Source organism: Chitinophaga filiformis, from assembly GCF_021646545.1.
Lineage (GTDB): Bacteria > Bacteroidota > Bacteroidia > Chitinophagales > Chitinophagaceae > Chitinophaga > Chitinophaga filiformis_A.
This window is the reverse complement of the sequence record NZ_JAKIRP010000001.1, coordinates 1,153,429-1,268,771: the sequence shown is the minus strand read 5'-3', so window position 1 is coordinate 1,268,771 and position 115,343 is coordinate 1,153,429. Positions and strand designations below refer to the sequence as shown.

General features: G+C 45.0%; 99 protein-coding genes and 2 tRNA genes (2 of these 101 only partly in view). 21 read left to right on the top strand and 80 right to left on the bottom strand.

Annotation, left to right across the window (positions count from 1 at the left end):
- Both L3C95_RS05280 and L3C95_RS05275 read left to right on the top strand, forming a co-directional pair.
- A protein-coding gene (locus tag L3C95_RS05280; RefSeq protein WP_236385728.1) for a carboxypeptidase-like regulatory domain-containing protein crosses the window boundary here: on the top strand, nt 1-604 show its 3' portion. 131 nt of this gene lie to the left of the window's left edge; only the last 604 of its 735 coding nucleotides appear in the window; the start codon falls outside the window, past its left edge; the stop codon is at nt 602-604.
- A gap of 54 nt (nt 605-658) precedes the next feature.
- Entirely contained in the window at nt 659-1,276 is a 618-nt protein-coding gene (locus tag L3C95_RS05275) for a hypothetical protein (RefSeq protein ID WP_236385726.1), read from the top strand.
- A gap of 14 nt (nt 1,277-1,290) precedes the next feature.
- Here the strand turns inward: L3C95_RS05275 and L3C95_RS05270 are convergent, their stop codons facing one another.
- Nucleotides 1,291-1,653: a hypothetical protein gene (locus L3C95_RS05270; protein WP_236385724.1), complete on the bottom strand. Its 363-nt coding sequence runs from the start codon at nt 1,651-1,653 to the stop codon at nt 1,291-1,293.
- A 400-nt stretch (nt 1,654-2,053) separates the two neighbouring features.
- Between L3C95_RS05270 and L3C95_RS05265 the strand changes: the two genes are divergently transcribed.
- Complete coding sequence (locus tag L3C95_RS05265; RefSeq protein WP_236385723.1) at nt 2,054-3,214, top strand: iron-containing alcohol dehydrogenase; 1,161 nt, start codon at nt 2,054-2,056, stop codon at nt 3,212-3,214.
- A gap of 74 nt (nt 3,215-3,288) precedes the next feature.
- On the opposite strand, the gene L3C95_RS05260 is transcribed toward L3C95_RS05265, so the two are convergent.
- Genes L3C95_RS05260 through L3C95_RS05250 form a run of 3 tightly spaced genes read right to left on the bottom strand, consistent with a single transcriptional unit; the run spans nt 3,289 to nt 8,797 of the window.
- Nucleotides 3,289-6,690: an ATP-binding protein gene (locus L3C95_RS05260; protein WP_236385722.1), complete on the bottom strand. Its 3,402-nt coding sequence runs from the start codon at nt 6,688-6,690 to the stop codon at nt 3,289-3,291.
- A 29-nt stretch (nt 6,691-6,719) separates the two neighbouring features.
- On the bottom strand, nt 6,720-7,313 hold the full coding sequence (locus tag L3C95_RS05255; protein ID WP_236385721.1) for a DUF4194 domain-containing protein: 594 nt from the start codon (nt 7,311-7,313) through the stop codon (nt 6,720-6,722).
- A gap of 14 nt (nt 7,314-7,327) precedes the next feature.
- A complete protein-coding gene (locus L3C95_RS05250; RefSeq protein WP_236385720.1) occupies nt 7,328-8,797 on the bottom strand; it encodes a DUF3375 domain-containing protein in 1,470 nt (489 codons plus the stop codon).
- Between the two features lie 600 nt (nt 8,798-9,397).
- On the opposite strand from L3C95_RS05250, the gene L3C95_RS05245 reads away from it, so the two are divergent.
- Together L3C95_RS05245 and L3C95_RS05240 are read left to right on the top strand one after the other, a co-directional pair.
- Nucleotides 9,398-9,937, top strand: coding sequence for an SRPBCC family protein (locus L3C95_RS05245; RefSeq protein WP_236385719.1), 540 nt, complete (start codon nt 9,398-9,400; stop codon nt 9,935-9,937).
- A 177-nt stretch (nt 9,938-10,114) separates the two neighbouring features.
- Nucleotides 10,115-11,029 (top strand): glycosyltransferase family 2 protein, encoded by a 915-nt coding sequence (locus L3C95_RS05240; RefSeq protein ID WP_236385718.1) that lies wholly within the window; start codon nt 10,115-10,117, stop codon nt 11,027-11,029.
- A gap of 95 nt (nt 11,030-11,124) precedes the next feature.
- On the opposite strand, the gene L3C95_RS05235 is transcribed toward L3C95_RS05240, so the two are convergent.
- The 4 genes from L3C95_RS05235 to L3C95_RS05220 all read right to left on the bottom strand — a co-directional run bounded on the left by L3C95_RS05235 (nt 11,125) and on the right by L3C95_RS05220 (nt 12,999).
- Nucleotides 11,125-11,352 (bottom strand): DUF433 domain-containing protein, encoded by a 228-nt coding sequence (locus L3C95_RS05235; RefSeq protein ID WP_236385717.1) that lies wholly within the window; start codon nt 11,350-11,352, stop codon nt 11,125-11,127.
- A gap of 125 nt (nt 11,353-11,477) precedes the next feature.
- Nucleotides 11,478-11,549: transfer RNA gene (locus L3C95_RS05230), tRNA-Arg, on the bottom strand.
- An 84-nt stretch (nt 11,550-11,633) separates the two neighbouring features.
- Nucleotides 11,634-12,209, bottom strand: coding sequence for a MarC family protein (locus tag L3C95_RS05225; RefSeq protein ID WP_236385716.1), 576 nt, complete (start codon nt 12,207-12,209; stop codon nt 11,634-11,636).
- A gap of 139 nt (nt 12,210-12,348) precedes the next feature.
- Nucleotides 12,349-12,999, bottom strand: a complete 651-nt coding sequence (locus L3C95_RS05220; protein WP_236385715.1) for a tetratricopeptide repeat protein — start codon at nt 12,997-12,999, stop codon at nt 12,349-12,351.
- A gap of 156 nt (nt 13,000-13,155) precedes the next feature.
- Here L3C95_RS05220 and L3C95_RS05215 point away from each other — a divergent pair, with 156 nt between their 5' ends.
- The 5 genes from L3C95_RS05215 (at nt 13,156) to L3C95_RS05195 (ending at nt 17,742) form a co-directional block, all read left to right on the top strand.
- The gene (locus L3C95_RS05215) at nt 13,156-13,830 is read left to right on the top strand and encodes a FadR/GntR family transcriptional regulator (protein ID WP_236385714.1); all 675 of its coding nucleotides are present in this window, start codon (nt 13,156-13,158) and stop codon (nt 13,828-13,830) included.
- A 6-nt stretch (nt 13,831-13,836) separates the two neighbouring features.
- Entirely contained in the window at nt 13,837-15,069 is a 1,233-nt protein-coding gene (locus tag L3C95_RS05210) for an MFS transporter (protein ID WP_236385713.1), read from the top strand.
- 375 nt (nt 15,070-15,444) lie between these two features.
- Nucleotides 15,445-15,735 carry a 2TM domain-containing protein gene (locus L3C95_RS05205; RefSeq protein WP_236385712.1) on the top strand — a complete coding sequence of 97 codons (291 nt, stop codon included), beginning with the start codon at nt 15,445-15,447 and terminating at the stop codon, nt 15,733-15,735.
- 66 nt (nt 15,736-15,801) lie between these two features.
- A complete protein-coding gene (locus tag L3C95_RS05200; RefSeq protein WP_236385711.1) occupies nt 15,802-17,610 on the top strand; it encodes an AMP-dependent synthetase/ligase in 1,809 nt (602 codons plus the stop codon).
- Nucleotides 17,611-17,670: 60 nt separating this feature from the next.
- Nucleotides 17,671-17,742: transfer RNA gene (locus tag L3C95_RS05195), tRNA-Arg, on the top strand.
- Nucleotides 17,743-17,797: 55 nt separating this feature from the next.
- On the opposite strand, the gene L3C95_RS05190 is transcribed toward L3C95_RS05195, so the two are convergent.
- The gene (locus L3C95_RS05190) at nt 17,798-19,225 is read right to left on the bottom strand and encodes an AAA family ATPase (RefSeq protein WP_236385710.1); all 1,428 of its coding nucleotides are present in this window, start codon (nt 19,223-19,225) and stop codon (nt 17,798-17,800) included.
- A gap of 224 nt (nt 19,226-19,449) precedes the next feature.
- On the opposite strand from L3C95_RS05190, the gene L3C95_RS05185 reads away from it, so the two are divergent.
- Nucleotides 19,450-20,103 (top strand): alpha/beta family hydrolase, encoded by a 654-nt coding sequence (locus tag L3C95_RS05185; RefSeq protein ID WP_236385708.1) that lies wholly within the window; start codon nt 19,450-19,452, stop codon nt 20,101-20,103.
- A gap of 72 nt (nt 20,104-20,175) precedes the next feature.
- On the opposite strand, the gene L3C95_RS05180 is transcribed toward L3C95_RS05185, so the two are convergent.
- The 6 genes from L3C95_RS05180 to L3C95_RS05155 all read right to left on the bottom strand — a co-directional run bounded on the left by L3C95_RS05180 (nt 20,176) and on the right by L3C95_RS05155 (nt 24,974).
- Nucleotides 20,176-20,964, bottom strand: coding sequence for a carbon-nitrogen hydrolase family protein (locus L3C95_RS05180; RefSeq protein WP_236385707.1), 789 nt, complete (start codon nt 20,962-20,964; stop codon nt 20,176-20,178).
- Nucleotides 20,965-20,994: 30 nt separating this feature from the next.
- The gene (locus L3C95_RS05175) at nt 20,995-21,786 is read right to left on the bottom strand and encodes an ester cyclase (RefSeq protein ID WP_236385705.1); all 792 of its coding nucleotides are present in this window, start codon (nt 21,784-21,786) and stop codon (nt 20,995-20,997) included.
- A 450-nt stretch (nt 21,787-22,236) separates the two neighbouring features.
- Nucleotides 22,237-23,025 carry a PhzF family phenazine biosynthesis protein gene (locus L3C95_RS05170; protein WP_236385703.1) on the bottom strand — a complete coding sequence of 263 codons (789 nt, stop codon included), beginning with the start codon at nt 23,023-23,025 and terminating at the stop codon, nt 22,237-22,239.
- Nucleotides 23,026-23,096: 71 nt separating this feature from the next.
- The gene (locus tag L3C95_RS05165) at nt 23,097-23,378 is read right to left on the bottom strand and encodes a hypothetical protein (protein ID WP_106600436.1); all 282 of its coding nucleotides are present in this window, start codon (nt 23,376-23,378) and stop codon (nt 23,097-23,099) included.
- 167 nt (nt 23,379-23,545) lie between these two features.
- Nucleotides 23,546-23,959, bottom strand: a complete 414-nt coding sequence (locus L3C95_RS05160) for a hypothetical protein (RefSeq protein WP_236385702.1) — start codon at nt 23,957-23,959, stop codon at nt 23,546-23,548.
- Nucleotides 23,960-23,981: 22 nt separating this feature from the next.
- Nucleotides 23,982-24,974 carry an AraC family transcriptional regulator gene (locus tag L3C95_RS05155; RefSeq protein WP_236385701.1) on the bottom strand — a complete coding sequence of 331 codons (993 nt, stop codon included), beginning with the start codon at nt 24,972-24,974 and terminating at the stop codon, nt 23,982-23,984.
- Between the two features lie 104 nt (nt 24,975-25,078).
- Between L3C95_RS05155 and L3C95_RS05150 the strand changes: the two genes are divergently transcribed.
- Both L3C95_RS05150 and L3C95_RS05145 read left to right on the top strand, forming a co-directional pair.
- On the top strand, nt 25,079-25,477 hold the full coding sequence (locus L3C95_RS05150) for a nuclear transport factor 2 family protein (protein WP_236385700.1): 399 nt from the start codon (nt 25,079-25,081) through the stop codon (nt 25,475-25,477).
- 42 nt (nt 25,478-25,519) lie between these two features.
- Nucleotides 25,520-25,993 (top strand): hypothetical protein, encoded by a 474-nt coding sequence (locus tag L3C95_RS05145; protein WP_236385699.1) that lies wholly within the window; start codon nt 25,520-25,522, stop codon nt 25,991-25,993.
- Between the two features lie 102 nt (nt 25,994-26,095).
- On the opposite strand, the gene L3C95_RS05140 is transcribed toward L3C95_RS05145, so the two are convergent.
- The 6 genes from L3C95_RS05140 to L3C95_RS05115 form a co-directional block, all read right to left on the bottom strand.
- Entirely contained in the window at nt 26,096-27,511 is a 1,416-nt protein-coding gene (locus L3C95_RS05140; RefSeq protein ID WP_236385698.1) for a PKD-like family lipoprotein, read from the bottom strand.
- A 15-nt stretch (nt 27,512-27,526) separates the two neighbouring features.
- Entirely contained in the window at nt 27,527-28,357 is an 831-nt protein-coding gene (locus L3C95_RS05135; RefSeq protein WP_236385697.1) for a DUF4843 domain-containing protein, read from the bottom strand.
- A gap of 16 nt (nt 28,358-28,373) precedes the next feature.
- Nucleotides 28,374-29,837, bottom strand: a complete 1,464-nt coding sequence (locus L3C95_RS05130; protein ID WP_236385695.1) for a RagB/SusD family nutrient uptake outer membrane protein — start codon at nt 29,835-29,837, stop codon at nt 28,374-28,376.
- Nucleotides 29,838-29,848: 11 nt separating this feature from the next.
- A complete protein-coding gene (locus tag L3C95_RS05125; RefSeq protein WP_236385694.1) occupies nt 29,849-33,271 on the bottom strand; it encodes a SusC/RagA family TonB-linked outer membrane protein in 3,423 nt (1,140 codons plus the stop codon).
- A gap of 68 nt (nt 33,272-33,339) precedes the next feature.
- A complete protein-coding gene (locus L3C95_RS05120) occupies nt 33,340-34,341 on the bottom strand; it encodes a FecR family protein (RefSeq protein ID WP_236385693.1) in 1,002 nt (333 codons plus the stop codon).
- 98 nt (nt 34,342-34,439) lie between these two features.
- The gene (locus L3C95_RS05115) at nt 34,440-35,048 is read right to left on the bottom strand and encodes an RNA polymerase sigma factor (protein WP_236385692.1); all 609 of its coding nucleotides are present in this window, start codon (nt 35,046-35,048) and stop codon (nt 34,440-34,442) included.
- 121 nt (nt 35,049-35,169) lie between these two features.
- Here L3C95_RS05115 and L3C95_RS05110 point away from each other — a divergent pair, with 121 nt between their 5' ends.
- Entirely contained in the window at nt 35,170-35,505 is a 336-nt protein-coding gene (locus tag L3C95_RS05110; RefSeq protein WP_236385691.1) for a hypothetical protein, read from the top strand.
- A 59-nt stretch (nt 35,506-35,564) separates the two neighbouring features.
- Here L3C95_RS05110 and L3C95_RS05105 read toward each other — a convergent pair whose 3' ends face one another.
- The 8 genes from L3C95_RS05105 to L3C95_RS05070 form a co-directional block, all read right to left on the bottom strand.
- Nucleotides 35,565-37,466 (bottom strand): ABC-F family ATP-binding cassette domain-containing protein, encoded by a 1,902-nt coding sequence (locus L3C95_RS05105; RefSeq protein ID WP_236385690.1) that lies wholly within the window; start codon nt 37,464-37,466, stop codon nt 35,565-35,567.
- A 94-nt stretch (nt 37,467-37,560) separates the two neighbouring features.
- The gene (locus L3C95_RS05100; protein ID WP_236385689.1) at nt 37,561-39,135 is read right to left on the bottom strand and encodes a hypothetical protein; all 1,575 of its coding nucleotides are present in this window, start codon (nt 39,133-39,135) and stop codon (nt 37,561-37,563) included.
- A gap of 157 nt (nt 39,136-39,292) precedes the next feature.
- A complete protein-coding gene (locus L3C95_RS05095; RefSeq protein WP_236385688.1) occupies nt 39,293-40,225 on the bottom strand; it encodes a GDP-L-fucose synthase family protein in 933 nt (310 codons plus the stop codon).
- Nucleotides 40,226-40,228: 3 nt separating this feature from the next.
- The gene (gene gmd / locus L3C95_RS05090; protein ID WP_236385686.1) at nt 40,229-41,341 is read right to left on the bottom strand and encodes a GDP-mannose 4,6-dehydratase; all 1,113 of its coding nucleotides are present in this window, start codon (nt 41,339-41,341) and stop codon (nt 40,229-40,231) included.
- Between the two features lie 75 nt (nt 41,342-41,416).
- Nucleotides 41,417-42,556 (bottom strand): glycosyltransferase family 4 protein, encoded by a 1,140-nt coding sequence (locus tag L3C95_RS05085; RefSeq protein WP_236385684.1) that lies wholly within the window; start codon nt 42,554-42,556, stop codon nt 41,417-41,419.
- 23 nt (nt 42,557-42,579) lie between these two features.
- On the bottom strand, nt 42,580-43,464 hold the full coding sequence (locus tag L3C95_RS05080; protein WP_236385682.1) for a glycosyltransferase family 2 protein: 885 nt from the start codon (nt 43,462-43,464) through the stop codon (nt 42,580-42,582).
- A 7-nt stretch (nt 43,465-43,471) separates the two neighbouring features.
- On the bottom strand, nt 43,472-44,578 hold the full coding sequence (locus L3C95_RS05075) for a glycosyltransferase (RefSeq protein ID WP_262915818.1): 1,107 nt from the start codon (nt 44,576-44,578) through the stop codon (nt 43,472-43,474).
- Nucleotides 44,575-45,687 carry an EpsG family protein gene (locus L3C95_RS05070; protein WP_236385680.1) on the bottom strand — a complete coding sequence of 371 codons (1,113 nt, stop codon included), beginning with the start codon at nt 45,685-45,687 and terminating at the stop codon, nt 44,575-44,577. The genes L3C95_RS05075 and L3C95_RS05070 overlap by 4 nt, the downstream gene beginning before the upstream one ends.
- A gap of 118 nt (nt 45,688-45,805) precedes the next feature.
- Between L3C95_RS05070 and L3C95_RS05065 the strand changes: the two genes are divergently transcribed.
- Complete coding sequence (locus L3C95_RS05065) at nt 45,806-46,978, top strand: glycosyl hydrolase family 28-related protein (RefSeq protein WP_236385679.1); 1,173 nt, start codon at nt 45,806-45,808, stop codon at nt 46,976-46,978.
- Here L3C95_RS05065 and L3C95_RS05060 read toward each other — a convergent pair.
- The 14 genes from L3C95_RS05060 to glf all read right to left on the bottom strand — a co-directional run bounded on the left by L3C95_RS05060 (nt 46,960) and on the right by glf (nt 63,407).
- On the bottom strand, nt 46,960-48,033 hold the full coding sequence (locus tag L3C95_RS05060) for a glycosyltransferase family 4 protein (RefSeq protein WP_236385678.1): 1,074 nt from the start codon (nt 48,031-48,033) through the stop codon (nt 46,960-46,962). The two genes, L3C95_RS05065 and L3C95_RS05060, sit on opposite strands and share 19 nt — an antisense overlap.
- Entirely contained in the window at nt 48,033-49,109 is a 1,077-nt protein-coding gene (locus L3C95_RS05055) for a glycoside hydrolase family 99-like domain-containing protein (protein WP_236385677.1), read from the bottom strand. The genes L3C95_RS05060 and L3C95_RS05055 overlap by 1 nt, the downstream gene beginning before the upstream one ends.
- 16 nt (nt 49,110-49,125) lie before the next feature.
- Nucleotides 49,126-50,688 carry a lipopolysaccharide biosynthesis protein gene (locus L3C95_RS05050; RefSeq protein ID WP_236385676.1) on the bottom strand — a complete coding sequence of 521 codons (1,563 nt, stop codon included), beginning with the start codon at nt 50,686-50,688 and terminating at the stop codon, nt 49,126-49,128.
- 6 nt (nt 50,689-50,694) lie between these two features.
- Complete coding sequence (locus tag L3C95_RS05045) at nt 50,695-51,972, bottom strand: hypothetical protein (protein WP_236385675.1); 1,278 nt, start codon at nt 51,970-51,972, stop codon at nt 50,695-50,697.
- Nucleotides 51,973-51,975: 3 nt separating this feature from the next.
- Nucleotides 51,976-52,944 carry a hypothetical protein gene (locus L3C95_RS05040; protein ID WP_236385673.1) on the bottom strand — a complete coding sequence of 323 codons (969 nt, stop codon included), beginning with the start codon at nt 52,942-52,944 and terminating at the stop codon, nt 51,976-51,978.
- A 98-nt stretch (nt 52,945-53,042) separates the two neighbouring features.
- Nucleotides 53,043-53,747 (bottom strand): pseudaminic acid cytidylyltransferase, encoded by a 705-nt coding sequence (pseF, locus tag L3C95_RS05035; RefSeq protein ID WP_236385671.1) that lies wholly within the window; start codon nt 53,745-53,747, stop codon nt 53,043-53,045.
- Entirely contained in the window at nt 53,731-54,270 is a 540-nt protein-coding gene (locus L3C95_RS05030) for a GNAT family N-acetyltransferase (RefSeq protein WP_236385670.1), read from the bottom strand. Before L3C95_RS05030 ends, pseF begins: the two co-directional genes overlap by 17 nt.
- Nucleotides 54,271-54,273: 3 nt before the next feature.
- On the bottom strand, nt 54,274-55,344 hold the full coding sequence (locus L3C95_RS05025; RefSeq protein ID WP_236385667.1) for an N-acetylneuraminate synthase family protein: 1,071 nt from the start codon (nt 55,342-55,344) through the stop codon (nt 54,274-54,276).
- Nucleotides 55,328-56,236, bottom strand: coding sequence for an SDR family oxidoreductase (locus L3C95_RS05020; RefSeq protein WP_262915817.1), 909 nt, complete (start codon nt 56,234-56,236; stop codon nt 55,328-55,330). Before L3C95_RS05020 ends, L3C95_RS05025 begins: the two co-directional genes overlap by 17 nt.
- Nucleotides 56,237-56,239: 3 nt before the next feature.
- Entirely contained in the window at nt 56,240-57,256 is a 1,017-nt protein-coding gene (pseB, locus tag L3C95_RS05015) for a UDP-N-acetylglucosamine 4,6-dehydratase (inverting) (RefSeq protein WP_236385666.1), read from the bottom strand.
- Nucleotides 57,257-57,278: 22 nt separating this feature from the next.
- On the bottom strand, nt 57,279-58,364 hold the full coding sequence (locus tag L3C95_RS05010; protein ID WP_236385665.1) for a lipopolysaccharide biosynthesis protein: 1,086 nt from the start codon (nt 58,362-58,364) through the stop codon (nt 57,279-57,281).
- A 49-nt stretch (nt 58,365-58,413) separates the two neighbouring features.
- Nucleotides 58,414-60,912, bottom strand: a complete 2,499-nt coding sequence (locus tag L3C95_RS05005; RefSeq protein ID WP_236385664.1) for an SLBB domain-containing protein — start codon at nt 60,910-60,912, stop codon at nt 58,414-58,416.
- Nucleotides 60,913-61,282: 370 nt separating this feature from the next.
- The gene (locus L3C95_RS05000) at nt 61,283-62,281 is read right to left on the bottom strand and encodes a hypothetical protein (protein ID WP_236385663.1); all 999 of its coding nucleotides are present in this window, start codon (nt 62,279-62,281) and stop codon (nt 61,283-61,285) included.
- Between the two features lie 13 nt (nt 62,282-62,294).
- Nucleotides 62,295-63,407 (bottom strand): UDP-galactopyranose mutase, encoded by a 1,113-nt coding sequence (glf, locus tag L3C95_RS04995; RefSeq protein ID WP_236385662.1) that lies wholly within the window; start codon nt 63,405-63,407, stop codon nt 62,295-62,297.
- Between the two features lie 404 nt (nt 63,408-63,811).
- Here glf and L3C95_RS04990 point away from each other — a divergent pair, with 404 nt between their 5' ends.
- Complete coding sequence (locus L3C95_RS04990) at nt 63,812-64,300, top strand: RNA polymerase sigma factor (protein ID WP_236385660.1); 489 nt, start codon at nt 63,812-63,814, stop codon at nt 64,298-64,300.
- On the opposite strand, the gene L3C95_RS04985 is transcribed toward L3C95_RS04990, so the two are convergent.
- The 6 genes from L3C95_RS04985 to L3C95_RS04960 all read right to left on the bottom strand — a co-directional run bounded on the left by L3C95_RS04985 (nt 64,297) and on the right by L3C95_RS04960 (nt 73,196).
- Nucleotides 64,297-65,496 (bottom strand): sterol desaturase family protein, encoded by a 1,200-nt coding sequence (locus L3C95_RS04985; protein ID WP_236385659.1) that lies wholly within the window; start codon nt 65,494-65,496, stop codon nt 64,297-64,299. The genes L3C95_RS04990 and L3C95_RS04985 overlap by 4 nt on opposite strands.
- 184 nt (nt 65,497-65,680) lie before the next feature.
- Complete coding sequence (locus tag L3C95_RS04980) at nt 65,681-66,742, bottom strand: AAA family ATPase (RefSeq protein WP_236385658.1); 1,062 nt, start codon at nt 66,740-66,742, stop codon at nt 65,681-65,683.
- Between the two features lie 723 nt (nt 66,743-67,465).
- Entirely contained in the window at nt 67,466-68,095 is a 630-nt protein-coding gene (locus L3C95_RS04975; protein WP_236385657.1) for a DinB family protein, read from the bottom strand.
- A 661-nt stretch (nt 68,096-68,756) separates the two neighbouring features.
- Nucleotides 68,757-69,839: a PA0069 family radical SAM protein gene (locus L3C95_RS04970; protein WP_236385656.1), complete on the bottom strand. Its 1,083-nt coding sequence runs from the start codon at nt 69,837-69,839 to the stop codon at nt 68,757-68,759.
- Nucleotides 69,840-69,889: 50 nt separating this feature from the next.
- Complete coding sequence (locus tag L3C95_RS04965) at nt 69,890-71,671, bottom strand: MutS-related protein (protein WP_236385655.1); 1,782 nt, start codon at nt 71,669-71,671, stop codon at nt 69,890-69,892.
- 91 nt (nt 71,672-71,762) lie between these two features.
- Nucleotides 71,763-73,196 carry a glycoside hydrolase family 125 protein gene (locus L3C95_RS04960; protein WP_236385654.1) on the bottom strand — a complete coding sequence of 478 codons (1,434 nt, stop codon included), beginning with the start codon at nt 73,194-73,196 and terminating at the stop codon, nt 71,763-71,765.
- A 175-nt stretch (nt 73,197-73,371) separates the two neighbouring features.
- Here L3C95_RS04960 and L3C95_RS04955 point away from each other — a divergent pair, with 175 nt between their 5' ends.
- From L3C95_RS04955 to L3C95_RS04945, 3 genes are all read left to right on the top strand, one after another.
- Nucleotides 73,372-76,698 (top strand): methylmalonyl-CoA mutase family protein, encoded by a 3,327-nt coding sequence (locus tag L3C95_RS04955; RefSeq protein WP_236385653.1) that lies wholly within the window; start codon nt 73,372-73,374, stop codon nt 76,696-76,698.
- Between the two features lie 1,123 nt (nt 76,699-77,821).
- Complete coding sequence (ligA, locus tag L3C95_RS04950; protein ID WP_236385651.1) at nt 77,822-79,945, top strand: NAD-dependent DNA ligase LigA; 2,124 nt, start codon at nt 77,822-77,824, stop codon at nt 79,943-79,945.
- A gap of 8 nt (nt 79,946-79,953) precedes the next feature.
- The gene (locus L3C95_RS04945) at nt 79,954-80,394 is read left to right on the top strand and encodes a nucleoside deaminase (RefSeq protein ID WP_236385649.1); all 441 of its coding nucleotides are present in this window, start codon (nt 79,954-79,956) and stop codon (nt 80,392-80,394) included.
- A gap of 123 nt (nt 80,395-80,517) precedes the next feature.
- Here the strand turns inward: L3C95_RS04945 and L3C95_RS04940 are convergent, their stop codons facing one another.
- The 3 genes from L3C95_RS04940 to L3C95_RS04930 all read right to left on the bottom strand — a co-directional run bounded on the left by L3C95_RS04940 (nt 80,518) and on the right by L3C95_RS04930 (nt 82,664).
- Nucleotides 80,518-81,450 carry an SPFH domain-containing protein gene (locus L3C95_RS04940; protein ID WP_236385648.1) on the bottom strand — a complete coding sequence of 311 codons (933 nt, stop codon included), beginning with the start codon at nt 81,448-81,450 and terminating at the stop codon, nt 80,518-80,520.
- A gap of 146 nt (nt 81,451-81,596) precedes the next feature.
- The gene (locus tag L3C95_RS04935; RefSeq protein WP_236385647.1) at nt 81,597-81,806 is read right to left on the bottom strand and encodes a hypothetical protein; all 210 of its coding nucleotides are present in this window, start codon (nt 81,804-81,806) and stop codon (nt 81,597-81,599) included.
- A 153-nt stretch (nt 81,807-81,959) separates the two neighbouring features.
- On the bottom strand, nt 81,960-82,664 hold the full coding sequence (locus L3C95_RS04930) for a LuxR C-terminal-related transcriptional regulator (RefSeq protein ID WP_236385645.1): 705 nt from the start codon (nt 82,662-82,664) through the stop codon (nt 81,960-81,962).
- A 338-nt stretch (nt 82,665-83,002) separates the two neighbouring features.
- On the opposite strand from L3C95_RS04930, the gene L3C95_RS04925 reads away from it, so the two are divergent.
- The gene (locus L3C95_RS04925) at nt 83,003-83,608 is read left to right on the top strand and encodes a superoxide dismutase (RefSeq protein ID WP_236385643.1); all 606 of its coding nucleotides are present in this window, start codon (nt 83,003-83,005) and stop codon (nt 83,606-83,608) included.
- A 97-nt stretch (nt 83,609-83,705) separates the two neighbouring features.
- On the opposite strand, the gene L3C95_RS04920 is transcribed toward L3C95_RS04925, so the two are convergent.
- The 28 genes from L3C95_RS04920 to L3C95_RS04785 all read right to left on the bottom strand — a co-directional run bounded on the left by L3C95_RS04920 (nt 83,706) and on the right by L3C95_RS04785 (nt 114,035).
- The gene (locus L3C95_RS04920; protein ID WP_236385641.1) at nt 83,706-84,497 is read right to left on the bottom strand and encodes a DUF1080 domain-containing protein; all 792 of its coding nucleotides are present in this window, start codon (nt 84,495-84,497) and stop codon (nt 83,706-83,708) included.
- Nucleotides 84,498-84,507: 10 nt separating this feature from the next.
- Nucleotides 84,508-85,896: a Gfo/Idh/MocA family protein gene (locus L3C95_RS04915; protein WP_236385639.1), complete on the bottom strand. Its 1,389-nt coding sequence runs from the start codon at nt 85,894-85,896 to the stop codon at nt 84,508-84,510.
- A gap of 97 nt (nt 85,897-85,993) precedes the next feature.
- Nucleotides 85,994-86,800, bottom strand: coding sequence for an endonuclease/exonuclease/phosphatase family protein (locus L3C95_RS04910; protein WP_236385637.1), 807 nt, complete (start codon nt 86,798-86,800; stop codon nt 85,994-85,996).
- 20 nt (nt 86,801-86,820) lie between these two features.
- Nucleotides 86,821-88,497, bottom strand: coding sequence for a RagB/SusD family nutrient uptake outer membrane protein (locus tag L3C95_RS04905; RefSeq protein ID WP_236385635.1), 1,677 nt, complete (start codon nt 88,495-88,497; stop codon nt 86,821-86,823).
- 7 nt (nt 88,498-88,504) lie between these two features.
- A complete protein-coding gene (locus L3C95_RS04900; RefSeq protein WP_236385633.1) occupies nt 88,505-91,984 on the bottom strand; it encodes a SusC/RagA family TonB-linked outer membrane protein in 3,480 nt (1,159 codons plus the stop codon).
- Between the two features lie 11 nt (nt 91,985-91,995).
- Nucleotides 91,996-93,042, bottom strand: coding sequence for a FecR family protein (locus L3C95_RS04895; RefSeq protein ID WP_236385632.1), 1,047 nt, complete (start codon nt 93,040-93,042; stop codon nt 91,996-91,998).
- A 74-nt stretch (nt 93,043-93,116) separates the two neighbouring features.
- On the bottom strand, nt 93,117-93,773 hold the full coding sequence (locus tag L3C95_RS04890; protein ID WP_236385631.1) for an RNA polymerase sigma factor: 657 nt from the start codon (nt 93,771-93,773) through the stop codon (nt 93,117-93,119).
- Nucleotides 93,774-93,953: 180 nt separating this feature from the next.
- Nucleotides 93,954-95,621, bottom strand: coding sequence for a S41 family peptidase (locus L3C95_RS04885; protein WP_236385630.1), 1,668 nt, complete (start codon nt 95,619-95,621; stop codon nt 93,954-93,956).
- 238 nt (nt 95,622-95,859) lie between these two features.
- Nucleotides 95,860-96,087, bottom strand: coding sequence for a membrane protein insertion efficiency factor YidD (gene yidD / locus L3C95_RS04880; RefSeq protein ID WP_236385629.1), 228 nt, complete (start codon nt 96,085-96,087; stop codon nt 95,860-95,862).
- On the bottom strand, nt 96,087-96,476 hold the full coding sequence (locus L3C95_RS04875; protein ID WP_317207681.1) for a ribonuclease P protein component: 390 nt from the start codon (nt 96,474-96,476) through the stop codon (nt 96,087-96,089). The genes yidD and L3C95_RS04875 overlap by 1 nt, the downstream gene beginning before the upstream one ends.
- Nucleotides 96,477-96,582: 106 nt before the next feature.
- Complete coding sequence (gene rpmH, locus L3C95_RS04870) at nt 96,583-96,738, bottom strand: 50S ribosomal protein L34 (protein ID WP_012788729.1); 156 nt, start codon at nt 96,736-96,738, stop codon at nt 96,583-96,585.
- A 176-nt stretch (nt 96,739-96,914) separates the two neighbouring features.
- Nucleotides 96,915-97,424: an OmpH family outer membrane protein gene (locus L3C95_RS04865; RefSeq protein ID WP_236385628.1), complete on the bottom strand. Its 510-nt coding sequence runs from the start codon at nt 97,422-97,424 to the stop codon at nt 96,915-96,917.
- A 64-nt stretch (nt 97,425-97,488) separates the two neighbouring features.
- Nucleotides 97,489-98,019: an OmpH family outer membrane protein gene (locus L3C95_RS04860; RefSeq protein WP_236385626.1), complete on the bottom strand. Its 531-nt coding sequence runs from the start codon at nt 98,017-98,019 to the stop codon at nt 97,489-97,491.
- A 195-nt stretch (nt 98,020-98,214) separates the two neighbouring features.
- The gene (locus L3C95_RS04855) at nt 98,215-100,956 is read right to left on the bottom strand and encodes an outer membrane protein assembly factor (protein WP_236385624.1); all 2,742 of its coding nucleotides are present in this window, start codon (nt 100,954-100,956) and stop codon (nt 98,215-98,217) included.
- Nucleotides 100,937-101,698, bottom strand: a complete 762-nt coding sequence (locus tag L3C95_RS04850) for an isoprenyl transferase (protein ID WP_236385623.1) — start codon at nt 101,696-101,698, stop codon at nt 100,937-100,939. Before L3C95_RS04850 ends, L3C95_RS04855 begins: the two co-directional genes overlap by 20 nt.
- A gap of 230 nt (nt 101,699-101,928) precedes the next feature.
- On the bottom strand, nt 101,929-102,795 hold the full coding sequence (locus L3C95_RS04845) for a DUF6089 family protein (RefSeq protein ID WP_236385622.1): 867 nt from the start codon (nt 102,793-102,795) through the stop codon (nt 101,929-101,931).
- Between the two features lie 128 nt (nt 102,796-102,923).
- Complete coding sequence (locus L3C95_RS04840; RefSeq protein ID WP_236385620.1) at nt 102,924-103,811, bottom strand: NAD kinase; 888 nt, start codon at nt 103,809-103,811, stop codon at nt 102,924-102,926.
- A 36-nt stretch (nt 103,812-103,847) separates the two neighbouring features.
- Nucleotides 103,848-105,203, bottom strand: coding sequence for a BamA/TamA family outer membrane protein (locus L3C95_RS04835; protein ID WP_236385618.1), 1,356 nt, complete (start codon nt 105,201-105,203; stop codon nt 103,848-103,850).
- Between the two features lie 601 nt (nt 105,204-105,804).
- Nucleotides 105,805-106,467 carry a CBS domain-containing protein gene (locus tag L3C95_RS04830; protein WP_236385617.1) on the bottom strand — a complete coding sequence of 221 codons (663 nt, stop codon included), beginning with the start codon at nt 106,465-106,467 and terminating at the stop codon, nt 105,805-105,807.
- Between the two features lie 247 nt (nt 106,468-106,714).
- Nucleotides 106,715-107,476, bottom strand: coding sequence for an alpha/beta fold hydrolase (locus tag L3C95_RS04825; protein WP_236385616.1), 762 nt, complete (start codon nt 107,474-107,476; stop codon nt 106,715-106,717).
- Between the two features lie 71 nt (nt 107,477-107,547).
- On the bottom strand, nt 107,548-108,090 hold the full coding sequence (locus L3C95_RS04820; RefSeq protein ID WP_236385615.1) for a CvpA family protein: 543 nt from the start codon (nt 108,088-108,090) through the stop codon (nt 107,548-107,550).
- Between the two features lie 75 nt (nt 108,091-108,165).
- Nucleotides 108,166-108,618, bottom strand: a complete 453-nt coding sequence (locus tag L3C95_RS04815) for a GatB/YqeY domain-containing protein (protein ID WP_236385614.1) — start codon at nt 108,616-108,618, stop codon at nt 108,166-108,168.
- 24 nt (nt 108,619-108,642) lie between these two features.
- Nucleotides 108,643-108,990 carry a gliding motility protein GldC gene (gene gldC, locus L3C95_RS04810; RefSeq protein ID WP_236385613.1) on the bottom strand — a complete coding sequence of 116 codons (348 nt, stop codon included), beginning with the start codon at nt 108,988-108,990 and terminating at the stop codon, nt 108,643-108,645.
- A gap of 50 nt (nt 108,991-109,040) precedes the next feature.
- Entirely contained in the window at nt 109,041-110,135 is a 1,095-nt protein-coding gene (locus tag L3C95_RS04805; RefSeq protein WP_236385612.1) for a glycosyltransferase, read from the bottom strand.
- Nucleotides 110,136-110,400: 265 nt separating this feature from the next.
- A complete protein-coding gene (locus tag L3C95_RS04800) occupies nt 110,401-110,823 on the bottom strand; it encodes a hypothetical protein (RefSeq protein WP_236385611.1) in 423 nt (140 codons plus the stop codon).
- A 57-nt stretch (nt 110,824-110,880) separates the two neighbouring features.
- Nucleotides 110,881-112,026, bottom strand: a complete 1,146-nt coding sequence (locus L3C95_RS04795) for an ABC transporter permease (protein ID WP_236385610.1) — start codon at nt 112,024-112,026, stop codon at nt 110,881-110,883.
- Between the two features lie 5 nt (nt 112,027-112,031).
- Nucleotides 112,032-113,120: a glycosyltransferase gene (locus tag L3C95_RS04790; protein ID WP_236385609.1), complete on the bottom strand. Its 1,089-nt coding sequence runs from the start codon at nt 113,118-113,120 to the stop codon at nt 112,032-112,034.
- Between the two features lie 111 nt (nt 113,121-113,231).
- Nucleotides 113,232-114,035, bottom strand: a complete 804-nt coding sequence (locus tag L3C95_RS04785) for an alpha/beta fold hydrolase (protein WP_236385608.1) — start codon at nt 114,033-114,035, stop codon at nt 113,232-113,234.
- 71 nt (nt 114,036-114,106) lie between these two features.
- On the opposite strand from L3C95_RS04785, the gene L3C95_RS04780 reads away from it, so the two are divergent.
- Nucleotides 114,107-115,343, top strand: partial view of an acyl-CoA dehydrogenase family protein gene (locus tag L3C95_RS04780; protein WP_236385607.1) — the 5' portion only. The gene runs 557 nt beyond the window's last position; the window shows 1,237 of its 1,794 coding nt (coding positions 1-1,237); it begins with the start codon at nt 114,107-114,109; its stop codon lies off the right edge, out of view.

The window sequence follows — 115,343 nt, the reverse complement described above, 5'->3', positions numbered from 1 at the left end:
CGATAGACAAATCATTTCGCATCTTAATAATAAAAAGGAGCCGGTTTGTGGCCGCTTTTCAGAGGAACAACTGAACCGGCAGATCAATATACAGGATAGTCGCCGTCGGCCCCCCATGGTGCCATCAGCAGCCCTGATAGCGGCGCTGGCCTTCTCCATTCCTCCCACTCGGGCTCAAAGCATACAGGAGAAAATAGCGTTGATGGCAAACAAATCAGACATAACATTAGCTCCACAACAGCCAGATACCATACAGAATAACATAATTGGTATAGTAATAGACAGCACAGACAACTCCGTTCTTCCTGCAGCAACTGTCATAATAAAGGGATACAAAATTGGAACGAAAACAGATAGTTCAGGCAAATTTGAGTTGAAGGTTCCTGATTCACTTACCGAAAAACACATTACATTGCAGGTGTCGCATGTCAATTTTATAACCAAAGAACTTACTGTTCCATTAACCAACAATGTGCATCACATTCAAATGACAAGACTACATGACATACCTCAGGGCTTTATAAGGCCCTTGGGAATAATTGTGTCAAGAAAAGTGACTTTATGGGAACGGTTAAAAAATAAAGTAGGGATGCTATTTGACTGACCGACTTACTAATTATAGATGGACATTTAAATGCGCTAATCATTAATTTTATTTATGAAAAAAAAACCATTCGTCATATCCATCCCAAAGCCGTGTCATAAATCATGGAATGAAATGACGCCTACTGAGCAAGGTAGATTCTGTGAAAATTGTCAAAAAACAGTGATTGATTTCGCCGGTATAAGTGATCAGGAGATCATTTCATTCTTCAATAATAGAAAGGATAATGTTTGTGGTCGCTTTGTATCTACGCAATTAGACAGGCCGCTACTACCTCCTGTCGCAAACAAACGCTTTCATAAGCCTTTTGCGGCAATCATCACATTTGTAACGGCACTGACGATTATGATACCTTCAGCCCGCGCGCAAAAAAAGACGAGCAAAGCCCCGGCTGCTCCGGAGAAAAACGCTGACAAAGGCACCAGCATTGCCAGTTCAAATGCTTCATCGTTCAAAAGACTCGAAATCTCGCCAATAAATGCAAGCGGAAATTGTCAACCTAAGGTCTCAGATACTTTGTCGGCTATCCCTTTATCGACTGTCTCTAAACCAACGCCTGATTCCAACTGCGTGCGCATAATACTGGGAGGTGCAATGATACCGGGAATCAAAATACTAAGAGAAGAAAGCCTTTTTCAATCGGTTAAAACGAGCATAATTGACTTCTTTTGATAGCCCGACACCAATCACTTCCCGTCCGGCACAAAATTAATTTCCACTCCTTCCTTAAAAGTCACATACACTCTCCTCCACGGATCATCATCGATCAGTTCCCACTTATGGCCAGTGCCATATGTATCCATAGCAATCAGCACATCGCCGGGTCTCAGGGTAAACTGCTCGCCCAGATAAGTCTCAAATAATAAAGTGCCGGATAAAGTAATGACATATTGAGTGGTTGGCGCAGGGTGCCAGTCATAGGTAGAACGAGGGGCTGTTTCGTTGAACATGATAGAATCTGCATCTTTTACATCCCGGTGTGTTACTGTCCCTGCTGTAAAATGAGAATGTCCGTCTTCGCCTGTGTATAGCTTATATGCTCTGATCATAGTTCTTATATCCTGTTTTCAGGCACAAGATAGAACTGTTAAATCTAAAGTTTTGCTAAAATCGGGAGCATGCTTCATACGGCGGAACCTGTCAAAACTGCGCTCTTGCAGGAAGATGAGTAGCGGAGGCACACACTGACACATAATTGATTAAGTCAATATTTTATCTGATTAATAATCAACTAATAGCAAAGTAGCATTTCTTCAAGCGACACCCTCATGATTGACGATGTCAAACATGTATTTCTCGTCATTCTGTCATATTTTGGACAGGCCAATCCCCTATTTCCATCCCGCTTCAACTATTTATTATGGTAGCATGTTAATCATAATGCGCATGGTTTTACATTTACTTTGTATCAGGAAGAGCTATATATACACCTTAACAAACAGCATCATCATGTTAAATTTTGAATTCAGGAACCCAACGAAGATCTTATTTGGCAAAGGACAGATTGCCAATCTCCGCAAGGAAATCCCTGCCGGAGCAAAACTATTGATGCTTTATGGCGGAGGTAGTATTAAACAGAATGGTATTTATGATCAGGTGAAAGATGCCCTACAGGGATTTACCGTATTGGAATTCAGTGGCATTCCCGCCAATCCGGAATATGAGGTATTACTGAAGGCCCTCAAAGTGATCAAAGAAGAAAAGATCGACTTTATGCTGGCAGTCGGCGGTGGCTCTGTTATTGATGGTGTGAAATTCCTTTCGTCTGCTGCCCTTTATGAAGGCGACAATCCATGGGACATACTTACCCAAAAGATCGTCACTAAAAAAGGATTGCCATTCGGCACCGTGCTGACATTGCCGGCTACAGGCTCAGAAATGAATTCCGGCGCGGTGATCAGCAGGAAGGAGACACAGGAGAAATTCTCCATGGGTGGCCTGGGACTATTTCCGCAGTTCTCTGTCCTGGATCCACAGGTGGTGGCTTCCATTCCTAAACGTCAGCTGGCCAATGGCATCACAGATGCCTTCACCCATGTACTGGAGCAATATATGACCTACCCTGCCGGGGCCATGTTGCAGGACAGGATCGCGGAAAGTATCATGCAAACACTCATAGAGGTAGCCCCAAGGGTCATAAGAGATCCTGCTGATTACGAGGCAGCGGCCAATTTTATGTGGAGTTGCACCATGGCCCTCAACGGTCTGATACAGAAAGGAGTGCCTACGGATTGGGCTATTCATGCTATGGGACATGAATTGACCGCCATGTTCGGAATAGATCATGCCCGGACACTGGCTATTATTGCACCCTCCCATTATCGCTACAACTTCGAAGGTAAAAAAGAAAAACTGGCCCAATACGCCGAACGTGTCTGGAATGTAACGGCCATGAGCCTGGAAGAACAGGCCACCGCCGGCATAAGGATGACAGAAGAGTTCTTTCACTCCCTCGACATAAATACAAGACTGTCTGAGTACACCGGATTGTATGAAGGAACGGCTCAGATCATCTCCCGGAGATTCACAGAAAGAGGCTGGAACGGCCTGGGAGAAAGAAAGTCATTAACACCTGCTGACGTTGAGAAGATCGTTGAAATGAGTTATTAAGTGAAAATAAAAACTCCGTCAGCATTCCTTCCAAGAAAGATGGCTGACGGAGTTAAAGTTTATAGCTTGGTGTATCAAACCGCTACTCCAGTGTCCTCCATTTTATCCTGCAGTTCTTTCACCGTCATATTATACAAGACACTGTGACGGCCGTTCACACGCTGCACCAGGTGCACATGTGCGATGAAGTTCTGTACTATCTGGATCTTGTCGCTCGGCGTTACTACCAGCAACTGCAGGTGCAGCTGTTTACAAAGCTCCATCAGGTAAGTTGCTTTCTCCTCATCCTGGTTGCTGAAGCTCTCATCCACGGCAATGAACCGCAAACTACGTGCATTCTTTCCTTCCCTGGTAATACCAAACTGGTACGCGATAGCACTACAGAGAATGGTGTAGGTCAGCTGGGCTTTCTCACCACCCGACAACTGTCCCATCTGCCTGTATATCTTCTTAGACTCATTCGTTTCCCGGAAACGCTCATCTGCCCAGAACTCAAACCAGTTACGCGCATCCAGTACACGGGCGCGGTATGCCTCACTCTCATCCAAAGCAGCAATCAATGGCTGCACTTTTTCACGGAAATGCTGCGCCTTCTCTTCAAAGGTACTCTGCTGCCAGTTGGCCGCCTGCGGTAAGGCATCCAGCAAACGTCCCTTAAATTCCCTTGCTTCAGAACCGGAAGCTACCGGTCTTTTCACCAGCTGAATATATGTATCAGGAAGACGGTTGAAGTTGATACCGCTCAGAGAATGGTTCAGTTTCTGGATCGTATTGGAGATATCACGCTCCCACTTCTCCATTTCCTCATTCAGGCCACCAATCTTGTAAGTGATGGTAACGTTGATATAACTTTCAAAGTCCTTCTTGAATCCCGGCAAGTTATCGGTGGTCAGCTTATTCAGCCATTCGATATATTCTGTAGCATGCACGGCATCATCAGAGAAGGCCTGTACATCAGCTATCCAGTCGGGGAATTTCTGTATTACTTCCGCAGAAGGGCTCTTCAGACGGTTGATGCTTCTGTTCAGCATCACCTCTTCTTTGTGACGGGCGTCTTCTGCCAGTTTAAGATCCTGTTCCTTATTCTCACGGAGTGATTTATAGATGCCGGCAATATTGTCTAATGTCACGTTACCTAACAGGTGACTATGCTGCTGCTGGAAGTTGAGCAGTTCATCCTTATCAGCTTCCGTGATATGCTGTAACAAATGCTGCATAGCCTGTTGTTCTTCCTCCATATCAGCAATGTTACGCTGTTCGAGCGCTTCATTCCTGATGAGCATTGCCTGTGCTTCCTGGTTATCTTCCTTCTGTCGTTCGATGTCCAGCAATTGCTGTTTCAGTGCATCCAGTTCCTGGTTTTCATCTGTCAATGAACCTATCTGCTCCTGTGCCTTACGGATATTCTTCTGGATCTTAGCAACGTTAATTTCATCAAATCCTTTATGTTCTTTCAGACGTCCAATTGCATAGAATTGTTTCTGCAAACGTCCGGACCTTGACTTGCAGGTTTGTAATATTTCGTTGGATGAGATGATCGCTTCATTCAGCTTGTTCCTTTTGGATATCAGCGCATCTTTCTTACGCTCGTTGTTCCAACCCATCACATAACGCGAAGCATCATTACTATTGCTTCTATCGTCCTTTTCATGCCTGTCGCGGTTCTTGATCAAACCTTCCACAGTGATCGCCATATCGTGACGTTGGAGCGCTTTCTCATCGTTCACGCACACATAACTGAACTGCTGGATGATCTGTTGTTGTACCCAGGGACTTAATTTATGATCGGGATGGAAATCAAGTTTATGATATACGGTATCATCTTCCGGATAGAGCGTCAATGCAGATTCCTTGATCTGATAATATATCAGGCGCGTACGCAGGTTATTATTGTTCACGTAAGAAGTAACCTTCTTGTAGTGCTTCTCAGGCACCAGCAGACGCAGTGAGAAAGAGTGCAGCAGCTTTTCAAGAGCAGGCTGCCATTCAATCTCTTCTGCTTTCACCTGAATCAGTTCTCCGGCGAACAGTATTTCACTCACATCGATCTTCAGATTATTACAGATCTCTTTACGCAGTGCTACCAGGTGGGAAGGGATGTTGTTGCGTGATTGATGCAACATTTCTATCTCTTTCTCCAGCGTTTCCTTTTCACTCTCCGCACGCTCTTTTACCCGCTTGGCACTGTATTCATCTTCCTCGTTAAGGCGCTGTTCTGTTTCCAGTTTCAGCGAACTACGATGCACCTCTTTCAGTATCCGCTGATAGGTAGCTTCATCGTTCATATCGTTTTCCTTCAGGTGTAAAGTTTCACACCAGGCGGAAAACTCTTTCAGGTTCTCTTCTGTTTCCACGCGCTTCTTCTCCAGCTCCTGGATCTCTTTTTCCAGTTGCTGTAAACGCTGTCCGGCTTTATTCTGCTCCAGCAGGTTCAGGGTAGTACGTTCCTGTTCCAGCAGGTCAGCCATATTGATCTTTGCTTCCTCTATCTTCTTCAGCAGCCCCTGCACCTCCTGTCTGCGTTCAAACAGGGCTTGCGTCAACAGTTGATTGCGTGTAAAGCTGTTCCAGATAGTAGCAGTGTTCAACTCCTGTTTCAGTTGGGTGATGGTGGTTTGATAGGAAGAGAAGTTCTCATAATGCTCTTTTACAGGCTCCAGCAAGCGGATCTGTTCTTCTGCTTTTTCAATGTTGCGCTGCGCATCGAGCAAGGTAGTGAGGTGTTTCTTCAACTCCTGGAACTGCTCTTCCATATTGCGCGGTTCCAGCATGTTGGTACGGATGAAGTCATCCAGGTTACCCAATACTTTGATACCCACGGTTTGGTTGAACAGCTGTAATGCCTGTATGCTCTGCATGCCCAGAGCATCTACCATACGCTGTGCATACTTGCTGGCGGCATCAAACCATTCCACCTGCCTGCGACCGCCTCTATTGTACAACTGGTCGATGCGGCGCCGCCAGTTGCCACCCAGGTCGAAGGGGCTGAAATCATCAGCAATATGCATAGCGCGGTGGGCCACACCGAAGATCTTACGCATATCGCCGTTCACAAAATACCTTACCTGAAAGAGCGTCACCGCCTGATCAGCCTCATTCGCAAAGTTGGCCAGCAGGATGCTGTAGGCGTCTTCCTTGTTCTCTCTCAGGTAAAGGGTTTTGGTTACACCAGTCGCTTCGTTATTGACCATTCCATATCCGCCCAGCACATAGGAATCTTCTGTTCTGTCGCCCTTCTTCTCACTACCACTACTCTGGTTATAGAAACGATATTTCTTTTCCGGTACCATCAATGTGAGCAGGGCGTCGATGAAAGTGGTCTTGCCACTACCATTGGCGCCTGTCAGCAGGCTGGTGTCACCGTTAGGTTTGATGCTATGTATATGTTCGTCGAATGTACCCCAGTTGAATACTTCCAGGTATTGCAGGCGGAATCCACTCTTGTGATTATCAGTACTAAAAACGTTTAACTGCATTGTGCTAATAAAAGGTTTTTACAGGTATGTTATTCAGCCGCTTCGACGCCTCCGGCATGTGCCATCAGCTGCTGCTGAAAATTGTCCAGCGCTTCACTGTCCACTTTTGCTTTGATAATTTTTCTTATCCTGAACTTCTGCTCGTCTATTACTTCATGGTTTTCCATTTTATGCAGGAAACCACTTTCTTCTACTTTGTCTATTAACCTGTCTATTTCTTTCAGGAATTTGATACGGCTGGCGCCTTCCTTGAAGAAAAGCTCCGCGTATTCTTTTATTTCCCGGCGTTTTTTGATGAGTTCACGGGAAGCAGATTCACTGATCTCAAATTCGGCCATCATTTCGCGCAGCAGCACCAGCATAATACTTTCTTCGTAACTGAAAGAACGTCTTTGTGTCCAGCTTACATATGCTTCATCATCTTCTGAAAGTGCATGTTTCACAAAAGCGTATCCATCCTGTTCGTCCAGTACCAGGAGCAATCCCAGTTGTTGCAGGAAACCGGTCAGTTCGACCTTGTATTGCAGCAATTTCTCCCAGGCGCCTTTCTCCACGTATTCCACCGGGCCTTTCAGCAGTTTTACGACCACTGATGCATAAGGTAATATTTTCGATGTGCTCATAATAATCCGCTCTGTTATTTACCAAATAATAAATAGGGAACCTCCACAAATTTTGTTTGTTCTGCATTCAGTGGGATCAGCTCCGTCGTGTTTTTCACGATATATGCACGACTGGCTTTCTCTCGCAGGAAATCGTAATAGCTGATGATCTCTGCCAGGCCGTTCTCCAGTGGAGAATGTTCCAGCACCTCTTTCAGCGTAGCCGTCTGCTTATCTTTCAGCGCATGTTCCACTTTTTCCCATAGCTGTTTCCGGCTGATGAAGGATGTATTCAGCAACCTGCTGAACCTTGTAATGTCTTCAATCTGCTCGGTAGCATTTGCCGGTTGTTTTACCTCGACAGTTGCTTTCTTCTGTTCCAGCGCCAGTTTCTTCTCCATTACCATCCTGATGCCTACGCTATCATCCAATGTAATGCCACAATCAATATTGTCATCTTCTTCGATCAGGTCGAAGACAAATTCCTTGATGTTGTTGATCTGCTTACGCAGGCGTCTATGTCTGGCTATTTCTTTCTCGGAGATGATCCGGCTAAGCTTTTCCGCCATTTTATCATTGGCATCATATACAGTTTTACCCTGCTGGAGCAGCATGGATTTGATATTCTGCAGGAATTGCTCGTCGCCGCTGATCTTTCTTTCTGTCATGGTGTGCAACAGCTGGTCTGTGAGCTGCCGCCATTCTTCCTGGCCTGCACGGGAAATCAGGAAGTCCCAGAAAGCATAGAAGCTCTTACCCTGGTTACTATTGCGGAGGGAGTCATAGGCTTCAAAGGCAAAGCCGATAATAGCACCTTTGCTCTGTTCAGCCTTGGTATGCTGTTCTACGATAGTGCGGTGGATAGCTTTGAAATTATCTTCCACCTCCCGGAAATCGCTGATCAACTCATAACACAAGCGGGTAAACAGCTCCAGACGCTCTTCCACCTGGGCATTGTTATACCTGTCCGGCACGATACCTAATTCCAGGGCTTTGATCTCTTTATCGATATCGGCCCGTTTATTTTTCAGTATTTCAAGTTTCTTGGCCCTGTCGTCTTCCGTATTCTCTACGATATCCCGTAAGGAGTTGAATAACAGTTTAAAACGGCTTTCCGTACCTACGTGCTGGCGTAGTTGTAAGGTCTGCATCCACTGGAACACCTTCTCGGTGTAGGCGCTGAGCTGGTACTGGGTATTTCCTTCTGCATCCGGGAGATCCTGCAGGAGCCTTTTCTGTACCCAGTTCAGAATATATTTACGGCTGCGGGTTTCCTCATCTTCTCCAAAGTTGATCTTTGCTTCTTCCAGGTCTTCGGTTCCATCATCCTGTTGGCTCAGGGTTTCGGCCAGCAGGCGTACCAGCTGTACCTCAGAAATAGAAAACCTGTTCTCCTCTTTAAAAACACCATATAAGAAGGGTAAGATCCAGTGCGTATTACGCAACCGCAACATCTGTATAGCTGGCGAGGTGGATATTAACCAATATAGATCGTCTTTATTCATAAAAATCCCCAAAGGCCTGTAAGTTGGAGAAAAAAAATGGATTTGAGAACGGATGTGGATAATGGAAAGTTGTAATTTGGCGTATCCGCTGACTATGAAATCGTTACTTGCTACTTGCTTACTACTATCAGGAGTTCAAATGGGGGCCTTCTGCCAGTCCCGATGTGCAACTTATTACAGTTTTACCGAAGTCGCTCCCGCATATCCGGGTGGAGACGAGGGCATTATGAAACATGCAGGAGAGAAGATCATACCGTTAATATCTGCTTATTACAAAAAGATTCATGAATATCCGATACCGAGTTTCCGGGGAGCAACGCTTTATATCAACAAGCAGGGCGTGGTGACGGACGTTATTATCACAGATGACCGAATCCCCGGCAGTTTGCGGGACACGCTCCGCAACGAGTTCATGAAAATGAAGAGGTGGAAACCTGCCAGACAAGATGGACAAGCAGTCTGTGCCACATATCCGTACACTATTATGTGCATACGATGGCAGGACGAGGATTAACTTCGCCAAAAACAATTCCTACTTTACATTGTTGAATACAAATCAAAAGGCTTAAAAGGCCGTTTCCGTCACTTAAACCTACTTACATGAAAGCATTAAAGAAAATCCTGCTGGTCATCGTCGTACTGGTCGCTATTGCACTCATCGCTGCTGCCGTCACTAAAAAACGCTATGCCGTTGAACGGGAAATAGTGATCAATAAACCGAAACAGGAGGTTTTTGACTACATCAAGTTCCTGAAAAACCAGGACAATTACAGTAAATGGGTCATGATGGACCCTGCAATGAAAAAGACATATACAGGTACCGATGGCACTGTCGGTTTTGTTTCCGCCTGGGACAGCGATAAAAAGGACGTAGGTAAAGGCGAACAGGAGATCAAAAAGATCGCCGACGGCGAAAGGGTTGATTTTGAATTACGGTTCATTAAACCCTTTGAATCTACCGAACAGGCGTATATGCAGACTGAATCCGTTTCCCCAACAGAAACTAAGGTAAAATGGGGATTTGACGGGCATATGAATTATCCGATGAACCTGATGCTGTTATTCATGGACTTTGAAAAAATGATCGGAGATGACCTGCAGACCGGGCTCAAAAACCTGAAATCGAACCTGGAGAAATAATTAGCGAACTGAATATGAGCGCTGAGGATAGCAAGATCTATCCTCAGCGCTTTTTTTGTATACGGAAGAGGCTGTTTTAGCAGCGGTTTGTACCCTATTCTATGCAAATCTGAATAATATCAATACTTTTACGCCGCTGAACCGGGGTACCGGCTTTTTTAACAGTACTTTTTTTCTATGTCTGGCGAAATAAAACCGCTTCCTCTTGTATCGATAGTGATGGCTACCTATAATGGGGCAAAGTTCCTGGAAGCACAATTGGATTCGCTGCTTGCGCAAACCTATCCCAATATTGAGATTGTGGCCGTAGATGATTGCAGTAAGGACAATACTGTTGAAATTCTCGAAAGATATGCTGCCAGGCATAGCCATATTCGTGTATTCCGGAATGCGTCGAATCTTGGTTATACTAAAAACTTTGAGAAGGCGGTAAGCGTGGCTGTAGGGGAATTCATTTCCTTCTCTGACCAGGACGACATATGGGCGCCTGAAAAGACAACGCAGTTGATGAACGCCATAGGCGATCATCCTATGATCTACAGCGACTCCCAGCTGGTAACAGAAGATCTTCAGCCACTGAAGAAACATTCTGAACTTAAAAACCAGACGACCTTTGACAATTGCCTTTATTTCACTTCAGACGACTGCATAGCGGGACATTCACTCATCATGAAAAGGTCAATTGCAGTTGCGGCCATGCCTTATCCCAATGTCATACCGTATGACCTCTGGCTGCCTTTTTTCGCCACTTTCTATGGTGAGATCCAATATATCAACACGGCTTTTGTTCAATGGAGACAACACCGCTCAAATGTTACCGGCAAAGCGGTTGACCAGAAAGCAAAAATACGGGAGATGCGGACTGTCTACCAGATGTACCGTGATGCCTGTCCGCCGGCATTTGACAAGGAAAGAAAGGTCTTCCAGCAGTTGCATGACAGCTATAAAAGTTATTCGCTCGCGAATAATTTTAAACGTATGCAACTGTATCTTAAATACAGACGCTATTTCCTGGCAATGAAGAAAAGGAATGAATTCCGCAAGGTCTTGTTTTGTATGAAGATGTTCTTCAAAATGAAGACACTGGGGTAATGTAAGGAGTAAGATGATTGCCTAACAAACAACCTCAAAACCCTCATCTCGCAAGGTTTTAATAATAAAGCTATGGATGTTTTCATCTGCCAATATCATGCAACAGCAATTACTGTTTCATTAGAGATAACATCCGATGCATAAGCTAGAGCAGCATTAATAGACACTATAGAAAGATGGGGATAAGCTTCAATAAGATCTTGTATAGAAGCGCCTTCTGATAATCTCTGCAATATCAGCCCTACAGTAATCCTGGTACCTTTTACAACAGGCTTACCTAGCATAATATCAGCGTTAGACTCTATATACTCTTTGTAATCCATAAAATAACATTAATAAATCTACATCAAGGTTAACATGTTCAAATTTACAAATTTTGAGTAGACCAACAGAAAATGTGATGAGAATAAAAAAAGTCTTGTAACCAATTAATTACAAGACTTTTAAGTAGCCTCGACAGGAATCGAACCTGTATCTGGAGCTTCGGAAACTCTTATACTATCCATTGTACTACGAGGCCGGAAGCCATCCTGTTCACCAGGAAAGGAAGGCAAAACTAATGTATTTAGCGATCAATTACAAAAGCCCCTCTACTTATTTTCAATCACATATTCAGGTTGCTCTTGAAGATCTTCACGGCAATAGCCAGCAGGATCACGCCAAAGAACTTACGTACCACCATCAGGCCCGCTTTACCCAGGATGCGTTCTATCCAGCTCAGAGAGCGCAGTACGATATAGATGATCACCAGGTTCAGAAGGATGCCCGCCAGGATATTCGTTTCTTCGTAGTTGGCTTTGAGCGACATAATGGTAGTCAGGGTACCTGAACCAGCTATCAGCGGAAAGGCAATCGGGATCAGGCTACCTGTTTTGGTATCTTTCTCACTTTTGAAAAACTCCACTCCCAGGATCATTTCCAGACCAATTACAAAGATCACAATGGAACCTGCTACCGCAAAGGAGTGAACATCCACGCTCAAGAGGTTCAGGAATGGCTCTCCAACCAGCAGGAACAGTATCATCAAAAACCCTGAGGCAATAGTAGCCTTTCCTGAGTCGATATGGCCCAGCTTTTCCTTCAGGGAAATCAGTACGGGAATAGATCCAACAATATCAATAACTGCGAAAAGAGTGAAGGTAATAGCCAGAATCTGGTCAAAACTGAACAAACCGAACATAGGATGAGTGTGTTTTGGACAAAAATAAGGTTTAATTGGTTACTACATATTTGAATATAGTATAATAGATACAAATAATTGCGGCAATAAAAAAGGCGCCCTGCAGGAACAGGACGCCTTTCTGGTATAAGCAGGTCCATCAACCGGGCATACGGGAGATGTATTTGTCCATTTCTTTTATCTGGCTTACTATCTGCGCAGTGGTCGGCTTTTGTGCCTTAGCTCTGCGGAAGTAATCTTTTGCTGTTTTAAAGTCCCTGCGGCTCATGGCAATAGAAGCAAGAGTAAGCAGTGCAGCAGCTGTATTTTCTTTGTCAGGCAGCCCCATTCTAACCGCTTTCTTCAGGTTCTGGTCAGCTTCCTTCATGTCGTTTTTCTGGTAAGCGATGGTACCCAGCTGGAAGTATTGCATGCCTTCGTATTCCTTCATCGGACTACCGGATTTGATACTCTGGCGGATAGTCGCTTCTGCCTTGTCCAGGTCCTTATTATACATTGCCATATTACTCTGCATGAAGTAGTACACAGAGCGGATCGGCTTGTACAGCAGTTTAGGGAAAGCGATCTTGTTCATCATTCCCATCGCCTTATCAATATCACCAGCTTCCACCGCTTCCTGTACCAGCCTCATAGGACCGAACATGAAGTGTGTAACCAGGCATACCACACCGATCAGCAGTACGATAGCAGCTTCCCACCAGCCTACGGTGATTCCCAGTGCAACACCACCTAACAGGAAGATAATACCCAATGGCAGACGATATAGAATAAAAAAGTTAAATGCTTTCATTTGTTAGTCTTGTTTTAAAATCTCGTGGAACCCGTTACAAAGTTGCACGTTTTATAGCTTATTTCTTCTAAGAGGCGCAAAGATAAATAAAAAAAGATGTGAGGAAACCGGGAGATTCCTTACCTTTGAATCATCAGATGATATGACGACTAACTTATGACATCTATTAAGAGAAACAGCCTCGCCGACGAAGTGGCCCAGCGGTTACAGGAGCAGATATCTCTCGGGACGTATAAACCAGGAGAGAAATTACCGACAGAGCCAGCTTTGATGCAGGCCTACGGCGTGGGCCGTTCATCCATAAGGGAAGCAGTGCGCATCCTGGCCAACAGTGGCGTACTACGTGTACAACAGGGGCTGGGCACCTTTGTAGAGGCCAGTACTGGTATTGAAGAGCCTTTTCCTCAACGGATAAAACGGGCCGCTGTGGACGACATCGATGAAGTTCGCCAGCTGCTGGAAATGAAGATAGCACAGAAGGCTGCTGTGAACAGAACGGCGGAAGATATCGATAAAATGGAGGCTTATCTGAAAAAGAGGAAGGAAGCTGCCATTGCTGATGATACAGCCAGCGCCATTGAGGCTGATATAAGTTTCCACGTCGCCATTGCGGAAGCGTCAGGCAATAGCATCCTGACCGACCTCTATAAAACGGTGGCGCATCACCTGAAAAATCACTTTATAGCACAGTTCAAAAACGCTGAAAGCTTTAGAGAGACCCAGCATCTGCATAAGAACCTTTTAAATAGCATCATTGCCCAGGATGCACAGAAAGCCTGGCAATGGGCCCAACGTATTACCCAACATAAAAACGACGAGCCAGCAAAGTAAACAGTCATGGAAAAAACATTACAGGAAACCGCTAAAGCGCAGGCACAGCAGGCCGCGCAGAATACCGTATTTTCTATTCTGATCGCGCTCAGCTTCTCCCACATGATCAATGACACTATACAGTCACTGATACCTGCCATCTATCCGATCGTTAAAGATTCCCTTCAACTCTCTTTCAGCCAGATAGGACTGATCACGCTCTCTTATCAGCTGACAGCGTCCCTGCTGCAACCGTTAGTAGGGTTTTATACTGACAAAAATCCGAAGCCCTATTCACTTGCCATTGGCATGGGCTTTACCTTAGTGGGACTGATCAGTCTTTCCCAGGCACACCATTTTTACCTGGTTTTATTGTCGGTGGCTTTGGTTGGCGTAGGCTCTTCCATTTTCCATCCAGAAGCTTCCCGCCTGGCCTATATGGCTTCCGGTGGCAGGCATGGTATGGCACAATCGCTTTTTCAACTGGGAGGAAATGCAGGTAGCTCTCTGGGGCCACTGCTCGCAGCCATGATCATTGTACCAAAAGGTCAGTCCAGCATCAGCTGGTTCTCACTGGCAGCGTTGCTGGCCATAGTTGTGATGATCAATATCGGGGCATGGTATAAAAACAATACACATCGCATCCGCAGTAAATCGAAAGGTGCGGGTACATCAGCACATGTACAGCTATCCAGGGGTAAAGTCATTTTTGCACTGAGCATATTGCTGGTGCTGATCTTCTCCAAATACTTTTACATGGCCAGTATGACCACTTATTATACATTTTACCTCATTGATAAATTCCATGTGTCGGTATCAGCTGCGCAGGTGTATCTCTTTATCTTCCTTTTTGCAATTGCTGCAGGTACTTTCATCGGCGGACCAGTGGGCGACCGTATAGGAAGAAAGTATGTGATCTGGATATCGATATTGGGAGTAGCACCGTTCTCACTGTTATTGCCACATGCTAACCTGTTCTGGACATCTGTACTTAGTGTATTTATTGGCGTGATCCTGTCATCTGCTTTCTCAGCCATTCTTGTTTATGCACAGGAATTAGTGCCAGGCAAAGTAGGTATGATCGCCGGATTGTTCTTCGGGCTTGCATTTGGGATGGGCGGCATCGGGTCTGCCTTACTGGGAAAACTGGCCGACAAGACCAGCATTGCCTATGTATTTGACGTATGTGCTTATCTGCCGCTAATAGGCTTACTTACAGGCCTGCTTCCTGATGTGGAACGTTCAGGTAAATCGAAATAAAACCAGCTCACCGGTCCCTGTCGGCAAAAGGATTTTGTCACCAGGGACTGGTGAGTGCATTATTAGATAAAACGCTCTGGGTTTCATCAATTAAATAACCATTAAGACACAATCTTTAGTATGTATATGCAATGAAGTTTAACCAATATGTTTATATGTGATTCGTGGAATGCCGGGTGAAATATTTTGTATCGCGTTAAGCAGTCTGTCCATCAGGTCGTTAACCAAAATTATATAGTGCTGCTGAAATAACATTGCAGTTCCAGGCTGGACAATGTTTTTGCCTCCTTTTTTATTTGTCTGGCTTCTATCCCAACCCAGCAATACTATTCAGGAAAAATTATTATATTTAGTCGGGGCTTAAATCTCATACATATGGAAACAACTTCTCAACGTGATGAACGACTTTGGAAAATCGCCCAGTCAAGAGCGAAATTCAAAACGTCACTTATCATTTACCTCGTTACGAATGCATTCTTCTGGGCAATCTGGCTGGCTACAGGAGCCTATGGGCACGGTGGCACTCCATGGCCTGTATGGCCGGGAATTGGCTGGGGGCTTGCACTGGCGTTCCAGTATTTTAACGCCTGGCATCGCGATCCATTCGGAGATGCAGTAAAAGAGTATGAAAAGCTTCAGGCAGAAAAGCAACGCAGGGGCGTATAAAACTCCGCACTTCTATAAATTCCACTACCTTTATAAGAGGTACACCACGTAAGCCAGATCTACAATATGGAGCAGCCACGCAGATTATTTGACGTTATCGAGCACCAGCTTAAGAACTTCCCAAAGTCAGACATGCTGGTAGGAAAAGAAAACAATGTCTGGAAAAAATACAGCACACAGGAAGTAGCCGATCTTACACTCCGCTTTAGTGCAGGGCTGCTACAACTTGGTATAGGCAAAGGAGACACCACTCCTGAAGGCTCAGACAAGATTGCAATAGTATCCCCTAACCGTCCGGAATGGATGCTGACAGATCTTGCCTGCCAACAGGCCGGGGCTGTGCTGGCGCCATTATATCCGACAATCAGCGAACACGAAACGGAGTTCATTCTGAATGATTCAGGCGCTTCCATTCTTTTCATAAGCGGCCAGGATATACTTGACAAGATCGCACCTATCCGTCATAAATTATCCCACCTCAAAGAGATCTTTTCCTTTACCAAAATACCAGGCTGCCGCCACTGGAGCGAGATCCCGGATATGGCTAAACAGGAGGATATTGAAAGGATAAAGGTAATCAGGGAAAAAATCGATCCTGAACAACTGGCTACTATCATCTATACTTCGGGCACTACCGGCACACCTAAAGGTGTCATGCTGAATCACAGGAATATTATGAGCAATGTGATGGCATGTATACCTTATCTGCCTGTAAGCCAGGAGGCCAGAGCACTCAGCTTCCTACCGCTCAATCATGTTTTCGAACGTATGGTAACCTATGTATACCTTACTGCAGGAGTACCTATTTACTATGCCGAAAGTATGGAAACCATCGCCGACAACCTGCGTGAGGTGAAGCCAAGCATCTTTACTACGGTACCTCGGCTGCTCGAAAAAGTATATGAAAAGATCATGTCCAAAGGACTGGAATTAAAGGGTATCAAACGCGCTCTTTTCTTCTGGTCTGTAGAACTGGGCAAGAAATATGAGATCAATAAATCCATGGGCTGGTGGTATAACTTCCAGTTGTCTATTGCCAATAAACTTGTGTTCAAGAAATGGCGGGAAGCGCTGGGAGGCAATATCGACGCTGTTGTTGTTGGCTCTGCTGCCTGCCAGGTGAGGTTACTGAAAATATTCACTGCTGCCAATATCCCCATTCTCGAGGGCTATGGCCTTACTGAAACATCACCCGTGATCAGTGTTAACCGTGTAAATGTTAAAGACCGTATGTTTGGAACGGTAGGCCCGCTCATCAGTAATGTGGAAGTTAAAATAGCAGAAGATGGCGAGATCCTTTGTAAAGGACCTAACATTACACTCGGATATTACAAACGCCCGGACCTGACCGCCGATGCGATCACAAACGGCTGGTTCCACACCGGCGATATTGGCGTACTCGTCAACAATAAGTTCCTGAAGATCACAGACCGTAAAAAGGAGCTGTTTAAGACCTCCGGAGGAAAATTCGTGGCTCCGCAGCCTATCGAGAATAAATTCAAGGAATCGCCCTTTATTGAGCAGATCATGGTGGTAGGTGAAGGACGTAAATTTACCGCCGCCCTGATCGTTCCCTCTTTCACGCAACTGGAGAGCTGGGCTGCAAAAAAAGGCCTTCATACCTCTTCTCATGAAGAACTGCTGCAAAACGATGATATCCAGCAACTTTATCAACAGGTCGTTGAGAAGTATAATCAGTATTTCAGCCATATAGAGCAGATCAAGAAATTTGAACTGCTGCCCAGGGAATGGACAATCGCCAACGGAGAGCTCTCCCCTACCCTTAAAGTAAAGCGGAAAGTGATCACCCAGAAATACGAGCAACAGATTGAGAAAATTTACAATAGCACTGTGAGCGGGCAAATTTTGAGCTAAATGCTCGAAATATGTAAAAAACGTTTACTTTTGCACTCCACTTTAGGGTTCATGCCCTATGGCCCGGTAGTTCAATGGATAGAATAGAAGTTTCCTAAACTTTAGATACAAGTTCGATTCTTGTCCGGGCTACGAAGAAAAGTCAGCAGTGATGCTGGCTTTTTTTTTACCGAACGGCGACGATTATTTATTTAAATAAATCTTCTGCTAGTACTTCCCCGTCCACGATGTCGCGGTAGTAATCGTTTTTCTTCACACCATAAGTGGTGATCATGGTAGAAAAAATTGTACTCCTGGTTTTCGTTTCAGACCGAAACACGGCCTTCTTATTTTCCAATTCCTCCGCATATTTTTTGTCAATAACAAATTCACCATTGGTAAACTTCATTTCACAAAGATTGATCACTTTATCCTGCCTGTCGAGCAGCAGATCGATCTGTGCCCCCTTCTTTCCTTTAGCAGGCTTATATCGCCAACTGGAAGCCTTAGTAAATACGCCTTCGATACCCAACGCCTTTTTGATCTGCAGAACATGTTTTTGACAAACCGACTCAAACGCAAACCCGCTCCAACTTGTATACGAGGCGGTTGTTGATTGCCGGAGCCAGGTACCCGCACCAGTGGCCAGGGCGTGTTCGATGAATTTCAGATAAAATAGAGAATACTCATCGGAAAGTTTATAGATGCTTTCTTTTTCATTTTTCCCAAAAGGGACATAAGGTGTGATAAATCCTGATTCTTCAAGCTCATTCAGGATTTTGGTCGTTGAGCCGCCCGAACTAAATCCACATTCATCTATTATTTCGTTGCGGCTAAGCCCTTTTGCATTCTTAGCAAGCGCACGGATCACCTCTTCGTGGTGATGAGAGTCGTTAAACAAAGATTGGTAAAGGTTTTTGAACTCACCCTTTAAAAAACCATCCTTAGTAAAACACAGCCTATCTATCGCCTGAACAACACTTTCTCCTTTTTGGATTCCCTTAAGATAGTGCGGTATCCCTCCTATGGCCATATAGAGCTGTAGGATCAAATATTTGCTTAGCCGGATACCCCGGCCAAGCAAATATTGTTCGGTTTCCGCAAGCGTAAATGGGAGCAGGCGAATGGTCTGAGTCACCCGGTTATGCAAGCCTCCTTTGTTATTGATCACCTGGTCGATCATCCAGGAAGCGGCCGACCCGCAAATAATCACTTTAAGATGATCTTTCTTTGAAGCAGAACTATTCCACCAATGTTCAAATGCCTGCAGAAAGCCTGACTTTTGGGTATGAAACCAGGGAAATTCATCAAAGAATAATACTGCTGGTTTACTTTTGGGTAAGCCATTCAGATACTGATCCATGATGTGAAATGCCTGTATCCAATTCGCTGGCGTAGCAATGGGCACATTACTCTTCATAGCAGTTTGCAGCGCAAGACCAAAATTCTGTAACTGTTCCCTAAGTGAAGCGCCATGAATTCCAGTCACCTCAAAAATGATCCTCTCTTTGAAATAACTACGGATAAGAAACGTCTTCCCAACCCGACGTCGGCCGTATACTGCAATTAGCTCCGATTCTCCGGATGCAATTCTTCCAGCTAGTATCTTTTGTTCTTCTATACGTCCTACCAGCATAATTCACACTTTTATACTCAGCCAAAAGTACGTTTTTTCCACGTTTTTGGCCGGGCATAGCTATTCATACTCAGCCAAAACCCAGTTTTTTACTGAGTTTTGGCTGAGTATAATTTCATATACCCAGCCAAAACCAGTAAGAATCATGCCGGCCAGATGGAATTTGATACTATCAGCATCAAAATTATGATGTATAAACATGATATAATTTACCTTTACTTACGATGGGCACGCAATCATTCAAACTAGAGATATCTTCCGCCATAGGCACAGTCTCCGCCAAATACATCACGCCAGCCAAGCCAGCGTGTATCTTCACCCTGGCACATGGAGCCGGGGCCGGTATGGAGCATATCTTCATGGAAAGTTTAGCTGAAGCACTCTCTAAAGCAGGCATCGCCACCTTACGGTTTAATTTTCCTTTTACTGAAAATAAAAAAGGCAGACCAGATTCACCTGCCGTCGCACACGCAACAATAGAAGCCGCTATTAAGAAAGCGCATGAATTAGCGCCTAAACTCCCGCTGTTTGCTTCTGGTAAATCTTTTGGAGGAAGAATGAGTTCACAATACCTGGCAGCTAATCCAGATAGTAAAGTTGCGGGGCTCGTCTTTTATGGCTTTCCACTTCACCCTGCCGGTAAACCTTCTATCGAACGCGCCGATCATCTGAAAGAGATAAAAATACCCATGCTTTTCCTGCAGGGCTCAAAAGATACATTGGCTACCTGGGACCTGATTGAAACAGTCTGTGGTTCTCTGAAGAAAGCGACTTTGGTAAAGCTGGAAGGCGCAGATCATTCTTTTAAAGCCGGTAAAAAAGATGTGATGTCTTTGCTGGTAGATGAAACAAAGCAATGGGTAGAGAAAAGGCTGTAAACTATCAGCTACGGCAACACTGCACACTCACTGCTTGTGTCCATTCTCATGAGTACTCAATGATGTATTCCATCAGCTGTAAAGTCCATTCTTAAATCGCTTCGCCAATAATCCTGTTGCCCGTGAAGGATCGACGTCAGCTACTATCACCCCTACCCTGCCATACACTTCATGTTTAACGCAAGTACCATCAGGTGCTACCACTGACGATGCTGCATCAGGATAAAGCGACGCATAATTAGAGCTTGCCATATAAATGGTATTCTCCATTGCTCTCAGCATGATCGCTTTTTCATAGTAAGGATTCTCTTTGCTGCCCCACTCTTTAGGCAATATACCCTCAGTATTACTTCCTCCAAAATGAGGAAAAAACACAATCTTAGCATCCCGCTGTGCAGCCCATCTCACAGACTCAGGATAACGGAATCCTTCATGACAGATAGTAATACCGAACTTCACACCATTGACCTCAAAGAGCTGCCGCTCGGTACCTGCTTCCCACAGATTGTCTTCCGTAGGATCTAACTGATTCTTGGATTGGAATCCTAACACTTCTCCACTGGCAGCAACAACAAAAGCCACATTCAATAATTTCCCTTCATAATGCCAATCCATGGGAACTATAATAGCAATTGAATTTTCTGAAGCAATTGCACATACTTTGTCTAATGCTGCCTGCAACCTTTCCTGTGTGCGGTCTTCTGCTTCGTATCCCATCCCCGGATAGCCAGGAAGATATGATTCAGGAAAACAGATAATCTCAGCCTGCGCCGCAGCTGCATCTTTTACTAATTTTTCAAGCCAGAATAATCCGTCATTGATCGACTTGGGAAAAGGAGGGGAAGCCAGAGCGATTTTCATTGTGCAGTCTTTGTAAGATGCAAAGTTAATTTATTGTGGCAACATCTCTCTATATACGCCTCTGTCAATTGTAATATTCAAGCGCTTCAACATACCAGGCATATCAAATCCCTCCTTCTTATACGATGCCTGTACCGTTTCCCTGGCCTGTTCGAATGCAGCCTTATTGGCCCATACTGCTACCGTTACACATACTGTATTGCCATCACTGTCTGTATAAGTATATGCTGCATCCCTGATAAAACCAGGCACCGTTTTGATAAGATCGCGGTTGATCTTCACTCTTTCAAAGAACTCTTTTGTGGCGCCTGCGGGAACAATGAACTTGTCTATGAAAATCACATTGTCCGGGCTACCATTAATGTCACGGGGAAGCACACCCAGTTCCTGCAAAAAACCTAACCGATTGGTGAGTGTTTCACTATGAATGACTTTCCCATCCTTTAACTCGTATGCAACCACGCCATCACTTGCCACTCTTCTTCCGGTAGCCGGGATATGTTGGAACGTACCACGGTGTGTACCCTGAAATTGCTGGAATACAACCACTTTATTACCTTCTGCCACCACATCTTTCACTATCCATTGTGCGTCCGGGAAAGCATCAGTCAATCCGGTAACCACCTGTTTGAAATCAGGACCGTCATAAGCGGCTGATATCAGCTCGGGCAGTAAAGCTGTATTTCTTTTGTTCATTGCCTCGTCATAGAGTCTTCTGATTACTTCTTTGTTTTGCATATTAACCTCCTTTTTGTTTGCAACCTGCGCTATGGTCATCTGAGACAACAACATCGCTGAAACCAGGTATAGTAAGCTTTTCATTGATTTTTGTTTTTACAAAGTTACCGGGGGCAGAGGGGCCGGAATTGTAAAAAATCATTGATTTAAGCTTTACCTACATTATCATTGGGTGGTTAGAGGATAAGTATAACCGTGATTCGTGAGACAATGTTAGTGAAGATCTGAATGCGGTTTTGAACAATGTCCTTCAACTGCCAAAAGCTGTCCTTTAACTGCAAAATGCTGTCCCTTAACTGCATTTTCCTTCGCTGTGGAAAAGTGCTGCCGTGAGGCGCAAGGCCCGGGATATAACCAGGATATGACCAGGATATGACCAGGATTAACTTCCGATTATCCTCCGATTTGATCGGAAGACAATCGGAAGTTAATCCTGGTCATATCCTGGTCATATGCAAGTTTGAATCAATAAAAAAGGGGCTGAAAATATAGCCCCTTTTTAAAATACGTTTATTGTATAGCTGCTTCTGCCACTCATATCCAGCATTTTCCTGCCGAATAAGTACGCGCATTACCTGCTATCAGCACACGTTCTCCCATATCCGTGCAATAAAGCGTTCCCACCCTTTCAGACAACTGGTGGGCAGTTAATTCCTTCTTCTGTAAGCGCTCACTCCAATAGGGTATCAGTGAACAATGAGCTGACCCGGTAACAGGATCTTCCAGTATAGATGCCTGTGGCGTAAAAAAGCGGGAAACGAAGTCGGAGTCGCTACCCTGTGCAGTAACAATCACTCCTCCGGGGTCCAGATTGATCTGGTCCAGCACCTGCCGGTTAATCCTGATATCCCGTATGTCACTTTCGGCGCCATATACCAGTACATAGTCACGTGCTTTCAATACAGCCAGTGGCTGTCTGTCCAAAGCCCTGCTGATAATGTCCGGCAGCGGCGCTTCGACAGGCTTCCTGGAAGGGAAATCCAGCACATACAGGTCGTGCTTAAAACTAACTTCCAGCTGTCCGCTGGCGGAGCTGAATAATATCTTATCCTTTCCATAACCGAGGATCGTCTTTATCACATGGGCAGTTGCCAGCGTGGCATGCCCGCAGAGGTCCATTTCTATATCCGGAGTAAACCAGCGCAAAGCGTAACCATCCCCCTGAGGAATGAAAAAAGCCGTTTCGGCTACCGCATTTTCCCTGGCCAGCAACAATAACTGGTCATCAGGCAACCAGGATTCAAGGGGAACAACACATGCCGGGTTACCACCAAAAACATGGTCCGTAAAAGCATCTACCTGGTATAAGTTAAGTTCGGTCATGTCAAAACATTCTATCTAAACAGAGAAAGTCAGCATATGCTGACTTCCCAATAATTTTTTAAACTGATCAGTTACTCTTCGTCTTCATCATCATACTCATCTTCTTCCAGCCACTCAAGATAGGAATAGTACCATTCTTCCAGCTGGTCAAGGAGTTCTTCCTTCTTACCAGGAGCATTTTTGAAGTACTCATCGACATTATCAACCTCTGCCACAATATCAATATAAGCCTTCTCCTCGTCTTCTTCTACCCGTTTAGCGAAGAAACGTGGCTGCTCGGTATGAAAGATATATTCATTGTCAGGATCCGTTACTGGATCGTCTGCAATCATAAACTTGGGTAACTTTGCCATATTAATATATTTTTATTGATAATAACCACGATTTAAAGACCAGACAAAAGTATCGATAAATCATTTACACCACAAAAACAGTTTTTGTTTTTTATACCCTGTTATACCTGCAAACTACCCACGACTGCAACGGCAGTTACATTGAAACAGACCTGACCATTAGTCGCCTATTGTTGAACAATATTTTCTATGATCCTGTTCAATACACTAAGGGTTAATTTATACTCGGCATCACTGATTCCACGCATCATATGTGCAGCCCTTTCCTGCTGCAGCGCTGCAAGATTTTTATAGCCCTCCTCTCCTGCCGCAGTAAGGGAACATGTATCTTCTGCCCCCATCACTACCCAACCACGGTCTGCGAATGACTGTATGATCTCCCCATATTCCTGTACGGTAACGAAGTTCTTTACTTCCTGGAAAAACTGCCAGGTATTGATGCGTCCGCGCTCTGCAATGTTCCGTATCACCATCCAGTGAAAACGTGTGACAGAGAGGTCTTTGAAACCATCATTCATATAAGATGTGATTTGCTGATCGGCCTCTTTGAGGTACCAGCCAATAGGCTTATTAGCTTCCATAGTTATAGTTGTAAACGTTGTATTATTCTTTCTGAAAACTGACCGGCGTCCTGCCTGTCCATCTTTTAAATGCCCTTGTAAAAGCACTTAGCTCATTATACCCCAGCATATACGATATCTCTTTTACGGGATAGCCGCCTTCTTCCAGGTAATGAATAGCCAGCGATTTTCTGACCTCATCGGCTACATCCTGGTAGCTGATGCCCTCCTCCTTTAGTTTACGTTGTAATGTTCTGGGACTGACGTTAAAATTAGCAGCAATCTCATTCAATGAAGGTATTCCAAGATACGCATTTGTCAGCAGGTAATGCCGGATCTTCTCTCCTAATGCTCCCGTCGTTACTGTTGTGCTTTCATTGACTCTTCGCAATAAAGCCTGCTGCATATCATAGTTCGCTGTAAGCAGGGGCTCCTGCTGGTATTCGCGGTCAAACGCGAGTGCATATTCAGCACTTTTCTCTACTGTACACCGGAATACCCTTGCATATTCTTCCGCATTCCCGACGCGGTAGGGCAATCGTACGGCGACAGGCTTTATTTTCCGCAGCAATAACCCATCCATTTCATGCACTACAAAAACCATGAACAACTCCAGTGTCTGGCGAAAGGAAAAAGCCTCCGGTCTTTCTGTCTGTGGCAGGAAGCGAATGGTAAAGACAGTTCCGGAAGACTCCACCACTATTCTGAACAAATCCGTCAGCAGGTACGCTAAAGATGATGCCTTCTCCACTGCCATCCCTACTGTATCACTGGTTCTGATGATTTCTCCGACAATACCAAGGGCCGACAATTGCAATGACTCGCCAAAGTGCAATCCGAATAGCGGATCTTCCGACAACTGGCTGGCCTGTTGCCACAATGCATCCAGCTGCTGGTTACTAACAGCGTAACCGGTATCGGCTTTTAATGCAGCCAGTTCTATTCCAGACAAGCGGCAAAGCTGTGTGGCGGGAATGTCTCGCAGGGCCGCATAGGCTATCAGGTTCAGCACAAAATGTCTCCGGCTATTCTCCATAACATGTCGTGAAATGGTAATTGTTTGTCGTATAAAGATAATAATGCCGGGGCGTTCAGGAAATAGTTTTGCTATATCAAATCACTCAATTAAAAACAAACAATATGGAAAATCAGGCTAAACAAGTAGTTACTCAATTTCTGACCGCAGTACAAAAAGGCGATAACCAGACACTTGCTGCATTACTGGACACCGCTATCGAATGGGACCAACCTGGTAATAATCGCTTCTCCGGCATCAAGAGAAATGTCACAGAAGTTTTTCAGATGGTGGGCGGTATGTTCGAAGTGACAGGCAACACCCTTCGCCTGGCTGAGATAAAATCAATTACCACTAATGGCAACAGCGTAGCCTGTCTTATCCGCTGGACAGCTACACAACCTGGAGGTCAGCAACTGGATGTGGACAATATCGACGTGTATACTGTAACGGGAGGCCGGATCGTGAAGGCAAGGATCTATTCAGCTGATATTACACAGGAAGATAATTTCTGGGGCAAGTAACTTACTGGCACACTATTCGTTCTATAAGGCAAAACTTGTTACATGAAACCATATTTTGTAGCTGCTGCCTTGTTAGCGATGTTTAGTTGTCAGCAACCTGCCAGTAATACACCTGAAACGGAAGAGCAGGACACCAGTACTGTAACTGTTACAGCGCCGGCATCGGCACCCGCTCAACAGTGTTATACTAAGATCTCTGGAAAGGACACCTCCTATCTTCAATTTAAAACTGACAAGGAAGTAATTGATGGGCGGTTGGAATACCACCTTTTCGAAAAAGATAAGAACGAAGGCGTTATTATGGGTACCATTGCCAATAATGTTATCAGGGCTGAATACAGCTTTATGAGCGAAGGTACGATCAGCAAAAGGCCCATCGTATTTAAAGTGGAAAACGACCAGGTATTTGAAGCAATATCGTCTTCTCTTGACGCCGAGGGAAATCCTGTATTTGACAAAGATCAAAGTAAGCTGAAGTTTGAAGATGTTCCTTTTGTAAAAAGCGCCTGCAAATAACAGCATACACCTGCATAACAAAGCCCCGCGAAGTATCGCGGGGCTTTTTGTTGTAGGGCTAATGGTTGGTTAAATAGGTTTTATAGGATAGGATAACTGATGTCATTGTCTTATAAAAATATCAACTACTTTTCCCGGGAGGCCATCCACCTGGCTGAGTATATTACCATACTTACCGGTACTTATATCGAGTGTATAAATGCTGTTTTCTGTGCCTGCAACAAGCCTATTGCCATCCTCCTGCATCTTTATCATCGTCACCTGCTTTCCGCCGAAATTGGCATCCAGCTGTCTCAACTCCTGGTTAATCGGGTTGTAACGGTAAATCTTATCATTTGAAGTGAAGAAGAACGTTCCTACAGGAGATGACTGCCATTTGGTTTGAGCGGTAAGGAGACTATCGCCTTTAAATTTACGCTTGTAACCTGTTTTGAAACGCGAATTCCCCTTCAGGAAATCCAGGCTGAACTTCAGTTCATAAGCCTGGCCAACGCTGTCGCAAAATGCATAAACATCATTCTCCGTGATCTTCTCCATCTCCAACAGGTCCATCTTCAGATTCTTGGGATTAAAAAGTGAATCTTCCTGGATGTAATCTGTACCGAAATAAGTGGTCGGATCAAAACGCAGGAAACACTTCTTCACCTTATCAAATCCGAGGTAGTAAGCCCCGTCATTGGTGTAAGCATAAACAAGGTCTGAAGCCAGATTATAAACACCCGGCACCGGACTACCGAAATAACCGTAATAGGTGCCGAACGGAGCTGTTTCCGTAGTACCTATATACAGTTTTTCATTCATTACGGCAGTAGTAGTTCCATTAAGCAGGCGCTGGAAGTAATTAGGGAGCAACTCTCCCGGCGGATCATAAAAGTTTTCCTTCAGGTACTTCATCCGTTTCAGATCATCACTGTTAATTTCAACCGCAGGATTTGCCGCATCTGCACACACGATCCAATATGCGAAATTAACATTCATATAACCGGTGTTTCTCAACGGAATAATCTGTAAAGGATTTGTTCCAATGTTCTCACCATTAATTGATGGATAAAGATCCGACTGTACTGTGCCGTCCGGTTTTATGAACGACAATTTGGCCTGTCCCCCTTGGTCCGTCAATACCAGCGTACCTGTCGTGAATGCAGTTTTCCCGCTTATAACAAATTTGTAGTAATACTGCATACCGGTACCGTTGTCCCTCACTGTCAGCAAAGCATTGTACTTCTTTGCGCCCAGGCCATAAACAATTCTCAGTTCTGTTCCTGTATAATCATCGGAACGTGCTTCTTCCGGGATGTCGATCTTCCAGTAACAGGTCATATCAGTTCTCCCTTCGGGTAACACGATTTTAGGAGATATGACCAGGCTATCTCCTGTAAATACCGTATAAAGCGTATCCAGATCAGATACAAGCGGTTCACCGAGTTTTATATAGTCATAGTTCCCTTTATCTTTAAAGCATGCCGAAAGAAAGGGCACTAATGAGGCTATCAGTATATATAAAAGTCTTCTTTTCATTGTACAAGATTTAACTTAGACACGCTTACCATTTTCATCCCTGAAATAATACCGACCGTCATCAGGATTCTTTTCCAGGCGATATTTACTATCAGGATTCTTACTGCTATAGAAATAATAATACCCGTCAGCTTCCATCGTGATCACATACCCTTCTTCTGCATATTGCTGCACCCACTTGAACGGATCCAGCAGGAAAGACTTGAAGCGCCTTGTGTGATACAATGCTTTAGGGATCACGTTAAAGTCCTGAAAGTTGGTACCAAGTTCAGTGGTGCCCGACACCCTGATAAACAATTCATGTTTTACCCTTGAATACTCCCCTAATTCACCTGCCCACGCGTTCCACCAGGTGGGTTTCTCCAGTCGGTTGGAGAACTTCACAAGACCCTTGTTCTGCAAGGTGAACGCTACCCCCAGATCTTCTGTTGGCATCAGCGTAAGTCCGATAGTCAGCGTTTTTGTTTTCAGCAGCGTGTCCTTATTGAGGAGGATCAACGGCACCATACAGATGCCCGAATCTGCAGACATAATATATTTATCCTTTAAAGGAACATAGTGAACAGATGCTTTTGCAGTCGTGCTGCTATCCACTGTTTTTAATATGAATGCCCTATCCCTGCTTACACGAAAACCTGAGATCCTCACCGGGATAAATACCGTGTCTTCACCTTTATCGGGGAAATAGGCAAAAGAATAAAGAAGGCTGTCTGTTTTATCATCATCCTCATCGGGCATAAAATCAAAATAGACATTCTCAGTAGTATTGAATAAAGGCGTTTCTTCTTTCTTGCAGGCAATACATACCATACAGCAAAGAACACCGAATAAAAGATATTTTTTCATCTGGCTGTAGGTTTATTTATCTGTTACCAAATTGGATTTCATCGTCTGGCAGTGGCAGTACAAACATCTTGTTAGTAGCGGCATAACTGGCGCCAGCCAGGCCGGTAACTGGTCTGTTCAGCCGTTTGTACATGTAGAAGATCTGACCTTCACCATAAAACTCCTTACGGCATTCTTTCACCAGCTCTGTCATAAATACATCCTTAGACGGCTCATTGGTGATAGCCGTACCTATTCCTCTGTAGAACCTTACAGTGTTGAAATATCCCCATGCTTTCAGTGGGTCCGTATCAAAAGTGCACTCAGCAGCTATATAATACATCTCGCTTAAACGCAGCGCGGGCGCCATCTGGTAATGAATATTGGCATCGCCGTCCCTGTAGTATTTCTCAAGCTGCATGCGTGTTCCTAATCCTCCACTCTTTTCACTGAACCATTGTTTATAACGGAAATCCTCACCACCCACGGTACCTGTTTCATAAAGGTTCTGCCCTTCACTGGAAGTGATGAACAATGCACTCTCTCCATCGCGGAAGCGGGTATTCAATGCACCGGATGTATTTGGAATATACCATCCGAACAACAGCTCCCTGTACAGGATACGGTCCTTCTTCTCATCATCCGGGTTCAGGAAATCATTCTGACGTGTCCAGGGGAATTTATTCGAGTTGATCACTTCCAGTGCACTGGCGAGCGCTTTCGCTTTATCACCTTTGTACAGATAAATCCGGGCCAGTTCTCCACACACAGCATAATAGTTCATGCGATGGCGACGATTCTGCAGGAACAACGGACCTGTTTCCTCGGTACTGGAATCTTTCACGGGATATCCTACCTTATAACCCGCGTCCAGAATAGGATCAGATATCTTCAATAATTCCCTGGCAGCAGTGAGGTCCTGGATCGCTGTGTCCAGCACACCTGCGACAGTAGACATCGGTGTTACTTTATTGGTAAAGTCTACAACATAGGGAATAGCCAAGGCACCAGGATCATTTACATAGGAAGGACCAAATAAACGCAGCAGATCAAAATGAAGATATGCACGCAATGCCAGCGCCTCTCCCTTGATCAGTTCATATTCCCGTCCTGTAAAAACATCCTTCTTAGCATCTATATGATGCAGTATAAGATTACTGTTGGCGATAGCAGCATACAATGCCTTCCATGCATCATCCCTTCTATTCATGAAGTGCTCATCATCATAATTATACAGTGCCGTCTGCCGGTATGCCTGTGGGTCCAGGTTTGTAATAACATAATTCTGCGCCAGTACATCCAGAAAGCCACAAGTGATCTCCTTGCCATAGCTATCTTCCCGGGCACAACGGCTGTACACTCCATTTAACGCCTCTTCAAAGCCGGCCTGTGTACTAAAAAGTACGTTCTGCGCTATTTCCGATTGCGGTGTCACATCCAGCCATTTCTTACATGACACCAGGCCCGCCATCAATATTATGAGTAGATAATATTTCTTCATCTTGCTTCTTTTTAGAACTGAGTAGATAATGAGAATGTGAATGTTCTCGCAAACGGATAGTCAATACCTCTTTCCGCCTCGATCGTGGATGTACGCCATACATCATTCAGGTTCAATGCACAGCGCAGGTTGTTCATCTTATAACGTTTGGCTACTGTTGGCGGAACATTATAAGCCAGATAAACTGATCTCAGTTCTATCACATTGTCACGCTGTACAAAACGGGAGGAAGTACGGGTCGAACCATGGTCCGCTATGTCTTTGTATAAAGCATGATCGCCCGGGTTCTTCCAGCGGGAGTCGAGTACACGCTGGTCTACATTATACCGCGGATCAGCATTCTCCACACGGTCTACCAGTGTCTGATTATAAAGGTCTCCACCTCCTTTTCCATAGAAACGCACCTCAGCTATCCAGTTGCGATAGTACATGCCGGCGCCGAATGTTCCTTCTATCTTCGTCGTCATGTCGCCTACCGGTACCATGTCTTTCACACTGTAGATATGTGTATAGGTGCCATCTTTTTTTACAAAGATCTCTTTACCGTTCTCAGGATCGATTCCCATTGATCTTACCGCATAGATGGTATTGAGCGACTCTCCTTCCCTGAAACGCAGCAATGGAACAGAGTTCAGGTTAGGATCAGATTCCTGTTTATCATCTACCTTATCGTTGTAACTCTTCAGCGCGTTAGAGATCTTGGTGATCTTATTCTTATTGGTCACCAGGTTAGCAAACAAGTTGAAAGACCAGTCATTTCCTCTCAGCACCATACTGCGTACGTTCACTTCGAAGCCCCTGTTGATCATTTCACCCAGGTTGGCTTTGTACTCAGTATAACCGGCGGATGGAGGTACAATAATATCCGCCAGCAGGTCTTTGGTTAATTTATAGTAGTAACGTGGATTGATGTAAAATCTTCCGTTGAACAGATCCAGTTCTACACCGGCATCATAGTTCTTCGTACGTTGCCATTTCAGTGCAGAGTTACCATAGGCCTTGAATATAGCGCCTACGCCGGTAGAGTACCAGTCATTGCTGTAATACTGATAGGTGGTATTGGATAAATAGGACGGAAAGGACACATCGCCCGTCAAACCGGTAGTGGCCCTTAAAGTAAGCTGGGAGATGATATTACGGGGAATGAACTTTTCGTTATGTACATTATAACCTATACCGTAAGACCAGAAGGTAGCCATCCTGGAGTCGGTACCGAACTTGGATGAACCATCCAGACGAACGGTACCATCCATCAGGATCTTGTTTTTATAGGAATAGTTAGCGTAAAGGAAAGAACCGATTAACCTGTCCTGTGCATATTCTCCATCGGGAGAACCATCTATTTCATAGCGGCGGGCAAAACCTATCTGGGAGAACCTGTCATTAGAGAACCCCTGCGCTACAAATGTTTTCCTGTCATTACTTCTGTTCTGGATATTGGTACCCAGTGAAAGGTTGAGGAAACTGTGACGGATCTGTTTTGAATAACTCAATGTCAGGCTACCATCTGCCTGCCAGAAATCTTCGTCAGCAAAAGTATACTTACCACGATCCTTCAACGCATCGCCGGTTACATTATAGTAGTCGTTACTGAGAGGAGACACAAATTTATCAGCAGTAGACCTTCTTTTCGTCAGGCTGATCTGTCCTCTTAATCTCAATGCAGGATCTATCGTCCATTCACCGGAAAATGCATCCATGAATTCCACATATTCAGACTTCTCTACGCTTCCGGTAGTCGCTTCATATAGCGGGTTTAACACAGGGTCGGTTTGAGGCGTAGCAGCGGCCCCGGTCCGATAACTCCATTTATCTATTTCACGCAACAACCGTCCTGTAGAATCTGTCATCGGATAGTAGGGATTCATTCTTACATAGTTCGAAAACTCCCGGTAAGGAGACTCTCTTCCATCCACCTGCGATATGGAGATCTGGTTCCTGAACTGGATCTTGTTCTGTACATTATAAGACAGAGAAGCAGCCAGTCCATAGCGCTTTCTGTAAGAGCCTTTCATGACACCATTGTTGGTCTGGTAACGTACGTCGATACCATATTTTACTACCGGTGTTCCACCTTCAAGATAGAGAGAATGCTTATGTCCCAGATCTACCTGCAGCGGTTGTGATAACCAATAAGTGTTTACACCGCTCAGTACATTCTTCTTTTTCTGATAGTAACGCATCTCCAGATCAAGCGGATTACTTACCTCGTCAGACACATACAATTCAGCCAGCCGCTCATATTCCAGTTTGTCAGCAGCATTCAGCACATGGTAGTCAGAAAGATCAGGCGCATTCAGTGTCATTTCATAACCATAGTTCACTGTCAGCTTGCCTTCTTTCGGTGTCTTGGTGCGGATCACGACAACGCCATTCGCCGCTCTGGAACCATAGATAGCGGTTGCTGCAGCATCCTTTAACAAAGTAAGGGAAGCGATCCTGTTCGGATCAAGGTCAAAGATGCTCTGCACATTCACTTCATAACCATCCAATATAAAAGTCGGCTGATTGGTTACTCCTGTCAGCATACTATTTCTGGTCAACTTGGAAACGTCGGCGCTGGGAAGAGCCGTAGTACCTCTTACATTGATATTGGGTATCCTGTTGGGATTAGATCCCAGGATGTTATTCTCTACCAGTTTGAAAGAAGGATCATAGGACTGAAGACTGCTGAGAATATTCTGAGGATTCACCCTTTTTACATCATCAGCCGTTAGCACAGTAGCAATACCTGTAAAGCTCTCTTTTTTAATTTCGTAGTATCCTGTTACCACCACATCTTTCACCGCCTGCACATCTGTCTTCAGGCGAACGTTAAGAACAGTCTGCCCTTTCAATACTATCTCCTGTGATTTAAAACCGATGAAGCTGAAAATCAGGTGCGCATTTTCAGGAACATTCTTCAGTTCATACTTACCGTCGTTGGCGGTATGCACACCATTTGAAGTTCCCTTAACTACAACAGTTACACCAGGCAGCGCTACCCCTGCATCATCTGTAACGGTTCCGCTAATGTTGACCATTACCGGCTTTTGCTGTTCTTCTGTTTCTTTTTTTTCGGCAGAAGGTATAGGCTTGGGAGCAGGAGCTGGTGCTTCCTGTTTGTATATGATATATACATTCGCCCCTGCTTCTTCAGCTTCTAATTTAAGCGGCTTCAGAAACCTGTTCAGGTACTGTATGAATTTTTCAGATGTTGTTTTTGCAGCAGGAGGTTCCGTCTGCATGCTCCCGATGCTCTGACCGATGTAATTAATTCTTACTTTGTACCTGGTCTCCAATGAAACAAGGACCTCTTTCAGTGACTGCCGTCCACCTTCATGCTGTGTAGCATTGATTGATGAAAACAGCTGTTGCTGTTGAGTATAATGGCTCTTATTGCCTGCGTAGCCCATGGCAGGCAATAGTAATAACAGGGCAGCACGACTCCCCATACACCTAAAGTAATTTCCAGGCATAAGCAATAGATTAAGGTTGGTTGATTTTTATAAACTAAACTAGACTAGGTTTTCTTTTTCCTGATGCTATAACTGTTATTGTCCTTTTTTTCGATAACCACATGTAAGGAACGAGATAAAGTCCTGAAAAATATTTCTACATCCGACATTGGTATGCTACCTGTAAATAACTCTTTCTGTAATTCCTGATCTTCTATATTCAAATTGATTCCTAGATTTTCCTGTAACACTGCAGCAACTTCCACAATAGGTGTTTCATTAAAAACGAACATATTGTCAAGCCATGCATTATAATCAGCAGGATTTACATTCCTGCGGACCAACTGACGAGTGGCAGTGGAATAGCTCACCATTTCACCCGGCTTCATTTTAATATCCTCCTGACCTTCGCCATTCAGCTTTAATTTTACAGCTCCGTTATTCAATACCACACGCGTCATTACCCTCCTGGTGTTTACGTTAAATTCGGTACCGATCACCTGTACATCTACGTCTGATGTATGTACGAGGAAAGCCGCATTGTCATTATCATGTACAACAGAGAAAAAGCCTTCTCCGTCAAGCCATATCTCACGCGTGCTATTTCTGCTGATACTGTACCTGAGTGTAGAATTAGCGTTCAGCCTTACCACTGAGCTATCCGGTAATACTATTTTCTTAGTTTCACCATAAGTCGTGGCATAGGTAACTTCGATAGCTTTTCCCCTATGGAGGAAAAGCCAGCTAGCTGCTGCAACAGCAAGTACTCCCAGGAAAACTGCGGCATAGCGCCACATTGCAAAGACGGCCGTCTTCTGAGGAGTCTCCCGGATAGTATAGGCGATCCTGCTCCAGACTTCTGCCTGCTCTTCCGCTGTAGGTGTATATTCCTCAGTTCCTATCATCAACAATACATCACGGGCCTGCTCGGCGGTATTACGTTGATCAGGGTTTTCACGCATCCAGGTTTCCCAGAAAAGCTCAGTATCGTAGTCGGGATCAGTGATCCATTTACGGAACAGTTCATCATGCAGAAAATCCCTTACTGTGTAATCTTTGTAATCCATAATCGGGCGCTACTCAGCTAAGCTTTATATACTAAAGCAACAGAATCGAAAAATCTTAGCGTCTTTTTCGATCTTTTTTTAAAAAAACTATAAAATATTTAGAAGCTTCTGTGTTGTCCCCCCCAGGAAATTAGTAAAACCATCAGTTCTCCGCTATGATTTTTAAGATAATTCAATGCTTTTGATAATAATACGTATGTGGAGTTAATACTTAACGACATAATTTCGGCGGTTTCCTCGGTTGACAGCCCCTCATAATATCGTAGGTAGAGGATTTCTTTCTGGCGCTTGGGTAATTTATCGATCACTTTGGCGAGCTTCCTTTTTCGCTCGTCATGAGACTGCTGGTCTATCATTTTTTGTTCATGAGAAGGCATATGAGAATGATTATCAGGCCCAAAACTGCCAAATAAACTGAATATGCCGTCTTTCTGAATGTGCTTTGCGATATGTCTTTTGAGGCTGGCGAACAGGTAAAACCTGATATTGTCCGTAACGGACAAATTAGCACGGCCATGCCACAGTGCTACAAAGAGGTCATGTATGCAGTCCTTTATCCGGCTGCTGTCCGCATGTAACTTCATCCCATACTTATATAATGCTGGGAACCATGTATTATAAATGAAGGCCAAAGCGCCCTCATCCCCATTTATCAGCCTGCTCCAAAGCTCCTGGTCTGAAAGCTCGGTATACCAGATCTCCTCCAACTATTACCTTTTAAATTATACTATCATATATGGTGGCCTCTAAAAATATGGAAGATGTTGCTGGCATCAAAATTGAATAAAAATATTCGCATTGACTTTACACAACTTTAAAATCATAGTTATGAATTCAACAACACTGCGTAAAGGGCTGTTAGCCGCTACAATTACAGCGTCAGCGCTTTTCTTTGGTCAGCAAGGCATAGCCCAGGGCATAGATAGTACAGCAAAAAAAATAGGTAAGAAAACAGCCTCAGTAGCTAATAAAACCGCCAATAAAACCGCTTCTGTGGCCGTGAAAGGGGCCATGAAGATCACCGATAAGACATATAAAGGCAAGGAAGGTCCCAACGGAGAGACCGTATATATCGACAAAACAGACAGAAAATACTACGTGGACGACAAGGGTAAAAAGGTTTATCTGAAACCGTCTGAGATACGCGATAAGCAGGAAAAGTAATGAAAACAGTAAGGGGACGTCCATACCGGCGTCCCCTTATTATCTTATTGCCAGTACAATTAACTCATTTCGCTAAGCTCCAGCCAGCGCATGCCTTTTTCGTCCAGCAGCTGGAGAATTTCCCCGATGCGGCGGGATAATGGTTCCAGCTGCTCATAAGGCAGGTCGCCCGCGCTCATCTTTGCATCTATCTCCTTCTTTTCTGCCTCCAGCGCTGCAATGTCTTTTTCCAGCAGTTCCAGTTCACGTTTCTCCTTAAAGGACATTTTTCTTGTCTCTGTTACCGGGGCGGCAGCCGCTACCGGCTTCTCAGGAGCCTTATTTTCAGCCCGGGCCTCCTCCCTGTCTTTTTCAGAACGGTCTTTTTCCCATTCCCTGTATTGGGTATAGTTTCCCGGGAAGTCGCGTATCTCTCCACCACCTTCAAACACAAACAGGTGATCCACCAGTTTATCCATAAAATACCTGTCGTGGCTTACGATAATGATACAACCCTGATAAGACTGCAGGAACTCTTCCAGGATGCTTAGCGTAGGCAGGTCGAGATCGTTCGTCGGTTCATCCAATACCAGGAAGTTCGGGTTGCGGAAAAGGATGCTCAACAGATGTAATCTTCTTTTCTCTCCTCCGCTTAGCTTGGAGATGTAGGTATACTGTTTTTCAGGAGTAAAGAGGAACAGTTGCAAAAACTGCGCTGCGCTGACTTTTGTACCATCCGCCAGGGGGAAGTTCTCGGCAATGTTCTTAACGAACTCTATCACCCGCATGTCTTCCTTCACAATCAGTCCTCGCTGATCATAGTTACCAAACACTACCGTTTCGCCCGTATTGATCTTACCGGAATCCGGCTGTTCAAGTCCTAGCAGCATATTCACGAAGGTCGACTTTCCGACTCCGTTCTTTCCTACTATACCTACACGTTCTCCCTTTTTGAATGTATAGTCGAATCCCTTCAGGATCTTAAGATCACCGAAGGACTTGTATACTTTCTTCAGCTCTATGATCTTTCCACCCAGACGCGTCATTTTCACATTCAGTTCCAGCTGCTGTTTTTCCAGCCGTACGCTGGCCCTTTCCTTTACCTCTTCAAAAGCGTCTATACGGGATTTGGATTTTGTCGTCCGGGCCTTGGGTTGTTTCCTGATCCATTCCAACTCCTTACGGAACACGTTCCTGGCCTTCTCCACACTCGCCTTATCCTGCTCTTCACGGATTGCTTTCTTTTCCAGGTAGTTCTCGTAGTCTCCTTTGTAAATGAACAGCTGTTGCTGGTCAATTTCCATGATCTCATTGCAGACACTGTCCAGGAAGTAACGGTCGTGCGTTACCAGCAAGAGGGTTACATTCTCCTGGTCGAGGTAGTTTTCCAGCCATTCGATCATACCAACATCCAGGTGGTTGGTAGGTTCGTCCATGATCAGGAGTGTATGGCGGTGTTCAAACCCGATGTCTATCAACACTTTGGCAAGCGCCACACGCTTCAGCTGTCCTCCGGAAAGGTTGCCCATTTTCTGATCCAGGTGATGAATATTCAGTTTTCCGAGAATCTGCTTCACTTTGGAGTCGAAATGCCATGCGTTCAGCTCATCCATACGCTCGATGGCTTTGGTCAGCTTATCAACGTCTGGCTCCTCTTCCTGATCGTCCGTTAGTATTTCGTAGTCCCTGATAGCAGCCAATACCGGATGGGACTGGGAAAACATATGTTCAGAAATGGATTTTCCCGGTTCAAAAGCAGACTGCTGCTCAAGCATTACCACCGTCACATCTTTATGGATCCAGACGGTACCGGCATCCGGCGATTCCTGTCCACAGAGGATCCGGAGTAATGTCGATTTGCCGGCGCCATTCAGAGCTACCAGCGCGATCTTGTCTCCTTCTTCTATATGGAAAGAAATGTCCTTGAAAAGCGGCCCTGCGCCAAAAGTTTTTGTGAGTCCTTCTACCGTAACGTAATGCATGGCGCGAAGTTAGTAAAATGTCAGGATGCCTCGCAGGTGGAAATAAAAAAGCCTCCCGGCTGACCGGGAGGCGCTAAAACTACTTTTCTATTACTTATAGATCATAATACAGCTGACGGAAGGAGCTTCTCAGACCCACCTGGAAAATCAGCTCACTGTTCTTCCACTGACTATTGCTTTCCCTTCTGGCGGTAACGGATGCCTCGACTCTAAGATTGTACTTTGGATTTAGCAGATAAGCTGCGGTACCCTGTACATATAGCAGATTGGTCTTAAGCCCCTGGCCAATATGGTTTCCAAAATCCACTGTACGGGTGGTATAGGATTTATTAATGTCTTTACCATAGTTCACACCGGCTGTGTCCAGTCCGTACTTCGCCAGGGTGATCTGACCACGGAGGAACAAGCGCTTATACCTATAGTCTGCGATATTCACCCATTCCACAAAGTTGGCCCCCATTGGGTGAGCCAGTGGCTGATTATAGTGACCATAGTTATTCAGTGTGGTACGCTGCGAATATGTATATGGTCTCGCGGCATTCACTTCTGTCAGGAAGTTCAGGTTAGCCACTTTAAAGATGCTGTTAGAACGGAAACCTACCTGGCCGCCATATTTGTTAGCCCACCAGCCTTTACCGGCAGTTATTTCACTGAACTTGAATTCATCCAGGATGAACTGTCCGTAGAATGTACTGTTCCTGGACGGTGCATATTTCACATTCAGACCTAACAGCGCATTATCAGGAGAGCCTACAGAGAATTCCACAGGACGGAGGAAAACGATCGGGTTCAGATAGCTGACATCAAATCCGCGTTTGCCTGTAGAGTCGGAATCCTGCCAGATCACCGCTTCAAATAAACCTATAGAGACTTTTTTGCTTACATTCCAGTCCAGGTAATTGAATACGCCCCATTTCTTCCTGTAGCCGTTATCGTAGGAAGCCTTAGGATATTGCATATCTATAAACTGGGACCACATCGTGGTATATTGGACCCGGCCCACATTGGCAATAATTTTAAGGAAAGGATAGTTGAAAGCCGCATCAGACAGTAACATAGAGCGATAACCGTCTCCGATGAAGTTCTTGTCATATCCCAGCTGGAACACAAAATGTTTTCCGGCTTTATAATCGATCAGTGCAGAAGAATATGCATAGTCGAAGGCTGTATTATTAGAATACCCCTTCCATTCGCCCTGCCCCGGTACGATCTTATTGGCCCTGCCAAACGCGTCGAGGTAGGCTGGCATCTTAGCCTGGTTTTCGTAGAACTCTGCCCTGAACGTCAGGTTCTTTCCGATGGTACCACCGGCAATAACACCACGTGTATTTACCCAGTTTGTACCATTGTCACTGCTGTGACCTACGATCAGATCTGGCAGAATGCTGGCGTAAAATGTGTAGTCGTCATCGTGAACCTCTAACAGATGTTCACGGAACAGTTTTCTGTACAGCCAGCTTTGCTTACGTGTCGTATCTCCTTTGGGAAGATCGAAGCTGGGCTCAATAGAGTAATCTCTCAGTGACGAGTGATAACCTTTAATGTCTGATCCGGATTGGTAAAAGCCCAGTGAATACTGGCGCCCGATACTTTGTGCATGTGCAGTATAGCTAAAAGGGATACTTAAGCAAACCAGAACAAACACAGGGGTGATACATTTCTTGAACATAAAGAAAGAATTTGCTTGCCGCTGCAAATATAAGCGTTTAGCGGTTAGGCCATAGTTGTATATTCTGTTGATCAATTCCTTTCTTTCATACTTTATAGTTTAAGCTCATATATTCCAAAAGCCAAAGATGAAATCAATCAAAAAAATCAAGGAGCACTCACACCAGCACAGTGTCTCTAATATCTGCATATACCCTGGCGATACCTTCTTCCAGCCCTATGGTGGCCTTCCATCCGAAGCCATGCAGCTTGTTCACGTCCATTAGTTTTCTCGGTGTGCCGTCTGGTTTGGTGGTATCGAATACCAGCGCGCCTTCATAACCTGTTATCTTTTTCACGAGCAATGCCAGATCTTTGATGCTGATGTCCTCCCCGACACCTATGTTCACCAATCCTTCTTCATTATAGTGTTGCATAAGATAGAAACATGCATCTGCCATATCATCAGCATGGAGGAATTCCCGTAATGGCGTACCTGTACCCCATACCACCACTTCTGCTGCATTGTTCTTCTTCGCTTCATGGAATTTACGCAGTAATGCCGGAAGTACATGTGAGTTTTTCAGATCATAGTTATCATTGGGGCCATACAGATTAGTGGGCATTACCGATACAAAGTTACAGCCATATTGTGCCCTGTATGCATCACACATTTTGATACCTGCGATCTTTGCAATAGCGTATGGTTCATTTGTAGGTTCCAGTAATCCCGTCAGCAGGTATTCCTCTTTCAGAGGCTGAGGCGCCAGCTTAGGATATATACAGGAAGATCCCAGAAACATCAGTTTCTTTACATTATTCAGATAAGCATGATGGATCACATTGTTTTGTATCATGATGTTCTCATAGATGAATTCCGCCCTGAAGGTGTTATTCGCTACGATACCCCCTACTTTCGCTGCTGCCAGGAAAACGTAATCCGGGCTTTCTTCGGCGAAGAATGCCGCAGTGGCCTCCTGGTTACGTAAGTCCAGCTCTGCGGAAGTCCTTGTCACAATATTATTAAAGCCATCCTTTTGCAGGCGCCTTACAATAGCAGAGCCTACCATTCCCCTGTGCCCGGCTACATAGATCTTATCTGTTTGTTTCATAGACTATTCGTATTGACTAAATATCTTAAATCCTGCTTCTTTGAGTAGTTTCTCCCGGCGGAACAATTCCAGATCTGCATGCACCATTTCTTTCACCAGGGCAGGCAGATCATACCTGGGTTTCCATCCCAGCTTCGTTTGAGCTTTGGCAGGATCCCCAATCAAAAGGTCTACTTCTGTAGGCCTGAAATATCTTGGATCGACAGCCACAACTTCCTGCCCCGGGCTTACGGCTGTTACATCAGCTTCGACACTTCTGACAATACCCTTTTCATGAACACCGTCGCCTTTAAACTCGATCTCTATTCCCGCTTCTTCAAAGGCCATCCTGATGAAATCCCTTACAGGCGTAGTAATACCAGTGGCGATAACATAATCTTCCGGCTGGTCCTGCTGCAGGATACGCCACATAGCCTCCACATAATCTTTTGCATGGCCCCAGTCGCGTTGTGCATTCAGGTTACCCATATATAATTTATCCTGCATACCCAACGCTATCTGCGCTACACCACGAGTGATCTTCCTGGTCACGAAAGTCTCCCCGCGTAAGGGGCTTTCATGATTAAACAGGATACCGTTGCAGGCGTACATATTATAAGCTTCCCGGTAGTTGACCGTGATCCAGTATGCATACATCTTGGCTACTGCGTAAGGAGAACGCGGGTAGAAGGGCGTTCTTTCTGATTGTGGCACTTCCTGTACCAAGCCATATAACTCAGAAGTCGATGCCTGGTATATTTTGGTTTTCTGTGTTAAGCCCAGCAGGCGTATTGCTTCCAGTATCCTCAAGGTACCGATACCATCGGCATTAGCGGTGTATTCGGGCGTTTCAAAGCTCACCTGCACATGGCTCATGGCGCCGAGATTATATATTTCATCCGGTTGCACCTGCTGGATAATGCGGATCAGGTTCGTTGAGTCAGTGAGATCGCCATAATGGAGCTTAAAACGTACATCTTCATCCTGGGGATTCTGGTAGAGGTGATCAATACGGTCGGTGTTGAACAGGGAGCTACGGCGTTTTATACCGTGGACCTTGTAGCCCTGATGTAAAAGCAGTTCGCTCAGATAAGCGCCGTCTTGTCCGGTGATGCCAGTAACGAGAGCAGTCTTCATGGTTGGAGTTATTACCTGACGAATATAACAATACAATCTTAAATAGCGTAAGATATACTTGTATCAGTACCTATATTAAGACGGCTGTACTGCCTTAATCTTATTTAAGTAGATAGCCTTAATGATCCTTTCGTCAAAAGAGTTGATCATCTTTTCACGTCCTTTTTCCCCCATTACCTTCCGTTCATGCGGAGCCAGGTTAATGACCCGTTCCATTTTTTCTGCCAGATCAGCTGCGTCTTTCTTATTGCAAAGGAAACCAGTGATACCATCATCAACAACTTCTTTACAACCTACATTATTGGTTGTAATAACCACCTTCTTCATGCTTGCTCCTTCCATGAGGGTACGGGGTATACCTTCGGAATAATAAGAAGGAAGCACAACGCAGTCTGTCTGCTCTATGAACTTTGACACATTGTCTGTTACACCGAGATAGCTGATCACACCTTCTTCGGTCCACTCATTCATTTGCTGACGTGAAATAGCTTTAGGGTTGATCACATCCATAAAGCCCAATAAAGAGCTTTCAAATTTATGACCTTTATTCTTCAGTATGCGGGATGCGTCAACAAATTCCTTTACTCCTTTATCAAATATCATGCGAGCAACGAGGATAAACCTTGTTGGATGGTCGCCAGCCTGGACTGTATCTGCGGTGACATTAAACTGATCCGTATCGATACCTTCTCCTGGCAGCAGAAAGGTCTTTTCTTCCGGTGCGATCTTCGTCTCGATAAACGTCCGCTGATCATCAGCATTCAGGAACCAGATCTCGTTTGCTTTGTTTAAGATGCGCTTATAAAGTTGCTGTGCCGCCAGCGAAATAAGATTATTGTGTGTGAATACATACCCCAATCCCGTCACCACTGCAAAAGCAGGTATTTTCAGGCGGCTGGCCGCATATACTCCATAGATATTCGGCTTGATGGTATAATTGAATACGATGGAAGGTCTGTGTTCTTTTAATATGCCGTACAACTCCCTGTAGAGGAAGTAATCGTTCAGCGGATTATAGCTTTTGGATTTCAGTTGCTTCAAAGGAATAAAACGAAATCCCATTGCCACCAGTCTATCCGAATATTCATCCGGGGGAGCGGCCACTATGATATCATATCCTCTTTCCTGAAGATCTTTCATAACTCCTCTCCTGAAGTTGTACATACTCCAGGAGGTATTTCCAGTAAATAAAATCTTCAGATTGGAAGTGCTCATATTTTTATAAACTCAATTGTATGTTAGTCCCGCAGCGGAACGATCACTTTTTTGTTGTTTGTTATAATGCTCATTGCATGTTCATGCTGCGCTGCTGTTAATGGCTGGTTCCTGCGTTTGGTAAGAATATCCTGTTTAGAAAAGAAAGTGAACAACCTGTAAATAAGCACTTTCATATCCTGTTTTAGCAACATGGTCTTTATAGTAAAAGGCGAATAGTACCTGGGTCCGTAATTCCGGATGATCTTTTTGGTACTTTCAATACTCCATGCGTAGTTTTTAATAGAGACCTTTCCTTCCCTGTATATTAACAGTGGTTCTTTTATCCTTGCAAAGGTCGATGTTTCAAACGTACGGCACCATAGTTCCTGATCTTCCGACCTGTAATAGTAAGTATCGTAGCGGTTTGCTTTAAACCAAGCAGTGCGCCCCATCACACTGGGATGTGTGAGCACTCCACTGTTCAACATTACACTGGGTGTAAAATCAATATCTTTTGTGTTCCTGATACCTACGGGCATAGTCTCAAGATCCATGGTATAGATAGTAGTATCGATCAGATCTACAGAGGGATTCTCCTCCAGGAAACGCAGTTGTTTCTCGATACGTTCAGGATGCATGATATCATCGGCGTCCATTCTGGCATAATAAGGAGTATCGGCAACCTCGATGAAATAATTCAACCAATGCACATAACCCTTATTCTCAGAATCGATATAAGTGACCCGGTCGTCCTGGATCCGGCTTAGCCATTCTGCTGTTTTATCTGTTGAGCCATCATTGACTAATATCAGTTTCCAGTTTTTATGTGTCTGGGCAAAGATGGACCGAACAGTATCAGCGATCACTTTCTCTGAATTATAAACCGGAATTGCTATGGTGACACAGATATCCTCGATATTCTTCATACTTCTACTACTTGATATATAATTGCATGTATGCTTTTGCACAGGAAGACATAGTGAACTTTTGCTCGAAGGTCTCTTTCGCTTTCTGTTGCATTGCCTTTATTGCATGCTCATTCATTTGCAGATATTCCAGAACTGCCTGGTAATATACTTCCTCATCCACCTCGGAAGTAAGAATACCATTTACGCCATTTTCCACTACACTGGGAATACCACCTACTCGCGTACAGATGGATACCTTTCCCAAGGATAAGGCTTCCAGCAATGATATAGGTAATCCTTCAAAGATAGAGGTCATAGAAAAGACATCGGAATGGTAAAGGTAGTCCAGCGGATTATTTTTCTTACCCAGGATGTGCACATTTTTACCGGCAGCAGCTGTCAGCTTTTCCAGCAACGGCTTATTCTGTTCTGTACAGTCACCCAATATCAGTGCCACCACATTTTTATCTTCCAGCCTCTTAAAGACCTGGATCAGCATCTGCTGATTTTTCTGCGGATGGATCCTGCCGAGGTTAATGAACACTCTGGTGTGCTCATCCTTTTTAAACTGGCTGATTTGACTACCAGCTTCTTTCAGCTTATCAGAAAGTACTGGCACAGGCACTCCATTGAAAATGACATGGGCGTCATTTACTTTGTAGTATTCCCGGATAGTTTCCTTTATTTCCTGCGTTAATGCTACGGTCAGAATATTCACTTTCTGCAGTAACAAACGGTGTACGTAGTTCAGTGCATAATGCACATCTTCCTTCGCAACGTTGTGAACAGTATGAACAAAGCGGATATTATGGTTATTCCTGTTTTTCCAGATGTACTTAGCCCCATAAAACAGGCCGGTAAGCATCGTATGCACTACATCCGGCTTTAGATCAGATAAAATCTTATCTAATCTGGAGAAAGTACTGAGGTCAATACCTGGCTTTTTACCAGCCGTAATAAATTTTATCTTTTTATTCAGCTCTGATAAACCTCGCTGTCCTGGTGTGTGGTCAAAAAGTGAGATAAGGTATACTTCACAATCAGGGTAAGTTGCTACTTCATTGCAAAGGTCCATGCACATTTTTTCAGCTCCCCCGTACCCCAACGTTGTAATTATATAAGCTATCTTCATGTTCCAAGAATAATATTGCGATAGGGGACAAATCTGTTTTTGCCATCGCTCGTTTCATCACTCTTTATCGGTGTATACCAACGGATAAAGATAAAAATAGTAATTATAATAAAAAAGAATACTTTGTGCATTGTATCTTTCATCAGGTACAGGATACAAGGCAAAAGTACCATAAAAGATACCCTGAAATACCCCGCGATCCTCGCAAAAACCGCAATGTCTGCAAATGCGATATACAAGCACAATCCTATCCAGCTGATATTATAAAAAACATTAAAATGCGGGTGAACTTCCAGCAGTCGTTTTTTGAACACAGTAAGCACCACCAGCCACCCCAGCCATTCTACCATTAAGGTGGTCAATGTTGCGTTGCCTTCAAACAGCTTCTTTACAATATACAGTTCATAATATTTTACCAGAATAGGATTGCCCGTGAGATTTACTAGTGCAGTGAGTATAAGGTTAACAGCATGTATCTGTTGAAAAACGATCGACAAAAAGATAAACGGCACGATATAAAAATACGGGAAACGTTTTCTGAACAGAAAATAGAGCGGAATCAGTACCAGCGCGGAAAAGTGGAAACCTGTTGCCAGTAGCATAAAGATCAGGTACTTTTTGAAATTGCCCTCCTGTATATAAGGAACAGCATAAAAAAAGAGACCGATGGCAATCCCCTGCCTTAGCTGTGAGAACAGGAAGAAATAACCATGCGCCATAAATATGAGCACGCCCAACAGAGGAAAACATTCCAGGCGGCGCAAGGTCTTAAACACCAGTATAAGGGTGATCAGGCAAAGAATAATATTCAGCTCATTAATGCCACCATTGAACAGTTTCACTGCCCATTCAAGCAACAAATATAACGGCTCCACTGCAGCCTCCTTAACGGCCTGCATACTCACTATCTGCCAGAAACTAAAGTCGTATGTTAAAATCTCCTTGTATGAACCCCAGTCTGGCCCAACTTCATTCCTGAATCCACAGAACAACCACAAGCTCAGGAACATGAAGATGAGTAATGCTTTATGTAACCATAATGGCTTCTTAATTATTGCCCAAACGCCCGGGAATAACATTGCGACATAGAAAACTATATATATAGCCATGTAATGGTCAATAAACTATGACTGTTAAAGATTCATCAAAAATCGTAAAACCAGCGTACTTAACCAATTATTAGTTGGCACGATTTAGGTATATTTGAAATCATTAAATTATAAATCCATGGCAGCTAAGTACGCTTTAGCGATATTTCTGGTTCTGGCAAATGTATTTGCTGTATCAGCGCAATCCGACAGACAAGTTAATGTGAAGTCATTTGGAGCCAAAGGAGATGGTAATACAGATGACACCAAGTCGATTCAAAGCGCTTTGGATGCCATCATCCGAACCGGTGGCACAGCCTACTTCCCTGCCGGAGATTATAAGATCAGCAATAACCTTTATTTATATTATGCTTCAGATGTACCGATAAAACTCAAAGGTGACGCAAACGCCACTATCTATCCAAATGCAAAGCGATACTATATTTACTGCAATAATGGAGATAAAAGCAAAAAGCCTTTCGGCAGTCTTACCGTTGAAGGGCTCAAGATAGATGGCAGCAGATTGCCAAAACCGCAGGCAGCATATTATGATGACCCTTCCGGTGCATACGGCATTTTCACAACGAATCTGAAGAATATCAAAATTGTCAATAATACTTTCGCGAATATATATGGCTCTGCTATATGGGTAGTATTGATGAAAGATATTGATGATAGCTCTCTTCAAACATCCGTAACTATCAGCAATAACAAGATCCTTAACTGCTGGGGACTGAATCCTACGAAGGACTTTTATGATCCAAAGGATAAGAGCAAATTTTCTTATGACAACTACGGCGATGGTATTGCCGTATGGGGCTACCGGAATGCGGTGATCAACGACAACTATATCTATAACGATCTTGCGAAAACCCAGCACTTCGGCAGAGGAGGAATTGTATTGGAGAATGACTGCGCCAATGCAAAGATCACCAACAATACCATCAATGGTTACGACAGGAATATACATATCGAAACCGATAAAGGTGGTCATCTCATCGCCAATAACAAGTTGTCGGGAAGTAATGTTGGTATTTATTTCTGGCTTGCAAAAGACTGGGCAACCAATTCAACAACTATCAAAGACAATCAATTCTCTTATAACGACGAAATTGCTAAATATAAGCTTAAGACAATCGTAGGAGACCGGAAGTTCATCATGCTTGCCGGTAAATCAACTTCAACATATCAGGGTACAAATATCACTGGAAACACTTTTGTAGGAACAAATGTGACAGATGCAAACCAGATGATGGCACTGCCGGCAAACCTGAAAGTGAACAGATCTGCCAATCAGGCAAGAAGGCTTTGATAGATACCCGCTACTTCCTTAGCAAGTACTTGCCAGTCCAGGTATTGTTCTGCGTAATGTCTTGCGTTCAGACGCCGCTCCTTCAATTCTGAAGGAGCCTGCACTGCACCTAAAACATATTCAGCCAGTTTCGCTGCGTTACCTTTCTCTGCATAGTCACAGAAACCGCGGCTTGTATAGTCTCTTACACCACCAACATCAGTGGTAACGATGGGCAATCCACAGGAAGTAGCTTCCAGCATCGCATTATTAGCAGTGCTTTCAATCAAAGGCAGCAATAAAAGATCTGCGCTTCGATACAACCCCAACAAGCTTTCGTCAGAAATATTACGGTGAAACACTGCGTTTTTGAACGCACGAAGCTGACTAATCGGATGAGCCGGATCATCTACAAAATGATTCACTATTTCAAACCTGATCGTGTTATCTTTTTCAGTTACACGTTTCACAACATCGATCAGGCAGGGTATATCTCTGAACCAGTTACCAGTGAACATACACGTTTTGTTCTGCTGATATTCTTTCCCGGGTGTAAAAAAGTCTATGTCAATACCATGCCTTACAAAATGTACCTTGCCCGGCAATTGCTTGTCAAAATAAGCTTGTTCACGTGTAGACAACACAATCATGGCGTCCAGGGCACGTAACGATTTTATTCTTTCGGGATGCTTCTCCCACCAGCTAACAGGTTGGTGCGAAGTAGCCACTATCTTAATATGTTTGTATTTAGCGGCATTTTTCTTCAGGTAAGCCAATAAACCAAAGCTATCCTCGAGATAGGCGATATGAATGATTCCACCTCCCGCTTTTTTAAGTAGTTTCCATCCCTTCCATTCAGCCAGCATACTTGGCACTGTGTAAAAGGGTCCCAGTTTCATACTATTAAAAGCAGGCCTCAACACCCGGCCAGAAACACGTTGCATAAAGGTTGCATCCTTCCTCCAGATGGTGGTAAAATCATTTCCATACATCTTCTCCAAATGCATGAAAAGATTATCATATCCGCTGTGCGCTCCCATATGGGGGAAACGATGCCTTATTGTAACTATCTTCATTAAGCGTTTCTTTTATTGCCGACCACTTCTCTTATCGCGTCGAGGAATTTCCTGCCATGTACAATATCCGGCTCCAGGTAATTGCCTTCAGCCCATTCATTCCATGATTTCACAAATGCGATCCTGTGTTGCTGAGGTTTATGTTTTATTTTATCTACAGTAACTTCCAAGTGCTTTTTGAACAACTCAGGAGTAGCGTTATTAAGAATAAAAGCTCTTTTCCCACTTCTTGGCGAGTGGTCCCAGTTAGGTATGACAGTGGGAATACAGTTCAGTGCTTTCTCCTCTTCTCCTACAAAATGTGCTGCCGATTTACCATAGTCAAATACACGTAGTCCACCAAATACACGCCTGAATATACGTATGGGTAAGGTCTTTCTGCTGCGTTCATAATCATGCATCCTGATCACATTAGCTGCATCGTAGCCCAGATCCAGTATTGTCTGTATATCCTCAGAAAAGTAGGTATGTCCTACAAAGTATATTCCTGGTAATCCGTTTTCCTGCGCTAGTTTTTGCCACAGTTCGATAAAAATACCGATTTCTTTAAACTGCAAAGGACGATAGATGAAGAATATTGGCTTTCCGTCCACCGTCAGGTATCGTTTGTCAAGAAACGCAGGCAATACCTCATAGAAATGCGCTTTATAGTCCTCTATTCCCGGATACAACTGTTCTATCAGTATTGTCTTTTCTGCACCATGCCAGATACCGCTCCACGTCTCATTTGCCCAACCCAGACAAAACGGGAAATCAGGATTTCCTGATGCCAGTACTTCATTAAACGGCCGCTCTAGCAGACGTCTCTTATTTCCAAACCAGTAATGCCAATAACAGAATCCTTCTATACCTGCTTCTCTCGCCATTTCAGCCTGCGCTTCCCTGACTTCAGACAATCGCAGATCATAATAACCCAGATCCGCAGGCACCCGTGGTTGATAGTGATTGCGGAACAGCTTTCTGGCTTTGCCAACATTTGTCCATTCCGTAAATCCTTTTCCCCACCAGGCGTCGTTTTCTGGAATCGGATGAAACTGAGGCAAATAGAATGCGATTAATCTAACAATATCACTCATGTTATAAAAATAATAGTTATGCTATCTGTTGCTTATCCTTTTTCATCAATCTTCCTAAAGTGGACTTGAGGAAATTTTTGAACTCAACATCTACAAAATAATAAATGGTGAAAGCACAAAGAACAGCTACAGATAAACAGATACCGACAGTGACAAGAGAATATAATCCCTTCTGCGCATGTATCAGCTTACCCGCCAGATAACCAAACCCGATAATAAATAATACAGATGGTATTAACTGCTTCATGTACCTGTTTAAAAAACTGACTATGGATATATTCAGGTACCTTGCAGAATACAAAATAAACAGGAACACATTCACCTGAATAGCCAGGCTCTTGAACAGGGCATAGGACGAAATACCTAAAAAGTGCTGAGTACACAATACACCTGTCACGAAGATCAGGGGCTGTATAGTAGCATTAAGATATAACTTCCGTAATTGTTCCCTGGCTGTAAGCAATGCTCCGGCAGGATAGGTAATAAAGCTCAGTAAAAATGAAGTTGCCAGTACCTGGGCCACAAAAATTGAGTCCTCATAATTTGGCCCTACCCACGAAAGGATCAATGGCTTCATCAATACGATCATAGCCACCGATGGGATCACCGTAATAGGCGCCCCGATTCTTAGCAGTGTTTTATACAGATTTGATAATGCCTCATTTTCATTCCTTCCCACCATGTGATTAAACCTGATAACAAAAGGATAATAAAACGTTCCGAATGCATCCCTGAAGAAACGGAGCAATGTTAAACCTATAGCATAATAAGCCACCTCGTTCTTTCCAAGGAAATATCCTATGTACAAGAGGTCTAGTTCATAAAAAATAATCCAGGAAAGAGATAGAAAGAAAGAATTATAAGCCAGTTTGGAAGTCTTGTTATATAACTCCTTTGAAAACCGGCAACATCTCAACAGATAAAGAAAACTATAGTTATACCGTTTTTTCGCAATGATAATATTTGCAAGAATGGCGGCAATTGTCAGTAAATTATAGAACAGGAAGTACTCGAATAACAGATATCTTCCATTACCAAAAAAATAGAATACTGAGGCGATGCGGATCAGTGACACGATGATATTGATACGCTGCGGGTAGTAATCTTCAAGTCTTACCGCAAAAATGATCTGAATAATACGCTGCGCTATCAGTACGGGGGAAAAAAGGAACAACACCAACAGTAACCTCGAAGCCAACTTCAGTTCTTCAGGTGAAGAGGAGATCCCCTTGATCATTAACTCCGGATAAAAAGAAATCCAGAGTATGAATAAACTCACCGGTATGATAAACAAAGTAAAGATGAAGCAGCAAAAACCGGTCACCTTTATCTCTCCATCCTGGTCTCGTCGACCATAGTACTCTGACGCATATTTCTGGGCGGCGTTAATAAATCCCAGGTCAGCATATTGAAAGAAAATATTCAGAGACATGCAAAAAGAGAATATCCCAAACAGCGCAGCGGAACTGGTGACCCTGGGGGTGACAATTGCAAGCGAAGCAAATCCTGCTATATAAGCTGCCAGCTTCCATATGTATATCTTCACGTAGTTATTAATATAACTTACAGTTTCCGCCATTCTCTTCTATAATTTATTCTTTATAACAGACACGTCAAAAGGCCGCAGATATTTCTCCAATGCCTTCTTGTTTACAACAACCTTATTTTTGATCAGGTCATGCAAAGCCTCATCCGTTTTGGCAACGGGAATATCTTTGTCCGATCCATCGAAAGGTGGTACGATTTCATACCCGGTCAGGTCTTTACCTTCAGCTGTAACCGGTTCATACACCAGGTAATTAACACCATGCCCAATTGATTCGAGCAACAGCGTTGATGTCGGGCCTACCACAAGTGATGCCTTGTTCAATGAATCACTTAATGACAAGGTATCAAGATAATAGAAATCTGTCCCGACGAACTGTAGTAACCAGTTTCCACTCATTGATGGATGAGGTCTTAAACGCGCCCTCTTTATGCCGGCTTTTTGTAGAACCGCTTTTACTCTCAGCAGATATACAATAATATTGCCACGATCTCCCAGTATAGCTTCATAAGTATGCTGATGTGCTGACATTGCCTTGGGCAATACCAGCACATCAGACAAATCAAAACGTATTTGTTTATCTTTTACAATGCTGCTGTAGGATGGATGGCCTGCTACCAATACCTTAGCGGGATCTAAGCCTGCTCTCAGGTAATTTTGCCTGACCTGCTCTCCCCAGACTACCAGGTAGTCGCTGTTATTTTCAGCTTCATGGTGATAAAAAGCAGGAAGGCCATGTGACAAAATAAAAGATGGGCGATTCATCGAACGGAAACAGTTGATAACAACCTTCGAATAAAAAAGCTGCCCTGTGAACAATAAAGCCGCCCTCAGATCTTTTTCACGCAGGTAACTGGCAACCATTTGTTCGAAAGAGGCTACCTGTTGTTGAAACTGTTCTCCCATCAGATAACTAAAACTGCTCTCCCGTAAGTGTTTATCAATTTCGTGATACGCTTTTACGATGGAGGCATTCCCTGCTACTTTCCTCCCATGGGGCGCCCAATAGGGACTGACCAGGTTATACCCCTCGTCCTCCAGGTGCTTGTTGAACCCGCTGAAGTATATAAGTGATAAAATATTACTTTTATCTGCACTGAAATGATCCTGATAGTTAGCGGAATACCAATTTCGCAAGCGGCTCCGTAAAGGTATTTTTGCCCTTACGACACTTCCTTTAGGCCGGCTAAAATGCGCGCCATAGTGGTATATATGCCAATCGAGCTCCAGCTTAAGAAGATCAATATGCCTTTTTAATGCTTCATCTGCCGTTTCTGACAGATACGCTAACAAATACTCCTCATTCCTATCAGACATTTATCAATCTGTTTTGTACGTACATAAATAAATCGATCTTGATTCATCAACGTCCTTGGCGTAATAGGATATCCATAGTTTACCACTATTATAATAAATACCAGGGTATCCGGTATCCCAACCTGATGGTAGATTTTCCAGTTTCGTCAGTTTTTTATGCTCAACATCCAGATCAAACAACGCAGTCACCGGCCAAAAATAAGGTGGATCATACGTTCTTCCAGCCAGGTAAAAGCGATTTTTGACCTCAATGATATTAGGAGATTCTACTGTCTTTCCCAAATCATGCCATTGTATTACATTATAGGGCGTATCGGATAGACCTAACCAGCTGCTCCTATTATCACAATCCCTTCTTGCCACAATCACCATCTTTCTTGTATGCGTAAATAACATTGCACATTCTGTCGGACATCCATCGGTAGCCACTTCTTTTTTCAAAAGCCTGAATTTCGGAAAGATGTCAGGAGTACTACTATACAAAGAGAGACTACTTTGCATCGGCTGTCTGCTGGCGACGCCATATGCCATTGTATACATTTCAGCGTTATCTCTTTTGTGTACCCTCCATAGCCAATCTTTAGCCACGTCCATATTAATTGGCCCCTTCCATTGTCTTGTGGTATCATTATACGCATAAACCACGTTTATTACATTACCCGGCCTTACTGCACCTACAGTGATATATAACTTATGATCAAAGCCGATAATGAGCTTAGGGTCCCGCAGGTCTGAACCTGCCGCTCTGATTAATGTATCACTTACCCATTCCACGCCGTCATCTGAAGTTATTACTCTAATTCTTCCTTCATCTCCTACATGTCCCTTTCCTTCCCTGAAAACACAGAACCACTTGTTTTCATATCTGGTAAGGTCAGTAAATGCGCAATAAGCGCTGTTTGACCAGATCTTTTTATACGAAAGTATATTGCTGGTCTTTTTTTCTTTGCTGCAACCCAGTATTGCTAACATCATAACTGCTAGCAGGTGCATACGACTCAGAGGCATAGATATAGTTTATATAAACTCTAAAACTAGTGATAGTATTACTTTCTTCTAACTTCTTAGAATTATTTTCTATTTAATAATTGATATTTTATTTCTGCCAATTCCCAGTCCGATAACGTATCGATATCCTGTACGCTCTTTTCCGCTACCTCTAAACCGGCTACGTTATCTCCAAACAATTTTTTGTACGCGACAATGTAATCGCTTCTGAACCAATAAAACTGGCCGGCATCATGGTATACCGGCTCCAGGTCCTGGGAACGCTTATGGTAATTTTCGGGCCACAACATAGCTACCTTTCCGTTTTCCACTTTATGTATGGAACGTTGAATGGGATAACTATACTTTACCATGGGAAATACTACATCAAATTTCCCATCCACTAATTTCTGGTAACCTTCTTTTAAAATCGCGGGATTGACAAAGGGTGCTGTGGGATATATGCAGCATCCGGTTTCAAACGTCATTCCCCGTTCCTTATAACGATTTATCACTTCAGCGATTACATCTGCTGTTCCTGAAAAATCGTCTGCATTTTCCTTACTTCTAAAAAAAGGAACTACTGCTCCTTCTGCCTCTGCGATCCGGGCGATCTCTTCATCGTCAGTCGAGACCATTACCTCGGTAAACAACTTCGATTCGAGTGCAGCGTGAATAGAATAGCTGATAATCGGCCTACCCAGAAATGGCAGGATGTTCTTTCTGGGTATCCGTTTACTGCCTCCTCTGGCTGTGATAATTGCGACCAGTTTATTTCCTTCCTGCATACTCACTACTTAACAGAGATATTATTAATGAGTCATGATATTTACCATCCTCAAAACAGTTCTGTCTGAGTTTGCCATCCTGTTTGAAGGAGAATTGATTGGTGAAAAAATCAATCTTCGCTTTGTCAAACTCGTACAACTCCATCCAGATCTTGTTCAGGTTAAGGCTTTTAAACCCGTAGTCAATTAATAGGGATGCCGCATCCAGTGCGTAGCCTTCATTATCGATATAGGTTTCATTATATCCTATGTAAAAAGAAAAGTCTGCTGAGCGGATAATCCAGTTCGTGTATAACAAACCGCATGCGCCCAGTGGCATGCCATCGGATAGTCTTTCAATAAGGAACATGAAGTCATTACTGCTGCTTACCACCTTATTAAACCACATTTCCTGATTAGCCATTCCCAGCTCCCTGAACTCTCTGAAGTTCCTTCTGAAATGCGGCAGATTACGCCAGTCTCTTAACAGGCTCAGGTCCTGTTTCTCAAGCGCCCTTAAACCTACCAGGTTACCTTTTATCATCGTTTATTTTATATGGTCTAAAGTGATGTGTTCTCCCTTGATAATACCTTTAGCCAGCTTCTTACCGATCAGTTCCGGAAGTCTGTACGGAGGTAACGCGTCCGCCGGCATTGGCCTGAGGGACTCAAGATCTTCATTTGAAAGCACTGTTCCGGCAGGAATGTCTCTTACTGCGCGCAGACTTCTCTGCTGTACAATAATGGATTGCTTTTCGTTTTCCTCAATTCTTTTCACACCATCACCCATCGCATAAAAGATCTCATTCCCCACTTTCACCATTTCGGCCCACGATTGCGGGTTCATAGCAAATTTGTGATCAGGACCTTCACGACCATTGTCGTCTGTAAAATGTTTTTCTATCATTCTCGCACCCAGCGCTATAGCGCCTGCTACCGTGGCATGCCCTGTAGTATGGTCAGATAATCCCAATACAACGTCAGGATATTTGTCCCTGAAAGTGTTCAGTACGTTCAGATTAACAAATTTATACTTGTCAGGATCAACAGTATAGTTGGTATTACATTGCATCAGGCAAACCTTATCTGTAACAGACAACAGAACATCCATTGCCCGTTCCACATCTTTCATATCTGCCGCACCACTGGCCAGTAAAACCGGCTTGCCCTTTTTTGCGATGTACTCAATCATCTCCAGCCATGTAATATCACCAGATCCTATCTTATATACATTCACAAACTCATCTACGTGATCAACTGAATCTTTATCGTAAGGGCTGGTAAAATATTCGATGCCTACTTCATCACATTTTGCTTTCAGAATAGCAGTCCAATCCTGGCTGATACTTGCATCTTCATAGATCTCATACACACTTTTCTTCCAGTTGGCCTGGTGGGATAACTGGCCGCCCAGGGTTTCAAACCCGTGTCTGCTCACAATCTTAGCAGCTTTGAAGTTCTGGAATTTTGCAGCATCTGCACCTGCTTCCTTCGCCAGTTCTATGAGACGCAATGCCCTGTCAAGGTTACCATCATGGTTTGCCCCAATGTCAGCAATATAATAGGGAACATGATCCTTCCCTATCCACCTGTTGCCTATCTTAAAAGTTGTATTCATTTGCAAAATTTTTTTTGAAGTCATTCACCAATTCTGCCATCCCTTCTTCAAAAGCTGGCATTCTTATCCTGGCCGCTACGATCTTATTTGTACACAATGTAGTATTCAAAGGTCTTGGTGCTTTGAATTTTGATTGATCCAGGGGCGTTTTCTGCAACAGGGATCTGTCAAAATTAAAAGCATTAGCTATGCTCAACAGGAAGTCATACTTGGACAAGGTATCAGATGTTCCGAAATGATACACTCCCTTCTTTATCTTTTTCTCCACTAACTCGAGTATCAACCGGGCCAGCGTGCCAACATACAATGGATTGAAATAAACATTATCAAAACCTGTTATTTTCTGTCCCTCCTGGAGAGCACTCCAGGCCCACTCAAACAAGGAGGTCCCTAATGTTGCATGAAAACCATATATGTTGACCCTTATCACATAAACATCCGACGATCTCTTCATGAGTTCCTGCTCCGCCAGCATCTTGGTGGTCGCATAATAGTTCAGCGGGTTACAACTATCTTTTTCAACATAGTTGCCCCGCTGACCATCAAAAACAGCATCTGAAGAAATATATACAAATGACTTCACAAAAGGCAACTCACTGAGCACCTTTGCCGCAGTCACATGTAGTGCGTATGCGTAGTCCTTATCCTTTTCACAAAGATCAACATTCACCTGAGCCGCAGCATATATTATTATCTCCGGCTTAAGGGCTAGCATTGCTTTTCTAAGTTGAACAGTATCAGTCATATCCAGCTGAATATGCCTGTCTGCCGGTATATGAGCACCAGTTCTTGATATCGCATATACCTCATATTCCGGATTCCCGGAAAAAACTCTAAATAAGTGTTGGCCAAGCATACCGGTTGCACCGGTAATTACAACTCTAGTGGGCATAGATTAAATTGAAAATGTCGGGTCTATCTGCTCCCGGACCAATGTCCTCAACTCGTCAACAGATAACCACTCAGTATTCTGGCCGGAGTTATAATTAAATCCATCCGGCACTTTCTTTGCATTGAATTTTGCAATGAACTCGTCCAGCGACCATCTAGGCACCTGCGGAAGGATCGCATAATATTTACCAAGATCATAAGTAGAGAACGAATCTGAAGTAGTGATCATTTCCTCATGGATCTTTTCTCCAGGTCTGATACCTACAACCTGATGTTTGCAATCAGGACCAATTGCCGTAGCTACATCGGTGATCTTGTAAGAAGGGATCTTCGGTACAAAAAGTTCACCTCCCCAGGCAGTCTCCAATGCATGTAACACCATCGACACCCCGTCGTTCAAAGAGATGTTGAACCTTGTCATATTCGTATCAGTGATTGGCAGTACGCCCTCCCTTCTCTTGTTCAGGAAAAAAGGAATTACCGATCCGTTAGACCCCATTACATTGCCATAACGTACCACTGAAAAAGTAATCGGGTTATATCCCCTGATATTGTTGGCAGCAATGAACAGTTTGTCTGATGCAAGTTTGGTGGCGCCATAGAGGTTAATAGGCGCAGCAGCTTTATCTGTTGAAAGCGCGACTACCTTTTCAACGGAAGACTCAAGACAAGCGTTAATGAGATTTTCAGCACCTGTGATATTGGTCTTGATACACTCAGTAGGATTGTATTCAGCAATAGGCACATGTTTCATTGCGGCTGCATGAATCACATAATCAATACCCTTCAATGCCCTTTTTAACCTGTCATAATCCCTTACATCTCCTATAAAGAAGCGAATCATGGGATACTTCGCAGCAGGATATTCCTGTGCCATCTGGAATTGTTTCTGCTCATCCCTTGAAAAGATCACGAGCCTTTTTATATTAGGCCATTTTTCAAGAACGATCTTAGTAAATGCTTTACCAAAAGATCCAGTACCTCCTGTAATAAAAATGCTTTTGTTATTTAGGTCCAACATGAAAATGGGTATTGTTTACTTATTAGTTTTCCGCCTGCATCACTTCCCTTAAGATCCTCCGCCCAATTAGCCATGCAAGACATAAAAAGCCTGCCAGAATTCCTCCTATCAGCAGCGCTTTCAGTTTGCCCAGCTTTTCTACCTTCAGTGGCAGAATAGGCGTATCAACGATCTGTATCAATGGTGTTTCCTGTGCCATTGACATCTTACTTATCTCAAGGTTTTTAACCACTTCTGTATACATGGTTTCCAGCATCAGTTTCTCCCGCTGCTGCTTTTGCGTGCCCACATTAGATACCTGCCGCACCGGATTTATATTCATATCCTGTGTAACAGCCAGAGAATAAGACTTGTTGTTCAGCAAAACTTCCAATGAATCGGCAGTAGCCTGCAGTTTGTCAACACTGGTTTTCGAGCGCTTGGTCTTCGTATCTACGTAAAAATCGATCGCTTTGTTCACCAAAGTCTCTGTAAAGACCTTCGAAAAAAGCTCATCGCCGGACGTCACCTTTACGGATACAAAACTTAATGCTTTATCCGGCTTTGCCACTTCAAGATTATACTTCACAATATTTTCCTGGATAATATTAAGTACACTGTCCTGCTGTAAAGTAAAGCTCTTGCGGTCCTGCCCATATGGAAAATGTAAACCGGCGATCGGCTTATCTTTCCAGTTATTCTGCCACTTGTTGAAGTCTAAATACAGGTCCGCCAGACTTATTTGCTTTCCTCCCACCATTACAGGGGAAAGTAATGTCTTTTCCACCATTAATCTTGTCTTAAGAAACCCCTGCATATTCTCCCCGGAAAATACGCCTATGTCTCCGCTCCCTGCACCAAGATCAATTCCAAACTGACTGGCTAATCCCGCATATGCGCTTAATGAGCTCGATTTGCTATCTTCCATTACAAAAGTCAGCTCGGCAACATAGCTCTTCTTTTTAATCAATGCCAGCGTCAATCCCAGACCGGCTCCCACAATTCCGCATATACATATGATCAACCACTTACCAAGCAGAAACCTCCACCATTCACCCAACTTTATCAACAACTCTTTCAGAGATATTTCAGCACTATTATTAACAGCGTCCTGTTTTGATTGTTCCATACAATTAATTCGTTAAGAATATATGATCCAAATCAGATGCATTGATCCACTACTTTGTTGAATTGATAATTGTTACCACTATCAATGCGAAAGACGCCAATGCACTGGCCAATCCTACAGTGGCAGCCGCTGTCAGTCCTTTCCTGTCGGGTTTGGTAGGTACATATATTTCCGCTCCTGGTTTTACTCTCGGATAACTGTTAAAGAATAACATCTTCCTCGTGCTTTTCACTTCACCATTTGCATATACTATATAACTTCTTCTCTTCAGCGCCTGAGAGGTAAAGCCACCTGCGCCCCGTACATAACTTCTGAAGGAAAAACCATTATCAAACCGTACTTTCTTAGGGAAATACACTTCTCCAAATAGTTGTACTGTCTGTAATTTCTTTGGAATCCTGATCACATCTCCTTCCTCCAGATACAGGTCGTATTTGGAACCTGGATGTTCCAGGATCTCGTCCAGCTGAATACCCAGCAATTGCTGATTACGTTCTACCGTTGCACGGGTTCTGGCTACATCGATGCTGTCTTTTACCTTATTATTGAATACCTCCAGCTTGCTCAGCAGGAAGGTACTGTCCTGTTCATTGGTGAAAGTTCTACGCAGTAAAAGCGCCCCTTCAGCAGAAGCCTCCGGACGCAAACCGCCCGCCCTTTTGATGACGTCGGATATACGTTCTTTCTTGGTATTGATAGCGTAAAGACCCGGATAAACAACTTCTCCGTCCAGCAGTACATTGGCCTGCTGACTATAAGAAGGCGACCTGCGCACCATCACTTCATCAAATGGCTGCAACACATAAAATGCTGCCTGACTGCCAGACAGGTCTGCATTGATATCAAACTGTTCGGTGATAGCCATTCTGATATCTGTAGAATCGTAAGTACCCGCGGTGCGGACACGGCGGGATATTTCCACGTGCTTCAGACTCGCTGCATCCTTTAGTCCACCCGCCATCAGAATCAGGTCTTCCAGTTGCATACTGTCGCCATAGCTGAAATACCCCGGCTGATTAACCTCTCCTTCAATCTTTACCATGTATGGTTCCCTGATCGCCAGCTTGGAAAATATCACCACACTATCTTCCCGTTGCAACAGCAGGTTATTCCTTCCCGCTATTGCATCCAGTACATTAAAGTTGATAAAGGCCGGTGTAAAATCTTCCTGTAATCTGCGTATCACTCCACGGGAGGTAGCCGCTACTTCCTGGATCCCGTCAGCCCGTTTGATGAGGTCTCCCACTGTCATTTTATCTTCCAGCGCATATTCACCCGGATGGAACACTGCCCCGGAAATAGTCACACGGTTGGTATAGCGGTTTACAACGGAATCAACATAGAACCTGTCGCCCGATTTCAAACGGAAAAGCGCTACTGAATCTGCCGGTATGTTCACAAACTCCCTCGCCTTACTGGTTACACGTAATGCACGGATCACATCCCGGAACGAATTATCAGTATATCCACCGGCAAAGTCAATAACCTGCTGCAGTGTTTCGTTTTCCTTTGTTTCAAAAATAGCCGGACGTTTGATCTCTCCGGAAAGCTCTACCCTCATCTTATAAGGACTCACCTTCACGATGTCCTGATCCTGTAATACCACATTGTTCGTAAGATCTCCATGCAGGAGGAAATCATATAGATCAAAGGAAGCAATTGCTTTCCCGTTACGGATCACATCTATATTTCTAAAGGAACCATTTTCATTAGGTCCACCGGATACATACAAAGCATTCGCCACGGTTGCCAGTGACGGTAATGTGTAAGTGCCTGGACGGGTAATCTCTCCGATAAGTGTCACCTTGATACTGCGAATATTTCCCAGCGATACCTGAACGGATGTATTACCACTTCTGATACCGGAATATATAGTACTCAGCTGCCTGGTGATGCGTGTTCTTGCTTCTTCCATCGTAAGGCCATTCACATAAACCGGTCCCAGATAAGGAATTCTTACATATCCTTCAGGAGTTACTTTTAACGTATGCTGCACTTCTGAGTAGCCATAAACATCTATGACCAGTTCATCGTCGGTCGCAATCCTGTAATTCGGCGGGGTGGCCATACGTAAGTTAGGCTCGAATGTAAGATTTTGATTAGTAAATAGTTCCGTACCAAATATCTTCCTGCGGCGCTGTTCTTTCTCAAAGTCTTCCTTATCCTTGATCTGTTTGTACCTTTCACGCCAATAGTAAATAGTGTCCGACTGGTCAGTATATCGCCTGCCAGATGTGTCCTGACTGAAAAAATCATTATTACCACTTTTTGCACCAGAAAGCTCCTTATCAAGGTTCAACTGCGTGATTCGTGCCTTCAGTTTCGCCACCTCAGCATCAGGAACACCTCTCTGAGCAGCATAGTCGTCTATCTGGGAAAAACTGATATTATTTTGCTTCATCTGCGCCACCAGTTGTCTGATCTGATCATCTGAAAGATTATCGACCTTTATCTGGCTAATTTGCGACTGCGAGATAACTGACTGCGCACGAACACAATAACCCAAAACCATCAGTAACAGTTGCAGCAGTAATACTTTTTTCAACATGAATTTATCGGATAACAAATATTCGGATTATATACTATCAACCTATTCCCCTCTATTATCAAGAATTTCCTCTTCGGAAAAAATCAGGTGCAAATCTATTAAAAATAACATATAAATATTAACATAGTGGAAACCAATTAAATAATTATCATATGAAGGGTAACAAGGCGCTAAAATTGGCAATGTGCCTGTTAATACCTTATAGTCAATCATCAACAATTATCAATCGTTTACATATATATGTAACGAACTTCCGCTTTAACAGTTACAATAGGCTGATATCAATAGAAAAAGGGATCCCTCTTCAAAGGACCCCTTCAGTTATTCAGAAACCGTGCCACGGCGTTATATTTCATTCATTTACAAAATATTAAGACTTCACAAAGATCCGTGCAATGTCTTTTTCGAATGCCTCCTCTTCTTTATAGATCCACTCTCTGTAAGCGGCAAAATTATCGACATGCCTGTTGTAGTCTGTCAGGCAGGAATTAATCAGTTTCACTATTGCAGGAATATTCCTCCTTTTGTCCGCAATCTTATACTGCTCCGGCAGAGGCACATCTTCATGGTAAGCAGCAGAACCTCTCTTACCTGTTATCACACAACATTTATAAATGGCTGCCTCCCTTGGGAAACGGTCCTTGCCAGGATGATGGCCGAAGTCAATGTAGACCATAGACTCCCTCAAAAGATCGCCGACCTGGGCTGGCGTCAGTTTCTGCAGAGGTATCCATCTGGCTTCCGGCAACGCAGCCATGATCTTCCTCGTAAAACGAAACCCTTTCAGCGGATTGTAAAGTATCTGTGGCTTTTTTGCTGCCAGGTCAACCTCCCGCGATGCTTTCAGGAAATCTGCGTTCAGGTAGTCCGACAGGTAAATCGCATCTATCTTCCATTGTCTTAAAAAGTCAACGGCATATTCAGACTGCGCAAGGTGATAATTGAATTTACCCCTTACTTTACCATTGATGGTAACCGCGCGGTGTAACCATTTTATTTTCAGCTTGCGGATCATCCGGTAATGTTTAGGTGCCTCTATAGCCTTGAACAGGTTATCGACACTCAGCCACCAGGCACATTTCCGTATCTTTTTGAACTGGTCGGCAAAATAAAAATACAGCTCAGGAATGATGACAAGGTTCTCTTCCCGGTCCTCTATCTCTGTCACATACTTACAATTATATTTAACATAGTTCTCACTAACGGGCTGTTCTACATTATTCGGATAATAGTACATCGCTACATCAAAACCTCTATTCCCCAATTTATAGGCCAGCTGATGCAATAGTTCAGGACCGCCGGAGGCTATCCGCGGAGGGCACATTATATATATCCTGGTATTTTCATGGATGTGGATCTTGTCAGACATTTTCCCTTTTCTGTTATTTAGATGTTTTTAAGTATTGCTTTACCTGGTAAAGCGCCGATCCTACCACCTGGTGCATATCGTAATAACGGTATTCTGCCAGACGACCTCCAAATATGACATTAGTCTCCTGATCTGCCAGCGTCTTGTATAGCTTATAGACCCTGGCGTTGGTCTCATCGTTAATTGGATAATATGGTTCCAGTCCCCGGCTCCACTCCTGCGGATACTCTCTGGTGATAACAGTATGAGGCTGCTGGCCAAATTCAAAGTGCTTATGCTCAATGATCCTCGTATAGGGCACTTCCCTTTCGGTATAGTTCACCACCGCATTTCCCTGGTAATTATCCACAGCCAGTTGTTCATGTTCAAAACGCAGGCTCCTGTACTGCAGCATGCCGTGCCGGTAATTGTAGAACTCGTCGAGCTGACCTGTGAACACTACCGTTTCTGCCAGTGACGATAGTTCCTCTCTTGCTGAGAAGAAATCTATACCCAGTCGTACTTCTATCCCCTCCAGCAGCCCTTCCGTCAGCTTATTATAGCCGCCTATAGGAATGCCCTGGTACTTGTCATTAAAGTAGTTATTGTTGTAAGTGAACCGTAACGGCAGACGTTTTATGATGAACGCCGGCAATTCACTGGCCTTCCGGCCCCACTGTTTCTCTGTATATCCTTTGATCAGTTTCTCGTAGATGTCCCCACCCACAAGAGAAAGCGCCTGCTCTTCCAGGTTCTGCGGCTCCCTGATATTCAGGTCGGCCACCTGCCTGTCAATGATAGCCTTTGCCTCCTGCGGGGTTTTCACTTTCCACAGCTGGTGGAAGGTGTTCATGTTGAAGGGCAGGTTGTACAACTCGTCCTTATATACCGCCAGCGGCGAATTCACATAGTTATTGAACTCAACGAAGGAATTGACATAGTCCCAGATAGGCTTATCGTTGGTATGGAAGATATGAGCGCCATACTTATGTACATTGATGCCATTGACATCCTCACAATAAACGTTGCCGCCACTATGCAGACGCCGGTCTATCACAAGCACCTTTTTCCCGGCCTTCCTGCACTCGTGCGCAAATACCGACCCGAACAATCCACTCCCCACAATTAAAACATCAAATTCAGTCATTCATTCAGTTTTGTGTCCAGCTACTGCAACGTACAGCGGGACTATCTATTTCGATGGACATTTAGTGTGTAATGGCTGTCATACAGCGTAACATCTCACTTTGAATATTATTAAACTGCGTTAAGTCTCGTTGGTATAGGCCTGGTTGAAAAAAATTATCATCTGACGGTGCTAATGAACTACAGTCTTAAATATCCGGCTGCAAAGCTATTAAAAATAACATATAAATATTAACATCATGAAAACCAGCCCGATTGACCTGTGAAGCGCTGAATATGCTATTTTTTTCCTCCGGCTCAATCCAGTGCCGGAGGTTTCTACGTTTGTATGTTTAACATAGGCAGGCCCGTACGCCTGAGCGAAATACATCAATCCCAAAATCTACAACTAACATCCCCAAGGCCATGAGCTTCCACACATTCCATGCACAATTATTAGAAAACGCTGAATTCCTCAAGCCAGTAGCAATGGCTTTAACCAAAGACCCTGAGGCAGCCAAAGATCTCTACCAGGAAACATTGTATAAAGCACTGAAAAACAAAGACAAATATCTGGAAGGGAGTAACATCAGAGCCTGGTTATATACCATCATGCGTAATCTCTTCATCAACGACTACCGGAGATCTGCCAAATATTCCAGCTCCGTAGAGCTGACTCCAAACATCACCAATAACACCCTGGCTGATGTAAACGCAGAAAATATGATCCGTACTAAAGAAATAAAGGGAAGCCTGTACAAGCTCCCTTTATCTTTCAAGAAACCGCTGCTGTTGTATTGCGACGGTTTCAAATATCATGAGATCGCGGAAATGCTGCATGAACCCATGGGCACTGTTAAAAGCAGGATACACCTTGCCCGCAAGCTGCTGGGTACTACCATGTCCCGTCACTAACGGTTCCCTCCATACACCAGCTGCAGATACCGTTTTTCGATAGTAGAGCGGTACAGGTAGAATGGGAGTTGTACTATGGCGAAAACCAATAGCAATAAGGGATGTGGCCATATATAGAACAGCGCCGTAAAAGTGATCAGCAGCCTGGCATATTCCAGATAGAACACCCAGCGCCGCTGTTCCATGATAGCGCCACTGTTCACCAATGTCAGTAAAATGACCAGGGTAATGCATACCTGCGCAAACACAGGTACATAATCTTCAAATAACAGGAAGAGGAATAACAACAGCAGGATGCCACCCACCTGCCAGATCACGTATTGCTGTAGCTTCCTTGAAGCCCCCACAGCGGTATTTCGGAACAGGAACCGCTCTTCCAGCTTCGGACGGATAGCCGGGTCTATATGGTCCGGCTTTCCGAACACTATTTTCCATCGGGCCCTGAAGCCTTTGGCCTGTTTTAAAGTATAGAATATCTCGAGAATGAAATGAAAATGCTGCCATAGAAAGCTATGGCTGTCCAACGGCTTTGTAAGGCCATACTCCGGTTCTTCTTCTTCCACGGCAAATGTGCCGAACAGCTTGTCCCATATAATAAAGACATCTCCGTAATTCTTGTCCAGGTACTTCTCATTAGACGCGTGATGCACCCTGTGATGTGAAGGCGTTACAAAAATGTATTCAAGTATGCCCAGCTTACCGATAGTCCTGGTATGGATAAAGAACGGATATATGCCATGCACCAGCTGCACGCTGATGATCATCGCTGCCGGGAAACCGATCACAGGCAATACAGACCAGAAGCACATTCTGAAAAAGGCCTGGAATACGGTAATGCGCGCCGATACGGTGTAATTGAAGTCCTCACTCTGATGATGGACCACATGAGCAGCCCAAAGCAGGTTCACTTCGTGCGCCAGACGATGATACCAGTACCAGATAAAATCTGTAAGAATAAGCAGGGCTATCCAAAGTACGACGCTGGACCTGATGTTAAATACGCCGAAATGCTGATGCAGGTAATCATAGATGAAATAGAAAACACCTACGGTAAAGGTATCCAGCAGTCTTTCTGCAATACCTATGTTAATGTTGCTGACCGAACTACTGAAGCCGAAATAGTTTTTCCCTGTTTTCCGCGCCACCAGGTATTCTATTCCCATCAGTCCAAGGAATAGCGGGACGGCCCAAGCCATGTGATTTAAATGCACGTGATATAGTTTCGAATTACGGGTAAACTCTATTGCTTGGTGGCCAATGGAGCGAAATCAAAACAATATTACAATTTTTCTCACATATTAGTCCATCATTTTTGTAGACAATAAAAAACCAACTACAAACGTGCAAAATTAATCACACGTCTGCAATTGGTCTCAGGTATTAGAATTGTGCGCGGAAGCCGATTGTTATCTCCTTTCTTTCAAAGGAAGGTTCGTTTTGGTTCATGACCTCTGCAATGGTCATTGGGCGGGTTACTACTGTATTAAACCCGTGTTTGCCAGACAGTTGCTGTGCTTTAGGAACAGACAGTTTACCAAATTCATATTTGGCGATCAACCTGCCTTTCCGCATCAATGCACTGTCTACCTGGGAAAGATCGCTGTTAAAAGTACATACTATCTGTACGTTTATACAGTCGGCCAGCAGACCGTCAGACAGGTTTAAGAGATTCGACACTGATGAATTGCCCGTGGTTTTCCTGTCCATGATGATGTTCTCGGCATCTTCTATGATCAGGATCGTATTGGGATTGCTGATCAACAGGTCTATAAAATCCGGCGACATAATATTCCTTGCCACGGAGGGTGACAGGAACATAACACGTTTCTTTAACCTTCCGATCAGGTAACGCAGGTAGGTGGTCTTACCAGTGCCCGGCAATCCGTGCAGCAGCACGATACCCTTATCATCATTGGTGTTCAGCCTTTTGTAGATCAGCTGATCGATTTCCAGAAAATCATCCTCATAAAATAAAGAAAGATCGAGCTTCGTCTTCTTAAACTCCATAGCTTTCAGCTTCAGGCCCCGTTCTCCGGTTGTAATGAGATTGATCTCATATTTCTTGCGCTTTTCGCGGGTACGATATTTACGTACCAGTGTTGTCACTTCGGTGACAAATTCAGGAGATGTTCCGTTGTGCAGTATCTCACAGTAATCATCACCAAATTCGACCACACTTTCATTATTAAGAACTATCAGTGCAAGATCATGTTTATATTCTTTGTCTTTATCACCGATCTCCTCCCTGAGATATGCTTTTACAATACGGTCTGCGAACGCCTTTCTGAAAGCCTCCAGCGACTTTTCTCCATTCAATGAATAAATAAAGCTGACGTTAGGTAAGGCATTAAAATAATACAGATATAAGGCCCTGCCCTCCATCAATCCGTTATCAAAAATATTATCTCCACCAATCATGCGCTTCTGTATAGTATTGTCCATGCTTTTTAAATAGGTATGCAAATGTACATGTTGGTTATCATATACCGGAACGCGCTCCCTGGCGTCCGGCTATGACAACGTGGGGTTAATGCAAATTAAGACGAAAACAATATGTTGAAGACTGACAGGTTCAATTTAAGCGGGGTAAGAATACCCCGCTTTACGTTAACTAATTGTACCTACTCAATCCAAAATATCATAAAAAAACCCGGTCAGTTTACACAGACCGGGTCAATAACGTCGACGTATATACTACATCATCGCATACCTGGTCTGATTAGTCCTGATATCATCAGCACTATGCTCCAATCTGCAGACTGGCCCTGGTCAATATGTCTTTTTATCCGTTTGCCTTTCATTCAGTTTAGCTGAAAAGAAAAAGCCCCGGGGCCTTAGTCCCGGGGCTTATATATGCTAATAAGTTGTTCTCATTTAAACTTATAACATGCCCGGAACCCGCTGCGACCACCCTTCTCAAAGGATGCTGGCGTTGTGTTCATGTGAATTTGTGTATTGAGCATGTTGTTAAATAGTTTATTCGTTAATGATAGTGCAAATATATATCGATTATTGGAACTTTAACAATTTTTTTGCACTTTTTTATTTAAAGTTTTTCAACACTATTTCGGTCCGCTTCATAAAAATACCGGCGGCATTCAGCCACCGGCATTTACTTTACTAAGAAGGGTGCCACAAAACAACAGACGATGAGAGGTCGACCTATTATATCAATAACATGCTTTCTGCTTCTTCATCAGGAGCACTCACCGTATTATTTATAACCGCATCATCTTCCGCTGCTGCTCCTTCATATTGCTTAGCCAAACGTTGCATCTGGCGGATATGCCGCTCAATGTGTTTAGTAAGGAAATAGATATATTGATAGATATCCAGTTTACCTAAATGGTTCACAGACATGTTGGTTAATACCAGCATTCCTTCGCCATTCTTCAGCAAACTAAGATTATACATACACTGTGCAAACTGTTGTTTGAGCAACACTCTCACATCCCTCATATCCTGCAGGCCACTTGGTTCCAGGTGTTCAGGCCTGATCCAGCCGAATGAACGGCTGCCTATCACGTCGATCTTATCGAACTTGTCCTGGTAGTCGGCCGGTAAGATAACGGCATTCGTAGAACGTTTACGTTCCAGCGCTCTGCGGGTGCTCTTATTAATAATAAGCAACAGAAAATAGTTGGTCAGGCTGATATGCTCCAGCACTTCCCGGATATTCCACTGGTTAGTATCCGGTTTAAAGTGTAGCAGGTCGAAATCTTTTTCGAACCAGGTGTCTAACTCCCTGAAGTTGGTAAGCAAAGCCTCTCTTACTGATTGAATTACGTTTCTCATGATCTATCGGTTTGGGGTTATGCACCTGACCAGCTCCACTTTCTGTACGGCTCTGGCACATAACAGTATTTATTGAATATTTATAAAAAAACCCGGCTCCATCAAATGGGCCGGGTAGCATATACATAAGTTCTATGTTGGCTACATACCATACCCATTAGGCTTCCTTAAGGCGAAGCCATCCTTTCGTACAATCACCGCCGGCTTTACCGGACGATATATATACCTTACAGTTATCCCACAGTTGTCTTGCTCAATCATCGTTTAGATTCTTCTAAAGCAAAAGGTCCCGCAATTTCTGCGGGACCTTTGTTATATCATTTGATAACTTGAAATTCGTTAACAATTGGTGCAACATACCCGCAACCTACTTCTGGCCTGCTTTTGCTTACAGGACATCGCCGAAATAGTATATTCTGGATTGCGTTTCATTTTTTTTATTGCTAACACAAAGGTATTTTTTATTTTTTTTATTTCCGCATTTTAGTTAATAAACTTTTTCTATATCCACATCAATTTTTTGTTAACAGGCAGGTATACCTCTAAATCAGCATGTTCCTGGTTGCTGGAAAGTTATATCCCCGGCGTTTCCCACTAAAAATTGATCCCCATCATATATATCCCGTGTTGCAATAAACTTTTGGTATGTGCTAAAAGTTCCTCAGAACAATTTCAACTGCACCTGCGGACGCTCAAACAAGGCCGTATTGAACTCAAAGCGCTCCTGGTTCAGTCCCAGTCTCTTAGTATGCACCTTGAACTGCTGGCGGATCATATCTGCAATGTTCCCATCTCCCCTCATCCGCCGGCCAAAATCACTGTCGTTTACATGTCCCCCATGCATACTCTCTATCTGATGCCATACTTTATCAGCCCTGTCCGGGAAGTTCTTATACAACCAGTCGTTGAATATGATCTTCACCGCATCGTTCAGCCGAACGACCGTATAACCTGCAAACTTCGCACCATTTGTTGCAGCGGCCTCCAATAAAGCTGGCATCTCATGATCATTCAGTCCCGGTATCATCGGCGCGGTCATTACCCCTACCGGAATACCCAGATCACTCAGCTCCTTTACGATCTTCAGACGCTGCGCAGCGGTGGTAGTGCGTGGCTCCATCTTCTGCCGCAGGTCTTCCTGCATGGTAGTGATCGAGACGTATACACATACCAGGTTATGTTGCGCCATCTGCTGCAGGATATATTTATCTCTCAGCACCAGCGAGTTCTTTGTAATAATACCGATGGGCTGTTTATAATCCAGCGCTATCGCCAGCAACTGGCGGGTCAGGAACATCTTCCTCTCCAATGGTTGATAACAGTCTGTGTTGCCGGAAAGGGAAATAGGCTTGGGTACCCAGTTCTTATTATCGAGGAATTTCTTCAACAATTCCGGCGCATTCCGCTTCACCACAATCTTCCGCTCAAAATCAAGTCCCGCGCTCATGCCCCAGAACTGATGCGCATTACGCGCATAGCAATAGATACAACCATGCTCACAACCCTGGTACGGATTCATGGAATACCACATACCCACATCCGGACTGTCTACTTTATTGACCAGCGTTTTCGCATGCTCTTCCAGTATCTGGGTTGGCACATCTGCCTGCCACCATTCGTCAATACCTTCCACATGCTCCTGCGCATACTCATTCCGGAGATATTTGTTCTTTGGATTTAACTGGGCTCCACGTCCTTTATAATAGGGATTTTCAGGAATCCCCTCCTGAAATGGCAAGGTCATACAGCTAATATTTTTAGTAAAAATACTAAATTTATTAGCTATCTACCAAATCATATTATTTCCATCTTTTGCATGAGGAAAGTCGCATTCTTATTACGCGCTACCCCTTCGCGGATGCGGTAATCGAAGAAGAGTTGGTCCTCCTTAATAGTGCTTTCAAAACAATAGTTACGGATACGCTGCGGATAGGTCTCCTCCATATGTCCCAGTTCCAGATCGTGTGTAGCGATCATCCCCAGGCAGTGATATTGCAGGAAATGCTCTATTAGCCTGCGTGACCCTGACAGCTTATCTTCAGAGTTAGTGCCTTTCAGTATTTCGTCCAGCAGAATAAACACCCGTTCCCCTCCTTTCAGCACCTCCACTATCTGTTGCAGCCGTAACAGTTCCGCCTGGAAATAGGAAGTATGCTTGGCAATAGAATCCTTGATACGCATAGAGGTCATGACCTGCATCGGGCTACAGGTAAAACTGGCTGCACACACTGGCATACCCCGAAGACCCAGCAGCAGGTTACTGCCCACACTGCGCAGGAAGGTACTTTTCCCACTCATATTGGATCCGGTGATGATCAGGAACTGTTGCGGCGCTCCAATGCCGATATCATTACGTACACACTCCTCCGCCGGGATCAGCGGATGCCCTACTCCCGTTGCTACCAGGCGCGTGGCTTCCTCATTAATTGACGGATAAATATATTCCGGGTGATTATATGCAAACGTGGCCATGCTGTTCCAGACCTCCATTTTCTCAATTACATCCAGCCAGCCGGGCAACGCCTCCTTGTAACGCATCTTCCATTTCTCAAGGGCGATCATACAATGCAGATCGTATAACACAAATGAATTCAGCACCAGGCCTATCAACAGGTTCAATCGCTGGTCCAATGCACTGCCGATCTTCGCTAGCTGACGCAAGGCAGTTTTCGCAGCAATGGCCTGCTCCTGCTCCGCTTTCAGTAAAGTTGCATCTTCGGCCTTTTCCATGCTGATCAGGTGCAGCAGCCATGCCAGCTTACCAAATATCTTCTCTTTATTTGAGATCAGCTGGTGCTGGGCATTTACTTTCTTCACCTGCCCGCCCAATATCGCCCAGTTCACACAGAGAAAGAACGTGAACAGGTAATATTGATCCGTCATAAAGTAATAGACCGCGCCTCCCAACAGCAATAACGGCATTACCCAACGCACAATATTCAACCACTTCCTGTCTGCAAACTCCAGCGGCAGGGACAACCATTTATATAAACCTGGTATATCATCTGGTTGCTCCTCAGTGAGTGAGGCGTGTGCTGAAAACAACTGCCGGAATTTAAAGCGTGGCATCAGTTCACGCACAGCCTCCTGTTGCTGCCTGATATATGCGGCATCCATCAGCGGTTGTTTCAAAGCATCTGCCAAAGCTTTAGCCCCCATCAGCGTACCGGTACGGTTCATATGTGCATAAAGCGATGCGTGCCCGAATACATCAAGGTCGCCGGTATAAGGATGCTGCTCATCTGCAAAGCGATTACCATCATCAAAACCCGATTGCCCGGTAGCCGCCAGCCGCCATTCTTTCTCATTCAGATCCAGCAGGGTTTTAAGCAGCGTCAGTTTCTCCTGTTGCGAAAGGTAACGCACCAGCACCACCACAAATGCCGCCAGCGGCGTTAATCCTGCCAGCAACCAGGTATAGTCAAAGTTGCTGCGGAAGAATTTATATCCGCAGAATAAAACGCCCGCAAAACATAGCAACCTTATCCAGCCCAACATACTCAATCGCTGCTGTACCTGTGATATTTCTGCCTTATAATCATTGATCTGTTGCTCGTAATTAGCTATAGGGGACATGGGTTATCGGATTAAGGTTAAAACGGTCCTAAAAATACTCATCCTTCGCGTTATACGAAGGATGAGCACTAAAAGATATTGATAGCATCAATTATGCATATTGCCTTTTCAACAGTTCCGGATGCTCTTTGCTCACTTTCATCAGCAATTCACCAAACAGCGTATTGGCCCATGCAAACCATTTACGCGTGTATTTGGTAGGATCATCCTTATGATAGGACTCATGGATAAAACCAGTCCCGCCATCCGTGTTACGCAGCGTTTTCAGACATTCTGCAATTTCCTCCGGATTGCTGCTGGTCAGCGCCTTCATAATGATACTCATCGGCCAGATAAAATCAGGTCCGGTATGCGGACTACCTACGCCGTCGCCATACTTACCCTTGTAGAACCAGCAATGGAAAGTGCTCCATACAAAGTGACGGGCGTTCTGATATAAAGGATCATCCACAGTTGTATATCCCAGGTAAGGGATAGATAACAGGCTTGGTACGTTGGTATCGTCGAGGAACAGGCGGTTACCGTAACCATCTACTTCCAGCGGATACATATGTCCCAGCTGCGGATGCTCTACGATAGCATATGCCTTGATCGCCCTGTCCACTTCCTCTGCCAGGTCGCGACACTCTTTCGCAAATGTAGCGTCTTTGAACACTACCTCACTGATCTCGCTCAGCTGGCGCAGGGATACCACGGCAAACATATTGGAAGGGATCAGGAAAGGGAATACGGTCGCATCGTCAGAAGGACGGAAAATGGACACGATCAGTCCCACTGGCTGCATAGGTGCGCCATACCCTCCATTTGGAACAGTGTCGGACTGGATCGGTGTTTTACGCTGGAACTTGTAAGGACCTTTGCCCTCCTTACGCTGTTGCTCCTTGAATGTTTTTACGATCAGCTTAGCTGCCTTTTTATAGTTGTCGTCCAGCACACTGGTATCACCACTTTCTTTCCAGTAATTATATGCCAGACGTACAGTATAACAGAGGGAGTCTATTTCCCATTTGCGCTCGTGCAGCTCAGGCTTCATCTCTGTCAGGTCAGAATCCCACTCGCTACCGGTAGGGCCTTCGTTGAAGGCATTTGCATATGGATCGATCAGGATACATTTCGTCTGCCTGTTCACCACCCCTGCAATCAGTTGCTTCAGTTTATCGTCCTCCTTTATCAGAGACAGGTAAGGCCATACCTGCGCAGTGGAGTCACGCAGCCACATCGCGTGGATGTCGCCCGTCAGCACGAAGGTATCCGGACGACCTTTTTCCATTTTAAACTGTACGGTAGTGTCCAGTGTATTGGGGAAACAGTTTTCGAACATCCAGGCCAGTTTCGGATCTGCGATCTCTTTTTTAATTGCAGCGATTGCGTTTTCAACGGCCTGGCTGGTAAATTTACGTTGCGCCAGCGGCGGACGCTGGGACACATAATCTGTTGCCATACTCAGTACCGATTTAGGAAAACCCAGCGCCACAGCGCCTGCCAGCAAACTGCTGTTCCTGATAAAATCTCGTCTTGCCACCATTTCTGATATAGATTTTCTATTACGATTGCCTTTGTTTCTACGAAATGCAACTCATAAACGTGAATAATAGGGTGTAAAATAAAAAAATGTGTGAATATTCCACAGTTACGATTTTCGTAAATTACGGACTTATTCGGCTCCACGTTGGCTTAATACGTACAAACACCAGAACAATATGACTGACATTTCATCTCATAAGATCCGTATCGTTACGGCGGCTTCCCTTTTTGATGGCCATGATGCAGCTATTAATATTATGCGCCGCATTATGCAGACAAAAGGAGCGGAAGTGATCCACCTGGGACATAACCGTTCGGCAGCGGAGATTGTGGACTGCGCCATCCAGGAAGACGCCCAGGGTATCGCCATCACTTCTTATCAAGGTGGCCACCTGGAATTTTTCAAGTACATGTATGACCTCCTCCATGAGAAGGGTTGCGGTCATATTAAAATATTTGGCGGAGGTGGAGGTACCATCCTTCCCTCCGAGATCGAAGAATTACACCGTTACGGTATCGCCCGCCTCTATTCCCCCGACGATGGCCGCCATATGGGCCTGGAAGGTATGATAGAAGACGTGATCCGCCAGTGTGATTTTCCGACTACCACCGGTCTTAACGGGCATCTGCACGAATTGCCTTCCCGTAGCGACAAACTGATCGCCCAGGCAATCACTGTTGCGGAGAATGCTCACCCGGGTACCCCTCTCCCTCCTGTTGAAACAAACAAGGGCGTGGTGCTCGGCATTACCGGTACCGGCGGGGCTGGTAAAAGCAGTGTGACCGATGAAATTGTACGCCGTTTCCTCCACTATTTTGACAACAAGACGATTGCTGTCATTTCGGTAGACCCCTCCAAAAAGAAGACCGGTGGAGCCCTGTTGGGTGATCGTATCCGGATGAATGCCATCCATCATCCTCGGGCCTATATGCGCTCCCTCGCCACCCGCGAGAGCGATAAAGCCGTCAGCGCACATGTACAGGAGGCCATCGATATCTGTAAGACTGCCGGTTTTGACCTGATCATTCTCGAAACATCCGGCATTGGCCAGAGCGATACCGCTATTACCGACTATTGTAATGTGGCGCTCTACGTCATGACACCGGAATATGGCGCGGCGTCACAGCTCGAAAAGATCAATATGCTGGACTATGCCGATGTCATTGCTATTAACAAATTCGATAAAGCCGGCGCACTGGATGCCCTGCATGATGTGCGCAAACAATATAAACGTAACCACGGCTTATGGACTGCTGCTGACGACCAGCTGCCCGTCATCGGGACTATTGCCTCCCAGTTCAACGATCATGGCATCAACCAGCTGTTCGAAAAGCTGCTGGCCGTAATTGGAGAAAAGACCGGCGTCCGCTTTGGTAATGTTACGCATGAAACGCCCGACGCTACCACTACCAAATCCCAGATCATCCCGCCAGCCCGCACCCGCTACCTGGCAGAGATCAGCGAAACCATTGCAGACTATGGCAAATGGGTGGAGGAACAATGTGGTATCGCCTCCCGTTTATACCAGCTGCAGGGAGCCGCTGCCCTGTTAAACGAATCACAACAGGCGGCCCTGGCAGACATCGCTAACCAGCTGCGTCCACAACTGCATCCCGAATGCCAGCAGCTGATAGACAACTGGCCTGATGTCCAGCAACAGTACAGCGCCGAATTTTATGAATACCAGGTGAGGGACAAAGTGATCAAACAGCCGCTTTACAGCGAGAGCCTGTCGCAATCGTCCATTCCTAAGATCAGCCTTCCGCGCTATAAAGACTGGGGCGACATCCTGCGCTGGCAGCTGACGGAAAATGTACCTGGAGAGTTCCCTTATGCAGCAGGCGTATTCCCCCTGAAACGCGAAGGAGAAGATCCTACCCGCATGTTTGCAGGAGAGGGCGGCCCGGAACGCACCAACAAACGCTTTCACTATGTATCTATAGACCAGCCGGCCAAACGCCTTAGCACCGCGTTTGACAGTGTAACGCTGTACGGGGAAGATCCTGCCCACCGGCCGGACATCTATGGCAAAGTTGGCAACTCCGGCGTAAGCATCGCTACTGTAGATGATGCCAAAAAACTGTACAGCGGCTTCGATCTCTGTGATCCGAAGACCTCCGTATCCATGACCATCAACGGCCCTGCGCCAATACTGCTGGCCTTCTTTATGAATGCCGCCATCGATCAGCAATGTGAAAAGTACATTGCGCAACATGGACTGACAGATAAGGTAAATGCCATCATCAAAGAGAAATTCAAAGACCATCCACTACCACACTACAACGGAGATCTGCCGGCAGGCAACAAAGGCCTTGGCCTGCAGCTGCTGGGTATTTCCGGAGACGAAGTGCTGGAAAAGGACGTCTATGAGAAGATAAAAGCACATGCCCTCAGTACTGCCAGGGGTACCGTACAGGCAGATATCCTGAAAGAAGACCAGGCGCAGAATACCTGTATCTTCTCCACAGAATTTGCCCTCAAACTAATGGGAGATGTACAGGAATACTTCATCACCCAGAAAGTGCGCAACTTCTATTCTGTCAGTATCTCCGGTTACCACATCGCGGAAGCGGGGGCAAACCCCATTACACAGCTGGCCTTCACACTGGCAAACGGCTTCACTTACGTGGAATATTACCTGAGCCGGGGCATGCACATAGATGATTTCGCGCCTAACCTTTCTTTCTTTTTCAGCAATGGCATGGACCCGGAATATGCCGTTATAGGGCGTGTGGCCAGACGCATATGGGCAAAGGCCATCAAGTATAAATACAAAGGCAATGACCGCTCGCAGAAACTGAAATATCACATTCAGACCTCAGGACGTAGTCTGCATGCCCAGGAGATAGATTTCAACGACATCCGGACTACGCTCCAGGCATTATACGCCATTTACGACAACTGTAACTCACTGCACACCAACGCCTACGATGAGGCCATCACTACACCCACCGAAGAAAGTGTGCGCAGGGCCATGGCCATTCAGCTGATCATCAACCGGGAACTGGGCACCGCCAAAAATGAGAATCCCGTGCAAGGCTCCTTCTTCATTGAAGACCTGACCGACCTGGTGGAGGAAGCGGTGCTGGCCGAGTTTAATCGACTCACGGAAAGAGGCGGCGTATTGGGGGCGATGGAGAGAATGTACCAGCGGAACAAGATCCAGGAAGAAAGTCTCCATTATGAAATGCTGAAACATACCGGCGAATACCCCATCGTGGGTGTGAACACCTTCCTGAATAAGAAGGGCTCACCTACCGTCATCCCTGGTGAAGTGATCCGCTCCACGCAGGAAGAAAGGGAGTTCCAGATCAATACGCTGGCCGCCTTCCACAAACGGCACGCGCATCGTAGCGCAGCGGCGCTCAAACAGTTGCAGGAAGTGGCCGTCAATAACGGAAACCTGTTCGAGGCGCTGATGGAGACAGTAAAACACTGTTCTCTCGGACAGATCACCCACGCCCTGTATGAAGTTGGAGGCCAGTACAGGAGGAATATGTAAGCATTTATAGCGGGAAATTCCCATGGTTATACCAGAACAACGCCCGTACATTGGTAATACTTTGTACGGGCTATTTTATGCCCCGTGCCATGCCTTTACTCTGCCTTTGCCTAGCCCCTTGTTATGCCCTATTGCCTGACTTTTATGTTGCAGGAGCTACCCTTTCCTGCTTTAGGCGCAGCCCCATTGATGCTATTTGCTGACACAATGTTAGCACGATTATTTTCGTCATTTTAAGCCGTGTCCACAGGACGCCAAACCATGTCCATAGGACGCAAAATTGAGGGTACAGGACGCAGAGACGTGAGGTCGGAAATGCGGTCAACTTATTGTAAACGGAACCGAAGCTTATCCATTTGTTTCCGGTATCAAAGCGATACTAAACCCTAGGGTAAATGGAATGATGGCCAAGGAAAACACACGGAAACCGGGGGCAGGTAGTCAAAAATCAGGAGTAAGGTTCGGTACCACTATACTGATACCCTATCGTGTAACATCTTTTATCCTGATAACACAGGTCGTTTTTGTCGAAAGAATGTCTATCCGACATAAAAGCAGCAAAGGTTAGCCCCAGGGCCTAAAATAAAATGCCCCTGCATAAATGATTTATGCAGGGGAAGAAAATCTCACGGTTTATACTGCGAGATTTCATTGACGTGGAATTAGATAATATTTTACGTGGAATCTATAAAACGTGGAACTTATAAAGGCTCAATATTCTAACATGGAATTACATAAAAGCATTAACGTAGAATAATAAAGGCTCTAACATGGAAATTTATAAAAGCAATTTTTAACGTAACATGGAAATAAATAAAAGCAATACGGTCAAAAATCTACATTTCTTCGTTCTTTTGGATTTCAGTGTAGCGGGTTTTCAAATTGGCACTTGCTACCTCAGAAATTCCGATTTAAATTTTGGCTCTTTCAGATACTTTCGTTTCGTTACACAATCTTAATTAAATTTTTGTTAATAAAAAACTTTTTTAACATTTTTTTTCAAAAGATTGTGCCCGTAAAAAGTACATCATTTTATTAGAATGAGCCATCACAAAGGATTTCAATCATTTTTCACCCATAACGTTCAAAGTATTTGTATTTTACATTCTGATAGTATTTTCATATGTATACGAAAGAAATAGAAATCACTTTGCTACAATTAGCAAAGGACCTGTTAAGAAAATTGCAGCAAAAAGAAACCATTCAGGATCTGGATGAAACCATGGATGGCCTGCGCCGGGTTATTATCTACAGTGACTGGCGCTATTATGTGCAAAGCGACCCCGTTTTAAGTGATTACGAATATGATCAGTTGTATGCCTGGTTGAAAGAACTGGAAACCGACAATCCGGACAAGGTCAGCGCAGACTCCCCCACCCAGCGTGTAGCACAGGGCCTTACAAAGGCTTTCCCCACTGTACAACACCTGGTACCGATGCTGAGCCTGGAAAACTCTTATGATGCAGACGACCTGAACGACTGGGACCGCAAAGCCAGGGAAATCAGTGGTCTTAGTGAAATAGAATATTGTATTGAGCCCAAATTTGATGGCGCCAGCATCTCTCTTATATATGAGAACGACAAGCTGGCACGGGGCGCCACCCGCGGCGACGGCGTTTCCGGTGAAGATATCACCACCAATATCCGGCAGATCCGCTCTATTCCTTTAGGCGCCAGTTTCGCCGCTCATGGCATTCAGACCATTGAAATAAGAGGAGAAGTACTGATCAATAAAAATACTTTCAAAGCCTATAATGAACAGCGTGCGGCAGATAACCTGCCTCCACTGGCCAATCCACGTAACGCAGCCTCCGGCTCCCTCCGCATGGTGGATCCCCGGGAGGTAGCCAAACGTGGACTGGAAGCTTTCCTGTATCATATGAGCTATCATACCATGACGGACGGGAAGGCAGAACCGGAAGAGATCAAAACACACAGCAACACCCTGGAATTACTGTCCAGTCTTGGCTTCCGCTCTCCTGCAAAGCAAATGAAAGTCGTGAAAGGCATTCAGGCAGTGATCGATTATGTGCTCGAGTTCGAAAAGGAAAGAGACAGCCTGCCATATGAGATAGATGGTATGGTGATCAAAGTGAATGATTATGCCCTGCAGGACAGACTGGGTATGACCACACACCATCCCCGCTGGGCCATGGCATATAAGTTTAAGGCAAGGCAAGCTACCAGTAAGCTCAGAAAAGTGGAATTCCAGGTGGGCAGAACAGGCTCCGTTACACCCGTAGCCAAGATCGACCCTGTTCCTATCGGTGGTGTTACGGTTGGTTCCATTTCCCTTTTTAACGAAGATGTAGTCCGGGAAAAAGACCTCAAGATCGGAGATACAGTGCTGGTGGAAAGGGCGGGCGACGTAATTCCTTACATCGTGAAATCGCTGGCCGACCTGCGGGACGGTTCAGAAGAAGATATCAGATTCCCTACTGAATGCCCTGTCTGCAACGAGCCACTGTTCAAACCGGAAGGCGAAAGCGTATGGCGCTGTATTAACCTGAATTGTGAGGCGCAGGTGGTGGAAAGGATGATCCATTTCGTGAGCAAAGACGCCATGGACATCCGCAGCCTCGGAGAAAGTAATGTTCGCAAGTTCTACGGCCTGGGTCTCATGAAAGATATCCCGGGTATCTATAAGATGGATTTCGGCAAACTGGAACAACTTGAAGGTTTTGGAAAGAAATCGCTCACTAATCTGCAAACCGCTATAGAACAGTCTAAAGCACAACCCCTGCATCGGCTGGTGTTTGGATTAGGTATACGCTATGTCGGAGAAACTACTGCGAAAACTCTTGCCAATGCAGTCAATCATTTGCTCGACTTCAAAGACTGGACAGAAGAACAGTTACTGGCACTGGAAGATATTGGTCCAAAGGTGGCCGGTAGCATCAAACAGTTCTTCCAGACAGCAGATAATATCCAGATGCTGCAGGAACTGGAAACACTGGGTGTTAATCTGAAAAGCACCCGGGCAGATCATCCTACCGGTGGCAGCCTCGATGGACAAACCTTCTTATTCACCGGTACACTAAACAAGCTGAAACGCAGTGATGCAGAAGCGATGGTGGAAGAACAGGGTGGTAAGATACTTAGCGGCGTAAGCAGTAAACTGAACTTCCTGATAGTAGGTGAAGACGCCGGCAGCAAACTGGAAAAAGCAAAAAAGATCAATACTATCAGAATCCTAAGTGAAGACGATTTCCTTAACCTGATCCAATCGCCCGCAACACCACAATAAACAGGAATATGGACGACAAATATTACATGCAACAGGCGCTCCGGGAAGCCAGGAAAGCCTTTGATGACGGTGAAGTTCCTGTCGGCGCTGTCGTTGTGATGAGCGATAAAATAATAGGGAAAGGTTATAACCAGGTGGAAAGGCTGAACGATTGTACTGCACATGCGGAAATGATTGCCTTAACGTCTGCGTTCAATTATCTGGGCAGTAAGTACCTGATGGAAGCTACTTTGTATGTCACGCTGGAACCCTGCCTGATGTGTGCCGGCGCCCTTTACTGGAGCAAGATCGGACGTATCGTATATGCAGCAAGGGATGATAAGCACAGCTATCGTAAAGTAGCCGGTGATACATCACCCTTCCATCCCAAAACAAAATTAGAACAAGGTCCATGTGAAGAAGAAAGTCTGCAGCTTGTTAAGACTTTTTTTGCACAAAGAAGGCCTTAAAATAAAAGCCTGTCCAACTTTTAGCGGACAGGCTTTTATTATCTGTACCTGATATAATCAGGCAATCTTTTATGTTCTACGGACATTCGTCTATTTGCTACATCTTCTTTCTGTCACCAAAGACTATTTCTGGTTTCTGTTCTCCATCAGTTTATTCATAGCCATCATCTGCTGCATGGTATGATCCATACCTTCAGATGAGCCGTCCAGGAAGATCACATTGCCCTTGGAGTTTTCTGCAAAGTGTTTGATTGCTTCTGTCCACATGGAGAAGAGGATCACGGAAGTGTCCAGGTTAGCCTGTTGCATTTCCTTGGCCGCCATGGTCATACCTTTGGCCACCTCTTCACGGAACAGGGCCACACCCATACCACGCAACTGAGCCGCCTGACGCTCTGCTTCAGCAGCTATCTTAATGGCGTTACCATCTGCTTCCGCCGCCTTGGTCTTGGTGATCAGCAATGCCTGACCTTCATTCTCGGCTGCAGCCTTCAGGTTGTTGGAAGCCACCACCTGCGCCATGGATTTCATGATGGCGTCATCAAAGGTAATGTCGTTCATCTGCAGGTCCTGGAGGTGATACCCCCAGTCTTCCAGGGTCTTGTCAATCTGCTCTTTCACGTGCTCGGTGATATCGCGACGCAGTCCCAGTACTTCTGACTGGCGTTTAGTAGCAACAAAACCGCGGATCGATCCTTCAATAGTACGGATCAGGGCTTGCATGAAGCTGCGCTCGTCTACGAATTTGAAGGCAACATTCTTGAGCGTTTCTTCATCCTGGTTCCATACCGAATACAGCAGCATGGCTTTGAAATAAACATTCGCCTGATCGATGGTAATAGCCTGGAATTCCAGTTCTACAGAACGGTTCTGGATAGAGATACGTTTGAATACTTTCTCGATCAGGGGAACTTTGAAATTTAATCCGGGGAATAACACTCTGTTGTATTTTCCGAAAATTGTGGTGACACCGATGGTACCCTGCTGTACTGTCACGAAGCTGGAAAAGATGATCAGTACAACCAATACGGTGATAATAATTGATACAGTACCCATATATTGGAGTTTATGGGTATAAATGTATGATAAAAGACGACAATATGGAAATGACTTTAGATGAGAAAGTTAATATTTGAAGAAGATACAAACAACGGACGAAAGCCGGGTCAAAAACACAACGAATGAAGAACTAATCGCTTTACTTATATCCTTTGTTGTCTTCTGAAATAAATGTAAACATCATCAAGTTCAATCTGCTTCAGTTGATAGGCCAGGCGGGTCTTAAGATCTCCCGTCTCGTCTTTAATTTTCTTGTACTGAAATTTTAACGCCTCATATCTTGCAGTAATCTCCTCCGCTGTTGCTGAACCGTCAAGCTGCAGGATACTTAACGCATTTTCCTCTGTAATCATGGCAATAGGGGTTTCGGAATGTCTTTCTAACGTTTTAAATCTGTTTCGGTTAATGCCACTAAATTAGTCGAGTTTGTTTTGGCTTCAAATACCCAAGCTTGGGTATTTTTATACCCCCTTCCGATGCCCGGGCGGCATGGAATAATTCACAAATTACTGATAACCAACCTTTCTGGCCAGGGCTATCAGCTCTGTTGTATTACGTACCTTCAGCTTGATCCTGATGTTCTTCCGGTGGGTCTCAATGGTATACCGGCTCAGGTTCAATGCCGCAGCTATCTCTTTGTTATTCAATCCCTTAACACTTAATTTCAGAATTTCTTTCTCCCGGGGTGTTAGTTTGCTGATCACGTCTTCGTGCTTACGCCGCATAACATCCAGCATAGCCTCTGTCAGCTGGTCATTGGTATCCATCGCCATGGTCATGTCCACAAAAGCGCAGATCACTTCGTTTACATTTCCCTGTTCATCCCGCGTGTATGGAATAGCAATCCCCGCCAGCCAGCACCAGTTGTCGGTACCCCGTTTACGAAATCTTAATACTCCCCCGAAAACATTTTTATTCTCTTTGAACGACTGTTGGGCTATGACAGCCAGGTCAAAGTCATCCGGATGCATGATGTCCTTAAAGAAATCCAATCCCATATTGTTCATCTCCGCCATAGTGTATCCTGTTACATCTTCCATATAGCGGTTACACCAGTTGACCGTCTTTGTACTGTTCTGGTGTGTATATAGCATGGCAGGTACGTTGTTCAGAATACCTTCCAGCGATTGGATCCGTGTCTTTAATAGTTCATTTTCCTTCTGTAACGCGTTGAGGGAATAGTCGTGGCCCATGTCCGAGTCTGTCAACATACATTAAGTTTTATACAAACAATAGCTGAAACCAATAGGTCAAGAATGGCGCAAGAATCCCCACTTCCTATACATCAGCGTAGGATTTGTATAGTATTGTAACTTTCACGTTTATACGAACAGGAATGTAATACGAAAATTTGTTACAACGCTTAACGTAAATATAAAATAAAAAAGCATATATCCAACACAATTGGTATGCGAATTGGGCGGAACTACCTAGTCCGCCCGGAATAAGTACAACGGACACCCCCTGTTTTGATATTTATGATATTAGGCAGTAAATTTGGAAACTCTTTTTGAGACACATATTCATTAACGCAATAAAACATTAAGTTATGGCATTCACACTTCCGAGCTTACCGTACGCACACGATGCACTGGAACCGCATATCGATAAACTGACAATGGAAATTCACCACGGTAAGCACCATCAGGCTTATATAGACAACCTGAACAAAGCAATTGCCGGTACTGAAAATGAAAATAAATCCCTGGAAGAGCTGGTTGCGAGCGCAGGTAAAATAAGCCCTGCTGTGAGAAACAACGGTGGCGGACACTGGAACCACAGCTTCTTCTGGAAAGTGATCGGCCCTAATGCTGGTGGCGAACCTACAGGTAAACTGGCAGATGCTATCAAGAGCACTTTCGGTTCTTTCGCTGAATTCCAGGAGAAATTTGCGAATGCCGGCGCTACCCGTTTCGGTTCAGGTTGGGCCTGGCTGATCGTTAAGGACGGTAAACTGGAAATCACTTCCACTCCTAACCAGGACAATCCGCTGATGGATGTTGCTGAAGTAAAAGGCACGCCAGTACTGGGTATCGACGTTTGGGAACATGCTTACTACCTGAAGTATCAGAACCGTCGTCCTGAATACCTGAAAGCTTTCTGGAACGTGGTAAACTGGGACGCAGTTACCAAAAACTACGAAGCTGCTATCTAACATAAACAGATTGCGATAAAACTAAGAGGCCGTATCATACTTATGATACGGCCTCTTTCGTATAGACTACTCATGAAAGTAGTTTAATGCAATATGCCTAGAGCTGTTTGATCTTCATATTTTTGAACCATACTTCACTTCCATGGTCCTGCAGGTCAATATGTCCTTTCTTTGTTTCTCCATAATTCTTCGCATCTTTCCACTTGCCCTCAGCTTTCGCTTTCTTCCACTCAGGAGAACCGATCTGATAGTCTGCAGTTTTCTGACCATTCAGCCAATGCTCTACATGGCCCTTATTTACAACAATACGTGTATGGTTCCATTCGCCGATTGGTTTTGCAGCATTTACCAATGGTGCGCCCATGGCATAGTTAGCACCTGTTTTCTGCCAGTCTTCCAGCTTTTCAGGGAAGTTCTCATCATCTATTAACTGATATTCCGGACCACTCAGGTAAGCGGCATCATTATCTTCGGATGCCAGGTAAATGATACCACTGTTGCCCTTAGGCGCCAGTTTCCAGTCTGTCCTGAACTCAAAGTTCTCATATGTATCATTCGATGTCAGGTCTGCACGTTTATCGCTCTTGTCTTTCTCACTACCCAGGCAATGTAATTCACCATTCTCCACTACCCAGCTGTTTGATTGCTTGCCTTTGTAGATGTGCCATCCGTCCAGGTTCTGACCATTGAAAAGTAATACCCAGCCTTCTGATTTTTCTGTATCTGACAGTACATTCTGTGCAGTATCTGTTACGGGTGCAGTGCCCTGTACGCTGGAATCAGCAGATACGGTCGTGGAATCTTTGCTGGCAGTACTGCTTCCGCCATTACATGACATTACGCTAACAGCCATTACTGACAATACGGGAACAAATAACTTCTTCATCATGATTTCTTTTTTATTTGTTTATCAATTTCAGGGCCTTAGGATCCCATTGAATAATACGGTTCTGAAAATAACTATCATTACATAACAATGCAGGCGCAGCTGCGCGATAGCCAAACAGCGCATCTTCACTTACTTTCCCGCCGGTACGCATTGCGTTGAACAGGTTGTAGAAATGATCGAAATGTGCGCCTTTATATCCTTCTTCTGCTGCATATTCCAGCTTCTCAGGTGGCAGCATATCCTTACGGTGATAAACATATTGTTTGCCCGGGTCTGCTTCCTTCTTACTCTGCATTAAAGGATCTGATTCATCGACATGGTTCTTATTACGATATAACGTTACCTTTTCCCATTCCACTGTCATAGATCCTTCGCTTCCGACCATGCGCAGATAGTTCGTACCGCCGGTTCCATCTACAAAGTTCACACGCAGTGACAGGTTAAATGCAGGATGTGCCTCTGTTTCAGGATAGTCAAACATACCCAGCATAATATCAGGCACTTCACGTCCGTCTTTCCAGTAACGCAGACCACCGGTAGCCATCACCTTCTCAGGACCGATTGAGCCCGTTACAAAGTGAAGACTGGAGAACAGGTGTACAAACAGGTCACCCGATACGCCCGTTCCGTAGTCCCTGTAATTACGCCAGCGGAAGAATCGTAAAGGGTCAAAATCCCGCTTGGGAGCATGTTCCAGGTAAGCTGTCCAGTCAACGGTCTTAGGCGACGCATCTGCCGGAATAGGATATTGCCAGGCGCCAAACGGAGACATACGCGCCCAGAAGCCCTCTGCATAATTCAGCTTGCCGATAGCTCCGTCCTTTAATAATTGTTTTGCCTTTTCATTTCCCAGCGAGCTCATACCCTGGCTACCCACCTGGTATACCACCTTGCCATTCTTCTGTTGTGCTTCTACAACAGCAGGGCCTTCAGTGATGTCGTGTACCATGGGCTTCTCACAATAAACAGACTTGCCCTTATTCATGGCTGCTACTGAAATGTCCTTATGCCAGAAGTCAGGTGTAGCGATGATCACTGCATCTACATCCTTCCGCTCGAGTATTTCCCGGTAGTCGCGGGTAGTGGCAATATCATTACCCCATTTCTTTTTCGCATCTGCCAGTCGTCCGTCATACAGATCGCATGCAGCAATCAGTTTGACACCGGGCACAGTAATAGCCGTATTGGTGTCTGCTGTACCCATACCACCTGCACCAATCAGCGCGATCTGTATCTGATCATTAGCGCTGTACTTTTCGTTGACGCGATATAGTGACTGAATGTTACGCTGCCTGTCAGCAGCGGTGATGATGTTGGGCAACAAAGATGCGCCTACTACACTTTTAGCCACTTTGGTAATAAATCCACGGCGCGAGTTGTTGTTAGAATTTTCAGGCATGTTCTTCATTTTTGTTTTACAATAACGTGTCTTGCAGTGTAAGAGGAGTATAATTTATAATTAAAAAGCGGGAAATCATAATTTTCCCGCTTTTCTCTTAAAATATCAGCGTGGCCAGTACCGGCAAATGATCGGATGCATAGCGCTCCGGTAACACCCGATGCTGCACTACCCGAAAGGCCGAAGCCGGCTTATACATGATAAAATCAATAGCACTCCTGGGCGTCTCTACAGGTATCGTAAAAGGACAATGCTGGCAGGTACGGGTAAAGGTGCTATCAAGTATACTGATTGCTTTACTTCCTTCTTTTGCGTTCATATCTCCCGCCAGGATCACCGGCATCACAGTCTGTCCCAAAATTCGGGTGATCTCCCTCGTTTGTAATATCCTGTTGCTGTCGCTCTTCGTTACATCCAGGTGCGTGCTGGCCATCATCACCTGCGTTCCTTCCGGTAGTGTGACAGTAACTGTACACAGTACGCGAGGCTCTGCTTTTACGCCGGCAACTGATGGCAAAGCATACGCATGCCCTTCCTTCACCGGATAGCGTGAAAGCACGGCGACACCATATTCACCGCCATCATAAGGAATGGCTTTCGCAAAAAAGGCGTGCATGCCTGTCTTTGCGGCGAGCACGTTCGCTTCATGTACATCCTTACCGGAACGCCCTGTATTTACATCTACTTCCTGCAAGGCTACGAAATCCAGTTGTTGCTCATTGATCACACGTGCTATTGCATCCAGGTCTATCAGTCCCGGACGGGAAGGCGGATTAGCATGATGGATATTGTAGCTTAATACCTTCAGCGTATCATGCTGTTTTTCTGAATGCCTTGTAAGCTTCTGCTTGCCCCCGCATGCTGCGAGGGTGCATACGATCAATGTAATTATTAAACTCCTCATTATTTAAATCGCTTTTATGATCATTCCCATCCCGGATTCTGTCCCAGTTCCGGATTACGTTGCCATTGTGTCAATGGTATCGGCCACAGATAGTTTTTAGGATCATTAAAACGGCGGTTGGTGTTGATGATCATATAACCGCTGGCATCTACCGGTACACTGGCTACATAAGGCTGCATGTAGTCAGGTATAAATGACTTCTTCATACCTTTCACATCCTGTGCCAGCAGATCGCCTTTCTTCCAGCGCAGCAGGTCAAAATAACGTTGTCCTTCCAGTGCCAGTTCTACACGTCTTTCACGGCGGATCTCTTCACGCAGGTCCATTCCCCAGGTATTCAGTTCGGCGATGATCATGTGATGCATTCCTACACGGTCTCTCAGCAGGTTGATGCTGATATCCAGGTCTTCCTGTGTCAGCTTACCCTGCATTTCCCTTGCTTCCGCATAGGTGAGCAGTACTTCTGCATACCGCATGATATGGATGTCGTTCGGATCTTTATTGTACGTGGCTACGGCCGACACCTGCACATACTTGGTGAAATAATAACCCGTTGCTGTCACACATCCTTTTTTATCGGAATTGAACTTCGGAAGATTATACACCTCTGCCGGATTTGCATCTGCATCTCCATCATCTTTGCCTCCCCAGCTGGCGCCAGGCGCCAGGACTGTCTGTTTCATCCTTGGGTCCCTGTTCTGGAAAACATCGGCATATGCCGTCTGTGTACTTTCATTATACAAAGGAGATTTTTCAATAGGCATACCATCTGCACACAGGTAAGCATCCACGAGCGATTTAGTAGGATTGAAACGGGCTGTCTGATCAGGCACCTGTGCTTCACGACTCATGTTATGCATCGAGATGTCGATGAGATACAAACGTGCCAGCATCGTTTCTTTATTAGTGCCTGTTGCCAGTTTTCCTTTGTGTGTGAACAGTTCATTATAACTGGTAGCAGGATTTCCGTTGGTGTACAGCTTATAAACATTCAGGTCCATCACCGCCTTTGCTGCTGCTTCGGCCACATCATATTTGCCATAGAACATTGCCACGCGCGACTTCCAGCCTAATGCCGCTCCCTTTGTAATACGTCCCAGATCTGCAGCACCATAAGTTGCCGGCAGTTCATTTGCAGCTGAGTCCAGTTGTTGTAATATGAAATCAACTACTTCTGCCCTCGGCGTACGGGGCCCGTATACCTGTTCATCGCCGATGTCCAGCGTATTCGTCACCAGTGGTATGTCTCCGTAAAAGAAACTAAGATAACTGTACAGAAAAGCTCTCAGAAAGCGCACTTCTCCTGCGTATTGCTTCAGGGTGCTTTCTTTGATGCCCTGTGCCTTCTGATAGTTCTCAAGGAAGTGATTACAACGGCGGATGCCCTTATACTGATTCACCCACTCGTTATTTAACGTACTCAGTGTGAAGTCGAAATTACCTGTTGAGATATTCAGGTAGTCACTTAAAGGAGGGTAAATGGTATTGTCTCCCATGTTCTCCATATCGACCACATTCTTCCCTTTCAGATAATCATAACAGCCGTTCACTGCCAGCTTCAGCTGTGCTTCTGTCTTCCAGAACTGGCCGCTGGTAATAGCATCCAGCGCCGGACGGTCAAGGAAATCTTTTGAACAGCCTGCGATGCAGCCTGCCACCAGTATCAGGATACCGTATAAAGTATGTTTACGACGCATTGCTGTATTATTTAAAGTTGACATTAATACCGACTACCATTGATTTGATCTGCGGATATTCACCACCATTGGTAGTCACGGTTTCAGGATCGTAGGCATAAAAGAATTTCGTCTTTGTCAGCAGATTATCTGCCGATACATAAGCTCTTACTCTCTGGATCCTGGCTTTGCTGAACCATTGCGCAGGGAATGTATAACCTAGCTGGATGTTCTTCAGACGCAAGTAGGCAGCGTTTTGCAACCAGTAGTCAGACAGACGGCCGGCATTCCGGTTATCCAGGAAGGTAAAGCGCGGATACCATGCGTTTGTGTTTTCAGGCGTCCAGTGGTCCCTGTGTACTTCCTGCGGATAAGAGCCATACGCCTGGAAAGTATGCATGCCTATTCCTGCTACATAACCATTCCCTTTACCTACTCCCTGCAGGAAGAAGGAGAAGTCTATATTCTTCCAGCCCAGGTTACCCCTCAGTGAGTATGTATATCGCGGGAAGGCATCACCGATCACTTCACGGTCTTTATCTGCCGTGATCTTCTTGTCACCGTTCAGGTCTCTGTATTTGATATCACCAGGTCCCACCTTTCCCTTATCGGCATCGAAGATGGCGAAATTGGGTGTGAGAGCACCGGTTACCGCATCCCTTGTAAAATCAGCTTCCTGCGCCAGTCCATCTGTTTTGTATCCATAGAAGGCATCGATCGGATAACCTACCTGACGAATTCTGTCATCCAGCACGGGAGGCGCACCGCCAAGACTTTCTATCCTGTTCCTTACATCAGACAACTGGGCAACGAGACCGTAGGTAAAATCTTTGATATGATCATTCCACGATACACTTAGCTCCCAGCCCTTGTTGGATACGTTACCTGCATTCTGGTCCGGTACTTCCAATCCTAATACATCGGGCTGTGGCACTTTCAGCTGTATATCCATCGTGCGTTTGTTGAACCAGTCGGCAGTAACAGCGAGACGGCTATTCAGGAAAGCCAGGTCCACACCCAGGTTGAGCATATTCACCTTTTCCCATCTTAAGAACGGATTGGCAAGGGTTGTCTGTGCAAGTCCGCGGGTCTGTGTATTACCAATCGGCATAGTACTTACGCCTGTCAGTACTTCCTGGTAAGGATACCATTCTGAATAAGCGATACCATTTGCACCATACTGGTTGCCAAGATCACCATACGAAACTCTCAGCTTACCTTCATTCAACCATTTATTTCCTTTGAGGACGTCTTCCTGCGTGAAACGCCATCCTGCTGATGCGGAAGGGAAAGCACCATAACGCCTGTCTGACGCATAACGGGAAGAGCCGTCGTAGCGGAGATTAAATTCCAGCAGATACTTTTCTTTATAGTCATAATTCACACGGCCAAACCAGGAACGCAAAGCGTATTGGTATCCATCTCCTGATGCATTTGGATTATCAGAACCCAGATTGAAAACTGGTACGTCGTCGCTCACGAAGTTCTGTTTACTTGCTGCAAAAGATTCATAGCGGAAAGTTTCCTGCTGATAACCTCCCAGTAATTTCACATGGTGCTGTTGAATATTAAAATTGTAATTGATCAACAGGGAAAGGTTATTCATGCGGCTGGTATAGTCCCTCATTTCCAGGCTGTTGCTGGTTGAGTTGGTATACCAGAACTCACCAGAGCCAGGATAATAGTAGTTCAGCTGACGGCTGAAAGTGGCGCGGCGCTGATTGATAATGTTTGTTCCGTACTGCCCTGTAACATCGAGGCGCGGGAGCAGGTGTAACTTAGCAGAGACATTTCCCGTCAGTTCCTGCGACTTAAAATTGTTATAACCGCCATCCGTAGCAATTGCTACAGGATTGCTGGAGCCACCGCCATATCCCCAGGTGCCATTGCCAAATTTAACAGGGTTCAGTGGCGACATGGTGAGGGAAGTATAAACAGGGCCTGTATTAAAATCGGTTCCTCCTGCCGGTTGATTCTGCGTGCGGTCTATGTAACCGATATTAGCATCCAGGTCAAGGATATCAAATAAGGTATATGCATTGACCCTTGCACGGACGTTATTGCGCAGGAACTTGTACTGATCACCTACTACTAATCCTTTCTGATCCTGTCTTCCATAGGACAGATAATAGGACACACGTTGTGCACCACCATTAAGGCTCAGGTTATGCTCCTGTAATGGTGCATGATCTTTTATTAATGCTTTTGGCCAGTTGGTATTAGCAAAATAATCAGGGTCACTACCATCTTTTACTTTCTGAATATCTGCGGCTGTATATGTCTCCGGCAGACCGACATTTCGTTGTGCTTCATTGAGCATGGACATATATTCTGCAGAGCCTATCATCTTCGGTAATGCATAGGGGCGCTGCAGGCCATAATAACCGTTGTAGCTAACGGTTGGCGCCTGGTTGAGCTTACCTTTTTTAGTTGTGACAAGTATCACACCATTGGCCGCACGTGAACCATAGATAGATGCAGAAGCAGCATCTTTCAGTACAGATACGCTCTCTATGTCTGCAGGGTTAAGAAAGTTAATATCGCCAGGCACTCCATCGATGAGGATAAAAGGATCTGCATTGTTGGTGGTACCTACGCCACGTACTCTGATGGTTGATTTAGGGTCTCCCGGGAAGCCTGTGTTGCTGACTACCGTTAAACCTGGCATCAGTCCCTGTAAAGCGCCAGACATAGAAGTCAGCGGCCTGCTAGCCAGTTCCTTCTCTCCTATCATACTCACGGCGCCCGTCAGATTCACCTTCTTCTGCGTACCAAATCCGACCACCACTACCTGATTCAGCTGACGGGTATCTTCATTCAATACTACATCTATGGATTGTTCTCCATTAATGAGCACCTCTTTTGCGAAGTAACCTACATAAGAGAATACCAATACAGCATCATTACCGGGAACACTGATCTCAAAGTGTCCGTTCGCATCAGTAACAGTACCATTTCCTCTCCCTTTTACAGCCACAGTCACACCGGGTAAAGCAATGCCTCCTGTACCTTTTACGGTACCGCTCACGCGCATCACCTGAATGCGTTTCCAGATACTATTATTGATAACGCCACTATTGCTCCATACCGTTCTAAGCTCCATGCCGGCATTGGATGTTGCATCAGGAGCTTTTGGATCTCTGCTCCCGTCATCGCTGGAGATAGCAAACTGCCGTGGCGTGATCTGTTTCATTTCCAGGCCGTAAGGTTTGATCAATGATTGCAGGATGCGTGCAAAGGATTTTTCACGGAAAGTTTCTCTGCCTTTATTGATCTTCATCTCCAATAATTCTGATCTGCAGAGGAAGCTGACGTCATGCGTCTTCTCAATGTCCTGCAGGATCTGTCTCAGTGTCTGCATTTGACGCTGACCAGATGTATAGGCGGGCATGTCATGCGCCGGCTGATGCAATAGCGCGAAGTCCTGTGCATAGGCAGACCTTCCCATCAGACAGGCACATAATAAGGTACATCTGCCCAACGTCTTGAGAGGTAGATTTGTGAGCATTTCTGATTATTTTATTGGTTACTGGATTGTATGAAAAGTGTATCTGCTTTCTTTTCTATTTTCAGGTTCAATGCAAATGATAATGTTTCCAACAGTGTGGCTTCGTCTTTGACACTCAGGCTGCCGGATACTTTTTGTCTCGCCAGTCGGGCATCACGGATCTTCACGTGATAGCTATAGGTATCTTCAATGTAATTGCCAATTTCCTGTAAGCTCACTTTTTCCAGGTATTGCCTTTCCTCTTTCCACACAGCATATAGTGTTGGATTTACTTTTTTTCTGATGATCTTATTGCTGGCAGCACGATATTGTACAAAATCGCCCGGAGCCAGGATGAGCGGAGTTTCCGGCAGATCTTTGAAGCGGAGTTTGATCTTACCTGAATTCAATGTTACGGTTGTAGCAGCAGCTCCTTCTCTTACGTTGAAAGATGTGCCTAATACATCAATAAGCATATTGTTACTATGCACTACAAATTCATTTGCGGCGCGCATGCCTGTAGCGGATGGTCTGATATCAAAAAATGCTTCGCCTTTCAGCCATATCTCACGGCTGGCGCCGGGCTTCCAATCAACATAGTATGAGAGTTCTGCCCCCGCATTCAATCTTACCAGTGAGCTGTCGGGAAGCCATACAGTTTTCACACCTGCGGCATATCCTTTTATTACTGTCATTTCCGGCTCATGTAACATGAAATACCTTCCTGTTACCATTATGCCGACTATGATAGCAGCTGCGGCAGCCCACCAGAGCTGCTTTCTGAAAGAGCGCACTTTTACTTCCGGCAACGGCTGCCTCTCCGCAGCTTCTATCAGCGACAGGTTACGTGCCAGTGATGCTGCAATTGCATCCTGGTCGGGCAATTGTGTTGTGAATTGCAGGCTATTGATGAAAGCACGTGCTTCCTTCACCTGCTGCTGCTTGTGAGGATGTGCCTTTAGCCATGCCTGCCACCAGGCATCATTCACCACATCAGGATATTTCACCCATTGCAGGAATGCATCATCCCTGACGAAATCTTCCGTTGAAAAAAATGTGTAGTCTTTAGGTTGCTCCATTTTAGCCTGTTACAACTATAGGAGCAGGGGAACAGGAATTTTACCCCATGGAGAGAAAACTTTTTTTAAAAAAGTTAAAAATTGAGTGCTGAGCGCGACTCAAGTATGGCGATCGACAACTGCAGGCTGCCTAAGGCGATTGTGAGCGTAGCCAATGTCATCACTGCCGGTACCAGCGGCATTGCATGATAGGCATCACGTAATACGTCAATAGCGCGGGCCATTAGCTTATAGGTAGCTTTTATTGAAATCTGCAGGATACCTGCGATCTCTTCATATTCCATGTTTTCATAAAAGCGGAAGAATATCGCTTCCTTTTGCCGCGGAGTGAGGCGTTCCATAGCACTCTTCAGTGCCTGGAGTTGTTCATGTTGTTCTTCTTTTGCGAGGTGTTGTTGTTCTGCAGATATTTCGAGTGCAAAGGGATATTGTTCATCATTCAGCAGGTCTTCCTGCTTACGCTGAGATAATAGTCTCAACAGGCAGTGGCGGAAAGAAACAAACAGATAACTTCTGAATTCCCTGATAGCGGCCATTTGCTCGCGGTTCATCCAGAAACGCACAAAGATCTCCTGTATGCTGTCTTCGATCAAAACAACATTGTCTGTCAACTTGCATCCGTAATTGTATAAACGGGGATAGTACAGTTTATAGATATCAGCATAAGCCCCCTTATCTCCGGCTTTACAAGCTTCCCACACGGCAGGATCTATGTGTTGGATTTCATACATCTCACATTCTTGACGGAAAGACGTAAAATTATTGATAATGACCTGCTTGTTATGTTATCATTCAATTAACTAATCAATGGCTCTTCTATAGGACATATCCGTGGAAAAAATAATAGTCTATAGACAGGTGCATAATGCGGTGCTGTCTATGGACTATTATATCAATTTAAAAAGATAATATTATTTCAGCAACTGCTGGTAACGTTCAGGCGCATGCAGTACCGCTATTGCTTCATTTACTTCATTATCGCTGGACAATGATTTTTCTATACGTCCGCGCTGCATATAATACCGGTTCACGATCTCTTCTTCCAGCAGGCGTTTAACCTCCTGTTTATTTTTCAGCAGGTCCTGTTTCTTATCATGTTTCATTTTCACCTGCAGGGCCTCAAATTCCTTTGCCACGGCATCATAGTATTTCTCTTTCCTGGCGGTAGCCTGGAAGCTTTCCAGCGCTTCTTCACTACGTGTTTTGTAGCTATAATTCCGGCCATCCAGGTATTTCAGGAAATCTGCAAAATCATCTTCGCTGAGCACAAAATTACTGGCGGGCGATACCTTCGGATGACTGTAATAATATTGGGTAGCGTAGTCGAAGATGTATTGTTTGCGCAACAGGGTAATGGCTACCTGGCTGAGCATGGTAGGTTCTACTGCATCATCCGGCTCAATACCACCTCCTTCTCTTACCTTACGGCCAGCTGTGGTAGTGAATGAGCGGCGGAGAGAATCCGGCATGGATTCAACTTCCCCGTCACTGTTCCGGTGGGAGTAGTCAATAGCCTGTATACAACGGCCGCTGGGAGTATAGTATTTGGCGGTGGTTACCTTCAGTTTTGCATTATAAGGCAGTGGACGGGTAGTTTGCACCAGTCCTTTACCAAAGGACCGCTGGCCAATAATAACGCCTCTGTCCAGGTCCTGGATAGCGCCTGCTACGATTTCTGAAGCCGATGCAGAAGAGCGGTTAGTCAGTACCACCAGCGGGATGTGTGCATCCACAGCAGGTTCTTCTGTTTTATACTCCCTGTCCCAGCTTTTTACTTTTCCTTTGGTGCTGACGATCAGCTTATTCTTATCGACGAAGATGTTGGCAACAGCTACTGCTTCGTCCAGCAAACCTCCGGGATTGCCTCGCAGGTCGAGGATCAGTCCTTTCATGGCAGGGTACTGCTTCTTCAGTTCCTCAAAAGCGCTCTGCACCAGCTGCCCGCTGTTTTCTGTGAACTGGGTCATCCGGATATAACCGATATCAGTGCCTGTAATACCGGAAAAGCTTACAGCTTTTACATTTATTTCTTCCCTGATGATCTTCTTGTTGTTTTCAGCGCCTGTTACCGGATGTTTGGTCACCATCGCCAGTGTGGAACCTGGAGCGCCTTTGAGTATCCGGCTGATCTCCTCCTGTTCCATGCCTTTAGTTGGTTTGCCGTCCAATGACAGGATAATGTCTCCTGGTTTTACACCAGCTTTATCCATCGGGCTGCCTTCATATACGTCGGTGATAACGGTACGTTCGCTGTCTGTGTTAACAGAAACTCCTACGCCGCCATATCTTCCGGTAGCCATAAATTTCAGCTCGTCCAGATTTTCTTCGGGCACAAAATCCGTATAAGGATCTGTTTCTTCCAGCATGGCGTCAATGCCCTTATACATGAGTTTTTCCGGGGGCAGTTCATCCACGTAGTAGGTATTCAGCTCGCGGTAAAAGGCGGCAAATATGTCGAGGTTCTTGGCTATTTCGAAGTACTTGTCCTTCTCATTATAGGCCATGATACTCATACCGCCGGCCACCAGCAGCACCAATACCAATACTAATCTTCTTTTTCGGCGAAAAAATGCACGCATAGGTCATTCAGTTAGAGTGAGAATAATCTTCCGGTGTGAAATTTACTTAATCTATTACACATAAACTGTTAAACATTGGGATCTATCCTAATAACTGGCTGTCTTCCATCGGGTATTCCGGGCCGGGGGGCTTTTTCCGGTTATACTCATTGCTGTTTTACGTAGCCGGTAGCCTTTCAGCGATCCTTTCATCCGGCCTGGCCGCTAAAATGCCGGTCGTCTTCCTGTTTTTACTGGCTCAGGGCACGGGATCGTGTCCATGTCCGCCCCAGGGGTGGCAGGACAGTATCCGTTTAATGGTCAGGTAGCCGCCTTTAATGAGCCCATGTTTCTGCAGGGCTTCCACACCATATTGTGAGCAGGTGGGGGTATAGCGGCATTTAGCGCCTAACAGCGGGGATATTCCCCATTGATAGATCCTGATGAGCCATATAAACGGGTAACTTAAATATTGGAAGACTTTCATTATTCAACGGCCTCTTTTTCCAGCTTCTTTAAAATTACCGAAATTTTGTGGTGCAGGGTAGCATAGGGCGCTATTTTCTTGTCGGTATAGATGAAGAAGAGGGCCAGTTGTCTGGAGTGTTGTTGGAGCACATCATATAATCCCTGCTTTTGCAGGCGCCAGCATTCGCGTGTAAGACGTTTCACACGGTTCCGGTCCACCGCATGCGGGAACCGCCTGGTAGAGGCACTAAAACCTACCTGAACGGGGTATTTATTCAAGGGCTGGTCTACCGGCATATAAAGTACCCGGTAGGGAAAAACAGAAAACGCTTTTCCTTCCCGAAAAAGCGTTTCAATGAGTTTTCTGCTTTTTAACCTTTCTTCCTTGTTAAAAGAATAAGTTTTTATGGCAAGTCTGATTTATCATCCCAATAGCGATACAATTCTGTTCTATCAAGAACCAGCCTTAAAGCCTGCGAGCACAAATGCTATGCAGATACGCAGCGGCTCGTTCTTATTTCAGCTTCCGCTCGTCAGAAACAGTTAATTTCTTACGGCCTTTGGCTCTGCGGGAAGCTAATACTTTACGGCCGTTAGCAGTTTCCATTCTCTTTCTGAAGCCATGAACGCTCTTTCTGCGTCTGTTATGCGGTTGAAAAGTACGTTTCATTTTAATATTTTGTTTTTACCTGTACTATACTAAACACTATCCCGGATTGCGGAATCCTGTTTTTAAAACGGAAGGCAAAGGTAGGGAAAAATATCAAATAGTAAAGTGTTTTCTAAAAAAATCTGCCCCGGAGGCCGGGGCAGATGTATTTTAAGTAATAACCTGTTATGATCTGATTATTTGATACCCAGTTTGGTTTTAACCATTGGAGCCAGGTCATCACCTGCAGGAGACACCAGCAGGATACCGGCTGAGCTATCCAGGACATAAGCGTAGCCTTTTTCTTTTGCTACATCTTCGATCGCCTTACGTGCTTTGTCGTAGATTGGCTTCAGGATTTCAGCACGTTTTGCTTCAATCTTCTGCTGTGCGCTTTCCTGGTAGTCCTGGATATTTTTCTGTGCAGTCTGGATCTCTTTAGTTTTGATCTCCTTGATGTTATCGGTCATTGTTGCTGCACTTTTATCGAATTCGCTCAGTTTCTTCTGGTATTCTTCAATCAGCCCTTTACCATCTTTATCCAGTTCCTCAGCATACTGCTGCAGTGTTTTCTGTGCAGTCTGCGCTTCCGGCATAGCCTCGATCAGCGCTTGTGCGTTAATATGTCCAACTTTGGACTGAGCCATTGCATTTACGCTGAACAATCCTGAAACTGCCACGAAAGCAATAATTACATACTTCTTCATGATGTTGTCTGTGTTTAAAAAACTTTTAATACTAAAACTAAGGTTATAAAATGGTTTAAAAGATTTACTCACCTGTTGTGCCCTTCTTTATACCCAGAGAGCGTAAAATGTCATCGCTCTTATCCAGTTTCGGATCGGAGAAAATTACAGTAATACCTCCCGACTTATCCAGTACGAAATCATACATTCTTGACGCAGCCAGTTTCTGCACTGCATTGTAGACTTTATCCTGAATGGGTTTCACCAGCTCCTCTCTTTTCTTGAAAAGATCTCCTTCATATCCGAACCGTTTCTTCTGCAGGTCCTTTGCTTCCTTCTCTTTCGCTACTATTTCTTCTTCACGCTTATGCTTCAGCTCTTCTGTCAGCATCACCTGTTCCGCCTGGTAAGACTTGTACATCTTATCTACTTCCAGGAATTTAGCGTCTATTTCTTTCTGCCATTGTTCTGCCACTGCATCCAGCTTCGTCTGGGCTTCCTTGTAGTCAGGCACATTGTCCAGAATGTATTTTGTATCTATCACACAGTAACGCTGTGCAAAAGCCGTGATTGTGCTACATAACAGAACGGCGGCTATGAGGGATATTTTTTTCATATGTCTTCGTTTTCAAATTACCTGCCAATTTGGAACCAATGTTCGAATTTGCAATATATAATTTAAAATTTATTCAAACACCATTCCTATCTACTACTTTATGTCCATATCTCAGCACTTCTCATCTTCTTCTTATGTATTGACTACCAGGCAGTCATTCAACATAAAGCAGTAAGCTGGCAGATCAGGCAACTATTATTCCGGTTCGAAGCCCAGCATGAAGGTGAACTTCGCTGCATCTTTCAGACCACTGCCAGACCTGATACGGTCGAAACCGATACCATAGTCAAATCCGAGCAGACCAAACATTGGCAGGTAGAAACGCATACCCAGACCTGCGGAGCGGCGTAACCTGAACGGATTGAAGTCTTTCACATCCCTGTAACCGTTAGCTGCCTCCAGGAATGCCAGACCGAAGATGGTAGAGCTTGGGTTCAGGCTGAAAGGATAACGTAACTCCATCACATACTTGTTGAAAACGGTAAAGCCTTCATAACCTGTTGGCTGACCGGATTCCTGGTTCTGTCTGGGATCGGATGTATAATATACCGGATAACCTCTCTGGGAGATGATATCACGGTCGTAGATAGCAAAGTTACTCAGACCATCGCCACCCAGCTCGAAACGGCCGAACGGTGATAATGTTGTGCGGCTGTTGTAGCGGCCGATGTAACCGAATTTAGCTGCCACTTTCATTACAAACACCTTGTTGTCAGATCCTTTCGGTCTGGTCAATGGTACATACCATTCAGCATTGAAACGGTATTTCTGGTATTCGATGAAATTGAACTGGTCACTGATGGCCTCCAGTTTGTAATCCCTGGAAGGATTGAACACAGAGTAAGGAGGGGTGAACTGTCCGGACAACACGAAGTTGGAACCACTGCTCGGATAGATCTGCTGGTTTACAGATGAACGGGCCAGTGTCAGCTTCACGTTGATGTTGTTGGAAGTACCGCTGTTGAAACCAGGGATATTGAAGTAGTTATAATTCTTCAGTTTGTACTGCTGATAGTTCAGAGAGTAGATCAGGGTGAAATAGTCATCCGGCCATTTCAGCTGTTTACCCAGTGATACCGATCCACCCAATACTTTAAAGTAAGCATTGTTAGAGAGGGTGCTACCATATATATATGCTGAGTAAGCGTTCGGGTTCTGGTAGCTGCTGTAGAAGCTTACAGAAAACTGGTTACGCTTTTTACCGCCCAGCCATGGTTCTGTGAAAGAGAAGTTATAAGAGCGGTATGCCTTACCATTGGAAGACACACGTACAGATAATTTCTGACCATCACCACTTGGTAACGGATCCCATGTTTCTTTTCTAAAGATGTTACGCAGGGAGAAGTTGTTGAACGTCACACCCAGTGTACCGGTAAGACCGATGTAACCACCCCAGCCCGCAGAAAGTTCCAGCTGGTCGTTTGCTTTTTCTTCTACGGTATAGTTAATGTCCACCGTTCCATCCTGTACGTTAGGCACAGGGTCCATACCTATTTTCTCAGGGTTGAAGAAACCGAGGTTCGCGATTTCCCTGTTGGAACGGATCAGGTCTGTACGGCTGAACTTTTCACCAGGCAGGGTACGCAGCTCACGACGGATTACGTGTTCGTTAGTTTTTTCGTTACCTGCAATACGTACTTCTTTGATGGTTGCCTGCGGACCTTCAGAGATTCTGATCTCATAGTCGATGGTATCACCATGAATACCGATCTCCACAGGGTCAGCACGGAAGAACAGGTAACCGAAGTCCATATACATTCCGCCGATGTCACCACCTTCGGAAGATAATAAACGTTTTGACAGCAGCTCCTGGTTGTAGACATCGCCTTTCTTGATACCCAGTACGCGGGTCAGCAGGGAGTCATTGTAGCGGGAGTTACCTTTCCAGGTAATGTTACCGAAGTAGTATTTTTTACCCTCATTGATCTCCATGCTCACGTTCACACCACCATTGTGGGAAGTGTAGGTGGTATCTCTCACCATCACGGCATCACGGTAACCCTGTGTATTATAGTAAGCAATTACTTTCTCTTTGTCTTCTGTATATTTTCCTTCGTTGAATTTCGCGGAAGAGAACAGTTTAAAGCGAAAATAAGGGTCTAACTGATCGAGTGTGCGGGAAGGGTACAGGAAACCGAAGGTTTTCCAGTAATTCTCCTGCAGTTCGCTGGAATCACTCCATACCGGCTCTGAATCAGGATGAAGGGTGAAGCGCGTACGCTCTTTGGTACCTTTCATCTTTTTCTTCACTCTTGAATCGGCGATATTATCATTACCTATGATGAAGATATCGTTCACTTTTGCCTTACCGCCTTTTACCACGGTTATCACCAGATCGGCAGCATTCACCTGAGAGGTATCCACTCTTTCGTTAATGGTCACCACAGCGTTGCGGAAACCTTTATCAGCGTAATGTTTGGAGATCACGCCGATCGCGTTTTGTTTCATGCTTTCAGTAACAACAGAACCTTTACGCAGGGCTGCTTTCTTGATCAGCTCTTCTGTTTCGGATTTCTTAACGCCTCTGAAAACGAAGTTATTCAGACGGGGACGTTCCTGCAGGTCTATTTCCAGCCAGATCTTTCCGTCTTCTATTTTAGTAACATAAATGGCTACGTTAGCAAACAAACGTTGCCCCCAGAGAGCCTGGATGGCTTTTGCAAACTGGTCGCCGCCAGGATAAACGATCTTGTCACCAACGTTCAGGCCAGACAGGGACACCAGTAACGATTTATCCAGGTATTGGGTACCGGTGATGGTGATGTCAGCAATTTCATATGGCTGTGGTTGCGAATTTCCCAGTGGTAAACTTAATCCCGCCGCCGGTTGCTGGTCAGGAGCAGGAGCAATGGTGTCCTTGTTTTGAGCGGACACACGAATGCCGGCACTGCAACATAATACTATGGCCAGTAGGCTCTTAGGAAATAATTTCTTCATTCTGCTGTATTTGTTCGCTTGTTTTGCCAAAGCGCCTTTCTCTGTTCTGATAATTTAGGATGGCTTCGTAAAGATGTTCTTTGCGGAAATCCGGCCAGCGTGTGTCCGTAAAATAGAGTTCCGCATAGGCCAGCTGATATAATAAGAAGTTACTGATCCTGCATTCTCCACTGGTCCTGATCATTAGTTCCGGGTCAGGCAGTGCGGCAGTACACAGATATTGCTGCCACATTTCTGGGGTTACCGCCTCCGGTGCAAGTTTGCCGTCTTTTACATCCTGGGCAATATTCTTTGCGGCATTCACTATTTCCCAGCGGGCACTGTAACTGAGGGCCATGACAAGATTCAACCCGGTATTCCGGGCTGTCATGGTCATTGCCTCCTCCATTTCCGTTTTACAGTTGCCCGGCAGCATGTTCATGTCCCCGATCACATGCAGCCTGATATTATTCTTCATGAGTGTAGCTACCTCACTGCGAATGGTATTTACGAGTAATTCCATGATCCCGTTCACTTCGTAAACGGGTCGGTCCCAGTTCTCTGTAGAAAAAGCATACAAGGTAAGATACCCGATACCTAATTCAGCACAGGCCTCAGTAATATTACGGACACTCTCGACGCCCTCATGGTGTCCGAAAAGTCTGTCCTGGCCACGCTCTTTCGCCCACCGGCCATTTCCATCCATAATGATGGCAATATGTCGTGGTAACCGTTGCAAGTCTAATTTATCCTTCAAACTCATGAGTATCTCCGGCGGATTATATATCGATACAGATTTTTAGTAAAGTTTGCAAAGATACAAAAATAGAATTATGCCTTTCCCGGCAAAGGGCGATGGGGGGTTTTAACGTAGTTTTAACAGCGAAATCCTTTACTGATCGCAGTTTGACGCTAAAAACCTGTTATAGAAATTTCACAAAATAGGCAAATTGCCCTTATTGCACTGCAAACAGGCGGTCCATGACTGCGAAACTAGAATTTACATCTGTAAGAGGTAAATAAAATAGCGATAGTTAACTCGGCGGTAACAAACTGGTCCTTATCACGGCTGTTTCCCCGCTGCCTGCCGGCTACCCCGATACGGTCGCCGGTAGCATAAGAACGATCCTGCAAGAGGTAAGCCACTGTACTATGTCCCTGAGCATCAGGCGGAAAGACGGCAGAACCAGCATAGGTGGTGCTCACATCATCCAGGTAGTCTGTCTGGGCAAAGCGGTACAGGACCTCCAGCCCCAGGTTCACCTTGCGGGACAGATTGTACTTAAAACCACCTCCCAGCGTAAATGCAAAGGAAGTCAGGCTGTAAGGCTTTCTCTCCGGATACATAGCACTTCCCTGCCCTTCTGTACGAAGTGGTTGCAAACGGTATTTCTGGCCGTTCAGATAAGCGTAAGGGTTAAAGTAGAAGAGAGACCCTCCGCCGGTAAAATAAGGGGTAAAACGGTAATATTGAGAGCCCGGTTCAAACCGGAAGAAGTTGAAATCACCCTGCACTCCCAGCTCAAACAGGTTAGTATTGAAACTCAGGTTCCTCCTGCGCTGAAAGTCATTGTTATTGTAAATATCAGAATACCCCAGTTGCATGAAACGACCATGGACCCTCACGCCCACATAGTCATTCATGTACTTCCGGTAATAGATGCCAATGGAAGGCTTCGGAGCATTAAGGGCGCCTCTGGTATTGAGATCGCCGAAATAATGAGCCGCGCCTACTGAAAAACCCAGTTCCCCGGTATATGTCAGCTCATTCTGCGCAAAGGCGGGCGTCAGGAACAGGGATATCACTGCTACGAGGCCGGACTTTAAGAAACACTTGAAGAAAAAGTAAGGTTTGCCCATAGATCGGTACTGCTTAACGCGACGATAATTCCTTAAACGCGATTATCCCTGCTTTTGGTATTAAATAAATCAAACAAATGTAATGAAAAAACTTAATGTGCTAATTAACAATAAACTGAACAGATTGTTTATTTTAATCTGTTCCTCGTGTCAATGCCCCATAGTAACTTGTTCCGCAAGGTATGCAGGAAATTGCTGTCGTCAAGACGTAAGAGGCTGATTTTGAACTCTTCTTTCTTAATTGCCAGTTGAACGGTATTGTCAATGGTCTCCATCCTGGAGTCCAGCGTACAGAGGAATTGGTCGCTCCGGCCTTCCACTTCAAACGAAATCACATGATTATCAGGCACTATGATAGGTCTTACATTGAGGTTGTGGGGTGCTACGGGTGTGATCACAAAACTGCCGGCGTCTGGAAATACCACCGGTCCGCCGCAACTGAGGGAATACCCGGTAGAGCCGGTAGGAGTAGCTACTATCAGACCGTCAGCCCAGTAAGTGTTCAGGAATTCGCCATTCAGGTAAGTATGGATCTTCACCATGTTGGAGGTATCCTTCTTGTGAATGGTGAAGTCATTGAGGGCATAAGGCACGTCCCCGAAAAGCCCGACATTCGAGTCCAGATGCAACAAAGCGCGTTTATCTACCACATAGGTGCGTTCCTTTAAGGCCTGCACCGCAGCATTGATCGCATCCTTGCCAATGCTCGCCAGGAACCCCAGTCGTCCGAAATTGATACCCAGTACCGGTACATTCGTATCCCTGACATAACATACGGTGTCCAGCAGGGTACCATCACCTCCCAGACTTACAAGAATATCTGCCCGACCGTGCAGATCTTCTGCACAGCAAAATGTAGCGGGTGATTTGCTGTACCGGATATGGGGTTGCAGCGCTTCGCAGAAAGGTTGATAAATGACCGGCTCCATTTCCTCCCGTGCTAATTCATCCAGCAACAACTGAATGATAGGCAGGTCTTCAGGTACAAATCCTCGGCTGTAAATAGCAATTTGCATAATCGTTCTTAATAGCGCTGCAGGTAGCTGCAGCTATTACATGTCCAGTTTAGTGTGTAAAAATAGCCCTTTTTGCCCTAACTGGTTTATACTGTACTCGACACGCAAACAGGAATCATAAAAAGAAACAATATCCATCCCCAGTCCTCCTGTATACAAAAAACGGTTGTTCAGCATGCCATGTCCATACTGCCTGCTGTAGGAATAACCGGCATCCGTATACACTTTCAGCATCACACGGAAAGGTACAGAACTGAATTTCGCCGGGGCCAGTGGCACATGTACCTTGAAATTCATGACCTCCCTTTTCATTGTAGACCTCACAATAAAGAAGCTGGTACCATCTACCACGAAATATTCCAATCCCCGGAGATAATCCTCCTGGTATCCCATTGCCTTCTGGTCCAGGTAAGGCTGATCTGCAGGCAGCTTCGCCTGCGTGCGCAGGCCCACTGAGCCATATGTTTTATAAAAAAGATGCCAGTAACGCGCTATTCTTAACCGCAGTCTCACGTGATCTATATCATTCAGCGGACCAATGCCCATCTTCTCTGCTTCCGCCTGTAACAGCACTCCTTTTGTTGGATATGTCCAGCTGTCGGCTTTTGTATAGCTCAATCTGTACATCAGGTTAAGATACCTTACTTCCGTACGTCCATGCCCCAGGTAAGCCGGATTGTGGATGGCAACGGAATCGCCTACCTTTTCAGCATTGAAGGTCAGGAATACCTGGTGCCGGGTATTGATCGCTTTCCGGTAACTGTAGCTTAATCCGGCGGTATAGACCTGTCGCAGGAATTTGTCCTGCCTGAAAAAGTGTTGTTTATTATCTGCCGTGCTGTCATTGATTTCACGATTACGGCTATAGGAGAAGATTAAGCCCACGCCATGCCTGAAGGCCTTGTCAATATAGGGCAGATCATAGTTCAGCGCCACCCTTTGGGTATATCCAAGCTGGAATTCAGCCCGGACCTCATCGTTACGACCGGTCAGGTTGTCCTGGAACAAACGGACACCCAGGTTCACCCTGTTTAGGCTACGCCGCTGTTCCACCCACCACTGGTTGAAATTCCTGTCTGCCAGTCTGAATATGGGAATAGGAAAAGTATACCATCTTTCCGACACCGTGATCACGATATCTGCATAATCAGCCTGCCAGTTCATCACATTTACACTGACATTCAGGAAGAGCGAAGTATTTATCAGCTGTTTCCTTCGGGCTTCCAGTTCCGTCGACAAGCTCCGTAGACGGATGGTATCTCCGGGAGCCAGTCCGAGTTCACGCAGGATCACATTTGTACGCGTTCTCTTGTTTCCCTGTACCGTCACCTGGCGAATGACCAGGTAAGCACTGTCCAGCGATTTTGTAATTGTTACAGGCTCCTGCCCCATGGAGGAGAGCGTTGTGGTGAGACAGACGACGGCGAATATTAAACAATATCGGATAAACTTCATTGAGAACAGCAGAAACAGTTGTCGGTTACGGGGAGTCAATGTAGTGGTAATATGTGATAGATCAAAATTAAGATCGAAGCCAGGGACTCGGTGTTTACAACGAATACGATAACAAGCACAATAGGGCGCCATCAGAGTCCAGGCGTTTGTAGCGCGGGTTTCAACCCACGGCGTTGAATAATGTTCCCCGGGTACCCATGCCCCCTGGCATTTATACCTATCATGTCCTGCGTTTATAACAAATGCCATTAACAAAACGCACTAGGACTCCGTCAGGAGTCCCAGTGTTTGTAGCGCGGGGTTTTCAACCCCGGGGGCGTTTGTATCGTGGGGTTTCAACCCCGGGTATTAAATGGGGTTTCCCCCTAGTATCAAATGATATCCCCGGGATGCCTACATGACGCCCCTGGCATTTATGCGTTTTATGTCCGGGTTTATTACCCGTTTATATACCCGGTGTTTAAACCCATGCGTTTCCCAAAAGCAAAAAAGCGAAACACATGATGTGTTTCGCTTTTTCATCTAACCTGGTCAATTCTTACATACTGATATAATTCATCAACAGGTCATAGTTCTTTTTCAGCAGATCTTCTTCCTGCTCTTCAGTAATGGTATATTTAATAATATAACTGAAACGTTCAAAAGTAGCCACCAATCCCTGCAATTCCTGCCGGTTCGTCTTCAGCAGCACTTCGAATCTGCCAGACACCGGATTGGTGATGGTGTTCACGCTCAGCAGTGTTACATCGTTTGATTCTGCGATACGGGCAATCTCACTGAGACTGTAATCACGCGGATCGAGGTCCAGCACCAGAATACCTCCATGTTCCTTCACACCGTTGTATTGTGCCAGGGCTGCCAGCAAGCTGTCTTTGGTAAGAACGCCGAGATATTCTTTCTCATAGCTGATAACAGGCAGTACGGTAAGTTTCATTTCATGGAAGAGACGTATAGCTTCGAAGAAATGCGCATTCTCTGCAATAGCCGGTTTAGGGCCGTTGTATTCCATGTTCTCCAGCGCAATTTCTGCGTCTTCCAGGTCCAGAATATCATCTTCCTCTACCAGTGCCAGGTACTTGTTTTCCAATACCAGCGGCAGTTGCGTAAGATGATATTCATTCATCAGGCGCAGCGCCCTAGATCCCGGATCCAGTGGATGCAGAATAGGAACAACCGTTGATATTAGATCTCTTGCCAGCATTGTGTATTGCGCTATTATGATACAATAATAAGAAAAGAATCGCGAACAGTGCCTTTACGCGAAAGATTTATGATAAGCGGGTACACTGTTTATATATACGAAACGCCGGTTTATTATGGTTTGTTACATGAGAGACCCGGAATCTTTTTACCTCAAAGAGAAAAGAGGCTGTCTCCATTACAGAAACAGCCTCTCCAAAATCTTTATTCGCGAAGGTTTAGTATTACAGTTGTCCGGCCTTTTATTCTTATTTCAACTTGTCAAGAAAAGGATGCAGGATCTTGTTAAATTCTTCCGGCCGCTCCATCATTGGTGCGTGGCCACATTTGTCGATGAAATGCAGTTCTGAGTTAGGAATGAGCTTTTTAAACTCTTCGCCTACCATTGGCGGCGTAACAGTATCATTCAGTCCCCAGACAAGCAATGTAGGTAGCTTGATCTCACGCAGTTCTTCGCCGAGGTTATGGCGGATTGCGGATTTTGCCAGGGTGATGATCTTGATCACCTTAAGGCGGTTAGTAGTGATATCAAACACTTCGTCTACCAGTTCTTTGGTAGCCATTGCCGGATCATAGAAAGTAAGTTCTGTTTTCTTACGGATGTATTCGTAATCTCCACGCTTAGGATAAGTTTCTCCCATTCCATTCTCAAACAAGCCCGAACTACCTGTGAGTATCAATGATTTAACAGGCGCTTCCGGATGTTTCAGCAGGTATACGAGTCCTACGTGTCCTCCCAGGGAGTTACCCAGGATGTGCACATTGGAGTATCCCATCGTTTCGATAAACTTGTGTACGTATTTTGCCAACCCTGCTACAGACGTATCCAGTATATTCAGATCAAACAGAGGTAAAAGTGGAACCACCACTTTGTTATAGTGGCGGAAATGATCAATCAAACCACCGAAGTTGCTCATCGCACCGAACAGCCCATGCAACAGTACTAATGGCTCCCCCTCTCCTTCCTCAATAAATTTAAACTTTCCCTGTGTTTTAATTTCGTAAACCATTGCCAAAGCTTGAAAGTCAATTTTGCGCTAAAATAATTCTTTTTATTAATTCAAATAATCTTTGAAGCGAGCTAAGTAGATTGTATTTCTTTCGCTGCGTTGTCAAAAAATGACTGTAGATTTTCGAACATATCCTTAAAAACAGGAACAATTTTGCCCCACAAATTCATAACTACCGGCCCCAGATGTTCTATGTAGGGATAGACTACCGACTGCATCTTGAGTTCCGGGCTTAACCAGTACAGTTGATTAGCAATCCATAAAAGGATGCTGTATACAATGATAAAGATAGCACTATATAATATAATTCCACCTAATTTGTTTAACCATCCCAGCATTGCTGCTTCCACCATCTTCTGGATAAGGGTAGCCCCGAACCTGACGGCAAACACCACTCCGACAAAAAGCGCAATAAAGCTTAGTACTGGTAACCAACGGGTATGAATCCCCCAATGCTCCTGTGCATACAGGGCAGTCACTGTGGATAGTTTTAACGCGGCTGCGAGTCCCAGGGTGACTGCAATAAAGGAGAAAACGGCTACGATAAGCCCCCGGCTGTATCCTTTATATATAGCTAATACTATCAGGATGGCGAAAACTATATCTATGCCCATGATTTCAATAGGATAAAAGGGAGATACCGGATAACCGGCAGATGAAGGATCTGGTCAGTCATCCGGTACACATGTTTATTTAGCCAACAGTTCTTTCACCAGTCCGGAAATAGCCTTACCATCGGCCTTGCCGGCCAGTTGTTTGGTGGCTACACCCATCACTTTGCCCATATCGGCAGGTGAACTGGCGCCTGTTGCAGCAATGATCTCAGTAATAGCAGCTCTCAGTTCTGCCTCATCCATCTGTTTTGGCAGGTATTTTTCAATTACCACCAGTTCCTCTTCTTCTTTTACGGCGAGGTCTTCACGGTTTTGCTGACGGAATATCTCCAGGGAGTCCTTCCTTTGTTTTGCCAGCTTCTGCAGGAGTTTTATTTCATCGTCTCCAGTCAGTTCTGCTCCACCACCTTCTGCTGTTTTGGCCAGCAATACAGCTGCCTTTATTGCGCGCAGGGCACGCAGTTCAGGTTCATTTTTTGCCAGCATTGCTGCCTTGATCGCGGCGTTAACATTTAATTCTAATGACATATGTGGATGTTTTAAGGTTATGGCTTATTGTTCCTGTTTCTGCTTCTCTTCGAATTTCTTGTAGAAATCCTTCGCAAAAGCACGGAGATCATCCGCCTGGTCCTTATATGGCGTAGCACGCTGATAGGTATCAGCCATGGTCATTAATGTCTGGAAAAAGAAATCGGCCATTTCATCCACCATCATTTGTTTCGTCCATAAGTCTATACGCAGGGCGGTTTTATCACCGCCATCCCAAAAGGCGATCAGCATGGCCTTTGCCTGCTGGAAACGATCTGATTCAGAGCTGTCAGTTGCCCTCCATTCTATCTTCTCAGGTATTCTGTCATCATCCAGTCCCACCTGAATTTGTATGGTAGATGTCTTTCCCATGATATTGTTTGTTCCCAAATTTTAAGAACCGCAAATTTAGTATTAATTGGCTAATCTATAATCAGTGCGTCAAACGCCTCCGTCCGGCCGGCTTTATTTATCTTGCCCAGCAAGCGGCTTCTCAGCTCCTCATCTTTATATAGCAGGCACATTTTGTCTGCCAGATCTTCCAGGTTTTCCGGATCAGCGTACAATACAGCGTCTCCTCCCGCTTCTCTTGCTGCAGCGCCTTCCAGGGCAATGACAGGTACAGCGCACTGCATGGCCGCATATACCGGCATAGCCACTCCTGCAAAGCGGGTGGTATACACCAGCGCATAAGCCCCCGCTACTATGGCCCCCAGCGTTGCCTGGTCGGCATCAGGTATCAGCACAACATCATTTCGGTATTTATACGATGGTAAAGAACCTATAATTTCCGCACCGGCAGCTGTTTCCGAGCCGACCAGCAGCAGTTTCATATTGGAATGCAACCTACGTTTCAATGCAGAAAATGCCTTGAGCAGAGGCATCAGGTTATTTTTTGGATGAATACTGCCTACTGCCACGAAGTATTCCACCCTGCCGGCATAAGTGCTCTTCACTTCTTCCCTGTCCTCCCATTCTAAAGACCGATAACTGCTGTCTACAGCAGGTAGCAATACACGTAGTTTGGCGGCAGCATCAGGTGCTTGCTGCAATACGTCCTGCTCCAATGTATGCGACAGCACAATCACCTTTTTTGCGTGGGCGATATACCTGGCCAGGTTCTTTTTCAGAAAGCGCTGCCTGGAGGCAGGAATGCCTGCTACGCCATGCAGAAAGCCCGTATCGCTGATCACCAGGTGAGCAGGCACCTTACTGCGTAAAGGTATTTGCCCGTCCATTCCCAGGAAAAGATCCAGCTGCTGCTTTTTAATGGCGCTGACCAGCTTCCATTCCAACCACAGGTACTGCTGCCAGTTTCGATGTCCCCTGGCTGGCACCACCACTGTGCTTACATTTTCCGGCCACTGTAAGTTTGCCGGCGGCGTCTGATCAAAAAAGAAAATGAAATGGTGTTCCGGGTGCGACCGGCTTATCCCTGACAGTAGATCCCTGACGATATTACCTGTATCCGCAGGCGTATCCTGCAATACACAGGAGGCATTCACTCCTATACGCATAGTTTGGCTGCTTATTCTGCAGGTGCAAAGCTAGGGAGAATTAAGAATTGCGGCGGATGATTTATGAGAATGCAGGGTTAAAATACTATTAAAAAAGCCTTTTTTCCATACCCTTGCTTGTTCGATGCTTGTTCGTTGCGTCTTCTCTGCTTATTCTCTCCGAGTTCTCTCGTTTTTCTATTAAAAGAGCCAGACCCTTACTCATAAAGGATCTGGCTCGAATATGTTATTAAAGGCTGCATCACAGAGTGATACTATTTTACCTTTATTCGTCTGATTTATTGGTGATCCAGAAAGTCTTCGTGATCTTGTTATTCTCATTACCAGCTGAAGTAATGGTGATCGTTACCTTTACCGTGCGGACTGGTTCCAGCCCTACCAGGGTAACGTTGATGGTACTGTCTTTAGAAGGCGCTACCGGGTTCTGAGGAAATACAATACCACCCGGATCAGTAATAGCGTCTACTTTTATGTTTACACCTTCCGCAGGCATAACAGAATTGATTTTCACCTGGAAAGTATAGCTGCTGCCGGGAGAGGCGGTGTATTGTCCTTCGGTTACATTTTCTAATGTTACCTTCAGACCTTCCTCTTCAGGTTTAGGCTCAATGGCTCCTTTCTTTTTGCAGGCGGAAAATATGAGTGCGAAGAGGGCTAAGGCTGTAAAAAGATATGATTTCAAAGGCATAGTAAAGAATTATAGACAATCGTAAAATTAGTCGTTTTTTTAATGCGAACCAAGTGTTTACTGTCGCACATCCATGGCGTCCCGCAGCCCGTTCCCTAACAGATTAAAGGCCAATACCATCACCATAATGGCTATACCCGGAATTAACGCTAACATAGGATTGTGGGTAATGATGAAATTGTAGTTCTCCTTGATCATCAAGCCCCAGGAAGGCTGTGGCGGTTGTACGCCCACTCCCAGGAAACTGAGACCAGCTTCCACCACTATGGCTGTGGCAAAGTTGCCGGCGGCTACCACCATCACCGGCCCCAGTATGTTGGGCAGTATATGCTTTACTATCGTCCGTGTGTGACCAAAACCCAGCGCCCTGGTAGCTTCTATAAAGGGCAACTCCCGCAATGCCAGCACCTGCCCGCGGATAATTCTTGCTACATTCACCCACATCGTCAGCCCCACGGCAATGAATACCTGCCAGAACCCCTTACCCAGGGCCAGCGTAATAGCAAAAACCAGCAATAAGGTAGGTACAGACCAGATCACATTCACCAACCACATCACCACATCGTCTGTCACTCCGCGGAAATAACCAGCTACTGCACCCAGAAGAATGCCAATAGTCAGTGAAATGATCACCGCAATACAACCTACACTCAGGCTTACTCTTGTTCCGACCAACAGGCGACTCAGTATATCCCTTCCGAATTTATCCGTTCCCAGCCAGTAGGTGCGTTCTTTGATCCTGTTAGTGGTAATCTCCTGCTGCCATTGCTTTAACCTGTTGCCGGGAGCCATTTCTGCTGCAAACAACACTTTACTCAGACTATACCGCTCCCTTACGGTTTCTTCTTCATCCAGGTATCTCGCTATAATAATATCGTTACCGGCAAAGCGCCAGTTACGGATAGGGATATAGGTAACCGTATCCGGTTGTCCTTTTAGCAGATGGGAGAAAAATCCTGTGCGGCGCACCTGCCGCTCCTGTTTCATAGCCAGGACATGAATACGGAATCCCGGCTTTTGTCCGCCGGTCTCCAGCATCATCCTGTTGGCATAAGGCGTACCGTCAGGCGCCAATACATAGGCGAGTATACTAACAATCACCGCTACAACAATCAACAGCATGCCTGCTACAGCGCCTGTATTGCGTCGTAACCTTCTCCAGGCATTACTGCCAAATGAGGACCTGCTATTACTGTCTGACATCATGCTTATTTGACTTTTCGTCCTTTCCACTGGTAAGAGCCAAACTTACCTAACCAACCTGCCACTACAATGTAAGGAATATGGAAGAACTGTCCGGGAATAAACCTTGATAATAAAGCAGTTTTATCAAAGAAACGGGCTACCGGCACCATAAAATAAAACTCCACCAGTATTTTATAGATCAGTAAGCCGACAAACCACATACGCCAAACCGGGAGGAACAACGCAGCTACGCCTGCCAACAGCATGCCTGCGTTCCAGAAATATACCAGCGCCAATACCCAGGTCAGTCGTTTATCATCGTATTTATCTGCTTTCGATGACCAGCGGATACGCTGGTGCATAAATGCCTTGAACGTATCTACCGGCAAAGTACGTACTATCGCCTCTTCACTTTTCATATACAATACACCGGTGGGATAAGCACGGTAGATCTTGAACATCAGCAACATATCGTCACCGGAGGCAATGTTGTCTATGCCTTTAAAACCACCTACTTCATAAAACACCTTACGTTCATACGCCAGGTTGGCGCCATTACACATAGTGCCGGACTTCAATGCAGCCAGCGCTCCCGTAATTCCCTGCATTGTCATAAAATCGAGCGACTGCAATACTTTGAAGAAGTTATGTTCCTGGTAAAAACTAACCGGCGCGGCAATGAATTTCGGCTGATAGGTTTCATAGAACTGTACCATCCGCATGATCCATTCCGGGCCCATCACGCAATCAGCGTCAGTGGTCATGATGATATCGCCGGTAGCGCGTTCCACCGCCATTTCTATCGCTTTCTTTTTGTAGGAGTTCAGCCGCTGTTCTGCGCTCAGATGTTGGCTCAGCTGTAACAGTTGCACGTTGGATGCAGGAAAGCTCCTTACTACATCTGCAGTACTATCCGTAGAAAAATCATCGATCACGATCACCTCGAACAAATGCACAGGATAAGTCTGTGCCTTTAATGCCCGTAAGAGCGGAGGCAGATTCGCTTCCTCATCCCTGGCAGGAATGATCACTGTCACCTTCGTTTGACCGCTTACCGGTTTCACAGGTTTGAAAGCTGGCAAACCTTTCCATCCCTGTCCATAACGAAACATTAAATAACCGTAAACAAGACCTAATAGGAACAGGATCGATAGAATAATATACATAGCCGAGACGATAGGCTGCAGATCATGTATCTGCAGATGATTGTATGTTGTTGATTTCTAAAAACTATGGTTTTTAATAGCTTCCGCTGCATCTTCACCGATCAGGTGATGTCCCTTCTCCATTACCAGCATTTCACAGGGAAAAGTACCATCCATAAAGCGCACACCCAGCACTGGAGGGATTACCCGGTCGTATTTTCCGAACATCAGAAGTGTCTGTATCTTATGCTTCTTCAGCAGCTGTTTGCACCGTTTTCTGTCCGGCATCATCCTGCTCATGCAGGTCCACACAAAATACACGCGTTCCCGCTTTTCCAGACTGTTCATACTGTTGAAAGTGAATTTATGCAGTCCCTTGCTGATAAAACGCAGTCCCCGCCAGGTATGCAGTAATCCGAAGAACAGTTGTGGATGATAGGTACAGTATTTAAACAGTTTATTGCCGGTACGCGTCCGGGTGGCGAACATGTGCCAGGAATTATCTTTCAGCCCATCCGGCGCCAGCAGGTATAAACGATCTATCTTTTCCGCGAGCAGCTCCACAATACATAAAGACACGCGGCCACCCATACTATACCCCATCAGAGAAAAAGTGGAAAAACCGTAATGCTCCAGAATGAGTAGTATTACTGCTTTCAGATCTTCCGGTTCAAATGCCCGTTCTTCCTTCCACTCCGTCAGTCCGTGCAGGGGCATATCCAGCGCTACAATAGTAAAATGCTGTCCCAGTGTGTAATGCAGACGGCTAAAGCTGCTGGCATTTTCACCAAAACCATGCAGGCAGATGAGCAATTCCTCCCCTGTTCCATCGCTGATCGTATGGAAATGGCTTTTCCGATATGGGAAAAAAAAGGAAGACATGGCACAAATGTATCAACTTTTGCCGTTTGGCCTAAACTAAGTAAATTACAATAAGACCAAAAAAATTCAGGATGGACGCTACAGTTGATAACAAACACGCACTGAAAGGCGTGGAATTCCTCGTTAAAGAAACCCCTGCCAACGAAGTCTTTACACCCGAAGATTTCAACGAAGAGCAACGTATGATCAGAGAAATGGCGGAGCAGTTTGTAACCAAAGAAGTTACCCCGGTACTTGACCGTATTGACAAACTGGAAGAAGGCCTGATGCCCTCCCTGCTGGACAAGGCAGGTGAACTGGGCCTGCTGGGCGCTGCCTTTCCGGAAGAATACGGCGGACTCGGAAAAGATTTTGTTACCGCTACACTGATCAACGAAGCGCTCGGCGCCGGCCACTCTTTCTCTGTTGCCATGGCCGCGCATACCGGTATCGGTTCCTTACCTATCCTGTACTTCGGTACAGAAGCGCAGAAACAGAAATACATTCCTTCCCTTGCCAGCGGAGCGATGAAAGGCGCCTATGCCCTGACGGAGCCCAACTCAGGTTCAGATGCGCTGAGCGCCAAAACCACTGCAAAACTGTCGGACGACGGCAAATTCTACCTGCTGAACGGGCAGAAATGCTGGATCACCAATTCCGGTTTCGCAGATGTGTTTACTGTATTCGCCAAAATTGACGGCGAACATTTCACGGCGTTCATCGTAGACAAAGATACTCCGGGGTTCACATTGGGAGCGGAAGAACATAAAATGGGCATCAAAGGATCTTCTACCAGGCAGATCTATTTCCAGGATGCTAAAGTGCCCGTGGAAAATGTGCTGGGAGAGATCGGTAAAGGTCACCTCATAGCCTTCAACATCCTCAATATCGGCCGCCTGAAACTCTGTGCAGCTGCCATTGGTGCAGCGAAGCAGGTCACCACCATCACCGTGCAGTACGCCAATACACGCGAACAGTTCAAACAACCTATCGCCAATTTCGGCGCTATCAAACATAAACTGGGTGAAATGGTGATCCGGAACTGGGTATGTGAATCAGCCCTGTACCGTACCGCGCAACTCATTGATGAGAAAGAAAAAGAACTTGTTGCAGCAGGTAAACCATTTGCAGAAGCCCTGCTGGGTGCTGCAGAAGAATATGCAGTGGAATGCGCGATCCTGAAAGTAAATGGTTCCGAAGCGCTGGACTTCTCCGTGGATGAAGGCGTGCAGATACATGGCGGCAACGGCTTCAGTGATGAATATGTCATCTCCAAGTCTTACCGCGACAGCCGCATCAACCGCATATTCGAAGGCACCAATGAGATCA

Bases quoted from the DNA above. Each gene is read 5' to 3' on its own strand.
- L3C95_RS05275 (WP_236385726.1), top strand. From the start codon at position 659: ATGAAAAAAAAACCATTCGTCATATCCATCCCAAAGCCGTGTCATAAA.
- L3C95_RS05270 (WP_236385724.1), bottom strand. From the start codon at position 1,653: ATGATCAGAGCATATAAGCTATACACAGGCGAAGACGGACATTCTCAT.
- L3C95_RS05265 (WP_236385723.1), top strand. From the start codon at position 2,054: ATGTTAAATTTTGAATTCAGGAACCCAACGAAGATCTTATTTGGCAAA.
- L3C95_RS05260 (WP_236385722.1), bottom strand. From the start codon at position 6,690: ATGCAGTTAAACGTTTTTAGTACTGATAATCACAAGAGTGGATTCCGC.
- L3C95_RS05255 (WP_236385721.1), bottom strand. From the start codon at position 7,313: ATGAGCACATCGAAAATATTACCTTATGCATCAGTGGTCGTAAAACTG.
- L3C95_RS05250 (WP_236385720.1), bottom strand. From the start codon at position 8,797: ATGAATAAAGACGATCTATATTGGTTAATATCCACCTCGCCAGCTATA.
- L3C95_RS05245 (WP_236385719.1), top strand. From the start codon at position 9,398: ATGAAAGCATTAAAGAAAATCCTGCTGGTCATCGTCGTACTGGTCGCT.
- L3C95_RS05240 (WP_236385718.1), top strand. From the start codon at position 10,115: ATGTCTGGCGAAATAAAACCGCTTCCTCTTGTATCGATAGTGATGGCT.
- L3C95_RS05235 (WP_236385717.1), bottom strand. From the start codon at position 11,352: ATGGATTACAAAGAGTATATAGAGTCTAACGCTGATATTATGCTAGGT.
- L3C95_RS05225 (WP_236385716.1), bottom strand. From the start codon at position 12,209: ATGTTCGGTTTGTTCAGTTTTGACCAGATTCTGGCTATTACCTTCACT.
- L3C95_RS05220 (WP_236385715.1), bottom strand. From the start codon at position 12,999: ATGAAAGCATTTAACTTTTTTATTCTATATCGTCTGCCATTGGGTATT.
- L3C95_RS05215 (WP_236385714.1), top strand. From the start codon at position 13,156: ATGACATCTATTAAGAGAAACAGCCTCGCCGACGAAGTGGCCCAGCGG.
- L3C95_RS05210 (WP_236385713.1), top strand. From the start codon at position 13,837: ATGGAAAAAACATTACAGGAAACCGCTAAAGCGCAGGCACAGCAGGCC.
- L3C95_RS05205 (WP_236385712.1), top strand. From the start codon at position 15,445: ATGGAAACAACTTCTCAACGTGATGAACGACTTTGGAAAATCGCCCAG.
- L3C95_RS05200 (WP_236385711.1), top strand. From the start codon at position 15,802: ATGGAGCAGCCACGCAGATTATTTGACGTTATCGAGCACCAGCTTAAG.
- L3C95_RS05190 (WP_236385710.1), bottom strand. From the start codon at position 19,225: ATGCTGGTAGGACGTATAGAAGAACAAAAGATACTAGCTGGAAGAATT.
- L3C95_RS05185 (WP_236385708.1), top strand. From the start codon at position 19,450: ATGGGCACGCAATCATTCAAACTAGAGATATCTTCCGCCATAGGCACA.
- L3C95_RS05180 (WP_236385707.1), bottom strand. From the start codon at position 20,964: ATGAAAATCGCTCTGGCTTCCCCTCCTTTTCCCAAGTCGATCAATGAC.
- L3C95_RS05175 (WP_236385705.1), bottom strand. From the start codon at position 21,786: ATGAAAAGCTTACTATACCTGGTTTCAGCGATGTTGTTGTCTCAGATG.
- L3C95_RS05170 (WP_236385703.1), bottom strand. From the start codon at position 23,025: ATGACCGAACTTAACTTATACCAGGTAGATGCTTTTACGGACCATGTT.
- L3C95_RS05165 (WP_106600436.1), bottom strand. From the start codon at position 23,378: ATGGCAAAGTTACCCAAGTTTATGATTGCAGACGATCCAGTAACGGAT.
- L3C95_RS05160 (WP_236385702.1), bottom strand. From the start codon at position 23,959: ATGGAAGCTAATAAGCCTATTGGCTGGTACCTCAAAGAGGCCGATCAG.
- L3C95_RS05155 (WP_236385701.1), bottom strand. From the start codon at position 24,974: ATGGAGAATAGCCGGAGACATTTTGTGCTGAACCTGATAGCCTATGCG.
- L3C95_RS05150 (WP_236385700.1), top strand. From the start codon at position 25,079: ATGGAAAATCAGGCTAAACAAGTAGTTACTCAATTTCTGACCGCAGTA.
- L3C95_RS05145 (WP_236385699.1), top strand. From the start codon at position 25,520: ATGAAACCATATTTTGTAGCTGCTGCCTTGTTAGCGATGTTTAGTTGT.
- L3C95_RS05140 (WP_236385698.1), bottom strand. From the start codon at position 27,511: ATGAAAAGAAGACTTTTATATATACTGATAGCCTCATTAGTGCCCTTT.
- L3C95_RS05135 (WP_236385697.1), bottom strand. From the start codon at position 28,357: ATGAAAAAATATCTTTTATTCGGTGTTCTTTGCTGTATGGTATGTATT.
- L3C95_RS05130 (WP_236385695.1), bottom strand. From the start codon at position 29,837: ATGAAGAAATATTATCTACTCATAATATTGATGGCGGGCCTGGTGTCA.
- L3C95_RS05125 (WP_236385694.1), bottom strand. From the start codon at position 33,271: ATGGGGAGTCGTGCTGCCCTGTTATTACTATTGCCTGCCATGGGCTAC.
- L3C95_RS05120 (WP_236385693.1), bottom strand. From the start codon at position 34,341: ATGGATTACAAAGATTACACAGTAAGGGATTTTCTGCATGATGAACTG.
- L3C95_RS05110 (WP_236385691.1), top strand. From the start codon at position 35,170: ATGAATTCAACAACACTGCGTAAAGGGCTGTTAGCCGCTACAATTACA.
- L3C95_RS05105 (WP_236385690.1), bottom strand. From the start codon at position 37,466: ATGCATTACGTTACGGTAGAAGGACTCACAAAAACTTTTGGCGCAGGG.
- L3C95_RS05100 (WP_236385689.1), bottom strand. From the start codon at position 39,135: ATGTTCAAGAAATGTATCACCCCTGTGTTTGTTCTGGTTTGCTTAAGT.
- L3C95_RS05095 (WP_236385688.1), bottom strand. From the start codon at position 40,225: ATGAAACAAACAGATAAGATCTATGTAGCCGGGCACAGGGGAATGGTA.
- gmd (WP_236385686.1), bottom strand. From the start codon at position 41,341: ATGAAGACTGCTCTCGTTACTGGCATCACCGGACAAGACGGCGCTTAT.
- L3C95_RS05085 (WP_236385684.1), bottom strand. From the start codon at position 42,556: ATGAGCACTTCCAATCTGAAGATTTTATTTACTGGAAATACCTCCTGG.
- L3C95_RS05080 (WP_236385682.1), bottom strand. From the start codon at position 43,464: ATGAAGAATATCGAGGATATCTGTGTCACCATAGCAATTCCGGTTTAT.
- L3C95_RS05075 (WP_262915818.1), bottom strand. From the start codon at position 44,578: ATGAAGATAGCTTATATAATTACAACGTTGGGGTACGGGGGAGCTGAA.
- L3C95_RS05070 (WP_236385680.1), bottom strand. From the start codon at position 45,687: ATGGCTATATATATAGTTTTCTATGTCGCAATGTTATTCCCGGGCGTT.
- L3C95_RS05065 (WP_236385679.1), top strand. From the start codon at position 45,806: ATGGCAGCTAAGTACGCTTTAGCGATATTTCTGGTTCTGGCAAATGTA.
- L3C95_RS05060 (WP_236385678.1), bottom strand. From the start codon at position 48,033: ATGAAGATAGTTACAATAAGGCATCGTTTCCCCCATATGGGAGCGCAC.
- L3C95_RS05055 (WP_236385677.1), bottom strand. From the start codon at position 49,109: ATGAGTGATATTGTTAGATTAATCGCATTCTATTTGCCTCAGTTTCAT.
- L3C95_RS05050 (WP_236385676.1), bottom strand. From the start codon at position 50,688: ATGGCGGAAACTGTAAGTTATATTAATAACTACGTGAAGATATACATA.
- L3C95_RS05045 (WP_236385675.1), bottom strand. From the start codon at position 51,972: ATGTCTGATAGGAATGAGGAGTATTTGTTAGCGTATCTGTCAGAAACG.
- L3C95_RS05040 (WP_236385673.1), bottom strand. From the start codon at position 52,944: ATGTTAGCAATACTGGGTTGCAGCAAAGAAAAAAAGACCAGCAATATA.
- pseF (WP_236385671.1), bottom strand. From the start codon at position 53,747: ATGCAGGAAGGAAATAAACTGGTCGCAATTATCACAGCCAGAGGAGGC.
- L3C95_RS05030 (WP_236385670.1), bottom strand. From the start codon at position 54,270: ATGATAAAAGGTAACCTGGTAGGTTTAAGGGCGCTTGAGAAACAGGAC.
- L3C95_RS05025 (WP_236385667.1), bottom strand. From the start codon at position 55,344: ATGAATACAACTTTTAAGATAGGCAACAGGTGGATAGGGAAGGATCAT.
- L3C95_RS05020 (WP_262915817.1), bottom strand. From the start codon at position 56,236: ATGCCCACTAGAGTTGTAATTACCGGTGCAACCGGTATGCTTGGCCAA.
- pseB (WP_236385666.1), bottom strand. From the start codon at position 57,256: ATGTTGGACCTAAATAACAAAAGCATTTTTATTACAGGAGGTACTGGA.
- L3C95_RS05010 (WP_236385665.1), bottom strand. From the start codon at position 58,364: ATGGAACAATCAAAACAGGACGCTGTTAATAATAGTGCTGAAATATCT.
- L3C95_RS05005 (WP_236385664.1), bottom strand. From the start codon at position 60,912: ATGTTGAAAAAAGTATTACTGCTGCAACTGTTACTGATGGTTTTGGGT.
- L3C95_RS05000 (WP_236385663.1), bottom strand. From the start codon at position 62,281: ATGTCTGACAAGATCCACATCCATGAAAATACCAGGATATATATAATG.
- glf (WP_236385662.1), bottom strand. From the start codon at position 63,407: ATGACTGAATTTGATGTTTTAATTGTGGGGAGTGGATTGTTCGGGTCG.
- L3C95_RS04990 (WP_236385660.1), top strand. From the start codon at position 63,812: ATGAGCTTCCACACATTCCATGCACAATTATTAGAAAACGCTGAATTC.
- L3C95_RS04985 (WP_236385659.1), bottom strand. From the start codon at position 65,496: ATGGCTTGGGCCGTCCCGCTATTCCTTGGACTGATGGGAATAGAATAC.
- L3C95_RS04980 (WP_236385658.1), bottom strand. From the start codon at position 66,742: ATGGACAATACTATACAGAAGCGCATGATTGGTGGAGATAATATTTTT.
- L3C95_RS04975 (WP_236385657.1), bottom strand. From the start codon at position 68,095: ATGAGAAACGTAATTCAATCAGTAAGAGAGGCTTTGCTTACCAACTTC.
- L3C95_RS04970 (WP_236385656.1), bottom strand. From the start codon at position 69,839: ATGACCTTGCCATTTCAGGAGGGGATTCCTGAAAATCCCTATTATAAA.
- L3C95_RS04965 (WP_236385655.1), bottom strand. From the start codon at position 71,671: ATGTCCCCTATAGCTAATTACGAGCAACAGATCAATGATTATAAGGCA.
- L3C95_RS04960 (WP_236385654.1), bottom strand. From the start codon at position 73,196: ATGGTGGCAAGACGAGATTTTATCAGGAACAGCAGTTTGCTGGCAGGC.
- L3C95_RS04955 (WP_236385653.1), top strand. From the start codon at position 73,372: ATGACTGACATTTCATCTCATAAGATCCGTATCGTTACGGCGGCTTCC.
- ligA (WP_236385651.1), top strand. From the start codon at position 77,822: ATGTATACGAAAGAAATAGAAATCACTTTGCTACAATTAGCAAAGGAC.
- L3C95_RS04945 (WP_236385649.1), top strand. From the start codon at position 79,954: ATGGACGACAAATATTACATGCAACAGGCGCTCCGGGAAGCCAGGAAA.
- L3C95_RS04940 (WP_236385648.1), bottom strand. From the start codon at position 81,450: ATGGGTACTGTATCAATTATTATCACCGTATTGGTTGTACTGATCATC.
- L3C95_RS04935 (WP_236385647.1), bottom strand. From the start codon at position 81,806: ATGATTACAGAGGAAAATGCGTTAAGTATCCTGCAGCTTGACGGTTCA.
- L3C95_RS04930 (WP_236385645.1), bottom strand. From the start codon at position 82,664: ATGTTGACAGACTCGGACATGGGCCACGACTATTCCCTCAACGCGTTA.
- L3C95_RS04925 (WP_236385643.1), top strand. From the start codon at position 83,003: ATGGCATTCACACTTCCGAGCTTACCGTACGCACACGATGCACTGGAA.
- L3C95_RS04920 (WP_236385641.1), bottom strand. From the start codon at position 84,497: ATGATGAAGAAGTTATTTGTTCCCGTATTGTCAGTAATGGCTGTTAGC.
- L3C95_RS04915 (WP_236385639.1), bottom strand. From the start codon at position 85,896: ATGCCTGAAAATTCTAACAACAACTCGCGCCGTGGATTTATTACCAAA.
- L3C95_RS04910 (WP_236385637.1), bottom strand. From the start codon at position 86,800: ATGAGGAGTTTAATAATTACATTGATCGTATGCACCCTCGCAGCATGC.
- L3C95_RS04905 (WP_236385635.1), bottom strand. From the start codon at position 88,497: ATGCGTCGTAAACATACTTTATACGGTATCCTGATACTGGTGGCAGGC.
- L3C95_RS04900 (WP_236385633.1), bottom strand. From the start codon at position 91,984: ATGCTCACAAATCTACCTCTCAAGACGTTGGGCAGATGTACCTTATTA.
- L3C95_RS04895 (WP_236385632.1), bottom strand. From the start codon at position 93,042: ATGGAGCAACCTAAAGACTACACATTTTTTTCAACGGAAGATTTCGTC.
- L3C95_RS04890 (WP_236385631.1), bottom strand. From the start codon at position 93,773: ATGTATGAAATCCAACACATAGATCCTGCCGTGTGGGAAGCTTGTAAA.
- L3C95_RS04885 (WP_236385630.1), bottom strand. From the start codon at position 95,621: ATGCGTGCATTTTTTCGCCGAAAAAGAAGATTAGTATTGGTATTGGTG.
- yidD (WP_236385629.1), bottom strand. From the start codon at position 96,087: ATGAAAGTCTTCCAATATTTAAGTTACCCGTTTATATGGCTCATCAGG.
- rpmH (WP_012788729.1), bottom strand. From the start codon at position 96,738: ATGAAACGTACTTTTCAACCGCATAACAGACGCAGAAAGAGCGTTCAT.
- L3C95_RS04865 (WP_236385628.1), bottom strand. From the start codon at position 97,424: ATGAAGAAGTATGTAATTATTGCTTTCGTGGCAGTTTCAGGATTGTTC.
- L3C95_RS04860 (WP_236385626.1), bottom strand. From the start codon at position 98,019: ATGAAAAAAATATCCCTCATAGCCGCCGTTCTGTTATGTAGCACAATC.
- L3C95_RS04855 (WP_236385624.1), bottom strand. From the start codon at position 100,956: ATGAAGAAATTATTTCCTAAGAGCCTACTGGCCATAGTATTATGTTGC.
- L3C95_RS04850 (WP_236385623.1), bottom strand. From the start codon at position 101,698: ATGAGTTTGAAGGATAAATTAGACTTGCAACGGTTACCACGACATATT.
- L3C95_RS04845 (WP_236385622.1), bottom strand. From the start codon at position 102,795: ATGGGCAAACCTTACTTTTTCTTCAAGTGTTTCTTAAAGTCCGGCCTC.
- L3C95_RS04840 (WP_236385620.1), bottom strand. From the start codon at position 103,811: ATGCAAATTGCTATTTACAGCCGAGGATTTGTACCTGAAGACCTGCCT.
- L3C95_RS04835 (WP_236385618.1), bottom strand. From the start codon at position 105,203: ATGGGGCAGGAGCCTGTAACAATTACAAAATCGCTGGACAGTGCTTAC.
- L3C95_RS04830 (WP_236385617.1), bottom strand. From the start codon at position 106,467: ATGCTGGCAAGAGATCTAATATCAACGGTTGTTCCTATTCTGCATCCA.
- L3C95_RS04825 (WP_236385616.1), bottom strand. From the start codon at position 107,476: ATGGTTTACGAAATTAAAACACAGGGAAAGTTTAAATTTATTGAGGAA.
- L3C95_RS04820 (WP_236385615.1), bottom strand. From the start codon at position 108,090: ATGGGCATAGATATAGTTTTCGCCATCCTGATAGTATTAGCTATATAT.
- L3C95_RS04815 (WP_236385614.1), bottom strand. From the start codon at position 108,618: ATGTCATTAGAATTAAATGTTAACGCCGCGATCAAGGCAGCAATGCTG.
- gldC (WP_236385613.1), bottom strand. From the start codon at position 108,990: ATGGGAAAGACATCTACCATACAAATTCAGGTGGGACTGGATGATGAC.
- L3C95_RS04805 (WP_236385612.1), bottom strand. From the start codon at position 110,135: ATGCGTATAGGAGTGAATGCCTCCTGTGTATTGCAGGATACGCCTGCG.
- L3C95_RS04800 (WP_236385611.1), bottom strand. From the start codon at position 110,823: ATGCCTTTGAAATCATATCTTTTTACAGCCTTAGCCCTCTTCGCACTC.
- L3C95_RS04795 (WP_236385610.1), bottom strand. From the start codon at position 112,026: ATGTCAGACAGTAATAGCAGGTCCTCATTTGGCAGTAATGCCTGGAGA.
- L3C95_RS04790 (WP_236385609.1), bottom strand. From the start codon at position 113,120: ATGTTTCGTTATGGACAGGGATGGAAAGGTTTGCCAGCTTTCAAACCT.
- L3C95_RS04785 (WP_236385608.1), bottom strand. From the start codon at position 114,035: ATGTCTTCCTTTTTTTTCCCATATCGGAAAAGCCATTTCCATACGATC.